Raw genomic sequence first — 113,668 nt, 5'->3', positions numbered from 1 at the left:
GCACCTTGGGCTGGTAGTGCAATTCCAACTCTCCGCGCTCGATCGCGCGGCGCAATTCCGATTCCAGCCGCATGCGCTCTTCGGCGCTCGCCGTCAGGTCCTTCGAGTAGAAGCGAAAACTGTTTCGCCCCGAGCGTTTGGCGAGATACATCGCCGAGTCGGCGTATTTCACGAGGTCGTTGGCGTCAGCGCTGTCATCGGGATAGAGCGCGATGCCGACGCTGCAAGAAATAAACAGCTCCTGGCCGTCCAGCAGGAAACGTTCCTTGAACTTTTCAAGGATCGTGTTGGCCATCCGGCCGAGATCGTCACCTTGCCGGATATCCGGCAACAGGATCGCGAATTCATCGCCGCCGAGGCGCGCAACGGTGTCATAGTCGCGAACGCTTTCGTTCAGCCGCGCGGCGGCCTGGCAGAGCAACTGATCACCGACGGGATGTCCCATCGTATCATTGACCGCCTTGAAATGATCGATGTCGATCAGCATCACGCCGGCGCGTTGGCCACGCGATACGGCAGCGGTGATCATCTGCCGCAGTCGATCGCTGAACAGCGATCGGTTCGGCAGCGAGGTCAGAGGATCGTAGAAGGCCATCTGGTGGATTTTTTGGCGCGAGACATTCAACTCAGTCACATCCCGCGACACACCGAGAACCCCGACGACGTCTCCTCCCGCGCCCAGCACCGGAACCTTGCGTGTCTCAAGAAGAACGGATTGACCGTTTTCCTGGGAGATGACCCATTCCTCGGAGGCCAGAGTACCTCCGGCCTGGATCGCGGCTTTGTCCGACTCCAGAAAGACCTGAGCCCTTTCAGCACCAAACAGTTCGAGATCCGATTTGCCGACAACCTCGGACTCCGCCTTACCTGTCAGTCGTTCGAACGCGTGGTTGCACAACAGATAGACGCCGCCCATATCCTTCACCCAGACCATATCAGGAATGGTCTGAAGCACGCTGAGCAGCTGCGTCCGCATGGAATTGACGGCTTCCTCCGCCTGTTTTCGCTCGGTAATGTCACGCGAAAGTGCGAGGAGCGTGGTGATCGTCGGATCGGCGCTCGGCCGTTTGGCGACGGAGAGTTCGAACCATCGGGTCTCGCCGTTTGGCAAGGAGATCCGAATGCATCGGCCATAGGCAACACCCTCTTTGCCGGCAGCCGCGAGAGCCTCCATCGCGATGGCCGCCTGGTCAGGCGCGAGAACCTCGTTGACCGTCTTGCCGAGCAGCATCTCCTTCTGCTGAGCCAGAAGTTCTGGGTTTCTTGTCCAGACCTGAAGGTAGCGGCCGTCCTCGTCCACCTCGAAGAGGACATCGGGAATGGCGGTGATGATCCCCTCTGCGAATTCAAGCGCTTTCTTGAGCTCCCGCTCGGCCTGCTTGTGCTCTGTAATGTCCACGATGGCGCCGATCACCCCGGCCGGATCGCCGTTGTGCCCGGTGAACACCGCCTTGTTGACGACGACATCCCGCACCGTCTGGCTCGCGGCAGTCATCTTCTTCTCGAAGCCTCGGCCTCCGCGCCCTTCGAGAAATCTCTCATCCCACGTGAACTGGAGTTCAGCCGGGTGCTCCGGATTGAGATCGAACTCGGTTTTCCCGATGATCTCCTCGCGCCTGTGGCCAAGCAAGTCTTCGAAAGCCTTGTTGCAGCCGGCGTAGCGCCCCTCGGAGTTCTTATAGAAAACCGGCAGGGGAAATGCGCCGAGCAACGCTTCGAGAAGGGCTTCCCGGTCGACGGCGGCGTCCTGATGCTGCGATCCGTCTCGCCTCTGCTCGTCCCCTTCCGTGAAAAGGGCCGGCTGCCGAAGCGATTGAGACAACGTCATCATGGATCTTCCTCACCATGGGCAACCGAATGCATCATCCATCCAGTCGAGAATTCTTCCAAGAAGGCCGCCCAAGTCATTTGAGGCGAAAACGAAGGCCCGAAGTTTCCGATCGCAAAGGCATCGGCCGCTGCGACCGAGCATGTCGGCTTGGCCTGAATATTGCGGTCAGAAAATTAAGAGATCGCTGCCCTCTCTTGCGCCGCGGCAACTTTCAACGCGCGAAACGGATCGGGCCGCGCAATATGGACATCCTCGCCTCTCGCGCAGATCCCAACCTGCGCGTCCTTTGGCTTTCATCGCCCAGCCGACGCTGCCGATGTCCAAACCAGGCACACTGACAAGCCAAAGCCAATCGATCGGAAAAGCAAGGGTGGGCGCCTTATCCGAAATCCGAATCCCATGGCCAAATCACGACGATTTTGTACCGAATTCTTCGCAAGGAACTGGTTTTATTGCCTTTTCACAAAAGTGTTTACGCTTCTTCAACCAGGTGGTCCACAATTTCGAGTCATTCGAATGAGGTGCTGCTTGTACTTCTCCGCCATGATGACGGGTTCAGGGACGAGCCAAAAATCCGCGCTGTCGTCAATCGATCGCGTCTATCAGAGGTGGGAATGTTCAATAATCGGCATGCATATGACGGCCTCTATTCCAAGTGCAGCGCAGATGGCGCGATCGCGCCGGCTCTGAAACTCCGGAGCATTCCGGGTAGCAGTTGTTGATGAGCAAAGCCGCACCGGCGTTGGTTCGCTGAAAGCCTCCCCTTGGCAGTGTTGACAGCAAATCCGATCGCGACAGCGGTCCGGGGAGCGCACGACGTGACCCTTCTATTTCCGGCGCCAGTGCTCGAGGCGCGGACAGGGCCATGATGGCCGATCTCTAAATAAATGATCGTGATGCAACCGTCCGCATGCCGGCGGCTGCTCAGCCGGCTTGTATCTTTCTGATGGAGCGCGAATGGTGGTGGGATCGGATTTGAAAAACACGGTGATGCCGCCCGGCGAGTCCCATTCCTCCGTGGCGAAATATATCCGCTCCATCGGGCGACACTACATCGTCGCCGTCGTCGTGATGACGGTGCTGATCGGGGCAACCTTCCTGACGGTCAAGGTGGCGCTTGATCGCCATTCCCTGCAGCAGAACATCAGCTATCTGATCGGGCGCCAGTTCATTCGCTTCCAGCAGCTTGCCAATCAGACGCGAGCGATCATGCGCGCTTCGGCCGATCCGAATATGCCGGAATATATCGTCAGGCCAATGGTCGAAGACGTTCAAAAAGCGATTAACGACATCCGCGCCATGAGCGCAGAGTTGAACGCGTTGAATATCGAGGTCGAAGCAAATCTTCTCGAAAAGCTGAACGGGCGGGATGCCGCATCTGAAAAATTACGGCTGGAACTCGACGGGCGGCTGGAGGATTTTCTTGAAAGAGCTGAACGCGTCGTGTCCGCGAAATTGCTGGATCGGCGGGAGCGTTACAGCTTCTGGGGACCAATCGACTTCGCCGTTTCCTCCGACAGCATGCTCATGCGTCAGTTCAGCGCCCTGATCGAGAGCGCGCATGACCGAAGCGATGTGAGCATCGATCATACCCGCCTGATCAGCGCCGTGCTCCTCAGCCTCACCGCAGCCACGCTGATACTGGCGACCCTCATCCTTTTCATACCGCTGCTGATAAAACTGCGCACCGAGCACCGCCGGACTCTCGATTTCGAGATCAAACTGACGCATCTGGCGCATACCGACACGCTGACAGGCCTTGGCAACCGATCTTCGTTCAATGAGGCCCTAAACGGGCTGTTCGGTTCGCTCGATCGGACAGGCTCAGGTTTTTCCATGCTGCTGGTCGATCTCGACCACTTCAAGGCCACCAACGACAGCTTTGGCCATCCTGCCGGCGATGCGGTTTTGAGCCATGTCGCGAGTGCGCTGCAGAAGACCTTCCGCACCGGCGACGTCGTCGCAAGGCTTGGTGGCGACGAGTTTGCCGCTCTCCTTCCTGGAATTTCAGATGCGGCAACGCTGGAAGGAATTGCCGGGCGCGCGGTGGCAGCCATTGCAGCGGAATGTCATTTCGAGGGCCGGTTGCTACCGGTTTCGGCGAGCATCGGCGGCGCGGTCGTGCCCGGCCACGCGTCAGATGAGGCGACGCTCATGCGCATCGCCGATCTGGCACTCTATGCCGCCAAGGCCAAGCGCAACACAGCCGTCATCTTCGATGAAGCATCCTTTGCCCAACGTCTGGAACAGAACCGGCTTGCTGCGGCCCTCGCCGTCGCGGCCGATCGCGACGAGTTTGTCGTCTACTACCAGCAGAAGGTCAATCTGCAGACCGGCAAGCATCTCGGTTTCGAGGCACTGGTGCGCTGGCGCCATCCTCAGCTCGGCATCCTTCCGCCCGGCCGCTTCCTGCCGCTCATGGAAGGCCATATCATACAAGGCATGACGCGCTGTATCGTCAATATCGTCGCGCGTGATCTGAGGACCTGGAAAGCAGCAGGGCTCAGGGTGGGGTCGATTGCCATCAATCTGCCGGAGGCCCTGTTGGTCGGCGACGACGGTTACGCCCTCATCGCTGCGGCGGTCGAAGCAAACCATCTCGACTGGCTCGATTTTTCCATCGAGGTCACGGAAGACGTCTTCCTCAATCGCGGCGCCAATCAGATTATCGAAACCATTTCCCGTTTTCGCAAACATGGCGTGTCGGTCTCGCTCGATGATTTCGGCACCGGTTTTGCGTCGCTTGTGCATCTGCGCGACTTCCCCTTCGATGAGCTGAAGATCGACCGCAGCTTCGTTGCCGAGATCGGCAAGGATATCCGCTCGGAACAGATCATCAGGGCAATCATCGATCTGGCCCGCAACCTCGGCAAACGGTGCGTCGCGGAAGGCATCGAGGACGAGAGCCAGCGTGATTTCCTTTTGAACGCCGGCTGCGAGATCGGCCAAGGTTATTTCTATGCCAAGCCGGAACCGGCGGCCGTAGCGGTCGACCGATTGGCTCGCCGGGCGGTTCTGCGCGGGATATCAGGCCGGTCGCGCAAATTGCGGGTTGAAACTGTCTCCTGAGAGAGGCGCCGCACAAGGGACGGTGCGGCAGAGTTTATCAAAGAAAGAGGGGAACGAATGAAACGGGGAATCATATGCACATGGCTTGCCGCGGCTCTGGCGGCCGCAGGTCCTGCGACACAGGTTTTGGCGGGGCAGGACATGGCCGTCGACGTCGTGCATTTCTGGGTGTCGAAAAGCGAGTCTGCCGCACTCGATGTTTTCCGCCGGGCCTGGGCAGCCGCCGGCAACCAGTGGGTGGACATGCCGGCAGAGAACAAGGTCGCCGTCCAGCGCGTGGTGAGTGATCGTATTGCCAATGGATACGCGCCGGCGGTGATGCAATGGAATGCAAACGAGGGATCGCGCGAACTGCCGGAAATGGGCATCGTGCAAGATATAGATGATGTCGCGCAGGCGGATCATTGGCAGGACGTCATCCCGGCAACGGTTCTCAACCGGATCTCCTACAAGGGGAAAGTCTACTTTGCGCCGACCAATATCCATGCCGAAAACTGGCTGTGGACAAGCGCAGCGGCCTTGGCCGAAGCGGGTGTGAAGACGCCACAGACCTGGGACGAACTTTTCGACGCGGCCGAAAAAATCAAGGCGACGGGGCGTCTGCCGATTGCGCTTGGCGGGGCGCGATGGGAAGTGTCGCTCATTTTCAACGACATCATCTATCACAAGTTCGGCCCGGAAGGTTATGCCCGTCTCATGAGCGGCGATGCCGACTTGGTGCAGGACCCGCGGATGATCGAAGCCCTGGATATGCTGTCGCGCCTGGCCAATTATGTGGAACCGATCGAACAGCGAAAGGACAAGACATGGGCTGATGCCACGGTGGCCGTGGGCCAGGGCAAGGCCGGCATGCAGTTCATGGGCGACTGGGCCAAGGGCGAGCTTGCGGCGCGCGGCTACAGCGTCGACAAGGATTTCAATTGCAGCCTCGTTCCGGGCACATCCATCGCATACTTCATGGTGATCGATGCCTTTGCCTTTCCGCTGACCAATCGGGAAGGCACGGCAGAGGCGCAGCAGGCCTTCGCGCGCATGGTGCTCGATCGCGACAATCAGGTTGCCTTCAGCCGGATCAAGGGGTCGTTGCCCGTCCGCACCGATGTCGATCCGTCCGGGCTTGATCGTTGCGGCAAGCTTGGATTGGAGATGATCAAGGCGAGGAAGGGCGAAGTCAGCGCCCAATCCCAGGCCATGCCGACCCAGATGTCTGAGGGCTGGATTGCCGTGGTTGGCGACTTCTTCAACAATCGAAACATGACTGCACAATACGTTCAAAAACGCCTGCATGATCTCCTGATGCAGCGCTGAAGGCGGGATTAAGTCAGATTCCCTGTGGCGGGAGGGCTCCTGCCGGCAGGCGATTGCGGGACGGCGCAACTGGCCCCTCCACAATCGCCTGCTCCGCTCGTTCAATGTTTCAAGACGACCTTGCCCTGGATACCGGCAGCGACGGCGCTGTGGGCCGCACCGATCTCACTCAGCGGGAAAGTCTTGGCGATCGGAACGATCAAAACGCCACGCGAGGCAGCGTCGGCCACGGCTTCGAGCGTGGCCGCATCGGCGCGGTGATAGAGTTCGTGGATGATCACCCGATTGCCGATATTGGCACCCTCCGGTACGGGAACGATGCTGGCGACTTGGCCGCCGTCCCTGACATGCCCGATGAGATTGGCCGCGACAGGGGCAGCAGCACTGATCGCGTAATCGAAGGTCGTGGCAGCCGGAGGCTCGGCAATGTCGAGTGCTTCTCCCGCAAGCCGGGCCGCCTCGTCGAGCCGATCCGCCCGGACGCCGGCCACCGGATTGGCGCCGATCTCCTGAAGATATTGGATGGCGGCACGGCCGACAGCCCCGAGACCGCCTGACACCAGCACGCGGTCACCCGCCTTGACGCCAAGAGCGTCGACCGATTGCCGGCCGGTAAGACCCGCCTTGGGCAGAGCAGCGCCCTGCTCGAAGCTGAGATTGGCGGGGAGTTTGGCAATCGCCGAGACCGGAACGACGCCGTACTCCGCATGCGCGCCTTTACCGTTCGGTGCGAAATCGGCGATAACGCGATCGCCGATCGCAAATCCGGTCACACTGGAGCCGATCTCGACGATGCTTCCGGCAGCGTCACCGCCCAGCACCGCGGGAAGTTCCAGGGGAATGTATTGAGCCACATAGCCCTGGCGGATCATGAGATCGAAGTGGTTGACGGCGGAAGCCTCGATCTTGATCAGGACTTCACCGGCCTGAGGCGTGGGCCTGCCGACGTCATCGATTGTGAACTGGTCAATGTCGCCATAGGATTTGAGACGGGCAGCTTTCATGTGTCGGCACCTTTGTATAACCTGATGTAGAGATACGATAACGTTCACTATCGTTGATACGATATGATTGACTATCGCATGGAGTCAAGCGCATGAAATCATGGTCATCAGACCATCCGAAAGCGAAGTTGATGGCGAGCAAGCGGGCCGACATCCTCGCGGCGGCCAAAGCATCATTCCTCGATACCGGTTACGAGGGAACGAGCATGGAAAGCATCGCCAAGTCGGCAAACGTCTCGATCATGACGCTCTACCGGCATGCTGAGAGCAAGGATGACCTGTTTTCAGCCGTGATCTCCAATGCCTGCGACCCGGACGACGAGGCCGAGCGGGCGCAGATGGAGGCGCTCCTTGAAAAACCTCTGAGAGACGTCCTGCTCTGGGCCGGGATGACGGCGCAAAGCCGCCTGATGGATCCCGACACGATCGCCCTCATGCGCACCGTGATCGCCGGGACCAGCCGGTTTCCCGGTCTGGCGGAGATGGCTCATACCAGCCTCGTCGGCAATCTCGAAGGCATGGTTGCCTTCATGCTCGGGCTCAAACAGGAGACTCTCGGCATCAGCGCCGAGCGCCGAAGCGAACTCGCCGTGCAATTCATCGACCGGCTGCTTGGCACCCATATGCTCGGCGTGCTGATGGGACTTCCCGGTCCTTCGACACAACAGCAGCAGGAAAGAGCAGAAATTGCTGCCGACGCGCTGATCGCCGCGCTTGGTCAGCCCCTGTCAGCCGAACGCTGACACCCCACGGATGTGGGTCCTCTCGACGTGAAAGACGACGATATGCCATCCCGCGGATATCCATAATTCGCAAACATGTACAATCTGCGCAGCAAATAGCGCGTCGGCAGCCTGCTTCATGTCGAAAAGTGCAGGAATTAACAAAGACTTAAGCACCTTGGATACATCTCGCACATGAGTAATTTTCATGACTTATGTGATGGTGGTTTTTGCGCTCGGGTCTTTCCTGTTCATTTGCTCGGCTCTTCAAAGCCCTCCGCGGTCTCGGCAGAGATAGGAGCGGCAATGTCGCGATTGTCGTTGCCCTCACCCTGGTGCCGATGATCGTCGCGGTCGGCGCGAGCTTTGACTATATTCGCGCTTACAATGTCAGGCAGCGGATGCAGAGCGACCTTGACGCGGCCCTGATCGCCGCCGTCAAGCAGATCGACACCTCGGACAAGGACGCCCTCGAGGAAAAGGTTTCCGACTGGTTCCACGCACAAGTGGAAAACAGCTATACGCTTGGCGACATCGACATCGATACGTCAAACCACAAGATCACCGCGACGGCCAGCGGCACGGTTCCGACGACCTTGATGAAGATCGCCAATATCGACACAGTCGACGTCAGCGTGGCAAGCGCCGTCAAGGGACCAACCACGTCCTATCTCAATGTCTATATCGTCATCGACACATCCCCATCGATGCTGCTGGCGGCAACGACGTCGGGGCAGTCGACCATGTATGCCGGCATCGGATGCCAATTCGCCTGCCACACGGGCGATTCACACAAAATCGGCAACAAGACATACAGCAACAACTATGAATACAGCACGGCCAAGAACATAAAGCTGCGCGCCGATGTCGCCGGCGACGCCGTCGAAGAAGTGCTCGACATGATCGACACGTCCGACAGCAGTCATGAACGGATCAAGGTCGGATTGTATAGCCTGGGCGACACCCTGACAGAAGTTCTAAGCCCGACGCTCAGCACGGACACGGCGCGCACCCGCCTCGCGGACGCAAGTTACGGCCTCACCAGCGCGACCTCGAAGGCAGCCACCTATTTCGACGTCTCCTTGGCGACGCTCAAGCAAAAGGTCGGCGCCGGAGGGGACGGAACCTCCTCGGGTTCACCGCTCAAGCTGGTTCTCCTGTTGACGGACGGCGTCCAGTCGAAGCGCGAATGGGTGACTGACAAGGTCACATGGAGCAACAAACAGGCGATCTCCGGGGCATATTGGAACAAAGTCGCGCCGCTCAATCCGGACTGGTGCGGCTATCTGAAAGATCAATCCGACACCATGGCCGTGCTTTACACGGAATATCTGCCGATCACCACGGACTGGGGTTACAACGCCACCGTCGGCGCGACAATGGCAAGCGCCAACTGGAAGAGCACCTGGGGCGGCACCATGGATAGCGGCGTGTCGACCAGCATCACGAGGCGCGACTACATCCCCTATGCGCTTTCGGACTGCGCATCGTCCACAAGCCTGTTTATATCAGCGTCATCATCGGCCGAGATCACGGCCGGCCTGTCGGCGCTCTTTACCCAGTATCTTGCATCCGTTCGGCTGACCCAATGAGCCGCAGGAAATTCTTTGCATCGCCGCGCCGCCTGCTCGCCGATCGAGACGGCGTGGCTGCGATCGAATTTGCGATCCTGGCTCTGCCGCTCTTCATCATGATATTCGGCATTATCGAAGTGTCGCTGATGTTTTTCGTCAACTCTTCCCTGGATGCTTCGGTGCACAAGATCTCCCGGATGATCCGCACCGGCGAGGTCGCGTCCTCCAATATGACTTTGGCCGATTTCAAGGCCAAAATTTGCAGCGACATGCTTCTCTCGTTCAATTGTTCCAGCGATCTCCTGGTCAAGGTGAACGTGCTCTCCGACATCTCGTCCGCCGCCAGCGCCGACCCCATCGACGACAGCGGCAATCTCACCGTCACCGAGAGCTTTGATGTCGGCAAGGGCAGCGACTACATCCTGGTTCAGACGTTCCTGCCCTGGACGGCCGTCGTCAATTTCTTCAGCCTGTCGAGCGCCAAGCTTTCCGATGGCCGCTACCTGCTCGGCTCTGCCGTTCTGTTCCGCAACGAGCCTTTCTGACCATGAAACGGAGCCTGTCCTTTTTCCGGTGTACCCTATCCGCGATCCGCCGCCTCACGCACGACCGGTCGGCTGCCTCGGGCGTGGAATTCGCGCTCGTTCTGCCGATCCTGGTGATGCTGCTGTTCGGCACCGTCGATCTCGGCCACGCGCTCACGGTCAGCCGAAAGATCGATGAGATCGCCTCCTCCACAGGCGATATGATTTCACAGCAAAGTTCCTGGACAAAGTCCGACGTTGCCAAGCTTCTCACCGGCGCGAGCTTCATCCTACAGCCCTATGACACGACGGGGCTGACGATCACGCTTACGGTCAACGATGTCAGCAGCAGCGGCAGCGCGACCGTCAACTGGTCCGCCGCACTCAACACCACCGCGCTCAACTCAGGCACCGCGAGCGCGATCGCGATACCTTCAGAGATACAGGAAACGGACGTGCAGGTCGTGCTGACCCGGGTGCAATACACATTGACGACACCGGTCTCGGCGTTCTTTTCGAACTTTACCGGAATGAATGGCTACAGCTTCGATCACCATTTCTTCAATCGCCCGCGGGTTACCGACAAGATCACCTATAATTGAGCCGTAAGGTCTGCCGCAATCGGCTGGGAGGTCCGCCGGATTGTCAACCAATAAGCCATGACAACGGCGATTGCGGACGATATGGAAGGTCCTTCAACAAGGGGCGACATCATGGCAAGACGAGTTTTCGGCGGCATAGGGCGGCTGCCGGTTATCGTCCCGATTGCCCTGGTGGTGATTTTGTATTCGAATGGCACTGGCGGGGCAGCACCGACCGATCTTCATTGGTCCCAGGATCCAGGCACTCATTGCAAATTCGTCGCGCCAGCGTCCTTGACCAGCGGCCCCACCTTCTGGATCGGCTCCTGTATCGACGGCAAGGCGTCCGGAGAAGGGATGCTGCGTCGCCGGGATGGCGGCCAGGCCGGGCCTGCCTTCTTCGGCCGGATGAAGGAGGGGATTCCTGAGATCGGTGTCATCGATCTGGCCGAGGGATACAGAGCCGGCAGTTTCCGCGACGGCGATATCGGCGGGCAAGCTGAGCCTGAGCCGCAGAATCGGATAGATGCCTTTCGTATTGCGGCCGAGGCCGCGCGGTCGGTCAGCGCCCATTATGCCGCCGAGAACAATGCGGGATCTGCCCACATTTATGAAGAGCTTGCCAAGACACTGGAACAGCAGACGGATTGAGCATGAGCGAGAGGCTGCAACGGCGATCCTTTCTGGCGGGCCTATGGGCAGGACTGTCGGCCATGTCTAGCGCCAGCACGCCCGCGGCGGCGGCGAACCAACCGCCGCAGAGCGCCGAAGGCCACCAGGGCAGGACTGGCATCCACCCCTGGCTCGGTGTCGGCGCACTCGGCCGTCCTTTCACGCCACGGCTTGCGCGCCGGTGATTTCAACCAGCGAGCCGCACATGAAGGCCGCTTCATCCGATGCCAGGAAGGCAACGAGCGCTGCCACCTCCTCAGGCTTGCCGATGCGGCCGTAGGGGACGAGCTTGTCGAGATCGGCGATCGTCCGGCCGGCGCGCGTAACGCCGGCTTCGAGCATCGGCGTATGGATCTCGCCGGGGCAGACGGCATTGACCCGGACCTTGTCGGGCGCATAGTCGCGAGCCAGATTCTGGGTGAAGGCGGCAACCGCCGCCTTTGTCGTGTTATAGGCGATATGGTTCGGCGCGGGGTAAAGGCCCCATTGCGAGGCGGTGTTGACGATCGCGCCGCCGCCCGCCGCAATCATGTGCGGCAGGACCGCGCGGCAGAGATGGAACATCGAATCCAGGTTGACTGCGAAACTCAGCTGCCAGTCTTCATCCGAAAGCGACAGCAGGTTTCCGCGCCGGTTGATGCCGGCATTGTTGACCAGCACATCCAGCTGCCCCTTGATCGCGAAGGCTTTCTCGATCAGGTCGACGCATTCCGATTTCCGGGAGATGTCGGCCCCGATGGCGATCGCCGATCCGCCCGCCGCCTCGATGAGCGAGGCGACGTCGCCTGCAGCCTGTGCATTGGCATCGGTCACCACCACCAGGGCGCCTTCGTCGGCCAACCTCTTCGAGATGGCCGACCCTATACCGCCGCCACCGCCCGTGACCACCGCGACCTTACCCACAAATCTTTTCATATCGAACCTCCCTATCTGATGTAGCTGCCGCCGTTGACGTCGAACGTCGCGCCATTGACCGAGACCTGCGAAGGGCGCAGCAGGAAGGCTACCAGCTCGGCGATCTCCGCCGTCTCGGCCATCTCGCCGATCGGGATATCGCCGACCGCCGCATCCTTGCCATGCTTCGCCACGAAATCCTCGGCCATGTCGGTGCGCACCCATCCCGGCGCGATGGAGACGGCGACGACGCCGTCGCGCCCGAAGCTACGCGCAATCGACTTTGTGAGATTGATCAGCGCCGCCTTCGTCGCCCCGTAGGGCATGGCATCGGCCGCGTAACCGCGCTGGCCCGCCCGGCTTGCCATGTTGACGATCCGCCCTCCGCCATGTTGCCTGAAATGCACCAGAGCCTCCTTGCAGAGGTCCGCTGCCGCGAAGAAGTTCACCTGAAACTCCTTCTGCCAGGCGGCCCGCCAATCGGACGGATCGGCGTCGATCGAAATCTCGTTGCGGATACCGGCATTGTTGACGACGGCATGGATCCGCCCCGCCGCCGCGAGCGCGTCGCGCCAGAGTGCAAAGGCGCCGTCCGGACCGGAGAGATCGGCCTGGACGATCAGGCCGTCGCCACCGAGCCTGCGATGCAGGGCTTCCGCCCCTTCCCTGTCGCGCCCGTATTGGATGACAGGCCGCGCACCTTCGGCAGACAGGCGCTCGGCGATGGCTGCGCCGATGCCGCCCGACGCCCCGGTGATGAGGACCGTCTGGCCGGCCAGTGGTGTAACGTGAGACATCTTTGGCTCCTAACCGAGCAGGCCGACCTGGGGACCCCAGGTGTCGGACAGGGCAAATCCTGCTGCGAAGGGATCGTCGTCGGAGATACGCAACTGCTCCCGGCCATAGACGTAGGCCCGGCCGGTTATTCTCGGTAGAACGGCGCGGCGGCCGCCCACCTCGGTCTCGCCGATCGCCTCCGCGAGAAACTCACCGCCGATGATCGACCGGGACGTCCTGCGGTCGCCGACGGCGACCTCGCCGCGCGCATGCAGCACGGCAAGATTCGCCGAGCTGCCGGTCCCGCACGGCGAACGATCGACGCGGCCGGGCCGCAGCGTCGTGCAGGTCCGCACCGCGCCGTCGGCTTCGCATCCGCGAAACATCACATAGGCGATCTCGTCGATACCGCTGAGGACAGGATGAGCGACCGAGACCTGGCCTGATAGAAGCAACTTCAGCTCGATGCCGGCTTCCGCCAGCAGCCGCGCATTGGCAGGCGCAATATCGAAGCCGAACTGCTCGACATCCACCAGCGCATAGTAGACGCCGCCGAAGGCGACGTCGATCTTGATGCGGCCCCATTTCGGCGTGTCCACCTCCCTGTCCAGCGCTTCGGCAAAGCTCGGCACGTTGTCGAGGCTGACGGACAGGCAGCGGCCGTCGCGGCAGGCGGCGCGCGCGACGATGAGGCCGGCCGGCGTATCCAGGCGGACGATCGTCTCCGGTTCCGACATCGCCACCTGCCCGCTTTCGAGAAGTGCGGTGACCACGCAGATACAGTTGCTGCCGGACATGGCGTGGGCGCGATCGGCCTGGAGGACGATGAAGCCGGCGTCCGCATCGCTGCGTGTCGGCTCGACCAGCAGGTTGACCGACATGGCGACATTGGCGCGTGGCTCGAAGGTGACGAAGCGGCGCAGGCTGTCGTCGACCGTGTTGATGTGGTCCATTTTGTCGAGCATCGTGGCGCCGGGTATTTCAGGCGCTCCCGACATAATGACCTTGCCGATCTCGCCCTGGCAGTGGACCTGCAGCAGATCGAGGGTCCGGTTCCAGTTCATTCGGCCGCCTCCGGCTTGATGTACCAGCCCCAGGAATCCTCGCTGGCGAAGCGGGTGATCTGCTTGGTCTCGAGATAGTTGTCGAGACCCCAGCGTCCGAGTTCGCGGCCGATGCCGGATTCCTTGTAGCCGCCCCAGGGCGCCTCGGTGAATGTCGGCTGCGAGCAGTTGATCCAGACGATCCCGGCGCGGAAGGCGGCCGCGACGCGCTCAGCCCGGATGTCGTCCTTCGACATGACGGCGGCCGCCAGACCGAAGCGGGAATCATTGGCGAGTTCGACCGCCTCCGCTTCTGACTTGAACGGCCGGATGCAGACGACGGGTCCGAAGATCTCTTCCACCCAAGCGGCGCTGTCGAGCGGAACGTCGGTCAGAACGGTCGGCTGGAGGTAGTAACCCTTGTCGAATCCTTCGGGGCGGACGCCGCCGCAGGCGACGGTCGCGCCGGCCCGCCGCGCCTCCTCGATCGCCGCGACGACCTGCTCGTGCTGACGCTTGGAAACCAGCGGCCCAAGCAGCACGCCCTCGTCCAGGCCATTGCCGATCTTGATCTTGTTGGTTTCCTCGACCAGACGCGCGAGCAAACCTTCGTAGATGGTGTCCTGCACGAGGACTCTTGACGTCGCCGAGCAGACCTGACCCTGGTTCCAGAAGATGCCGAACATGATCCATTCGACGGCCTTGTCGATATCGGCGTCCTCGAAGACGACGAAGGGCGACTTGCCGCCGAGCTCCAGGCTGACGCGCTTGATATCGCGGGCGGCGGCCGCCATGATTTTCGAGCCGACCGGGCCGGAGCCGGTAAAGGCGAGTTTATCCACTTGCTTGTGATCGATGATCGCCTGGCCGGCGACCGATCCGGCGCCGGTTACGATGTTGAGGACACCTGGAGGCAACCCGGCTTGATCGGCGACATCAGCCAGTTCGAGCGCCGTCAGCGATGTCAGTTCGGCGGGCTTCAGCACCACGGTGCAGCCGGCGGCGAGTGCGGGGGCAACCTTCCATGCCGCCATCAGCAGCGGGTAGTTCCAGGGAATGATGGCGCCGGCCACGCCGATCGGTTCGCGCACCGCCTTGGAGGTGAAGCGCTGGTCGGGAAGCGCGATCGCCTCCTCGGGATTGTTGTCGAGCTGTTCGGCCAGACCCGCATAGAAATCGAAGCAGCCGGCCGCGTCGGCGATGTCCCAGTCGGCCTCCGGAAACGGCTTGCCGTTGTCAAGAACTTCGAGGCGGGCGATCTCGGCCTGACGGGCGCGGATTCCGTTGGCAATCGCGCGAAGATATCCGGCGCGCTGGGCGCCCGTCAGCTTCGGCCAGCCGCCCTTGTCGAAGGCCCGGCGAGCCGCTTTGACGGCGAGATCGACATCTTCGGCTGTTGCGGCTCCGATCGTCTGGATCACCTCCTCCGTCGCGGGGTTGGTCACCTCGCAGGCGCCGCCCTTGACCGGCTTCACCCATTTTCCGTCGATATAGAGTTCGCTTCGCATGTTCACTCCCTTTCTCCTTGCGACGGCACCGCTCTCAGAAGCGATCGACGCGATAGGGTTGCATATCCACGGGCGGCTGAACGCCGGTGATGAGGTCGGCCATCAGACGGCCGGTCGTGGCCGCATAGGTAAGGCCGAGATGTCCGTGGCCGGTTGCGTACCAGACGTTGCGGCGCTTGGCTGATGGACCCATGACCGGAACGGTGTCAGGCAGCGCCGGGCGATGCCCCATCCACTCCGTCGCCTGCCGGACCTGCAGATCCGGCAATGCCTCCTGAGCCCGCTTCACCAGGATCTTCGCGCGCCGATAATCCGGGGACGCGTCGAGGCCGGCCATCTCGACCGTGCCGCCGACGCGGATGCCGCCCGCCGTCGGCGTGACCATGAAGGCGCGCGCCGGCCAGATGATGGAATGGCGCATCGAGATACCGGGCTCCATGATCTGCGTGTGGTAGCCGCGCTCGGTTTCGAGCGGGATATGTTCGCGCAGCAGAGCGGAAAGCCGGGCGGTGAAGGCGCCGGCAGCCAGCACGACCTTCTCGGTCGTAAGACTGCGCCCGTCCGCCAGCCGGAGAGCGGAAACACCGGCCTCGCCCTGCTCTAAGCCGGCGATCTCACCACGGACGGTCCTGCCGCCGAGCGCCTCGAACCTTTCGGCAAGGGCGGTGACAAGCCTGTAGGGGTCGATGATCGACCGGTTGTCGGGAAAGAGCACCGCGTTGCCGATCTTCGTCGTCAAAAAAGGCTCGAGCTCCCGGATGGCGTTGCCGCCGAGAATTTCATACCTGAAGCCGAACCGTTCCAGGATTTCGATATGCTCGCGATCGGCCTTGAATTCGGCCTCGTCAGTATAGAGGCTGAGGCAGCCCTCGGCAGTCAGCATGTGCGTCAGGCCGGTTTCCTTCAGCAGCGCGTCCAGATCGTCGTAGACGCGGCCGCAGAGCGCGGCGCCGGCCGCCTCCAGCGCCCTCAGCTTGGAAGGACGGCTGGCGGCCAGGAACCTGAGGAACCAGGGCACCAGCTTCGGCAGGTAGCCAGGCCGGATGCGTACCGGCCCCTCCGGATCGAGCAGCCATTTCGGCATCTGCGCCCAGATGCCGGGCCGCGAGGCCGGCATGAACTCGGTGACGGCGATACTTGCCATGTTGCCGTAGGAAGCGCCGCGGCCCGGCGCGTCGCGATCGACAAGCGTCACGGAAAGGCCGCGGCGCTGGAGTTCATAGGCGATGGTGACGCCGATAATGCCGGCGCCGACGACCACGATGGATGACACGGCGAACCTCACGATTTCAGTGGTCCCTGGCGCGGCTTGGCCGCTCCAGATCTGTTACCAATTCAGGATCGGCTGCATCGCGGCCTTGAATTCGGCCTTTTCCTCCGGTGTCAGTTCGCCGAGCGGCGCGCGGCATATACCCACGGGCAAGCCCTGAAGCTCGCAGCCATACTTGATCTTCTGCACGAACTTGCCGCTTTCGAGGATGTTCATCGCCCGGTAGAGCGTTTTCATCTGCTTGCGCGCCTTATCCAGATCGCCGGATCGGAACGTGCGGTCGAGGTCACAGCAGGCCTTGGCCATGCAGTTCGACGGTCCGCAGATCCAGCTTTCGGCGCCCCAGAACATGAAGTCGAGCGCGATATCGTCAGAGCCGCTGACAAGCTGGATCTTGCCGTCATAGCGGCTGGCGATGTCGACCGCGCGCTGCAGCACGCCCGAGCTTTCCTTGATCCCGATCACGCGCGGATTATCGGCAAATTGATCCATCAGCTCGAAACTGATGTCCGAACCATCCTTGGCCGGATAGGAATAGAGGACGAGGCTCACATCGACGGCGCCGAGGACGGCCTCATAGTGCTTGATGAGCTCCGCTTGTGTCGGACGGGTATAAAATGGCGGCGCCAGCAGGACCGTGTCATAACCGATATCTCTCGCCATCGCCGTCTGCTCGATCACCTCGCGGGTGGCGGGCGCGTTGGTGCCGGCGATCAGAATTTCGCCCGGCCTGGCGAAATCCTTGACGAACTGCAGCACGTCGCGGCGCTCTTCCCTGGATTGGCTGAAATACTCTCCGGTCGAGCCGTTTGGAACCCAGCCGGTGACGCCTGCCTCGCGCAGATGCGTCAGAAGCCTTTCGAACGCCTTGAAGTCGATCCTGTTGTTCGCGTCGAAGGGAGTGATGAGCGCGGGCATGACGCCGGAAAGTTTCATGGGATTTCTCCTGTCCTGGGAAAGACTGATTAGATTGCGAGCTTCTTGAGAATGCGCCCCTCGATGAGGGAGACGGCCCGCGTGAGTGGGAAGGCGATGACGAAGTAGATGAGGGCGACGACCGTCAGCACTTCGACGGGACGGGCGGTGTTGTTGGAGATGTTCTGGCCGACGAACATCAGGTCCGCCATGCCGACGGCCGAGACCAGGGCGCTCTCCTTGAAGAGGCTGACGCAGTTCGACAACAGCGTTGGGATTGCGCGCAGCACCGCCTGCGGCAGCACGACGTTGACGACCTGGGCCCTTTTCGGAAGACCGAGGGCGACGCAGGCGTCCAGCTGCTCCCGGCCGATCGACTTGAGGCTCGCCCGAAAGGTCTCGCTGGTGATCGCCCCCATATAGAGCGTCAGCGCGATGACGCCGGACGCCAGGTTCGAGAGCTCGACGCCGAGGAGCAGCGGCAGGCAGAAGAAGATCCAGAAGAGCTGGATAAGCACCGGCGTGCCGCGGAAGAATTCGACATAGGCGCCCGAGACCGCGCGAAGCGCGAGGTTGCGCGACGTCCTCATCAGGCCGACGAGAAAGCCGAGGGTGCATCCGAGCACGATGCAGATGACCGTCAGCTTGATCGTCATCCACAGGCCGAGCAGAAGGGCGTTTTCGAAACGCAGCAGGATCGAGAAGTCGAGAGTCATCCGGGCCTCCTAGCTGACGAGGATCTGGCGGCGGCGTTCAAGCAGGCCGACGATCTGGGTTATCGGGAAGGACACGGCGAAATAAATGAGAGCGACGACGGTGAAGGTCTCGATCGGGCGATAGGTCTCGGTGGCCAGCGTCTTGCCCTGGTACATCAGGTCCTGGATCGCCACGATCGCAACCAGCGCGCTCTGCTGGAAGATGACGATGCCGTTGGTCAGAAGCACCGGGATCGAGGCGCGGAAGGCCGTCGGGAAGACGATGTGGAGCACGCGCTGCAGCGGATTGAGGCCGAGCGCGATGCCGGCGTCGAGCTGTTCGCGCGGCACCGCCTGGATGGACGCCCGGTACGCCTCGGCGTTGAACGCCATCAGATTGAGGCCGAGCGCCATGATGCCCATCGTCACCGGGTCGAGGAAGACGTCGAACAGCATCGGTACGCAATAGAATATCCAGACGATCTGGACGATGGCCGGCGTGCAGCGGAAGAATTCGACGAACAGCATGAACGGCAGCCGGACGATCCGGTAAGGGCTCATGATCAGCAAAGCGAGCGCGAAGCCGAAGACGATACCGATGACATTTGCCGCAGCCGTCAGTTCCAGCGAAACCCACAACCCCTGCAGAAGCGGCGCCAGCGAAACCGCGTTGAAGTCGAACGTGTAGTTCATGGGTGCCCCTCCCTACTGCTTGATATGGAAGACGCGGTCGATGAATTCCTTGGTGCGCTCCTCGCGCGGGGCGCCGAGCACCTGCTCGGGAGGGCCGTCCTCGACGACCACGCCACCGGCGCAGAAGATCACGCGGGAGGCGATGTTTTTGGCGAACCACATGTCATGGGTGACGATCATCATCGGCATGTCCTGGGCGGCGAGTTGCAGGATCACCTGCTCCACCTCGCTGACGAGCTCGGGGTCGAGGGCCGACGTGACTTCGTCGAAAAGCATCAGCTTCGGGTCGAGCATGAGTGCGCGGGCGATGGCGACACGCTGCTTCTGGCCGCCAGAAAGCTGGGCCGGATAGGCCTTGGACTTGGCGCCGAGCCCGAACCGCTCGAGCAGCGCCTGAGCGCGGGCCGCGGCCTTCGCCTTGGCTTCTCCACGCACTTTGCAGGGAGCGAGGATCAGGTTCTGAAGGACGTTGAGATGCGGAAACAGCGTGTAATGCTGAAAGACCATGCCGATCGACCGGCGGACATTGGTGTCGATCTGGGTCTTCCTCCCCGCACCGTCGGAAGAAATATAAGGCTTTCCATCGAAATTGACCGAACCGCTGTCGATCTGCTCCAGCCCCATCATCACTCTCAGCAGCGTGCTCTTGCCGCCGCCGCTCGGACCGATGACGACGACACGTTCGCCGGGCTTCATTTCGATGTCGATGCCTTTCAGCACCTGAATGGCTCCGTTGCCATAGCTTTTGTGGAGCGCCTGCATTTTCACGAGGGGAAGGCTGAAGGACGTGGTCATGCCAATCTCCGATGATCGAAGCTGGAGAGGGCCGGCGCGATCTTCGCACCGGCCCGGCGAGATTACTTTGCGCCCTTGAGGACTTCGTCGACCGCCTTCTTGATCAGCTCGTCGACGTGACCGGTCGCGACCTTCTCTTCGAGGAAGATATCGACCACTTCGACGTCGGCAGCCGAAAGATTATGCGGCAGGCCGAAGGCGACGCCCTGCTTGGCGAGCGCCGGCGTCGGGTTGAGCGCCACCGCCCAATCCGGGTTCGACTGGGTGAAGAGCTGGTTGGTGTCGGAGGCGTCGACCAGGATGTCGGCGCGCTTCGAGGTCACCGCCAGGCGGGTCTCGTCATTGCCGGGAAGACGCATGATCGTGGCGTTCTTCACCGCCGCGGAAATGGCCTTGTCCTGCGCAGTGCCGGACATGACGGCGAGCGTCACGCCTGCTGTGTCGATATCGGCGACCGAGGCAGCACCAGCCGTAATTTTCGGATTGTTTTTGTTATAGGCGAGCGAGATCTGGTACTCCATCGCCGGGATCGAGAACTGCACCGCCATGGCGCGCGTCGGCGTCCGGTTCAGCGCCAGCGACAGATCCCATTTGCCCGCCTGCAGGCCGGCGACGATATTGTCCCAGGTCGTATCGACGAATTCGGGCTTCACCTTCAGGACATCGGCGAATTCCTTGCAGAGATCGGCGAAGAAGCCGGAATATTCGCCGGTCGCCGGATCGCGCATGACATAGGGCGGCGCGACAGCCGCACCGCAGCGCAGCACACCCGCCTTCTGCACGCCCTGCCAATATCCCTCGGCGGTCTCAGCCCGTGCGGCGGTTGCGGAAAGGCCTCCCATCAGGGCGAGCGCGGGCAGCGCCCGCAAGGCGGACGTCATCAACTTCGAAAGCATCGGCATTCCTCTTTTGCTGTGCGCGAAGCGCGCGGTTCCACTCGTCGGCTGTAGCCGTTTCTGTTATTTTCTTGTCGGCTCCGTGTCGACTGGCAATATTAAGTCAACAGCGTGTCGACAAAGTCAAGTGGAAAAATTACATTGCCGACACGCTGTTTTTCTGGCCCAATGGCATCCGCGTCGAGAGAAAGGGACCTAAGTGTCTGATGAATCGGAAGTGAAACGAATCCGCGGGACCGGCTGGAAGAACGTCTACGAAACGCTTCGCAACGAGATCCTGGCACTCACTTTGCCGCCCGGTCAGCTTCTCGATGAGATGACGCTTGCCGAGCGTTTCGACATGTCGCGCTCGCCGGTCCGCGAGGCCCTGATCCGGCTCGGCGCCGACGAACTGGTGGTGACGCTTTCGAACCGAAGCACGATCGTGGCGCCGATCGAAGTGGCGACGTTTCCGAAATATGTGGAAGCGCTCGACATCGCGCAGCGCATGAATACGCGGCTTGCCGCAGCATTGAGGACCGATGCCGACCTGAAGATCATCACCAAGCGGCTGAAGTCGTTCGAAGCGGCTGTTAAAACCGGCAATCATCTGGCCATGTCGGAAGCTAACAAGGAATTCCACATGGCGATCGCCCATGCCGGAAAAAACCAGTATCTGGCCTCGTTCTACGAGAAACTGCTGTCGCAGGGGCAGCGCATGCTCCACCTGCATTTCGAATATCTGGAGCGGACCCACGAGGGCTACCTCCTGACCGACGAGCACTCACTCATGCTGAATGCCATCAGGGACAAGGACGTGGAGCTCGCCGACGAACTCGCCCATGCCCATACCCGCCAGTTCCAGGACAATTTCATCAATTTCATGCGCGAGAACTACACGACGGATGTCGCGTTGGGCCCGCTGCGGGCCGCGGAGTAATCACGTGACAGTCAAGGCTATTGGATTCGTCGGCACCGGCGCGATTACCGAAGCGATGGTTCGCGGGCTTCTCGCAGAACCGGCCTATGCCTCCGAGATTCACGTCTCTCCACGAAGCGCTCACATCGCCGCGACGCTCGTCGACGAATTCGCCGCCGTCAGAATTGCCAAGGACAACCAGGACGTCGTCGATCACAGCGACATGGTGTTCCTGGCGATACGGCCGCAGGTCGCCGAGGAGGTCGTGCAGGCGCTGTCGTTCAGGGATGGCCAGATGGTCGTCAGCCTCGTTGCGGCGACGGAGCGCCAAGCCCTCTCCGAATGGATCGGCGCCGACGTGCATCTCGTGCAGGCGATCCCCCTGCCCTTCGTCGCCGACCGGCAAGGCGTCACCGCCATCTATCCGCCTGATACCGCCGTCGCCGCGCTTTTCGATATGCTCGGAACGGCTGTGCAATGCCAGTCGAGGAAGGAATACGATCTTCTCGCGGCAGCGAGCGCAATGATGTCGACCTATTTCGGCATCATGGAGCAGGTTGCCGTCTGGCTGGAAAGATGCGGCCTCGAAAAGGCGAAGGGACAGGCCTATATCGCCCCGCTCTTTGCAAGCCTCGCGCAGAAAGCGAACAGCCCCGGCAACGAACCGTTCAGCGCGCTGAGCCGCGAATTCGCGACCAAGGGCGGACTGAACGAGCAGGTTTTTTCCGACTTCGAGAAGAAGGGCGGCCTTGCCGCTCTGACCGCCGCACTCGACGGCGTGCTTGCCCGCATCGAGGGCAGGAACTAAAAGGTCGGCGGCGTGCAGGCGCTGATAACCTCGCAGGGCACGGGCCCGACGCAGCGGAAACGGTGCGGGCGCCTGCTTTCGAAATAGTAGGCGTCACCCGGTCCAAGGATGCGCCGCTCGTCGTCGACCGTGACCTCGAGCCTTCCCGAGAGCACGATCCCGCCCTCCTCCCCCTCGTGAACAAGGGGAACCTTTCCGGTGTCGGCGCCCGGCTGGTAGCATTCCTTGAGGATTTGCAGGCTGCGTCCGAACAGGTTTTCCCCAACCTGCCTGTAGGAGATGGGACCCTTGCCGATCTCCACCAGTTCCTCGGCCGCATAAAAAGCCTTCTTTGGACGTTCGGGCTCGAAGGCGAAGAATTCCGCCAGACCGATGGGAATGCCGTCGAGAATCCGCTTCAAGGCCCCGACCGACGGATTGGAGGCGTTCGATTCGATCAGCGAGATCGTCGAATTGGGAACGCCGGTGCGTTTGGCGAGCTCGCGCTGGGAAAGCTTATGGGCGATGCGGAGATGGCGAAGGCGGCTGCCGATATCGACGGACATGATGAGTTCGTTTGTCTTGTTCAGAATATCGAAAACATATCCTTTCATTCCTTATATTTCAATTGGTTACAACGATAAAGAAAAGGACTTGTTTGAAAAGGAGAAATCGCCATTCTCGGCGCATTCCAAGGAGACCAGGATGGACCAGCTCAACAAGACGAACGCGCCCGTACTCGAAAATTTCTGGATGCCGTTCACCGCCAACCGGCAGTTCAAGGCGACGCCGCGGCTTCTCGCGGCCGCAGAGGGCATGTACTACACCGACGTTGATGGACATCAGGTGCTTGATGGCACGGCCGGCCTCTGGTGCTGCAATGCCGGCCACGGCCGCAAGAAGATCGCGCAAGCGGTCGAGCGGCAGCTTGCAACGCTCGACTATGCGCCGACCTTTCAGATGGGGCATCCGATCGCCTTCGACTTCGCCGCGAAATTGGCCGCGAATGCGCCGGGCGGTCCGCAAGCCAAACTCGACAGGGTGTTCTTCACCGGCTCGGGTTCGGAATCGGTCGATACGGCGCTGAAGATCGCCATCGCCTACCAGCGCGCCATCGGCCAGGGCACCCGCACGCGGATCATCGGGCGCGAAAAGGGCTATCACGGCGTCGGCTTCGGCGGCATTTCCGTCGGCGGCCTGGTCAACAATCGCCGGGTTTTCCCGCAAATACCGGCCGACCATATGCGCCATACGCTCGACATCGAGCGCAACGCATTTTCGAAGGGCCTTCCCGCTCATGGCGTCGAACTGGCGGATGATCTCGAGCGGCTGGTGCAACTGCACGGCGCCGAAACCATCGCCGCCGTCATCGTCGAGCCGATGTCGGGATCGGCGGGCGTGGTCCTGCCTGCGAAGGGTTATCTGGAAAAGCTGCGCGCGACTGCCGACAAGCACGGAATCCTACTAATCTTCGACGAGGTCATCACCGGCTTCGGGCGTCTCGGCGCTCCTTTCGCGACCGACTATTTCGGCGTCGCGCCCGACCTGATCACCACGGCAAAGGGCATCACCAACGGCACGATCCCGATGGGCGCGGTCTTTGCCAGCCGCGAGGTCTATGACGGCCTGATGGTAGGACCTGATAATGCGATCGAACTCTTCCACGGCTACACCTATTCCGGCCATCCGGTCGCCTGCGCAGCCGGGCTCGCGACGCTCGAGATCTACGAGGAAGAGGGCCTGCTGACCCGCGCGTCCGAGCTCGCCGAATACTGGCAGGAAGCTCTCCATTCGCTGAGAGGCTCGCCCAACGTGGTGGACATCCGCAATCTCGGCCTGGTCGGCGCGGTGGAATTGGCGCCGAGAGCCGCGGCGCCAGGAACCCGCGCCTACGACGTCTTCGTCGACTGCTTCAACAAGGGCCTGCTGATCCGCGTGACCGGCGACATCATCGCCCTCTCGCCGCCGCTGATCATCGAGAAGGCTCAGATCGACACGATCGTCTCGACGCTCAGCGATGCGTTGAAGCGCGCCGCATGACCTTCTCCCGATGCGGCGGCAAACGGGCCGCCGCATCCTGCTATCCCACCGGCACCCCAAGCCCGACCTTGACCCGATCCATTGCGACGAAGGTCCGGAAGCGTTTGACGTTGTTGTTGCCGAAGAAGAGCCTGCGCGTCAGAGCCTCGTAGTCGGCCATCGACGGCACGATGATGACCAGGATGAAATCCGCTTCGCCGGTGACGTAGTAGCATTGCTGGATCTCGGCCGCGGCCGTGAATTCACGCTTTGCCTGCTCGATCTGCTCGGCGGTTTCGCTGATGACCTCCACTTCGACGAAGATCGTGATGGATTGTCCGACCGCGTCCGGCTCGACGACCGAGACATCCGCCCGGATGACGCCCTCCTCCCGCATTCGCTTGATCCGACGCTGAACGGCCGGTGCGGAAAGGTTCACCGCATCGCCGATCGTTCGCTGCGGGGTCATATTGTCCCGCTGAAGAATGGCGAGGATTTTCCGGTCGAAATCGTCGAGATGCGGCGGATGAACGGGGTTGCGCAAACCGATGCTCCAATGAAACAAAATTGCAAATGAACGGCCAAATATCAGCGCCTTTTTCGTGTTCGCTGCAATAGAGTTCAACGAAACCCACATAAAGGTGCGCGATGTTTCTTTTGAACAGCACGGCAGACTATCGTCTGGCACTTGACCCGAGAGATGAGAAAACGCTCGACGCCTCCGCCGCCGTGGAGGTGGAACGCCACCTGGCTTTCCGGAAGGACCATGCGGTAACGCCGCTCGTGGCTTTGCCCGGATTGGCGAGCGAAATCGGCGTCGCCGCAATCCACGTCAAGGACGAAGGCCACCGCCTCGGGCTTGGAAGTTTCAAGGCGCTCGGGGGAGCCTATGCGGTGATCCGCCTCGTCCTCAAACAGGCCGAGCAGCAGCTTGGCCGCGTCGTCGATATGGCGGAGCTGCATTCGTCCGAGGTTCGCGCCATTGCGCAGACGATGACGGTCGCCTGTGCGACCGATGGCAATCATGGCCGTTCGGTTGCCCAGGGTGCGCAGTTGGTCGGTGCGCGCGCCGCAATCTTCGTCCACGCAGGCGTCAGCGGCGAACGCATCGCCGCCATCGCCCGCTTCGGCGCGGAGATGATCCGCGTCGAGGGAACCTATGACGACGCCGTCCGCGAAGCGGCCCGCGTGGCCGAGGCGAACGGCTGGATCATCGTTTCGGATACGTCCTGGCCGGGCTATGAGCGGATCCCCGGTCTGGTGATGCAAGGCTATACCGCCCTCGTCAGGGAAGCGCTCCGACAGATGCAGGAACCGCCGACTCATGTGTTTATCCAGTCCGGCGTCGGGGGAATTGCCGCAGCGGTCGCCGGCCATCTGGCCATCGAGTTCGGCAAAAATCGTCCCGTCTTTACGGTCGTCGATCCCGCCCGCGCGGCATGCCTGTTCGAGACGGCGCGGGCCGGGCGTCCGGTGACGGTCGCCCATGGCGAACCGACCGTCATGGCGATGCTCGAATGCTACGAACCCTCCCTTGTCGCCTGGCGGATTCTTGCCCGCGCCGCCGACGCCTTCATGACGGTGGATGAGGCGGATGCGACCGACATCATGAAGCGTCTTGCCAACCCGGTCTCCGGCGACCCCGCCGTCGTTGCCGGCGAAAGCGGCGGTGTCGGCCTCGCAGGCGCCATCAAGGCCGTCGCCGACCCGGCGCTCAGGGCAGCGCTCTCGATCGACGGCCGCTCCCGTATCTTCGTGGTGAATACGGAAGGCGCAACCGATCCCGGCAAATATCAAGAGATCGTCGGACTGTCGCCCGCAGCAGTCGCCGCCAGGAACCGTGAAGGAGCCCTGACATGACCGGACAATCGATCGATGCCGCGCGTCTCCTCGGCCGGATCCGGACGCTCGGCGAGATCGGCCAGGATGCCGACGGCCGACTGATCCGGCTGGCGGCCTCCGATACGGAGAAACTCGGCCGCGACCGGTTCGTCGCCTGGATCGAGGGCGCGGGACTTCAAGTCGCCGTCGATCGCATCGGCAATATCTTCGGCATCTGGAAGCCCGATAGCGTGACCGACAACGCACCCCTCATGCTAGGCTCGCATATCGACACGGTCATCGGTGCCGGCATTTACGACGGCTGCTACGGCACGCTTTCCGGGCTTGAAGTGATCGAAACGCTGAGGGCAGAAGGCTTGACGCCGTCTCGTCCGATTGTCGTCGCGGCCTTCACCAACGAGGAAGGCGTGCGCTACGCGCCCGATATGATGGGGTCGCTGGTCTATGCCGGCGGCCTGGATGTCGATACGGCGCTTGCCACCATCGGCACCGATGGAACGATCCTCGGCGACGAACTCGAGCGGATCGGCTATGCCGGAGAGCATCAACCAGGATTCCCTAGGCCGCATGCCTATATCGAACTCCACATCGAGCAAGGGCCGGTGCTTGAGCGCGAGGGCATTCGCCTCGGTGCCGTGGAACATCTGCAAGGCATCTCCTGGCAGAAAGTTGTTATCACGGGAGACGCCAATCACGCGGGAACGACACCGATCTCCATGCGCCGCGACGCGGGTCATGCGGCCGCACGGGTCGTGACCTTCCTGCGCGACCGGGCGCAGGCATCGAACACGCCGACGGTCGCCACCGTCGGCTGCATGCGGTTCGAACCGGATGTCATCAACGTGATCCCGTCGCGGGCGACGTTCACGGTCGATCTCCGTGACCCGGACGAAGAACGGTTGAGAGAAGAGGAAGCCGCGCTCGCGACCCTCCTGGACAGGCTATCGGCCGAGGAGCAGGTCGGCGTATCGGTGGAGAGGCTTGCCCGGTTCGAACCAGTCAAGTTCGATCAGAACATCGTGAGGCTGATCGAAGAGGCGGCGCGGGAACGGGGCCTCGCCTGCCGGCGGATGACCTCCGGTGCCGGCCACGATGCGCAGATGATCGCCAGGATCGCCCCGTCGGCGATGATCTTCGTGCCAAGCATCGGCGGTATCAGCCATAATCCGAAGGAATATACCGACGACGAGGATCTCGTCGCAGGCGCAAACATCCTGCTCGATGTCGTTCGCCGGCTTGCCACGGAAGGATTGCCGGCATGACCACCGACAAGGACGCTTTACATGCAGAGATGACGGCGTGGAGACACAATCTTCACACGTACCCCGAATTCGGCTTCGAGGAGCAGCGGACCTCCGCCTTCGTCGCCGCAAAGCTGCGGGAATTCGGATTCGACGAGATCGTCGAGGGCGTCGGCGGCACAGGAGTCGTCGCAACGCTGAAGCGCGGCAGCGGCAACCGCGCCATCGCGCTGCGCGCCGACATGGATGCACTCAGGATCAGCGAACAGACGACCGTCCCGCACCGATCTCAAAACCCGGGCGTCATGCATGCCTGCGGTCACGACGGCCACACCACGATGCTGCTCGGCGCCGCAAAGATCCTGGCTGGTGAAGGCGGCTTCGACGGCACCGTGCGCTTCATCTTCCAACCGGCCGAAGAATGGGGCAAGGGGGCGCTGGCGATGATCGCCGACGGGCTCTTCGAAAGATTTCCCTTCGACGAGATCTACGGCATCCACAACATGCCGGGGATCGGCGTCGGCAGCTTCCAAACGCGCCCTGACGCGATCATGTCGGCCGAGGACAATTTCGAGATTACGCTGACGGGCATCGGCGGCCATGCCGCAAGGCCGCACTGGGGCAACGAGGTGCTCGTCGCGGCATGTGCGCTCGTGACCAATCTGCAGACCATCGTCTCCAGGCGGCTGGATCCGGCCGATATCGGCGTCGTGTCCGTCACGGAACTGATCACCGACGGCACGAGGAATGCGCTCCCCGGCCTCGCTCGCATTCTGGGCGATGCCCGCAGCTTCCGTTCGGAGATCAGCGAGACGATCGAGAAGCAGATGCGCCTGATCGCCGAGGGCACGGCCATGACCTACAACGTCAAGGCCGATGTGATCTACACCAGGGAATTCGTGCCTCTCATGAACGACCCTGTCTTGACGGAGGAAGCCCTGACCGTGGCACGTGATCTCTACGGTGTTTCGAACGTCGCCATCGCGAGTAAGCCGATGACTGGATCCGAAGACTTCGCGCAGTTCCTCGCGCGCGTGCCGGGCTGTTTCGTATTCCTGGGCAATGGCGTCCACTCGCCGCCGCTCCATAACCCGACCTATGACTTCAACGACGCCGGCCTCTCGCATGGAGCAAACTTTCACGCAGGGATTGTTCGTCGACGGCTCCACACAGGCTGATCTGTGAGACCGGGTGAGCGCTCAGCGCTTCAAGGTCTGAGACGGCAACTGGCCGAAGCGCTTCCTGTATTCGGCTGCAAATCGCCCCAGATGCGTGAAGCCCCATCTCAGCGCGATGTCCGCAATGCCCTGCCTGGCGTCGGATTCGAGCAAATCGCGATGGGCGGCAACCATCCGAAGTTCCTGCAGGTAGGCCATCGGGGTCGTATCCCTGAACTGCCGGAAACCCTGTTGCAAAGTCCGAACGCTGACCTTGGCTGCAATCGCGATGTCGTTGAGCGAAATCGGCTCGGCGATGTGTTCGTGCATGAAGTCGATCGCCCACTTCACATGGCGTGGGGCCGGTGTCGGTGCAGGGAGCGCAAGCTCGTTCGAATAGCGATTGGGACAGGCCTCCAGAAGCAGATAGATCGCGGCGTCGCAGAGCGAGCCGGCGGCCAGCGGCGACCGTTGCAGCGGTCCGTTGCCGCTGAGCCCGCGATGGAGGTTCGAGACAAGTTGCTGCAATACAAGCCCCGGACCGGTCGTCAGATCGATGTGAGGATGAAAATCGATGTCGCCGCTGATCGTTCGTTCGAACATCTGCGTGAGGTGGCTGATGATCTTCGCCTGATCGACGAACAGGCCGAAATGACGGCGAGGCCCAAACAGGCGGGCGCCTGCGGCACGACCTGCCTCAAGGATCGTACCACGCGCGGGGACCGAGTATATTTGCTCCCGCATGCCGTCGAAGAACGCGTTTCCCTCCATCGGCAGAAAAACGATCATCCTGTCGCTGGTCGCCTCCCGCCTGATCAGGATCGTGCCTTCGTAGGTGCAGTCGGCTACGGTCACCTCGTCTCCCACGGAGACGAAATTGCAGCGGTACGCTATGGGCATATTGCCTTCCGCCACAACTTTGATCGGGGAGTTTGGCGTCGACAATACTTCCGAAAGCGCGTCCGGGTCTGTTCCGCTATGCGCCGTCTCCCGAAACGACATGCTCTGCATTGCCAGCTGCCGGGTGAGGCCGGCATTGTTATATGCTTGAGAACTAATGGACATTCTGGACCTCGAAAGACGAGGCGCACAAGCGACACTGGATTTGTGCAATCATGTTCATCCCTCTTTTGTGTTGCCCCCTGGGCGCTTTCAGCCGTAGCGGCTGATTGCGAGATCCCTCGCATCGATTTCCGGCTGGCGGCCGCCGACGAGATCGCCGATGAGCCGCGCCGAACCGGCGCTCATCGTCCAGCCGAGCGTGCCGTGGCCGGTATTGAGGAAGAGGCCGGCGACCTTTGTCGCGCCGATGACCGGCGTGCCATCAGGCGTCATCGGGCGCAGGCCGGACCAGAAGGAAGCCTTGGAAATATCGCCGCCGGGGAAGAGATCGGTGACCGAGTGTTCCAGCGTGCTGCGACGGGCCAGGCCGAGGTCGTTGGTATAGCCTGAGATTTCAGCCATGCCGCCGACGCGAATGCGATCGCCGAGCCGGGTGATCGCGATCTTGTAGGTCTCGTCCATGATGGTCGATTCCGGCGCGCGCGACGCATCGGTGATGGGGATGGTGAGCGAATAGCCCTTGACGGGATAGACCGGCAGCCGGATGCCGAGCGGCTTGAGCAACAGCGGCGAATAGCTGCCGAGCGCGACCACCACCGCCTCCGCGCTCATCCGCTCACGATCGGTGATGACCCCGCGCACCCGGCCGGCCTCGACATCCAGCGCCTTGATCGTCGTGCCGTAAGCAAAACGGACACCGAGCGCCGCGGCTTTGGCCGCCAGCGCATTGGTGAACTTGAAGCAGTCGCCGGTCTCGTCCTTCGGCGTCAGCAGACCCCCGACGATCTTGTCGCGCACGTGCCTGAGCGCCGGTTCGAAGCGGACACAGCCGTCCCGGTCCAGCACCTCATAGGGAATGCCGTCGGCAGCCAGTGCCTTCACATCCTTTGCCGAAGCCTCGAGCTGTTGCTGCGTGCGGAACAGCTGCAGGGTTCCCTGCATGCGTTCGTCATAGGCGATGCCGGTCTCGGCGCGAAGGTCGGCCAGCGCGATGCGGCTGTAATCGGCAAGGCGCAGCATGCGGCTCTTATTGATCGCATAGCGCTCGGAGGTACAGTTCGACAGCATCCTCGCCATCCAGGCAAGCATGGCCATGTCCAATTTCGGGCGCAGGATGAGCGGCGCGTGCTTCATGAACAGCCACTTCATGGCCTTCATGGGAATGCCGGGCGCCGCCCATGGCGAGCAATAGCCGAAGGAGACTTCGCCGGCATTGGCAAAGCTCGTCTCCAGCGCCGGACCCGACTGCCGGTCGACGACCGTGACGTTATGGCCTGATTTGGCCAGTTGATAAGCGGATGTGACGCCGACGATGCCGGCTCCTAGAACGATGACCTTCATGATGTTCCCAATGATGGAGCCGCCGGCTCTCAGCGATATTGCCTGTGATAACGATCGCCCAGGCCGGTTAGGATTTCGTAAGAAATGGTGCCGGCGTCGCCGGCGATGTCCTCGAGCGTCTGATGGCGGCCAAGCACTTCGACAAGGCTGCCGAAGGTCAGCGCGCCTTCGGGCAGTGCTGTGATGTCGACGGTCGCGCTGTCCATCGACACACGGCCGACGATCGGCAGGCGTGCGCCGTTGAAATAGACCGCGCCGCGGTCGCCCAGGCACCGCGGCAGACCATCGGCATAGCCGGCGGCAATGGTGGCGAGACGCGTTTCCCGCTGCGTGACATGCGCGCCGCCATAGCCGACTTTGGCACCCGCCGGCACGATGCGCGTCTGCACGACGGCGACATCGAGGCTGACGACCGGTTCCATCGGGTTCTTCTCGCCGGCGTTCGGAGCGCCGCCATAAAGCGCGATGCCGGGCCGGGCAAGCACGCCGTGATAGGCGTCCCCCAGGAAAACCCCGCCGGAATTGGCGAAGGAGATGTCGAAGCCGGGAAATTCGTCGGCGATGCGGGACATCTCGGCAAATTGATCGCCGTTCTGCTCGCTGTCCATGTCATCGGCCGAAGCCAGATGGCTCATGATGAACAGGATTTCGACATTGGCGCCGTCCCGAAGGGCTGCCGCCAGCTCCGCTCGCTCTTCCTGGGGAAAGCCGAGCCGCGACATGCCGGTGTCGAACTGCAGGACGGCGGGCAGGCAGCGATTCAGGATATGTGCAGCCGCCGACCATTGCCGCCACTGCGCCAGCGAATTGAGAACCGGAACGATGCCCATCTCGGCGCAGGCGATCTCGTTGCCGGGCTGCAAGCCGTTCAGCACGAAAATCTGGGCATCGTGCGCAAGGGCCGGCCGGAGCCTCAGGGCCTCGACGAACTGGGCGACGAAGAAATGCCTGCAACCTTCCCTGTAGAGCGTTCTTGAGACCCGCTCGGCGCCGAGGCCATAGGCGTCTGCCTTGACGACGGCGCCCGCGCGGACCGGTGACAGCATCGATACCAGCTTGCGATAGTTGCGGCCGAGGGCGGCAAGATCGATCGTCAGATAGCCCGCGGCTCCCTGCGCTGGAGTAACGGTGCGTGTGCGGGAAACCAAAATATCGCTATCCATGTCCACCCCTTGTCGATTTCAAGGAGTTTATGAAATAATGAGCGAAATTGCCTATCATTTAGTAGTTGATTATTGTGTGATTTGCTTATTAGCCGCATAATCAACGAATATTTGGAACGATATCTCATGCCCGCTCTTGACGCGATCGATCGCAATATCCTGAGATTGCTGCGCCTCGATGCCCGCATGAGCAATGCCAAGCTCGCCGCGGAGATCGGTCTCTCTCCATCGGCCTGTCTCAGGCGCATCAAAATCATGGAAAAATCAGGCGTGATCCGCGGCTATACGGCGCTGATCGACACTGGCAATGCGGATGAGATGATCGCCGTGATCATCAACATCACCCTGGAACGACAAACAGAGGATTATCTCGACCGCCTCGAAGCGGCGGTTCGCCGGCATCCAGAGATCCGGGAATGTTTTCTGATGACGGGCGGTTCGGACTATCTGTTGCGCGTGGAGGTCGCGAATGCCGGCGAGTTCGAGCGGATTCACAAGGAGATACTGTCGACCTTGCCGGGTGTCCTCAGGATTCATTCCAGCTTCTCGATTCGCAATGTTCTTGCGACACGCACGAGGGGCAGGCGCTGAACCGCGATCCCCACGCTTAGAGCCTTTCCGGGTTAGATTGAAGCATTCTGCCGGAGCAGGTTTTCGTCAGGCTCTAGATCAATTCGAGCGCCGTAGCCTTGGCGACCGCTTCACTCGTCGTGGCGACGGTCAGCTTCCGGCGTGCCGAGGCGAGATAGAGTTGCACCGCGCTCACCGAAATGGACAGACGGGCGCAGATCTGCTTTGCCATCAGGCCGCTGGCCGTCATTTCAAGACATTGCAGTTCGCGGCGCGACAATTGCGGAAAATCCGCCGTTTTTCTCAGGCCCGACAGAACCATGGCCCTGTCGTGGAGATGGTGGGCGAGAAACTGGAGGTCGCGCATGCTGTCCATGCGGAAATGCCGCCAGTAGGCGTCGGGGTGATTGGACGTGACCGTAAACAGCGACCGCTCCCCTTGAGGTCCCCGCACCGGCAGAGTCACGCCCTGCCGGCCGATACCGAAGGCCATGGCCTCCTTGAAGAAGCCATAAGCCCGGCCCGAATCCCATTTTGACGCCGACCATTCCACGGGCAGGAAGCCGCGCCGGCCGAGACGGACGACGGGATCGATGCTGAAGTAGTCCCGGTCAAGATATTGTTTCACCCACTCGGGCGGGTAGGTCAGCATCAGCAACGGATTGCTGGCCGCCGCCCCCGAGGAGCGGATCACATGCAAAACCATGTGCGATATCGCATAGATGTGGCGGACTTCGTCCAGCGTCGTTTCCAGATCCCGCAATGTCGGCGCTGCGGAGATCCGATCCAGACAATAGAAAAAACGAGAACTGCTCAGCATGAGATGGACTCGTGGTTGTGCGTTTCATTGACTACCCGTACCGGTAACATTTCACGGGATCGGAGAACAGCTTATTCTAATACAACCATGGGTGCGGTGAAAAATAGGTTAAGGCTTAGCGGGAGCATATGCCACTGCTGGGCGGGCCCTACCGCATGCCGTCATCGGCAAAGGTTCTGAAACGATTGGGCGAAGCTCGCTCCAGTCGGGACAGGTTGGCCCGAAGTGCCCGGCAATTGTCCGCCGTCACATCCCATAGGCCGACATACAGCTTGCCGATCTCGGGCAGGGATCGGGCAAGCGGCGTCGGCCTCCAGCCGATCCTGCGATACACTCCGACCATGGCGCCATCATAGACGCCGACGATGCTTTCGATACCGGTGTCGAGCGCAAGGTCGCAAAGCCCTGAGAGCAGCTCCGTGGCGACCGTGCGCGATTGCTCCATGTGCCCGGCAAGCGGGTGAACGCAAAAGCGGGTACATTCCCAAGTCGTTGGGCTATCGACGTCGATAGGCTGATCGAAGAAATGCCGGAACTCGCTTTTGAGCATCGTCGCTCCCGTCGTCGGTAGCAGGCGCAACGAACCCGTCAGTGTGCCGGAAGGTCGTTGCGTGACAAGATATACGGGATCTTCGGCCTCGTCGTATCGGTCCCTCTCCCATTGGTCCCGGACATCGACCTGCCATCCCAGCCGATCGCGAAAAACGGCGGCGCGAGCCCGAAACATTTCATCGAAAGCACGTCGATCGGTATCGAGCATGTCTTTGGTGAGTATCCGCAACATATCCGTCCCTCCTGATGTTCTGACGTTTCACAACAGGAGGCCGACCGGGAGCAATCTGGATATTTCACCAGGTTGACCGGTGCTTCGCTTTGCCTTCCCCTTTCATAAGAAGTTTCTGATGTTCGTCGATCGAAAGCTCTTGGTAATTGCCAATTTTAACGCAACCAACGGGAGGATTCTGATGACCCACGACATGGCACGCGGCAAACGTATTCGAGAGGCGATATCCCGGGGCAAGTTCCGGAAAGTTCACGCCCTGGCGGCCGAACTGGACGTGTCTGTCGCCGCCGTCTCACGCTGGCAGAATGGCGGCCATACCTCGCTGGAAAGCGCCTGCGCGCTCGCCGACCTGCTGGATGTCTCCCTCGACTGGCTGCTGCTCGGGCGAGGCACCATGGACTGGCATAGGAACAGCGCAATCTCCGCCACGGAATTGCAAATGGTTCTGGCGTTGCGCAACCGGTCTGCGGCAACACGGTCCAATCTCGCTGGGCTGGTCGAATCCATCCCTCCGGAGCACCCGTAACGCCAAGCGCAATTCTGCGCGAATTTTTGACCTGAGGTCAACACGTTTAGGTTGATAAAAAGCAGATCGTCGACGATCTTTCTAGTTAAAGCTTCAACGGCGACACAACAGGGCGGCCAGCTCGCCCTGCCCTCGCCGCCGCAGAGACCTTGTTTTCACTCTCAATGCAGAAGGGTCGTTGGCGTCGGCTTTTGACGTGAAACCGTAAATACGCAGCCCGAAAATTATCGAAAAACCGCATCGCCACCGGTCCGGAACATTTTTGGATCTGGTCCCGGCAGTCTCAACCGATTTTGGAGTCAGTCAATGACAGTTGCGCTTTGGAGTCAGTCAATGACAGGTGCCAACCCGGCCCATATCGGCGCCAATGCGCCTACGGTCAAACCGCGGCCTGCCTTCGCGCAGACCGATCTGGTCGCATTGTCGCGCTATTTTTCTCTGCTGATGATGCGCAACATCACAAGCGATGGCTATGTCATCGAGGATCCGGCATCGCCGGGCGTCTTTTCGGCCCCGGGCTGCGTCATCGCCGCACCCTCCTATCCCGCGAACACGCCGGGTGTCGACCAGGACTATGTTTTCAATTGGGTCCGCGACGGGGCCATTACGGCCATCGAAATCGCGCTTGCTGGCTTGCTGCCCGTTCCGGGCGGGGTTTTGCCGAGCCTGGTCGACTACGTGAATTTCGCCGCGCTCTGCCAGGCGAATGCGCAGAATTCCGCGACCGTCACACTTGGTCACGCCTGCTTCACCATTACCGGCGAGGTTCGTCCGTGGTCGGAGCAGAATGACGGACCGGCCATTCAGTCGATTGCGATCCTGACCTTGTTCGATCAGCTGGATGGCGCCACGCAGACGATCGCCAAACAATTGGTCGAGACCAACCTCTCTTATCTTCTCGAAGTTTACCAGAACAAGACCACCAATCTCTGGGAGGAATATGAAGGCTATTCCTTTTTTGCAAGATCCGTACAGCTGCGCTTTTTCCGGGAAATTTCCGCAAACACGATCGGTGTTGCGGTGCCTGCCGGGGTGACTGACGCCATCTCCTGGCTGGAAAGCCAGTTGGCCACCCACTGGAACGGGCAGCTCTATGTGAGCATTCTGGATGCCGCGGAGCAAGCCGGTTACGACGCGAACATCGATATCGTCTCGGCGGTCTGCTATGGCGGGAGCGAGCCGACCGACACCAAGCTTCTGGCAACGGCGGCCATCCTGCGGCGCCAGTGGGCCGATCCTTCGTCTTCGAACTATTACCCGATCAATGGCGCCGACGCGGCCAAAGGGCTTGGACCACTCTTCGGGCGCTATCCAGGCGATCATTACGATGGCGATGTGGCGGCCCCGGTGGTCGGCGGGCATCCCTGGGCTCTGTGCACCGCCAACTTCGCCGAGTTTCAATATCGGCTTGCCAATGCCATCGAGGCCAGCGGCGCCATCCCCCTCGATCAGTTCTCCGAACCCTTCTTCGCGGAACTGGGACTTGGCGCATCCAGCAGCGCCGCCGACGCCTCAGCTGCCTTGCGGGCTTCGTCTGACGTCATGCTGCGCGCCATCGTCTACCACAGCGATCACTATGAACTGAGCGAACAGTTCGATGGAACCGTTGGCTACGAGAAAAGCGTCCGGAACCTGACCTGGAGCTACGCCTCCTTTCTCTCGGCGGTCAGAGCCCGCTCCGCCGCCGCCCCCGCCGCCAAGTCCAAACCCCGAAACTCCCGCGGCCCGAGATCATGACGACGTCAGGCTGTCCGGTCTGAAATCTCGATTGAGTGCAGAACCGCATGATCCGCAAAGCCTGATGCGGCTTTCCGGGAATAATGGAGGACCAAAGTGCTTTTTCCCCTTGAATCCGCGATAAAAGCCGATGCCAAGACCGTCGCAGCGTCTGGCGACTACGATATCGTGATTGTCGGCAGTGGCATTTCCGGAGCAATCATTGCCAAGCAGGCTGCCGAAGCGGGCAAGCGTGTCCTTATCCTTGAAGCCGGAACCGGTGCCAACAGCACACTGTCAGGCTATGACAATCTGCTGACGACTTTCTATTCGGCAGCCTCCAAGGACAACCAGTCGCCCTTTCCGCTGAATGCGAACGCGGCCATGCCCCGCAGCCCGCAGCTTCGCAAGCTGCGGGCGGGGGAAACCGATAGCTCGACCTATATCGTTCAATCCGGCCCTTATGTCAGCGATACGACATATACCCGTATTTTCGGCGGAACGACCATGCACTGGGAGGCGAAAACGCCTCGCCTGCTTCGCTCGGACTTCAAGACGCGCACCATTTTCGGCCAAGGGTTGGACTGGCCGCTGAGCTTTGAGGAAGTCGAAGATGATTACCGCCTGGCCGAGCGGGAAATCGGTGTATCGGCAGATGTCGAAGATCAGCAATATCTGGGGCAGACCTTCCCGGACGACTATGTCTTTCCCATGCGCGGCCTGCCGCTTTCCTATCTGGATCAGCAGGTCAACAAGGGCATCGAAGGCACCAGTGTCGAACTTTACGACAAGACCTATCCCCTGAAGGTCAGGCCCTATCCGCAGGGGCGTAACAGCATACCAAACCCGGCCCATGACGGCGGGAAAGGCTACCGTCCCATCGGAGCCGTCGATACGCATCAGGTCGAAGAGGGCGGTCGCTGCCAGGGCAACACCAACTGCGTACCGCTCTGTCCCGTGCAAGCGCGTTACCACTCCGGCAAAACGCTTGCCAAGGCGTTCGCAGTAAACGGGAAAAGCGGCGAGCGGCTTGTCGAACTATTGCCGCAGGCGGTCGCATCGAAGGTCAACATCGATCCGGATAGCGGGAAAGTCCACTCTCTCGAGGTCAAGATTTACAAGGATCCGGCCTCACCTGCTCACGAGACCATCACCGTGAAGGGCAAGGTTTTCGTGCTTGCGGCAGGCGCCATCGAAACGGCGCGTCTCATGCTTGCCTCCGGCCTGCGCAGCACCAGCGGTCTTGTCGGACGCAATCTGATGGACCACGCCTATCTGCTGAACTGGGCGCTGATGCCGGAAATCTGCGGCACGATGCGCGGAACCAGTTCGACGGGCGGTATCGTGGACCTGCGCGACGGCCCTTTCCGGGAAAGGCAAGCCGCCTTCGCCATCGATATCCATAACGACGGCTGGGGCTGGGCCACGGGTGCGCCGACTTCCGACCTTCTCAAACTGGTGGATGATCGCAACCTCTACGGGGCGGATCTTCGGCGCGGCATGATCGACCAGGTTTCGCGGCAGTTGCTGCTGGCATTCATGATCGAGGTCATGCCCGTCGAAAGCAACCGCATCGCGGTGGATCCGCAATATACCGATGCTCTGGGCAATATGCGGCCCATCCTGTCCTTCACGGTTCCGGAATATACCATGAAGGGTGCCGCCTATGGCCGCCAGTTTGCGCGCACCGTCTTCACGCGTCTGGGCGCGCAGGATCATACCCAATACGACCCCAGCGATTTCGGCTATGTGGCCTATGAGGGGCAAGGCTATGCGATCCGCGGCGGCAATCATCTGGCCGGGACCCATATCATGGGAACGACGAAGACCAATTCCGTCGTGGACAAGAACCAGCGCAGCTGGGACCACGAAAACCTCTATCTCGTGGGCGGCGGCAGCATGCCGACGATCGGCACGGCCAATGTCACCTTGACGCTGGCCGCCATGTGCTTCCGAAGCGGCCGCGACATTCTGAAGTCTCTGCATTGAACGAAGACCGGCATCCGCTGTGCGGAACGAACAGATGGCCTCGCAAGCGACACGAAGCCGGCCTGTGAACCCAACTTATCTTTCATGGAGCTTGAGATGTATTCCGCCAGTATTAAGACGCTCGATGAGCTGAAAGAATTTCTCTACCGGGCGATGCAGCTCGAACATGCGACGATTCCGCCTTATCTGACGGCGCTTTACTCGATCAAGCCCGGCGTCAATCAGGATGCGACCCAGGTTCTGCGCGTGATCGTCGTGGAAGAAATGCTGCATCTGACCATCGCGGCCAATATTCTCAACGCCATCGGCGGCACGCCGGATCTTGTCAGGCCGGACTTCGTAGCCCGCTATCCCGCCGCCCTGCCGGACGGCGAGACGGATTTCAAGGTCGGCATCCAGGCTTTCGGCCGTGAGGCGCTGGCGACTTTCCTGAAAATCGAGCGGCCGGCCCAGCGTCCTGAACATCTCGTCGGCAAGGGCCTGATATATCGCAAAACTCCTCCTGATATCACCGCGCTTGCCAGCCATCCGAGCCATGAGGACCTACATTTCTTCAGTATTGGCGAGTTCTACTCAGCCATCGCGGACGGCATCAAATACCTGGAAGCCGAAGCGCATGGGGCGGGCACAACCATATTTACCGGCGACAGATCGCGCCAGATCACCTCGGAATATTATTACTCCGGCGGCGGCGAGCTGTTTCCGGTGACCGATCTGAAAAGCGCGTTGGAAGCCATCGATCTCATCATCGAACAGGGCGAGGGCGACGGTGGCGGTATCTACGACGATGACGACCACGAACTGGCCCATTACTATCGTTTCGAGGAACTGGTCAAAGGCCGCTACTACCAGAAGGGCGACCAGCCCGGCCACCCCACAGGTCCTGAGTTGCAGGTCGATTGGGAAGGCGCGTATCCCATAAAAAAGAACCTAAAAGTGGGGGACATACTCGAAGGCTCGGAACTGCGTGGGGCGGCGATCGCCTTCAACACGCGCTACGGCGAATTTCTCCAGCTTTTGACGCGTGCCTATAACGGCCAGCCGACCCTGCTGCTGGAAGCCGTTCCGATGATGTTCGAATTCCGCAACATGATCCTCGAACTCATCCGCAATCCCCTGCCGCAACATCCCGGTAAGAACGGCAGCCCCACCTATGAGATCCCCGGCGCCATCAAACAGCCAGCCACCACCCGGCAGGCGGAGGTAAACGCATGAGCAACCGTTTCGAGGCATTTCTGGGTCTTTCCGGCGAATTGACGGCCTTCTCCCACTTTGATCTCCTGGGAACAGGCCTGGCGGACCGCTATCTCGTCACGCTCGACAAGGTGGTCGGCGGCGAGATCGTCGACGCGCTGCTGGCCGCCTTCGCCGCCCTGCCACCCCCGGAAGGTGAGGTCCGCATCCAGGCGGTGCGCACGACCATTCTGGGCAATGAATTGCTCGGAGACGTGGCCCGTGCGCTGATCAAGCTCTGGTATTCCGGCACCTGGTTCGAGCTGTCCTCCGCCTGGACGGAGCGCTTTGGCCCCAGGCCTGCGAATATCACCTTCGTCGTTTCTCCCGATGCCTATGTCGAGGGTCTGCTCTGGAAGGCGATCGGAGCCCACCCTGCAGGCGCCAAGGGGCCGGGTTTCGGCTCCTGGGCCTTTCCGCCGAAAATTCCGGCTTTTTCCGGCTCTCGATTCCAAAACCTGACCTGACGCCACTTCCGTTTGTCTTCAAGAACTGGATCATTGCCATGACGACACATCTGCATCGACTGACACCTGCTAAAGTCTGGCTCGGTGTCATCCCCACGCTCTGGTGGAATGACGATTTCATCAATATCGACATCGGCATCCCCTACGAGCAGGCTCTGAGTGAAATGGCGCTCGCCGGCTATGTCGGATGCGGCGTCGGCCACAAATATCCGACGGACCCGAAAATATTGCGGCCTGTCCTCGAACTCAGGGGATTGCGGATTTCCGAGCCCTGGGTGAGCACCTACTTCACCATCAATGCGATGAAGCGTCATACGCTTGATAATGTCGATGCTCAGCTCGACTTCCTCGAAGCCATGGAAGGAGGCAGCGACGATCCGCGCAGGGCCGACCTGGTCGTTTCCGAGTTTGGCGGAGCGGTCAATCCGCTTCCTGTCGCCCTGTTTCCGAATTGCCCCGATTTCTCCGATGACCAGTGGAAACGGCTGATCGAAGGCCTGCATGAGGCCGGAGAGAAAGCCAGAGCGCGTAACCGCCGGCTCTGCTATCACCCGCATCTAGGGACCGGGGTGATGAATACGGAAGCAATCCACCGGCTCATGGACGAGACGGATCCTCGCCTGGTCAACATGCTTCTCGATACTGCGCACCAGGCGGCTGCCGGTGTCGATCCGCTGGCGCTGGCCAGAAAATATGCCCACCGCATCAAGCATGTTCATCTGAAGGACATTCGCGCCGAGGTGGTTACGACGATTCACAAAGAAGGATTGTCCTTCCAGCAAGGGATCGAGGCGGGGATCTTCACCGTCCCGGGTGACGGCTCCATAGGGACCTTTCCAGAAATCCTCGATGCGTTGGCCGAGGCGGATTTCGCCGGTTGGATCTGCGTCGAGGCAGAGCAGGACCCAGCCAAGGCCAATCCGCTGCAATACGCGAAAATGGGCCGCGAATATCTGCGCAAGCTGCTCGGATGGTAGCCCGGCGCGGACCGTTTGTTTCAGCCCGATGGCGATGTGAAGGAGGCGGGCAGGGATCTCGCTTCATGACGGTGTCGGGCGGGACATCATCCTGAACCACGCATGACTGGATAGCGACAGCTGGAGCGATGAAGATGGAAGAGGCACGCAGACGAGAGATATATTTCAGCTTCTTTATGTTTACAGCCGATTTGAGGCCGAACGACGCCGGCTATACCCAGGTTCTTGTCCGACATCTGAAAGCGCTGACCGAGATCGGCTACACCGGCTTCGATGTGCATATCGCCCCAGGACCTGCCAACGTCGGTCATCACGCTGAGGTCGAAAGCTATATCAGCCTCAAGAGGGCGTTCGATCGGGCCGGTTTCCGGGATGTGAAGTTCACAACCAATGTGGGGACCACGCGAACCTTCGATCCGACCTCGCCCTATGAGGACCAGCGCAGGCAGGCGCTGTCCTATCTCAAATCCCGCGTCGACATCACCTCGGTGCTGGGCGGGGAGAATACGATCATGTCGGGGCCGTTCCTGTACCCCTATGGCATCTTTCCACTGACGGATGACGGCGAAGGGATCTGGAGCGACGTGCTTCAGGATTGGATGAAGCCACGATACGCGGCGGCCGCCTCCATCTTCCGGGAATTGGCGCAATATTCTGCGGAGAAGCGGGTGAAGCTCGCCATCGAACCGGTCAAGAATTGGGAAACGCCCGGGCCGACCATGGTCTCGGAAGCGCTGGACTTTCTCGAAAGCGCCGACATTCCGGTCGGGGGCGTCACGATCGATACAGCCCAGGTCGTCATGGAAAGCCAGGGACCGGCCATCTTCAGGAAAAATGTCGCCCGTGCCGTACAGCAGAGTCGGCTGAATTACGTTCACATCTCGGCGCCGGACCGGGGCGCTGTCAGAGATAGCTGGATTCCCTGGGAGATCATGCTGGACGAAATCGAGCCGGTCTATTCCGGCCCCTATCTCGTTGAAGTCTTCAACGCGATTCCACCCTTCGAGAGTTCGATGCGAATGACGCGCAGACGCTTCTGGCGGCCCGGTGAGGACGCGCCGGAGGCAGACGTCGACAGCGCCTACGACGTTGCGCGCGCGGCCCTGAAGACATTGGAGGAGAAACTCGCGTCCCGCGGCCGTTGATCTCATCCGTGATGGCGCTCGGGCGCAGATGTTGTGCCCGAGTGAACTTCAAATCTCAGCAAACGACCTTTCAATCAGGGAGATACCGATGGTCACGCAATTGCCGGATCCCATTAAAATCGTCAGGCGAGCAGGCGATGTCCGTATTCATACTTTCATTTCAGCTTTCACGGCTGACAATATCGCCAATGCAACGCACATCATCGAAAGCAGGAACAAGCTTGTTCTCGTCGATGGGCAATTCCTCGTTCCCTATGCCCTGCAATTCAGGGAATATGCCAACAGTATCGGCAAGAAGATCGACCGGATCTATCTGTCGCACAGACACCCCGACCATTGGTTCGGCCTGGGAGCCGCATTCAGCGATATTCCGATTTATGCATTGCCGAAAACCATAGAGTTCCTGCAGCAGCATGGGGAAGATTCCCTGAATGACCACTGGAAATTGGGCAATCTCGCTCCGAAGAGCTTGATCATTCCCGAAAGAGCTGTCCGCGCCGGCGAGGAAATCATCGACGGAGTCAAATACCTATTTGATGAAGTCGTCGATACGGAGATCGATTTTCTTCTCACCATAGGTCTTCCGGACGTGGGCGTTTTTATTGCGCAAGACCTGATCTACAGCGGAACGCACCTTTATCTGACGAAATACATGGAGCATTGGATTGGGATTTTGCAGGGTATGCTGCTGTCCGACTATGACCTGTTCCTTCCCGGTCACGGCTTTCCGGCTGACAAAAACGAGGTTGCCAAAAATATAGAGTATTTGTCCGTCGCCCTGGAGGCCGCCGGCAACGGACTCACCAATGACGCTTTCAAGCGCTTCCTGCTGGAAAGATTTCCCGAGCGGAAATGCCCCGGCATATTCGACATATACGTACCGCGCTTATTCGATAACGCGAGCGAGTTCTAGCGCATCGGCCCGAAAATCGGAATCGATTTTCGGAAAGAACGATGCGTAGATTCAAAGTGTTAGAGCTGTCCTTTGTGCGTCCGAAAGGACGCACGGCACTCTAATATCCGTCAATTGTCGTCAACAGGGGAGCCGTTGGAACATGGGCGACACATACACGGTTGGACAATATCTGGTCGACAGACTTCGCGAACTGGGCCTGGGGCACCTGTTTTCCGTAGCAGGCGATTATTCGATCGAATGGGTGAACAGTTATGTCGAGAAAAGCGATATAAAGGTCATCGAAGAGGCGAATGAACTGAATGCCGGTTATGCGGCTGACGGCTATGCCAGACTGAAAGGAATTGGCGCTCTGTGCGTCACCTATTCCGCAGGCTCGCTTTGCGCAACAAATGCGATCGCCGGATCCTACGTCGAGAAAGTGCCGGTCGTTCTGATCAACGGTGCGCCCAGCATCAAGAAAACGCTGACGTTCGAACAAACCGGCTACAGTTCGCATCACTTCATCAGCGGCCGGGAAACGGATCTTCAGGTATTCGAATACATCACCGCCGCTGCCGTCCGCATCGACAGCCCTCATCTTGCGCCAATGCTCATAGATTATGCGCTGACGCAGTGCATCACGGAAAGACGTCCGGTCTATATCGAGTTGCTGGAGGATATGGTGGACCTGGGATGTACGCGCCCGTCGAATGCCTTAAAAGCGGCGCCTGTTATATCCGACGAGAACAGTCTCAATCAGTCGATCGCGCAAATCAGCGAAAGATTGCAAAACGCCACCCGACCGCTGATCTGGGTCGGTGTCGAGATCGACCGGTTTGGCCTTCACGACCAGGCGGAGCGGCTCATCCGGGACCTCAAAATTCCCTACGTGACCGAGCTTTTGAGCAAGGCCATTCTATCGGAAGACGATGTACAATTTGCCGGGGTGTTCGATGGCAAATCGTCATCACCCTATGTCCAGTCTTTGGTCAAAGACTCCGACTTCGTATTGGCACTGGGCGTCTGGTTGACTGATATCAATGATTTGGGCTGGCCTATCGATCTCGATAAAACCGCATTCGCCTCCTGGGAGACCGTGAAATATGGCACGATCTTCAACGCACAGGTTTCGCTGGCGGATCTCGTCAACGGCTTGATTGACAAAAGGCTGACGTGCAAAGGCCAAAGTCTTCCGGTGAAACCGGCCCGGCAACTGCCGGTCGTCAATCCGGCAGGCGAAATTACCTATCAGGGCTTCTACGATTTCATTCAGCCGCAGATCGACGGAAATACCATCGTTGGTGCCGACGCGAGTTTGAATTATTTCGGGAGCCTGCTTCTTGAAGTGGGTGCTCGCCGCGGTTTCATCGTGCAATCATCCTATTCGGCGATCGGTTATATCGGTCCGGCCGCAACCGGGGTTTCGCTGGCGAAGCAAAATCAACAAAGGCTACTGGTCTTTGCGGGGGATGGCGGGTTTCAGATGACCGCTCAATGCCTCTCGACACAAACCCGTTTCAATCTCAACCCGATCATCTTTGTGATGGACAACGGCATTTATGGCGTGGAGCAATGGCTTGCCGACGCATCGGTTTTCCATGGCGACAAACCGTTCTACAATTCCTGCATCCTGCACCAGTGGAATTACAGCAAGCTGGCAGAGGTCTTTGGCTGCCAAGGCTGGAAAGTGGGCACCTATGGCGAACTGAGGGAGGCCATAAACGGCGCCAAAGAAAACCTGAACAGTCCGTCCATCATCCAGGTCGTCGTGCCGCAGCGATCGATCCCCGACAATGCGAACTGGAAAGCAAATTAGAATGGGCATAGGAGAGTTCAGCGCTTTAGTGGGCGGAACGGCAGATGGCATGCCTAACCACCTTCGGTGACCTCAACATCGAGCGCTGGGCCTTCTGGCCACAAGTGGTATAGTTCAATTTCGGTCGTCCGACCTAGACGATACGACAAAGGAACTGTTCCATGGGAGACCAGAAACGCCCGCTGCAACCTGGAGAAACCGCTCCCGCATTCGCGCTCGCCACGGCCAACTTCGACGGAACGGTCTCTTTCGCCGACTTGAGCGGTCGCCCGTTCGTGATCGGGTTCTTTCGCGGGCTGCACTGCCCGTTCTGCCGGCGTCAGTTGGAACAGCTTGCCGGCGTACAGCCGACGCTACGCGCCGCCGGGGTGGAGACCGTCGCCGTTATCAACACGCCGGTGGAACGTGCCCGCCTGTATTTCCGCCACCGGCCAACGCCAATAACACTTCTATGCGACCCGGATTGCCGCACGCATCGGGCCTACGGTGTGCCGCATGCCGAGTTCCTGCCCGATGGGAGTTGCGAGCAGCCCGAATGGCCCTATCGTACAACGATGGAACAGTTCCTGGCGGCACGCATCAACCCCACGGACGAATTGCCGGAACCGCTGCACCCGATGGAGGCCAACACGATACTCAACGCCAAGGATCGGTTTGAGCTTGACGAAGCCGACAATGAGATCTTCGCGAACCACGCGACCCAACTCGTCGGGCACTTCCTGGTCAATGCGAACGGCACCATCGGCTGGGCACAAATCGAGGCGCTCGACGGACCGAACAGCCTCTCCATCTTCCCGACCGCGGCAGAGATCATCGCGGCCGCTGGCAGCCTTGGACGCTGACCTGCGGTGAACCGTCCGATAGCATCTCAGTAGCAAAAGATCGAATGGTGGAAGCCCAATTCCGCCCGCTATCGCGTGAGTGTCTGCCTGATGCCGGCAATCCCGCGGCGCAGGAAGGGATCGGTGTGGACGTAGAACAACTGGACCCCCTTCTGCAGCCAATGAGGCAATTCGTCGGAGGTGGCGAGCGTGCCTGCAATCTTGCCTGCTGCACGAATCTTGTCGACGGCGACCGCGACCTTATCCATCACTGCTTCGGGACGCGGCTCGCCGAAGGGCGGAGCCGGCGGATAACCCATATTCTGCGAGAGATCGCCGGGGCCGATGAAGAAGACGTCAATGCCATCGACCTTCAGCATTTCGTCGAGATTGTCGATGGCATCCACCGTCTCGATCATCGCCACCACCAGGCGCTTGTCGAAGTCGGACGGAAGAGCGTAACGAACGGTATCGACGATGGCGCGCGCCTGTTCGGCCGTGTCCACCATCGGGACCATGATCCCATCGGCGCCCGCATTCAGGTAGCGGATAATGATCGGGCGCTCGTGCGAATGCGGCCGAATGATCGCCGCCCCGCCGACGGAGCGGACGATCTGCGCGGTCATGCGCACATCCTCGAAACTCCAGCTTCCGTGCTCGCAGTCGACGAAGACGGAATCGGCGCCGAGCTCCACCAGCCGGGCTGCCAGGCCCGACGATACGTGATGCGGCGTATACATGGTGACTGCCTCGCCTGCCAACAGTCGCGCGCGCAACTTCGCTCCGTTCATCGATGTCTCCCAATTCTACTTTTTCGGCATATCCGGCGTGTCGGCCGGCGCTCCGACCCACCGCGCAATTTCGATATCCGCTGACGTGTCCCGCATGAATGTCGGGCAGATGTGAAGCTCGGGGATCACAGCGCTCTTGTTCAGGCTGGCGCAGAGGACGGTCGCACGGGCGACGTCATGAGGATCCATCATGACGGCACGTTCCTCCTGCAGAGGTGGGCGCGCGCGATTGTCCATGATCGGCGTATTCGTCTCGCCGGGCAGGATCGTCGTCGCCCGGATCCCCTGATTGCGATAGGTGTTGTGCAGGAAGGTCATGAAGTTCTTCACGCCGGCCTTGGCCGCACCATAGGCCGCGCCGCCGAGCAGGTTGGGGTTGATCACGGCAAGCGACGAGACCGTGATGATCGTCCCCTCGCCCTTAGCGATCATGTCCGGAAGGACCGCCTGGGTCAGGTTGAAGACGGCCGTCAGATTGACGTTGATGGTGGAGGTCCACTCGGCCTCGCTCAAGAACCGCGCGTTCAGCACCTTGCTTGCGCTGCCGGCATTGTTCACCAGGATGTCGACGGGTCCGACGCTATCCTTGATCCACTTCACGGCCGCAAAGATCTCTTCACGCGTCTCGATATCGAGTGCTCGCATGACGGCCTTGCCACCCGCCTCTTCGATCAAGGCCGCCACCTCGCGCAGCGGTTCGATCCGCCGCCCGGTCAGCACGACGGTGGCCCCGTCCTTGGCCAGCAGCAGGGCGGTCTCGCGACCGATCCCGGAGCCGGCTCCCGTCACCAGAGCGATTTTTCCTTGAAGACGTCCCATATCTTTCCCCTATTCGGCCGCAGCAGCGATCGGGCCAGAATAGCCGTAAATTTCCCGCGCGGCCTTCGCTGTGATCAGGTTCTCGGCAAGATCCTGCTCGATGAGCGCCCGCGAACGATCACTCGCCAATCCCCAACCGCCGCCGCCAGGCGTCTCTACCTCGAGGCGCTGGCCGGTCTTCAGGACCACCTTGCCCTTTGGGAACTGAGGCTTGCCGTCCTTCGAGACCTTTCCGGCCGATCCGCTCTGCCCTTCGACGACGCCGAAGCAGGGATGTCGGACACGCTCGGAGGCGAGATAGATGTTCATCGGGCTCCTGCCGAGGTTGCGGAGCACGACACGCTGGCCGAGGCCGCCGCGATGTTTACCTGCGCCGCCGGAGTCGGCGATCAGTTCCTTCCGCTCGGTCAGCACGGGCACGGCAACCTCGAACATCTCGATGGCCGTTACCTTGCAGTTCGAGGGGAAGCTCAGCGTGTCCAGGCCGTCGAGCTCAGCGCGCGCGCCCTGCCCGCCGTGGAAATTCTGAACGGACCCATATTGTGTACCGTCATTGCGCTGACCGACGCAATTGGCGGCCCAGATCGGAGCGCCGCCGCTGTCGCCCATCACCTTATCGGGCACGACGCCTTCGAGCGCCTTGAAGATCAGCGAAGGAATGACGTGCCCGATCAGGTTTCGCGAATTGCCCGCCGTCCATTGCTGCGGATTGAGAATGCAGCCGAGCGGCGCCTCGTCAGTGATCGGGACGATGCAGCCCTCGTTGTTCGGCGTCTCGGGATCGAGCAGGCACTTCAGAGCATAGACCGAATGGGCGTAGCGATAGTTCGTCCGGCAGTTGATCGAGTGCAGAACCTGGTCGGAGGTGCCGGTGTAATCGACATGAACAGAGTCGTCCTTGATGATGACCGAAGCCTTCAGCGTCACGTCGACATCGTAACCGTCGAGCAGAACCTCGGCCGCGTAGCTGCCATTCGGCCATTCCCGGATCGCCTTGCGGGTCTGCGCTTCGGAGCGGGAATGAATGGCAGCGGCCAGGCCTTCGACATCGTCGAGACCATACTCGTCCAGGAATTTGACGAGTTCGCGGCCCATGACGTTGTTGGCGGCGATCATCGATTCGAGATCGCCCCGCACCTCTGTCGGAAGGCGGACCGAGGCTTCGATGATATCGAAGACGTCCTGGTTCGGAACGCCTGATTTCAGCAGCTTGACGATCGGGAAGCGGATGCCTTCCTCGTAGATGTCGCTTGCTTCGGAATGCAGAGGCGCCCCGCCGATATCGGGAAGATGGGCGATGGAGCCGGCATAGGCGACGACCTTGCCGTTCTTGAAGATCGGCGTGATCATCGTGACATCGGGAAGATGGCCGGTGCCGATCTCCGGATCGTTGGTCGCCAGCACGTCGCCCTCTTCGAGCCTGTCGGCCGGAAACTTCGGCAGGAAATAGTTCTGGGCGGCAGCCGGGAGCGAGGTGATGAAGACCGGGATCGACCAGGTGCATTGCGCCAGCGCCCGTCCCTTGCTGTCGAGGAGTACAGTCACGTAATCGTGGTTCTCGCGGACGATCGGCGAGAATGCCGTCTTGCCGAGAACGTTGTCGGCCTGGTCCGCGATGAAGATCAGGCGGTTCCACATGACCTGAAGATTGATCGGGTCGTTGAAATCGGTGGCGGGTTTCGACATCAGAGTACCCCTTAGTGAATGTTGATCACGAGGTTGCCATGGGCATCCACATGGAAGACGCCGCTCGGGCCGACGACCGCGGTCGATTCACGCTGCTCGACGATTGCCGGACCCTTGACCTCTTCGCCGACGGGAAGCTTGTAATGGTCGTAGACCGCAGTCTCGGCAAAGCCGCCGATCTCCTGAAAATAGACCTTTCGGCTGCCCTTCTTCGCGTCGGCAACGACGGTCTCGTGCGGGCGCGTGACCTGATCCTTTTCGCCGCCGGCGCGCAGCCGCCAGGTGATGACCTCCAGCGGAGCGGCAACGGTACGGCCGAACAGTTCGCGGTAGAGCTTGAAGAAGTTGCCGCGAAGCTCGCTAAGGAATTCCTCCTTCGGCAGGGTCCGGTCGGGCAGAGCCACGGTGATTTCATGGCCCTGGCCGACATGGCGCATGTCGACGGTGTAGCGGTTGCTGATCGTATCCTTCGGGACGCCCGCTGCCGACACGACTTCGGCGCCCTGGGCCGATAGCTCGTCCAGCAGGCGGTTCATGGCGCCGACATCCCAGGCGTCGAGCACCATCGGATGGCTTGCGGAAAGATCGACGGCCACGGGCGCGATCAACAGGCCGATCGCCGAACTGACGCCAGCACCGGTCGGGCAGATGATGCGGGAAATGCCAAGCTTGCGGGCGATGCCATAGGCGTGCACCGGGCCGGCGCCACCGAAGGCGACCATCGGCAGCGAACGGGGATCGACGCCGAGATCGGTCGCATGCATGGCGGCCGCCTTGCTCATGGATTCGTTGACGAGGTCATGGATGCCCCATGCGCAGCGCTCGACCGAGACCTCGAGCGAGGCGGCAAGTTTGGCCATCGCCTCGTGAGCTGCTTCTCTGGAAACCTTGAACGACCCGCCGACGAAGGATTCGGTGCCCATATATCCAAGCAGGATGTCGGCATCCGTGACGGTCGGCTGGGTGCCGCCGCGCTGGTAGGCGGCCGGTCCAGGCATGGCGCCTGCGGAGTGAGGGCCGACATCGAGCAGGCCGAGAGGGTTCTTGGCCGCGATCGAGCCGCCACCCGCGCCGATCTCGATCATCTGGATTGACTGGATCTTCAGCGGGAAACCGGATCCCTTGCGGAAACGCTGATAATGGGCGACCTCGAGATCGGTCCCGACATTTGGCTCACCGTCCGGGATCAGGCAGAGCTTTGCGGTCGTGCCGCCCATGTCGAAGGACAGGACGCTCGCCTCGCCTGCCGTGCGGCCGAACTCTGCGGCAGCCACCGCACCCGCCGCCGGGCCTGACTCGATCAGGCGCACCGGCAGTTCCGCGGCACGCCGGCTCGGCACCAGTCCGCCCGAGGATGTCATCCACAGGACCTGGCGGTCGATGCCCTTCGCTGCGAATTCACGCTGCAGATGGGCGACGTGGCCGGCCATTTGCGGCCTCGTATAGGCATTGACGACAGTCGTCGACGCGCGGTCGAACTCGCGCATTTCAGGGCAGACTTCGGAGGAGAGCGAGACGAAGATATCGGGGTCTTCTTCGCGCAGCAGCGCTGCGACGCGCTGCTCGTGCTGCGGATATTTATAGGCATGGAGAAGGCAGACGGCGACGGAGCGAATGCCCTTCTCCTTCAGGCGACCGGCAATCTCGCGCACCGTCTCTTCCTTGAGTTCGGTCATGACGGAACCGTCGGCGGCGATCCGCTCCTTGGCGCCGAAGCTGTTTGCGCGGGTGACCAGCGGGTCGGGATATTTGATGTTCAGGTCGTAGAGGTCGTAGCGCCCTTCGTTACGGATTCGCAGCATGTCCTGGAAACCGTCGGTGGTGACGAAGCCGGTCTCGACGCCCTTGCGCTCGAGCACGGCGTTGGTGACGACGGTGGTGGCGCCCAGCACCTGCAGTTGGTCGATGGCGATGGTGCCGGCGAATTTTTCCAGCAATTCGGACACACCCTGCACGACGGCTTCAGCCGGGTTCTTCGGCGTGCTCAGGACCTTGTGAAGGTGGAGGTCGCCCCTGTCATCCAGGAGCGCGAAGTCGGTAAAGGTACCACCCGTGTCGAAAGCCAGTTTTGCCATGTTGTCCTCGAAGCGACTGTTCGGCGCGGCAGGCGCCGCTATGCGGATCCGATGCCCGGACCCGATGTCTGCTTGAAGGTTAGGGGAATGCCCGGCGCGTTGGCTAACACAACTACAGTCTGCCGCTATAGGGTTTGCTTATGGCGGGCGGCGGTCAGCCGTCGGACTGCCGCTGCGAGGAGCAGCTCGGGCTAGGCGGGCTTGATTCCCTGGTGATGACTGCTCATCAGTTTGCCGACGACATCAAGCAGAACCGACCGTGCGGCGATGGCGGGCTCCGACAAGGGAAGATGATCTGCGACGCAGAGCGACACGGTCGCGTCGATCACCGGCTTGGTCAGTGCCCGCACCTGCGCGCCTGAGAAGATCGCCGTCTCCGTCACCACCGAAGCCGGGAGAATGGTCGATCCAAGCCCTTCGAGCACAGCCGCGCTGAGGGCCGGAACGGACTCGATTTCCGAGACGACCTCAGGTGTCGCTCTGGCTCTCGCCAGCGCGTCGTCGATCAGCCGGCGCAGCAGATGGGCCTTGCTGGGAAGAAGCAGCGGGATCTCCTGGAGGGCGGCAAGCGGAAGCGGCGCGCTGCTATCCCCGGGGAGTTCGATGCCCGGCGGCGAGACGAGGAACATTTCCTCGCGGAACAATGGCTGCAGGGTAACGCCTTTGATCGGCGCAGCAGCATAGATCAGCGCCATATCCATCTTGCCCGTCATGATCAGTTCGCTGAGGATCTGGCCGAAACTGTCATTGATGTGGACGACGATATGGGGATGCCTCGCCTTCATCTCCTTGAGGATCGGCAGCGACAAGGCGCTTGACGAGGAATAGGTCGCAAGGCCGATCGAGACGCGGCCCGCCACCGATTTGGCGGACTGATCGATGTCGACCTGAGCCTGCTCGATCTGCTTCAACATCAGTTGCGCATGCCGATAGAGGATGAGCCCTGCCTCCGTCGGCGCAATGCCGACATTGCTGCGGATGAGAAGCTTGTGCTTGAAGTGCGCCTCCAGAGCGGCGATCTGCTGCGACAACGCCGGCTGGGCCGTCCTCAGAAGGCTTGCCGCGCGCGATACGCTGCCCGTATCGACGATCTTTACGAAGCTCTTCAGTTTGCGGAAATCGACGCTCATGGTCACCGGCTTGTTGTTTCATGCAAAACGTAAAGCCTGCAGCCGGAGGGACGCAAGTCCCAGTCGCAAGTCCCACTGGCCTTTCGCGGTTAACGCAGCTCGGCAACAGCCCGTTCGATGCGGTCGCATGCTTGGGTGATCGCCTCCATCGACGTCGCAATCGACAGGCGGAAATGCGGCGATACGCCGTAGGCAGCCCCCTGCAGCGCCGCGACCCCGACGCCGTCGAGCAGATAGAGCACAAAATCGAGATCCGTCTCGATCGTCTTGCCTTCAGGAGTCTTCTTGCCGATGACGCCGGCGCAGTTCGGAAACAGATAGAAGGCCCCGTCCGGCACGAGGCAGGAGAGGCCGGGCACGGCATTCAGCCGTGCGCACGCATAATCCCGGCGTTCCTTATAGACCTTGACGCTTTCGGCGACGAATGCCTGGTCCGAAGACAGCGCATAGGCGGCCGCCGCCTGACTGACCGACGACGGGCAGGACGACATCTGCGACTGCAGCTTGTTGATGGCGGCGATGAATGCGGCCGGACCCGCCCCGTAGCCGATACGCCATCCGGTCATGGCGTAGGACTTGGAGACGCCGTTGGTGAGCAGAACACGCTCCTTCAGTTCCGGGACGGCGGCAACCAGCGTCGTCATCGGCTCGTCCTTGAACCAGACCTGGTCGTAGATATCGTCTGACAGCACGAAGACATGGGGATGGCGCAGCAGCACCTCGCCGAGGGCTTCGAGTTCGCGCCGGTCATAGGCGGCACCCGTCGGATTGGACGGCGCGTTGAGGACCAGCCATAGGGTCTTCGGCGTGATCGCCTTTTCCAAAGCTTCGGGCGTCAGCTTGAAGCCGGTTTCCTGCGGGCATTCGACGATGACCGGTTTGCCTTCGTTGGCGATGACCATATCGGGATAGGAAACCCAGTAGGGTGCGGGAATGATCACCTCGGCGTCGTTTTCGACGCTCGCCATCAGCGCGAGAAACAGAATCTGCTTGGCGCCGCCGCCGACGCAAATTTCGTCGTCGGCATAGCTGAGGCCGAGCCGGCGCTTGAAATCGCCAATGATTGCCTTGCGCAGCGCCGGCGTGCCGTTGACGGCGGTGTATTTCGTTTCGCCCCTGTCGATGGCGGCGTGCGCTGCGGCCTTGATGTTGTCAGGCGTGTCGAAGTCCGGCTCGCCGACCGTCAGGTCGACGATGTCGCGACCCGCCGCCTTCAGCTCGCGCGCCCGGGCGGCCGCAGCCGTGCTTGGCGAAACCTTGATTCTGGACACACGTGATGCAGGCACAAAGGTGCTCATGGGAATTTCCTCGCTTATTTTATAAGAGGCAAGAGATCGCCTTCAGTGAACGGCCTCGGTTTCGCCGCGCATTTTCCCGGTCAGGAAAAGTTCGCCGAGTTCGTCATGGGTGATGTCTTTCGGCAGGCCGTCCCAGATGACTTTGCCAAGTCTCAGGATGACTGCGCGCTGGGCGACTTCCATGGCCTTCTTGGTGTTCTGCTCGACAAGCAGGATCGTCATGCCGTCGGCGTGAAGGCGAAGAAGCTCGTCGAAGACGATGCCGATCGCCGCCGGCGACAGCCCGACGGACGGCTCGTCGACCAGCAGCACCTTCGGCCGCTGCAGCACCGCCATCGCCACTTCGAGCAGTTGTTGCTCGCCGCCGGACATGTTGCCGGCCAGTGTCGCGCGGCGTTTCTTGAGGATCGGAAAGAGGTCGTAGACGTAGTCGCGGTCAGCCTTCACCTTGACGTCGCGGATTGTATAGGCCGCCATCTGAAGATTTTCGTCGACGGTCATGACGGGGAAGTTGCAGCGTCCCTGCGGCACGAAGGAAATCCCCTCGCCCAGAATGGCCCGCGATGTGTTACCGGCAATATTCTTGCCGCGCCAGTCGATGTTTCCCTGCTTGATGGTCGTCATGCCGTAGAGCGTCTTGAGAAGCGTTGATTTGCCCGCCCCGTTCGGCCCCATGAGCGCCACGAACTGTCCCGCCGGCACGTCGAGATCGACGCCGTTGAGGATGTCCAGATTGCCGTAACCTGCGCGCAGGTCACGGATCGAAAGGTTCGAATTACCCGCCAAGATAGGCCTCCCTGACGCGCTGATCCTGAATGATGTCGCCCGGCAAGCCTTCGACGAGCTTGGCTCCCTGGTCGAGCACGATGACGCGCTGGCAGATGCTGGTGACGACATCGATATTGTGTTCGATCACCAGGAAGCTCACGCCGAGCGACTTGTTGGCATACAGGATGGTATCGACGACGCGTTCGATGATCTTCGGATTGATCCCGGCCATCGGCTCGTCCAGCAGGATGAGCTTCGGTTCGGGCATCAGCATGGATGCGAACTGGATGAGCTTCTGCTGTCCGCCCGACAGATTGCCCGCCGGCTGGTGGCGCACATCCCAAAGACCCGCCATCTTGATCAGCTCGCGGGCTCTCTCCCTGAGACCATCGATGCGCCGACGGGACATCTTTCCCAAGCCGAAGGTCGATGCAATGGACGGGAAGGTGAACATCTGACCGGCGATGACCAGGTTCTCCTCGACATCGAGCGACTTGAAAGTGACGGTCTTCTGGAAAGAGCGCAGCATGCGGCCTTCCCTGGCGATGCGGTTCAGGGACCAGCCGGTGATGTCCTGTCCGTCGAGGACAACCGTGCCGGTGTCCGGCTTCGCAAGGCCTGTGCTGCAATCGAAGAAGGTCGATTTGCCCGAGCCGTTCGGTCCGATCAGGCCCGCGATCTCACCCCGATCGATGTGAATGCTGACATCGTTGACGGCCTTCACCGCGCCGTAGGACTTGCTGAGGTTCTTGATCGCGAGAAGCGGAAGATGACCGGTCATTTCGCACCTCCGATCGCATTCCAGAAGCGATTGATCAGCGGCGCAAACCCGTTCTTGAACCAGAAGACCAGGACGAGAAGGCAGAAGCCGTAGGCGATCATGCGCAATTCGGGGGTGATGCGCAGCGCCTCGGTCAGCCCGACGAAAAGCAGGCTTCCGAAGACGGTGCCGGAAATCATGCCCGCCCCGCCGCCCAGCACGATGATCAGCATCGTCGTCGAATAATACATCTGGAAGGTCAGCGGGCTGACGACCGTCAGGTAATAGGCGTAAAGGCAACCGCCGATACCGGCAAACACCGCGCTGATCATGAAGACGATCAGCTTGTAGCGCCAGGTCGGGACGCCGAGAGATTCGGCGAGCGTCTCGTTCTCACGGATCGCCACCATGTTGCGCCCGGCGGGCGAGCGGACGATCGCCCAGACGGCGAAGGTGGCGAGGACCCCGATGATCAGGGCGAGATAGTAGAAGTTCGTCGTGCCGGACACCGTGAACGACAGCGGGCCCAGCTCGAAGTATGGTTTGGGAATGCCCGAAAGCCCCATGTCACCGCGGGTCAGCGAGATCCAGTTCTTGGCAATGGCCTGGCCGATGATCACGAAACCGAGCGTACACATCACGAAGGACGTCGAGCGCAGACGCAGGGCGGGAATGCCGAGCGGAAGAGCAAGGGCTCCGGAGACGGCGCCTGCCGCGATGAGATTGACGTAAAACGGCGTGCCGTAGGTGACGGCGAGAAGACCTGCCGTATAGGCGCCGATGCCGAAAAACGCGGCCTGGGCCAATGACAGCAGACCGGTGTAGCCGACAAGCAGATTGAGCCCATGTGCCGGCAGCATGAAAATCAGGGCGATGATCAGGGAATGGGTGATGTAACGGCTGCCGATGAACGGCGCGGCGAGCGCTAGGACGATCAGGACCGCGGCGAGCGGTATGCGAAGATCGCGCCTGCGTACCTGTTGAGCGGTTTCCGTCAGAGACATGTCGAGTCCTCGGTCGTTCGAGAAAGGTCGGCGGGCGCGGCTGCTAGAAGCGCGCCTGCGTCGAAAAGAGACCATGCGGCCGCCACATCAGCATCAGGATCAGCGTGGCGAAGCCGACGGTGTCGCGGAATTGCAGGCCGACATAGGTGGCGACCAGGCTCTCGGCCACGCCAAGGATCATCGCCGCGACGAAAGTACCGCGCACATTGCCCAAACCGCCCATGATGATGATCGGCAGCGTCTTGAAGGTGATCAGCTCGCCCATGCCGCCATAGACGCTGACATTGACCGGCGCCGTCAGAACCCCGGAGAGTGCGGCCAGCGCCGCCCCCAGCATGAAGGTTCGAAGCACCACCTGCGGCACATCGATGCCGACGACGCTGCAGCACTCGACGTTCTGGGAAACGGCGCGCATTGCCATTCCCAAGCGGGTGTAGCTGACCATCAGTTCGAGGCCGATGAACACCAGCAAGCAGACGACGAGAATGAGAATGCGCTGTTGGGCCAGGCTGAAGCCGAAGATGGAAACCGGCTCGATATAACCTCCGGCGAAGAACTTGTAGCCTCCGCCAAAGACGAGAATGATGGTGTTCTGCAGGATCAGCGCGATGCCGAGGGTGGCAAGCACGCCCGATTCCGCGGGCGCGCCGACCATCCGGCGCATGACGAGTTGCCCGACCACATAGGCAACGGCAATCGTTGCAAGAACCCCCACGACAATCGACGCTTCGTAGGACAGTCCGAGATAGTCGATCGCAAACCAGGCCCCGAACGTGCCGAGCATGTAGTATTCGCCGTGAGCAAAGTTGATGGCTCTCAGCACGCCGAAAATCATGGTCATGCCGACGGCGACGATTGCGTAAACAGAACCCGTGACGATTCCATTCACAGTTTGCTCAACTATGGTCGAGAGCATGGGCGCATTCCTCCCGGCAGATTACTTGGCAGGATATTGAATGTCCGCCGTATAGGCACCCTTGATGCTCGGCTTGCCGTTCTCGATCTGCAGCAGGATCATCGGCAAGCGGGCCTGGTTGTGGTCGTCGAACGTGACCTCGCCAACCGGGCTCTTGTACTTGATTTTGGAGAGTGCGTCGCGAACCTTCACCTTGTCGGCGCTGCCGGCCTGCTTGATCGCCGCTGCGAGGAGATTGACGGTGTCCCAGTGAACATAGGCGTGGTTGTTCGGGGCTTCGTCATAGGTGGCCGTGAACTTGTCGACGAAAGCCTTGCTTTCGGGCGAGTCGAACTGCGGCAGCCATGCGGCGGCTTCAACGGCGCCTTCGAGCGCCGACGGGGCTGATTTGACGGTCTTTTCCGTGTTGAACTCGCCATTGCCGATCAGCGTCACCTTGCCGGCTATTCCGAGTTCGACCATCTGGCGGGCGATGATGGGTGTCGTATCGGCGAGGCCGTACATGATGATGGCCTGGGCGCCATTGTCGCGTATCTTGGCGAGAACGCTGCGGAAGTCGACTTCGCCTTCCTTGTAATAGTCCTCGCTGAGAATCTCGCCCTTGAAGTCAGGCAGGTATTTCTTCGTGAATGTAATCGCCGAGCGGCCATAATCGCTGTCGACGGAGAGCACGGCAAACTTGGTAAAGCCGCGCTGCTCTGCTGCATATTTGGCGACGATCAGCGCCCGGTTCTCATCTGTCGGATAGTTGCGATAGGTCCATTTGAACCCGCCGACACCGGCCTGGTAGGTGATTTTCGGATTGGACGACGCCGCATTCAGCAGAAGCACTTCAGCGTCTTCAGCGACGGGCTGGATGGCGAGCGTCACCGAACTGGAAACGTCGCCGATGATGAAGTCGACGCCATCCTGGTCGATCAGGCGGCGGGCGGCCGAAACACCTTCGACGGGCGTACCCTGGCTGTCGGCATTGAGGAGTTCGATTTTCATCCCATTGACGCCGCCGGCATCATTGATGTCTTTGACGGCGAGTTCGGCGCCGTGCATCGAAAATGCGCCGTAGCGCGCATTCGGGCCGCTCATCGGCGCAACGAGTCCGAGTTTGATCGTCCCGTCCGCGGCCAGCGCCCCGGCCGGCCGGCCGGAAACGGCAACCGCCAGCGAAAGGACTGCGGTAGAAAGGAAAAATGCTCTGCGGCTTACGGTAAGTTTCATGTTCCCACTCCATGTTCTCGGGTGCAAACGCTTGGGCTTATGGCCCAGCGTACTCCTGACCGCTTTCCGCGGTTCTTATGGCGTCAGCCCAGCGCCGACACCGTCACAGTAGGTTCAGGAAAGCGTCGCTGGCCAACACAACTCCATTCTGCCGCTATAGCGTTTATTTATAGCGAACCGATCTATTCGGCATTGCGGGTGTTGTTCGCCTTCCTCGCCGGACAGGCCATCGGCCATATCGATGCCGTCGCCCCTCGCCGCGGCGCGGGCTCTCTTTGTCGAGGCGAAATTTCGAGATCGATGGCGGCATTCGCTGACGGATGTAGCGGCGCGTCATAAAACGGAGCGAGGCCGCCAGATGGTCGGCCTCGCCGTGTCGTCAACTGTGCCGCTGGCGCAGATTGGAGATCGCTTGCATCACTCGGGTCCGGCACTCCACTCGCGATAGGCGAGATGCATTTTGGCTCCGATCGTCGTGAAGGGCTGCGGCGGCAATGCCGTCGGAGCAGCCAGGCGCGCATAGATACGGCCGAGTTCGGAACTGTGACCGAGCGCCAGTTCGGCAGCTGCGATCCCTGAGGCCGTCGAGTTCGACGCTCCAAGGCCGTTGCAGCCGCATGCAGCGAACACGCCGGGCTCGATCTCACCGAATGCCGGAACATGATTGCGGGTGAGCGCCATCGCGCCGGCCCAGCGATACTGCATCCCGACGCCGCTGAGCATGGGAAAACGTTTGGAGAATTTGCCGTCGTGCAGGCGGCCGGCCCGCCGGATCGCGGCGTCGCTGATTTCGATGCCCGGATTGTAGCTGTAACGGGAGCGCACCAGGATTCGATCGCCGCCGGCCGTGCCGATGCGACGGACGGTTGTTCCCATCGGCAGGGCCGGAGTGGCGGCCCACTTCCGTTCTCCATCGAGGCGCGAGGGGTCGAACTCCTCGGTGAGGGAGGCGTAGGTGAAGACGTGGAGCAGGCGCCCGCGGAAGAAGCCGAAGCTTTCGGCATGTCCATTGTTCGCCATGATGATCTTTGCCGCCTGCACCGACCCCTGCGGCGTCTTGACGAGCCATCCCGTGCCGAGGCGCTCGAACGAGAGTGCCGGCGTCCGCTCGTAAAGGGCGACCGGCTCCTTCAGGCAGTCGGCGACAGCGCGTATGTAGGCGGCGGGCTGCACGATGATCGTACCCGGCATGAACAGACCTGAGGTATAGACCGGCGACCCCGTCACCGCCGCGATCTCCCTGCCGTTCAGGAGCCGGTGGGCTTCGCCCATTTTCGTGAGCTGTTGCGCATAGTCCTCGAGATGTCTGTCGCCTTCCGCGCTGATGGCGACGCTGTATCGGCCACAGGGATCGAACACTTCTTTGCCCCAGCCGTTTTCCGCGGCCATCTCGCTCGCCAGAGCGATGGCCGAGCGCTGTATGAGGACAGACTGCCTGAACCTCGCCTCCGACTCTCCGCTGAAATCGTCTGACGCGACTTCGTGCGGCAGGTCGATGATGAAACCAGAATTCGCGCCCGCCGGCCCCTCGCCGACGACACCCGCTTCCAGGATGGCGACCCGCACGCTCGGATCCAGCCGGGAGATGCGCCGGGCCGCGGAAAGACCGGCGAAACCACCGCCGATAATCGCAACGTCGGCAACGACCGGTCCGTTCAACACAGGCCGCGGCGTGCGCGGCGCAAGCGTGGCCACCCAGCCCGAAACGCCTGCGCGTTTCGGAAGCCTGGATGCGACGAAGACGTTCTTTCCGGCCTGGGTCACGTCAGATCGCTTCCCGCTCCATGAGCGTCTCGAGGGAGCGGCGGATGGCCGGAAGCTTTTCCGGGGCAAGCGCGCGCAGCGGCTTGCGCGGCGCGCCGGCGCCATAGCCCACCAGATCCGCCGCCGCATAGACGGATTGCACGTAATCGCCTTCCCAGATCAGCTCCATCGACGGCTCCAGGATTTTCCAGAGCGCGCGAACCTCCTCCCACTTGTGCCCGGCGGCAGCCTCGACGAGGGCGACGCAGGTTTTCGGAGCGAAGTTCGCCCCACCCCAGATCAGGCCATCGCATCCGGCATAGAGTGCATAGGGAACGAGCGGGTCGGCGCCGTTCATGACGAAGCGGCCGGTGCGGATAAGCGCGGCCTGCTTGGCAAGATCTCCGCCGCTGTCCTTGACGGCACAGAAGCCGGGGATTTCGCTCAGCTTGTCCAGAAGTTCGGGCGTGACGGCGACGCCGACCGCCTGGGGAACGTTATAGCCGATCACCGGAAGACCGGCCTTCGCGACCTCGCTGTAAAAATCGAGGATGCCCTGGTCGTCGGTCGGCCCTTCGAAGAAGGGCGGAAGCACCATGACGCCCTCGGCGCCGGCGTCTCGCGCCCGGACAGTGCGCTCGACGACGTCTTCCACCAGAAGTGCGGAGGTCTGTGCGATCACCTTCGCCCGTCCGTTGACGATCCGGGCTCCGCGCCGGATCAGTTCCTCGGATTCCTCCTTGGAAAGGTAGACATGCATGCCGGTGCCGGAACTGAACAGAAAACTTCTGACGCCTGCGGCTAGGTAACGCTCGACATTGTCTTCGAGCCTTGCGTAGTCGATGCGTCCGGCATCGTCGAACGGCGTGGCGATAGCAAGATTCAGGCCTGGAAACTGGAAGTCAGACATTCGTTTGGTGTCCCGCGTTAGGCTGCCGAAAGGTTGAGCCAGATGGTCTTGATCTGGGTGTATTCCTGCTTGCTCAGACGTTCGCCCGTTGTCCCGCCAGCAGTGGTTCGATGTGTTCTTCGAAACGCCAGGCCTTAAAGGGTCGGCGTTTCCAGACCCTCCGGGGCCGCGTACATGGCCATGTTTCGTCGTGAAAGTTCGAGGTGAAGCCGCGCCAGTTCTCCGCATGCATCGACATCCCGTTTCTCGATAGCTTCGATCATCTCGTCATGCTGTTGCGCGGCGAGCTCGAGCTCTTCCTGCATGCGCGGCGTGTTCGGGTGCTTGTAGAAGACCTTGCCGATGCGCGCATGATCGATCTGCAGACGCCGAAGGCTTGGAACCAGATAGACGTTGTGCGCCATCTCGCCGATCTGGCGGTGGAACTGGTCGTTGTGGAAGACGCGTCCCTCGACATCGCAGTGGTCGACGGCCTTGCGAAATGACCGCTGAACCTGCTTCAGCACGTCGAGCTGCCCGCGAGTTCCGTTCTCGGCCGCCAGCCTGCTGGCGGTGATATAGATCATCGGCGCAAGAAGGAAGAAGTCGCGCAGCGACTGGTAGCTCATGGAGCTGACCCGCGCTGCGCGGTTGGCTTCCAGCTCGATGTAACCTTCGCCGGCCATCTGGCGCATCAGCTCGCGAACTGGCGGACGGGACAGCCCGAACTCTTCACTCAGCGCCACTTCGTCCAGCACCGCCCCCGGCTGCAGTTCCATCGTCAGGATGCGTCTGCGGAGCATAAGGCCAAGCTTGGCTTTGCGGTCGGGATTGACTTCAGTATCCAAAATCGGTACCTCATATTTTTAGAAGACATTATGTAGACATTTGATAGACGTCAAGGATGGAGCGTGAGACTTCCACATCGAATCCACCTGCCCGGGTGGGCGATAGAGCAGTTTCAGGTCAGGAAGGATTGCTGACGCCGTGGTGGAGGCTAAGCCGACGATTTTCTTCAGATTCGGCAGCTCACGGCGATGCGCAAGAGTGGGTCAGACAGCCGCGCCGATAGCTTGGCGTCCGCGGCACAAATTTTGCCTCTCGAACTCCCGGAAGACGGCCGGGACAAATCCATGCCGTTTCTTTCTGCATTTGCTCATTATTTGATCGGCCACTGATTTCGAATGCCAGAGAATACGCCAGTAGATTTTTCACCGAGCTTTGAGGGTTCGACGTTCGAATATATGGTCGAAGCCTTCACCGGGAGCTTCGGTCCCTTTGATGCATGGCGTACCGGTCGGGAGCAGGCTATCAGCTGGAAGACGGGCTTCTGGACCGATGGCACGCTATCCCTTGTCAGTGGCCAATATTCGTACGAATGGAGCGTAAAAGCGGCCCCCGAAACGGCGGAATGGCTGTCGGTCATCCTTGTGCGCTCCGGAGCTATCGATTTGGCGCTTGGCCGGACCGTCGTCGAAGGAACAGCTGGGCGCTTGCTGTTGGTGAATAATCGCGAGGCCGACCGCTTTTCCGTCCGGGGAACGCCGCACCAGTCCGACGTGCTTCGCCTGGATTGGAAAGTGATTGCGCAGACCGCCGCCGCAATATTGGAGACGCCGCTGATCGGGACATTGCGGTTGGCGCCGACCATCGATCTTTCGACGCCGGCCGGCCAACTCGTCAGAGGACTGGCTCAAACGATCATCAACGGGGTGCGGAACAACGGGCCGCTCATTCATTCTCCGATTGCCATGTCGCACCTGACCCAAGCCTTTGCCAATCTGGTCTTGCGCTCTATCCCGCATCGGTTCTCACATCTGCTCGAGAGGAAAGTGCATTTGCCCGCGCCGCGGCATATACGCTGCGCCGTTGAATTCATGCATGCGAACGTCGGCGAGCCCATTACCATGCAGAATGTAGCCGAGGCCTCAGGCGTCTCCATTCGTGCGCTTGAGGGAGGGTTTCGTACGTTCAAGGGAACGACCCCGTCAGCCTACTTGCGCGCGATGCGCTTGCGAGCGGCCCGAGAAGATCTTCTCGACCCTTCCAACCGACAATTGCTGCGGGACATATGCCTGAAATGGGGTTTCTTTCATTTCGGCCGATTTGCTGCCAGCTACAGGACCGCTTTCGGGGAAACACCATCGGAAACGAGAAGGCGATCCAATGGTGAGCGCATGTCAGGCCTCTGAGACCTTAGAGCCGCAAGACGGCACGAGACTTCAAGGACGAATGAGCAGGATCGAGAAGTGCGCTCTCGGGCTGAATTCAGATCCGATAAAAGCGCGCAGCATTGTCGTGAAAGACAGCGCGGCGCTCCCCTTCCGTATAAGTCCTTGTGATTTCCTTGAACGCATTCCAGATCCTGTCATAGCTTGAAAACAGCTTGTCGACCGGAAAGTTCGACGCGAACATGCATCGATCTGTTCCGAACAAAGTGATCGCCTCCTCCACATAGGGTCGGATCGAGCTGGTCGTCCAGGTCCAGTCCCCCATCCCAAGTCCAGAGATCTTGCATGCGATGTTCGGCGCCTGAGACAAGGCCTTCATCCCCTTCCGCCAGCCCTCGAAGTGATCAGGTCCGTCTACCTGCATGCCTGTGTGATTGAGGATGATCTGAACATCAGGAAAGTCGCGGGCAAGTTCGAGGAACTCCTCCATCTGCCAATAGTAAAGCTGCAGATCGAAGCTGAGTTCCCGTCGTGCCAGTTCCTTGAATCCTCGCCGCCATTCCGGGGTGCGGCTTACTTCCGGCACGGTCAAATAGGTCTTGGCGGGATCGTCGTGGAAGTTCATCGACTGTCGAATGCCTCGGAAATTTGCAAACTGCATGTGCTCGTCGAGCAGCCTGCCAACGTCGGGTTTGCGCAGGTCCGCATATCCGACAATGCCATGGGGAAAGCCGTGTTGGTCCGCAACGCCCTGAAGCCAGCGCGTTTCACCAGCCGGATCCCTGGGGTCGTAGCCGACGTCGAGATGCACCGCTTTCACGAGGTTCTGGTTCTTGGCGTCGGCGAGATAGTCGCCGATCAGATAAGTCTGGTTGATTGCCGTATAGTCGCCGAAGGCCGAGGGCTTCACACCGTCGGACAGCCATGGATAGTAGTTGTTTTTCAGGTCCCACAGATGGAAGTGGGGATCGATGATGGGAAGGTCGTCCATTCGTTCGTTTCCATGGTCGCTGGAGATTGGCGCAGGAGTGCCGCCGGGGCGGCACTCCGTCTGGTCAGTTGCTCGGCGGGAAGACGCGCGCGATGACGGCCTTGGCTTCCGGAGAGTCCACCTTGTCGGCCGTCACAAGCGGCATGACCAGCGCAAGGTCCTTGGATACCGGTGCACCGGTCAGCGCGTTGTAGACCTGCTGGGTCCCGTCGATGCCCTGCCCCACCGCTTCCTGGAAGAAGATGCCCTGGATGGCGTTGGACTTCAGCAGCGCGATCGTGGTCGGACTCCCGTCGGCGACGGCGATGCCGACCTTGCCGGTCTGTCCGCGGGTTTGAAGAACCTTCGCAGCACCCGTCCCGGCCTCGTCATACATGCCGTAGATCGCCTTGATGTCGGGATGGGCCGTCAGCATATCGTTCGCCTGCGTGACGGCCTCATTGACCGTCAGGCCGCGGGTTTCCAGCATCTGCGCAAGTTCGCAACCGTCGGCCTTGAAGGACTCCTCGGCACCTTTCAGGTACTTCTGAGCATTCTCTCGGTCCTGCGGCAGCGACAGCACTCCCACCTGGTTTCCCCCTCGCTCCTTTGCAAGCTTGCACACGAAGCTGCCCTGCGCCTTGCCGGTCTCATAGTTGTTCGCCGTGACTGCAGAGGTGTAGTCGGTCTGGCCGGGCTGAGGCCCGATACCGGCAAACGAAACGGGAATGTTCTGGGACTTCAGATAGGCGAGCAGCGGCGGCGTGCTGGTCGAGCTCACCGGGCCGATGACGACCGCGCTGACGCCCTTGGTGACGGCTGTGCGCGCATTGTCCATCTGCTTGGCCGGGGAGTTCTCGGACGTGTACTCGACGTAGTCCATCCCGAGCTCCTTGGCCTTCTCCTTCACGCCATAACCGACCCACTGCCAATAGGAGATATCAAGCGACGGCGCGAGATAGGCGACGGTCTTCTTATCCTGCGCGTGGACAGAACCCGCCAGTCCGATGCCGACGGCGACCAGACCGAACACCAGGGTGCGGCTCATTTCAGATATTGATTTCATGTCTTTCCCTCCTCCTCATTGAGCCGGTATACAACCGGCTGCTGGTTGTCAGCCCGCACTGCGCCGGGCCTTGCCGAAGCGGTCGATGAGGACCGCGATCAGGATGGCAAGGCCGGTGACGGAGCCCTGCCAGAAACTGTTGATGCCGATGAGATTGACGCCGTTCTGGATCACCGTGATCATCAGTGCGCCGAGGACGGCGCCGACCGCGGTTCCCGTGCCGCCGAGAAGGCTCGCCCCGCCGATCACCACGGCCGCGATCGCCTGAAGCATCAGACTGGCGCCGGCCGTCGATTCCGCGTTCAGGATATAGGAAATCGTCAGCAGTCCCGAAAAGGACGACAGAAGGGACGAAGCGACATAGGCGAAGAACTTTGTGCGTTTGACCGGGATGCCCAGCAGATAGGCGGCCGCAGCGCTGCTGCCCACGGCGTAGAACCAGCGCCCGGCGACGACCTTCTTCAGGAAGATCTCGATGGCGACCAGCAGGACGACACAGAACAGGATGTAGTTCGGCATGCCAGGCACGATGCTGCCGGCATTGAGCAGCCAGTAATCGGGATCCGGGATCGGCATGGAGCGGCCATTGGTGACGATGAAGGCGAGCGACCCCGCGACGGCGAAGGTGATCAGGGTGACCACGAACGGCGCAAGGCCCGCGACCGTGACCAGTAAGCCGTTGATGGAGCCGAAGAGGAGTCCGACGGCGAGACCGGCGAGGCTGGAGGTGATCCCGCCGAAGCCGCTTGCCATGACCTGCGCCGTCACCATGCCGGTCAGCGAAAAGACCGAGCCGACGGACAGATCGATGCCACCGGTTATGACCACCAGGAGGACACCGAGCGACATGATGATCAGCGGCGCACCCGCCTGGGTGATGTTCGAAAAATTCCCCCAGCTCAGCGCCTGGGGAACCTGCGACCCGACGGCAAGACCTAGGATGACCATTGCCACTGCGATCGCGATTTCCGTCCGGTATGCACTGAGGAGACTGTCGCGATTTCTGGTGGCCTGTGGAGACGGCTCCACTGCGCGTGCCTCTTCTGTCGATGTTGGAATCATGTCGCCATTCCTGTCAGTTCTGCGAGCCTGTCCTCGCTCATGTCCTGCCGTTCGATGATGCCGGAGGCGCAACCCTCGGTGTCGAATGCAACGATCCGGTCGCATACTTCGAGGAGCTCGGCATTCTCGGTCGACCACCACACGATGATCGTTCCCGTCGACGCCATCTGCCGGATAAGCTGGTAGATTTCCTTCTTGGTGCGGATATCGACACCCCGCGTCGGCTCTTCGAGCACAAGCAGGCTCGACGGCAAGCCGAGCCACCGTGCCAGAAGCAACTTCTGCTGAGTACCGCCGCTCAGCGTTGCGGGTAGATCCCAGATCGAGGCGGCTTTCACACTGAGAGCCTGCAGCAAGTCCACGCATTCCAGGCGTTCGCGACCTGAGATGAACGTGGCACCCCGGACAACCCGGCGCGACGCCAGCACGTTGTCAACGATCGGAAGGCTGTGAAGAATACCCTTGTGGGTCCGGTCGCCAGTGACAAAACCGGCGCCGGCCGCAGCCGCCCTCCTAGGAGAGGCGAAGCGCTCTGGCCAACCCGCGCGCGACACCGTCCAACGCTTCGCCTGAGCGGCTCCGACCAGGGCCGAGATCAGCGTCGCGGGACCGGCGGGCGCGCCCGCCACTCCAAGGATCGTCCCGGGAGAAAGCGTGATCTCGAGATCCGCCTCCCGGATCGACAGCGGCTCTCCCTTCATTCCGTTCCGGTCCACGGCCGCGCTCGACGCAGAATGCGACGCAGCGACCTGCCCCATCTTCTCGATGATCGCGACATCGGAAAGTTCGGAAAGCGCCAAGCGGTCGACGATGGTGCGGCCATCGCGGATGATCGTGCAGACGTCCGCGATCTGACGGATTTCCTTCATCCGGTGCGACACGAAGACGACGGACAGCCCTGTCTCGCGGGTCAAACGGCGGAGCACGGAAAACAAGCGGCTCGTCTCGGCGGCCGTCAAGTTCGCCGTCGGCTCGTCGAGAAGAATGAGTTCGGCGCCTGACGAAAGCGCTCGGGCAATCTCGACCATCTGGCCCTCGTGAAGGCTGAGGTCTTCCACGAGCCGGTGCAGGGATCTGGCTGCGAACTCCGGATCGATCATCGCCAAAGCTTCGAACGCCTTCTCGATCGACAGCCTTTTTTTCACCGCCGCGAAACCCCTGCGGTAGTGCGGTAAGGTGATGTTCTCGGCGACGCTAAGGTGGGGAAGAAGGGCAAGCTCCTGATGGACGACCGCTACCCTGGCGCGGCCCTCGGCATCGGTGCGCGGCGCCCCACTCGGATCGAAGAAGCTAATGTCGCCGTCCCCTTTCGAGGCCGACCCCGTGATGATGTGGATCATCGTCGACTTGCCGGCACCGTTACCCCCGAGCAGAGCGTGGATCTCGCCACGCGCCACGGAGAAGTCGACGCCCTTGAGAACCGACGTCGCCCCATACGACTTCGTCAGTCCCTTGACGCTGACAACCGGATTTCGCGTCTCGACCATGATCCCGCCCTCAGTAGATCGTCAGAGCCGGGATGAAGCTGACGGCGAGCAGCAGCAGCATCGCCATCCCGAAATACGGCCACAGCTCGCTGGTCGTCGCCCCAAGCGGCGCCTTGGCGATCGACGACGAGATAAAGAGCGTCGTGCCGATGGGCGGGGTGTAGAGCCCGATGCCGAGATTGATCACCATCATCAGGCCGAGTTGCACCCGGTCGAGACCGATCGCATCGGCAAGGGGCACGAAGATCGGCCCCAGCAGCAGTATGGCAGGCGGCATGTCCAAAGGCATCCCGACGATCAGCATCAGAATGTTCATCATCAGGATGATGACGACGGGACTGGAAATGTGGGTCGCCACCCACTCGGCCATCTGCTGCGGCGCCTGGTCGAAGGTCAGCACCCAGCCGACGGCCGCACTTCCCATGATGACGAGCATGACCACGCCGGTCGCGACCCCGGCTTCCACCATGTTGTCGCAGAAGCGCTTCCAGGTGAGGTCCCGGTAGAACAGCAGGCTGAGCAGCAGCGAGTAGACCACTGAAAGGACCGAGACCTCCGTCGGCGTTGCAAAACCGAAACGCAGGAGGACAACAATCAGAATGGGTAGGACCACCGCCGGGAAGCTCTGAACGGCAAGCTTGGCCAGGTCCCGCTTCCGAACCTTGACGGCCTGCGCTTCGTAGCCCCGCCGCACGGAGATGAACCAGCAGACGAAAATGAAGCTGAGCGCCATGATCAACCCGGGCAGGATTCCGGAGATGAACAGGTCGCCGATGCTGACGCCGCTGATCAGGGCATAAAGGATCATCGGGATCGACGGTGGGATGAGGACGTCGATGACCGCGGAGGTTGCGTTGTTGGCCGCGCAAAGGGCCGGCGGAAAGCCTTGGCGCTTCTGCCAGGGAATGAGGACGGATCCGAGAGCGCTCGCATTGGCCACCGCCGAACCGGACACCCCACCGAAGACGACGGAGGAGACGACGGTGGTCGAAAGTGGCCCGCCGCGCCAGCGCTGCATGGCGCGGGACGCCAGTTCGAGAAGCTGGCGGCCGAGCTCGCCGCCGAGCATCAGGGTTCCAGCGAGCATGAAGAACGGCAGCGCAAGCATCGGAAAGGATTGCGTCTGGTCGTAGACCTGTTGCGCCACCACCGACAAAGGGACGTAGCCGTTGAACAGCACTCCAAGGCCGGCCGCGATGATCAGGGCATAGCCGACCGGAACGGCCAGCACCATGAGAACGCAGAAGGAGATGATCATGACAAGGGTCATAGCGGCATCTCCCCGGATCCGATCACCGTCCGGTGCCCCCAGCCGAGGCGCAAGACACGTAGCGTTGCCGAAACGGTCACGATCGACACCAGAAGCGCACCGATAGCGAGCGCGTAATATCCGATACTGTTGGGCAGCTGCAGGACCGGGCTGTGCTCGACGCCTGCGATCTCGGCGACCACGACGGCCTGATAGCCGAGCACGAGGAAGGCTGCCACGCTGATGGCGTTCGCGATCACGAAGGCGGCGATCCGCGAGCGCCCCTCAAGCTGGTCGTACAGCCACTCGACCGCCATGTGTCCACCCGCCTGCGCGGCGATGACGATTCCCGCCAGGATGAAGAGCGGGAAGATCAGCAGCGGCAGTTCCTGGGCGAAAGAGAAGCCGCCGCTCTGCAGCGTGTAGCGGGCAAGCACATTGGCAGTCGTCACCACGGTCAGCGCAATGCCGCTGGCAATGATGATGAAACGGGACAGCGCAACGATGGCGCCGGCCGTCGTGTCGACGGCCTTCAGCACGTTTTCCATAGATGACTCCGCGTCATGGCAAAGGCCGGTCAGGCCTTTGCCTCCGCTTCAACCTTGCTGACGAAATCGCCGAAGGGCTTTTTCTTCCAGCTCTCGGCGACAGCGGCGGTCGCCTTCACGAAGGCTTCCCGATCCACGTCCACGACTTCGATCGCCGTGTTCTTCCTGAAGGCGCCGAGAACTTCGGACGCCTTCTCATTCGACAGCGTCCGCTGCAGCGCTCCCGCCTCCTTCGCCGCCGCCTTGACGGCGTCGAGGTCGGCGCCGAGCCGGGCCTCGGCGATCTTCGACATCAGGAAGGGCGTCGACTCCCACTTATGTGCCGTCAGGCTGATGAACCTGTTGACCTCGTGGAGCTTCGAGCTCTCGATGTTGGCGAGCGGGTTTTCCTGTCCGTCGACCACGCCTTGCTGCAGGGCGATATACAACTCGCCGAACGCGATCTGTTCCGTGCCGGCTCCAAGAGCTTGGAAGATGTCGATCGTCATCGGATCCGCGGGCGTGCGTATCTTCAGGCCGGCGAGATCGTTCGGGGCGGCGACCTTGCGTTTGGAATTCGTCAGGTGGCGAATTCCGTTGTCCCACCAGTCCAACGGTACGACGCCGACGGCTTCGAAACGCTTGTTCAGATCCTCACCGACCGGACCGCCGAGAACTTGGATCGCTTTCTCGGTATCGCCGAAAAGAAACGGCAGACCAAGCGCGGCAAGCTCCGGCACGATTGCCGAGGTGGCGCCCTGGCTGTTTGCAGTAAAATCCAGTGCACCGGTGCGCAGGCTGGTAAGCATCGCCGAGTCGCTGCCGAGCGTCTCAGCACCCGCGACGTTGATCTTCACACGGCCGTCGGTCTTCTGAGCCACGAGCTCGGCGAATTTGGCGGCGGCGACTGTCCGGGGATTGCCTGGAGCAGCGCCGTGACCCAATGTCAGTGCCGTGCCTGCCTGCGCCGGACGCACGGTCGTAAGAAGTGCGGGGGCAGCCAGGGCTGCCGCCGTCGCTACCAGAAATCTGCGTCTGTTGGTCTGCAAGCTCATCTTCTCCTCCATTATGTGCTCCCATCAGAACTCGGCTCTCCTCCTGAAAGAACCGAGTCCCGTCCCTATGTTCCCAGCCAGGACTTGATCGACGACGTCACGCGACTGGTCGCCAGACCGTATTGGTCGTGGAGCGTCGGCAGCGCGCCGGCCTCCAGGAATTGGTCCGGCAATGCGATCTGCCGGAATGCGGCAGGCGCGACGCCGGCACGCAGCAGCGTGCCCGCCACGGCCTCTCCTAGGCCCCCGATGACAGTGTGGTTCTCCGCCACGACGACCAGGCGGCCGCTCTTGCGGCACTCCGTCAGAATGGCTTCCTCGTCCAAAGGCTTGATGGTCGGCACGTGAAGCACCGCCGCGTCGACGCCGTCCTTGCGAAGCTCCTTTGCCGCCTCGAGGGCGCGCATCGTCATCAGCCCCGACGATATGATCAGGGTGTCGCGGCCATCCCGCAGGAGTTTCGCCTTTCCGAGTTCGAACTTGTAATCATATTCGTCCAGCACGAGGGGAACGTTGCCGCGCAGGAGCCGCATATAGACAGGCCCCTTGTAGGCGGAGATCGCCGGCACCGCCTGCTCGATCTCGAGCGCGTCGCAGGGGTCGATGATCGTCAGGTTCGGCATGCCGCGGAACATGGCGATGTCTTCGGTGGCTTGATGGCTTGGCCCGTAGCCCGTGGTCAAGCCAGGCAATGCGCAGACGATCTTGACGTCGAGCATCTCCTCGGCGATCGCCAGGCAGATGAAGTCATATGCGCGCCGGGAAGCGAAGACCGCATAGGTAGTGACCCATGGCTGAAAGCCTTCACGCGCCATGCCCGCGGCCGACATCATCAGCAGCTGTTCGGCCATTCCCATCTGGTAGAAGCGGTCGGGATGCGCCGCTCGGAAGACATGAAGATCGGTGTATTTTGCGAGGTCCGCCGACATGCCGACGATCCGCTCATCCTTTTCCGCGAGCGCCGCCAGCGTCTTTCCAAATGGAGCCGGCTTCGTCGGCTGGTCGGCGCTCGCGATCGAGGCGATCATCGCCGAGGTCGTCAGCCGCGGCCGGTCGCTTCCCTGCGAAAGATGAGTTGGGCGTATGTATTTCGAGCGCCTCATGCTTCAACTCCCGCATCGATGATCCTGATTGCCTCGGCCCACTCGTCTGCCTCTACCCGGAGGAAGTGATTGCGCTCGCGAGCCTCGAGGAACGGGACACCTTTCGCCATTTTCGTGTCGCATATGATGATGCGCGGCTCCGGCCCGGCGTGAGTGCGCGCGGCGTCGAATGCCTTGACCAGCGCGCTGATATCGTTGCCGTCGATCCGTTGGACGAACCAACCGAAGGCTTCGAACTTCGGAGCGAGCGGCTCGAAATTCAGGACGCCGAGCGAAGGGCCGTCCGCCTGCATCTGGTTGACGTCGACGATCCCGATAAGGTTGTCGAGCTTGTAAGAGCCGGCCGACATCGCCGCCTCCCAGGTCGAGCCTTCGTCGAGCTCGCCGTCGGAAAAGAGGTTGTATACGAAGGATTGCGACTTCTTGCGTTTGAGGGCGAGGCACATGCCGACGGCGATGCCGAGCCCGTGCCCAAGAGAGCCGCCGGTGATTTCCATGCCCGGCGTGTAGGCGGCCATTCCAGACATCGGCAGCCTGCTTTCGTCGGTGCCGTATGTCTCCAATTCGTCCTCGGGGATGATCTTCGCCTCAATAAGGGCGGCATAGAGCGCGATCGCGTAATGTCCGATCGAAAGCAGGAACCTGTCGCGGCCCTCCCATTCCGGGTCCTCCGACCGGTAGTTTGTGGCGTGGAAGTAGGCAACGGCGAGCACATCAGCCACGCCGAGGGCTTGGGCGATGTAACCCTGGCCTTGGACTTCGCCCATCCGCAGGGCGTTGCGGCGAATTCGTCGCGCGCGCTCGGTAAGGCTGATGTTATGACCAATCTGGCTCATTCTTGAAAAACGCCTTTCAAAGACACCGGAATTCCATTCGCCGATCAGTGGATCAGCATGCCGCCATTGACGTCGATCACGGCGCCGGTGACATAGGCGGACAGGTCGGATGCCAGGAACAGATAGATGTTGGCGACGTCGCTCGCTTCACCGAGCCGGCTCAAAGGAATGCCCTTGATGATATCAACCCGCATCTGGTCAGTAAGCTTTCCGCCGGTGATATCGGTCTGGATCAGTCCCGGTGTGACAGAGTTCACGCGGATGCCCGCAGGGCCGAATTCGCGAGCCATTGCCTTCGCGAGCCCGAGAACACCGGCCTTGGCCGCCGAATAATGTGGCCCGCCAAAAATCCCGCCGCCGCGTTGGGCCGAAACGGAAGACATGCATGCAATCGAGCCGCCGCCTTGGTCGCGCATCTGCGGAATGAAGGCCTGGCTGAGAAAGAGTACGCCGGTCATGTTCACCGCGACGATGCGATGCCAATCCGCTTCGGAAATTTCCAGCGTCGCGACAGGCTGCGTTATACCGGCATTGTTGATCAGAGCGTCGACGCGTCCGAACGTTGCAACCACCGCGTCGGCGGAAGCCTGGCAGGACGCCTTGTCGGCCACATCGCAACGCAGACCGATGTGGTCACCGCCGGCAACGGTCGGCAGGGTGGCGGCAGCTTCCTTGGCTGCGCCAGCGTCGATGTCGAGGATTGCCACTCTGGCCCCGTGTTCGGCGAAAAGCTGCGCGGTTGCACGGCCGATACCGCGCCTGCTTGCCGCGCCCGAAATGACCGCGGTCCTTCCTTCCAAAAGCATATGATCTCCTCCTGACGCTCTCCCGGCGTCCGGTTCTCTTCCCCGCAGCGATCGTCACTGCGACGGCCATAGTTCTGGCCGAACGGAGAGGAGTCATCAAACGCCAAGTTTACATCAGTAGGTGAATCTGTTTCACTAATCGCATGCTCAATACGATCTCGCTTTCCGCCATGCGAATATTCGAAGCAGCCGCCAGGCTCGGTTCGTTTCGCCGTGCGGCAGAGGAGCTGAACCTGTCTCCGAGCGCTGTCAGCCATGCTATCGTGCGGTTGGAAAGCGATCTGGGGGCGAGTCTTTTCGAACGCAACACAAGAAGCATTGCACTGACGCTTGCAGGTCAGACGCTGCTGCTGCACGCGTCGAACGCCTTCGAAGAGCTGCGGCGCGGTGTTGAACTCATTTCATCCAAAAAGGCTCAACTCCTGCGACTGCACTGTGCGCCGAGCTTCGCCGCACAAGTCCTTTCGCCGCGTCTGCCGGGTTTTCTCAAGGAGAATCCCGGCATCGAAGTAAGGGTGGCCGCCAGTACTAACTATGCCCGTTTCGTCGACAATCTGTTCGACGCGGACATCGTCTATGGCGAGCCGCAAAACCGCGACGATCTCATCGTGATCCCGTTGGGTGAGGAGCTTGTCTTTCCAATGTGCTCGCCGGAGGTAGCGCAGCGCCTCAAGTCTCCGCGCGACCTGCTGCGCCATCCCCTGATCAGAAGCGACCTGAAAAGGATACAGTGGATCGACTGGTTCGAAGCCAATCAGATCGGCTCTCCGCCACCGCCCGCGATGAGTTTCGACAGAAGCTTTCTTGCCCTGGACGCTGCCGTGAACAGCCTGGGCGTGGCGCTCGAATCCAACATCCTCGCCGCTCGCGAGCTCGAAAGTGGAAAGCTCGTGCGGCCCTTTTCGGCAGGGTCCCGCGACAACAGGTACATAGGACATTACCTTGCCTATCCGAAGACCGGCACGCAGCGGCGACTGGCCCGAATTTTCGCAGATTGGCTCATACAGAACATGCACCGTTCGACCGCAGCCGCAACAACCTTGTGAGGTTCGGCGGCTCGGCTTCGATCGAGATCGTCGTCCGCGACGGACGCCGTGCCGCGCTTAAAAGGTGAGCTGCACCTTGCAGGCGGACGCGCGGTCGCCGGCGAGGATGAAGGCTGCGGTGGCTTGTTCGAGCGGCAGGCTGTGGCTGATGATCGGCCGGACATCGATCTTGCGGCTGGAGATCAGATCGACGGCGGTTGCAAATTCCTCGTGGAAACGCTGGGTTCCGTGGAGTTGAAGCTCCTTGCCGACGATGGCATTGAGAGGGATCGGGACGTCTCCCGAGACGCCGACCTGCACGATCGTTCCGCGCGGCCTGATGGTGGCAATCGCGCTGCGGATTGCCGGGGCGGCGGCCGAGCATTCGAAGACGAGATCGAAATAGCCCTTTCCCGCCTCGAATCCGGCAAGCGCCTGGGCATCCTTGGCAACATTGTACGTGCGGCTGGCGCCCATCGCCTTGGCCCTGGTGAGCGCCGCATCCGCGAGATCGGTGACCACAACCTCGCTCGCACCATGATAACAGGCGACGGCAACCATCAGGGCGCCGATCGGGCCGGCTCCGGTGATCAGGACGCGTTTGCCGGCGATATCTCCTGCACGCGATGCGGCGTGCAGGCAGACGGAGAGCGGCTCGCTACAGGCCGCCTCTGCGGCAGTTGTCGCAACTCCGACCGCAAAGCACTGCCTGGCCGGCACCACCAGCCATTCCCGGAACATGCCCTGCTCATGCGGTAGGCGCATTGCGCTGCCCATGAAGCGCATTTCCAGGCAGTGGATCGGCATTGCCTTGTGGCAATATTCGCAATGTCCGCAAGGTTGGCTGGGATTGACCGCCACCAGCGTACCGGCTTTCAGATCGACGCCTTCGCCTGCTTGGCTCACCGTTCCCGCTGCCTCGTGGCCCGGGATGATCGGCTCGCGAACCCTGACCGGCCCGAAGCCGCCGTCCTGATAGTAGTGCAGGTCGGAACCGCAGATGCCTGCGGCCGCCATTTTGAGGAGCACCTCGCCGGGACCGAGAGCTGCAACCGCGGCGGTCTCGATTCTGAGATCGCCCTTTTGGTAGAGCCGAGCCACACGTGTCCGCATCTTCCACTCCTATCTCAGCAGTCCAAGCTGCTGCGGCAGCCACAGCGATATGGCCGGGACGAAGGTGATCAGGATCAGCGCCAGGAAGAGCGGCACCAGCCAGGGCAAGATCGCCATGGTCGTGCGTTCGACGGATAGTTTCGCGACCCTCGACAGCACGAAAAGCACCATGCCGAGCGGCGGATGCAGCAGACCGATCATCAGGTTCAACGTCATGATGAGACCGAACTGGACGGGATCGATCCCGAATTTCAGGACGATCGGCAGAAGGATCGGCACGAGGATGGTGATGGCCGCGATCGTGTCCAGGAAGCAGCCGACGAAGAGCATCAAGAGGTTCACCAAGATCAGGAAAACCCATTTGTTGTCGGTGATCGACAGGATCGCATCGGACAGCAGCTGGGCCGCCTGGCTCACCGTCAGCAGCCACGCAAAGACCGATGCCGCAGTGACGATGAAGAGAACGGAAGCCGTCGTCTCGATCGTATCGAAGCTTGCCTTGGCGAGCGTCGAGGGTGTCATCGTACGGTAGCGCACCAGACCGAGGAACAAAGACCAAAGGACGGCTGCGACGGCGGCCTCCGTCGGCGTGAACCAGCCCATCGTCATGCCGCCGATCAGGATGACGGGCGTCATCAGCGCCATGACGGCGGAAAAGCGGAAATACCAGTCGAGGGCGAGAAGCAGAGCAAGGGCAATGCCCGCCGCAACATTCATCGATACGCCCGCCCGCATCAGCAGATAGATGGCCAACGGCACCGCCAGGACGACGACGATTTCCATCCCCGCCGACAGGAGCTGCTTCACATCGAACGGCGCGTCGGAGCCCCACCGCTTCCAATAGGCAAAAGCGGCGACAGTGATCATCATCAGCAGCGTCATGACGATGCCGGGCAGGATGCCCGCCATGAAAAGAGCGCCGATCGAGACGTTCGCCATCATGCCGTAGATCACGAAAGGCAGCGACGGCGGGAAGATCGGGCCGAGCGTTGCCGAAGCCGCCGTCACGCCAACTGCGGCCTCGACCGGATAGCCATGATCCTTCATCGCCTTGATCTCGATCGTGCCGATCCCCGCCGCATCGGCGAGCGCAGTGCCGGACATGCCGGAGAAGATCACGGAACCGATGATGTTGACCTGCGCGAGACCACCTTTCATCCAGCCGACGAGAGCGACGGCGAAGGAATAGATGCGGCCGGTGACGCCCGCCGAGTTCATCAGGTTGCCCGCAAGGATGAAGAACGGGACAGCGAGCAGCGGGAAGCTTTCAACGCCAGCGATCATGCGCTGGGCGACGATGATGTCGGGTGCGATGCCGTAGAGGACGATGTAAAGCACCGATGCGACGGCCATCGAGATGGCAACGGGCACCCCGACCAGCATCAGCACCAGAAACGAGCCAAGAAGCAGTAGCATCGGATCAATCCTCGATGGTCTGGAATTCTTCGGGGCGCTCCAGAACGGAGTAGCCGCGGCGGATGTTGGCGATGAAGACGATGACCGCGCGGATCAACATCAGCACGAAAGCGATGAGAACGCTGTAGAAGACGATGTTGCGCGGCAGGTCGATGGTGACCATCTGCTCGTCGGCGACGATATCGACGTAGCGCCACATCAGGTGGCAGCCATAGGCGAAAAAGCCGATGCGGACGATATCGACGAAGGTGGCAAGCACGCGCGCCAGACCCGCAGGCATATAGTGATAGAACACATCGACCTGGATATGCCGCGAGGTGCGCACGCACATGACGGAACCCAGAAAGACGACGCCGATCAGGCAGTTGATGGCGATTTCCTCGGTCCATGCGTAGCTGTCGTTCAGCACATAACGCGTGAAGAACTGAAGGAAGACGCAACCCGCCATCAGCCAGAAGACGATCAGCGTGATCCAGTCTTCAATGGCATAGTCCGAGATGTTTGCAGTCGGCGCGTGCCCTTCGAACTCGTGACCGATTTCTTCGGCCGTGATTTGCGTATGGATTTCTTGCGACATGATCGGCCTTGTTCCAGTCGGAATGAAGGAACGCGGCGCCTTACGGCGCCGCGCCGCGAGTTTTACTGGATCGCGCGGATTGCTTCCCAATCGGCCTTCTCGTAGCCGAAATCCTCGAACTTGACCTTTTCCATCACGGTCTTTTCGAAATCGGTCTTGTCGACTTCAGCGACATTCAGGCCCTTTTCCTTGAAGGTCGCGATGAGGCTGTTTTCCTTGCCGGCGATCGTCTTGCTCGTGCGCTCGGCGGCCTCCTGCATGACCTCGCCGAAGATCTTCTTGTCCTCGTCGGAAAGGCTCGCCCACCGCGTCTTCGAGACCACGGTGTTGAGGTGATCGACGATGTGGCCGGTGAGGATGATGTTCTTCTGGACTTCGTAGAACTTCTTCGCCTCGATCGTCGTCAGCGGGTTTTCCTGCGCCTCGACCGTGCCGTTCTGTAGAGCGAGATAGACTTCGGCAAAGGCGATCGGCGTGGTGTTGGCGCCGCAGGCGCGCGGCATGGCGAGATAGGCCGGAACATCAGGCACGCGGATCTTCAAGCCCGCCATATCGGCGCATTTGGCAATCGGCTTGTTTGAAGTCGTATGGCGCGTGCCGTAATAGCTGACGGCGGCGATGTGGTTGCCGGTCTTGTCTTCATAGCCTTTGGCAAGACGCTTGAAGACATCGCTCTTGGTATAGGCGATCAGGTGATCGGGACCGCGGAAGATATAGGGGAAGTAGGTTACGCCGATCGGCTTGTAGTCGCGTGCCGCAAAGCTCGATCCCGAGATGATGATGTCGACCGTCCCGAGCTTGAGGCCCTGGTTGATGTCGGCTTCCTTGCCGAGCTGCGAGGCCGGGTAGACCTCGATCTTATAACGCCCGTCGGTTCGCTTGTTGATCTCTTCCGCAGCCCACACGGAATCGGTGTGGAAGGGCTCGGACGTTTCATAGACATGCGCCCATTTCAGCACTGTCTGGGCATGCGCAATCGCGCTGCTCGCCATGATCGCCGCTGCGGTGCAAAGTATCGTTGCCAGTCTCTTCTTCATCGCTCTCTCCTCCGAGCTCGGTTAAATCTTGGTCGTTCCTTTCGCGGGGCCTTTGCTGCGGCCGCGCTCCTCCTCTCCCGAAAGCTCCTCCCCGAAACTCTCGGAAAACCTCTTCTGCGACATGGTGAGATGGGCGCGCATGGCCGCCTTGGCGCCCGCCGCATCGCCGGCGGCGATGGCGTCGCGAATGGCCCGATGCTCGTCCACGGCGCTGCGCCACGTTCCCGGCCCCTCGAAATGGCTCGCGAGCCTCGCGAAGTAAGGGGTCATGCGCATGTCGAACATTTCGCCCGTCACGCGGATCAATGTCGCATTGCCGACGATGGCGGCAATGCCGGTGTGGAAGGCGCGATCGGCAGAAAGCACCGCGCTCGCATCATTGACCACGCCGCTCATCCGCAGCAGCGTTTCATCGAGCAGAGCGATATCCGCCGGCTTGGCGCGGCCTGCGGCTTCTTCGGCAATGGCGCATTCGATGAGGGCGCGCGCCTGCAGCAGCTCGAAAGGCCCTTCCACCGGTTCCCGCTCGGCGCCAGTGACGGTCGCGGCATGCTGGCGCACGACATAGATGCCGGATCCCATGCGAATATTGACGAAGCCTTCGACCTCCAGGACGATCAGCGCTTCGCGGACGGTCGGACGTGAGACCGACAATTGCTCCGCCAGGTCGCGCTCCGCCGGCAGCCGCTGACCGACGGCGAGCTCGCCGCTCGCGATCATCAAGCGAATCTGATCCGCGACCTGCCGATAAAGACGGCGGGATTCAACAGGCGAAAACATCGTGGCCTCCTCCGGCGGCTTCTCCTCAAGCGCGCAGCTGGTCAATTGGCCTGACCAATTCGGCATAGATATCACCGCTGGAGTTGTGCGTCAATCCGCCGCATAAACTCAAAAGGAGAGTTCAGGGCATAGGCCGAGCAGGCATACAAAAAACCCCGCCGAAGCGGGGTTCTTTGCGAAAGGAATAATCAGTTGTTATGCGCGGCGCAGGCCTCATCCATCGGCGTGGCGTTGCTCGTACCGCCCTGCGTCTGAAGATTGTCGGAGTTGTTGACCGGATTGGGGCACTTGGGCCTGTTGGTTTTCATAGTGCCGGTGGTCGTGGAGCCGGTCGTGGTGGTATCGGTCACCATCGGCTTTTTGGCCTTCATTTCGCCGCTTGCACCGCCACCTTGATCGGCCTGGTTTTTATCGATCGTGGCGCCGGCTGGTGCCGGATTGGACTGTGCGAAAGCAGACGTGGCCATGCCGATGGCGACAAGCGAAGCTGCTATGAGTTTCATACGCATCCTGATGTCCTCCTTGGGATCTTTGCGTGATCAGGCAGAACCTCGCCCACAGCTCATTGTTCCGCATTTCCTGCTTACAAACATCCCATAAGCTCTGGAGCCCGGTCGCGACCAAGGATCAAGGGCGAGGGTGAGACAGAGTCAGGAAGTGAGTGATGGCCAGGCGTGCCGGCCAGCGGCGACCGCGTTCGTGAAGGTTACTTCGCGTAAAGCGCACGCGAGCGCTCGAGATGCTTGAGGAGGGTCGTTTCCGAGCCATCCACGTCGTTTGCTTCAAGGCGGTCGACAATCTCGTCGTGTTCGACCAGCGTGAATTTTTCCTTGCCGGTCCAGATCAGCATCTCGGTATGATATTCCTTCAGCCAGGCAAGCATCGCTTCGCTGACGGCGACGTAGATCGGATTGCCTGAGATCTGGGCGATGCGGGTGTGGAATTCCATGTCCGCGTCAATGAACTCTTCCGCCCGCCCAAGCGACATGCGCTGACGTTCGATGATGTTCCTGAGATCAGCGATATCGCTGGCAGAGGCGCGCTGCGCGGCCTCGCGCGCCATGCCTCGTTCGAAGAAGATGCGGGCACTCTTGAGATGCTCCAGCGAATCCGCCGATTGCGACAGCATGATCTTGGCGGTGAGATCAACCTGGCGGAATATCGATTTCGCCGTCAGCCTGAGAACCTTCGCCCGCTCGCCGTGCGAAATGCTGACAAGACCCTTGCTGGCAAGCGACTGCATGGCCTCCCTGATCGCCGGCCGGCCGACGCCGAAGCGTTCCATCAACACGCGTTCAGATGGCATTTCGTCGCCAGGCTGAAGCTCGCCCGAGGTGATCATTCGCTCAAGTCGATCAAACACTTCGTCAGAGAGTTTGCGGCGGACGATTTGTTCGAGGGGCTGGGTCATCACATCTCGCTGGCTCAAAATGTTTCCTCCTAGCAGTTTCCATGTCGAGAACAAAGCTGTCGACGAAAATTTGCGCATCCGAAAATTCTGCTTTTCATTAGTTGGAATACTCATTATACCAGATCACAAGTTGACGCCATGGCAATCTGCGTGGCGAGAGGAGCAACCGTCCGTTTCATGATGATTACCCTGACCTACCGCATCGAGACGCCCGGAAGCGTCGAGGCGATGGCGGACAAGATCGCGAGCGACCAGTCGACCGGAACCTTCGTGCCCGTTCCCGGTGAAACCGAAGAGCTGAAGTCGCGGGTCGCCGCCCGCGTCCTGGCGATCCGCCCGCTCGAAGATGCACGTCATCCGACCTGGCCCGAGGTCGCCCCCGGCACGCTGCTCCATCGCGCCGATATCGACATCGCCTTTCCCCTCGAGGCGATCGGGACCGACCTCTCGGCTTTGATGACCATTGCAATCGGCGGCGTCTACTCCATCAAGGGCATGACCGGCATCCGCATCGTCGACATGAAGCTGCCAGGCGCCTTCAGAAGCGCGCATCCAGGACCACAGTTCGGCATCCCGGGAAGCCGCCGCCTCACCGGCGTCGAAGGTCGCCCCATCATCGGAACGATCGTCAAGCCGGCGCTCGGGCTGAGACCCCAGGAGACGGCCGCGCTCGTCGGCGAACTGATCGCATCGGGTGTCGACTTCATCAAAGACGACGAGAAGCTGATGAGCCCGGCCTATTCGCCGCTCAAGGATCGCGTCGCGGCGATCATGCCGCGCATTCTCGATCACGAACAAAAGAGCGGCAAGAAGGTGATGTATGCCTTCGGCATCTCGCATGCCGACCCCGACGAGATGATGCGCAATCACGATATCGTCGCCGCGGCCGGGGGCAACTGCGCCGTCGTCAACATCAACTCGATCGGCTTCGGCGGCATGAGCTTTCTGCGCAAGCGCTCCAATCTGGTGCTGCATGCGCATCGAAACGGCTGGGACGTGCTGACCCGCGATCCGGGCGCCGGCATGGATTTCAAGGTCTATCAGCAATTCTGGCGGCTGTTGGGGGTCGATCAGTTCCAGATCAACGGCATCAGGGTCAAATATTGGGAGCCGGACGACAGCTTCGTCTCGTCCTTCAAGGCCGTCAGCGCGCCGCTGTTTGATGCCGCCGATTGCCCGCTTCCGGTTGCCGGCTCCGGCCAGTGGGGCGGACAGGCACCGGAGACCTACCAGCGGACCGGCCGCACCGTCGATCTTCTCTATCTCTGCGGCGGCGGCATCGTCAGTCACCCCCATGGTCCGGCGGCCGGCGTTCGGGCCGTGCAGCAGGCGTGGCAGGCAGCCGTCGCCGGCATACCACTGGAGATCTATGCGAGAGAACATCCGGAGCTCGCCGCCTCGATTGCAAAATTCAGCGACGGCAAGGGCGCGTGATTGCGATGGATGGACTTCTCGTCAGCTATTACGGCGATGACTTTACCGGTTCCACCGATGTCATGGAGGCCCTGGCATCGAACGGTGTCTCGACCGCGCTCTTCCTCGACGTTCCCACGCCGCAACTGCTCGCGCGTTTTAGCGATTGCCGCGCCATCGGCCTTGCCGGGACGAGCCGCAGCGAGACGCCGGCATGGATGCAGGTGCACCTTGCCCGCGCTTTCGAATGGCTGAATTCGCTTGGTGCCGCGATCTGCCACTACAAGGTCTGCTCGACCTTCGATTCCAGCCCAGGGATCGGCAGCATCGGCAAGGCGATCGAAATCGGCCGCGCGGTGTTCGGCCACTCCGTCGTTCCCGTCATCGTCGGCGCGCCGCAACTGAAACGCTACACAGCCTTCGGCAATCTCTTTGCCGCCTATCAGGGCCGGATCTTCCGCATCGACCGCCACCCCGTCATGAGCCGCCACCCGGTGACGCCGATGGACGAGGCGGATCTTGCGGTGCATCTCTCAAAGCAGACCCGTCTACCCGTCCTGGTCGCCGATCTCGTGGCGATCACCGCGGCGGACGCCGATCAACGGATCGACGAGCTGGCGTCGGGTTCCGAAGGCATCCTGCTCATCGATGTCGACTCCGAAGCGACACAGCAGGCCGCAGGTCGGCAGCTGCTCCGTGTCACCGGCCGTTCGGCAAGCTTTGTCGCCGGCTCGTCGGGGATCGAATATGCCCTGCTCAGCGCATGGCGGCGGAGCGGTTTCATCGACGACAGCAGGACCGAATTTCCCGATATCGGCCCCGTCGACCGCCTCGCCGTCGTGTCGGGCAGCGTCTCGCCGACCACCGAGCGCCAGATCCGCACCGCTGTCGAGAACGGCTTCGAGAGCATGGCGCTCGACCCACTCGCCCTGGTCGGAGAGCATGGCCAAGCCACGGTGGATGCAGCGGTCAAGGCCGGTGTCCAGAAGCTTCGGCAAGGCAGGAGCGTCATCCTCCACACCGCACTTGGGCCGTCCGCGGACCGTGGCGCCGACATCGACAGGTTTCCGGGCGCGCGTCACCGGCTTGGGAGTGCGCTCGGCACGATCTTGCTTCGCTTGATCGAAAGCGAAGGGCTGTCACGTGCCGTCGTTGCCGGCGGCGACACGTCCAGTCACGCCCTCAAGCAGTTGAAGGTCGACGCGCTGACGACGCTTCTGCCGTTGCCGCAAACTCCGGGTTCGCCGCTTTGCCTCGCCCATGGCGACTATCCGCCGACCAACGGCCTGCAGATCGCCCTCAAAGGCGGCCAGGTCGGCACCGACGGCTATTTCGCCCAGATCCGTGACGGGAGGAAGAGCTGAATGGTCCTTTGGGTCGGCACCAGCTTCAAGATGAACAAGACCGTGGAAGAAGCGCTCGCCTTCGCGCGCCGCCTCGCCCATGCAGACCGTGAACGCGACGTCCACGTGCAGCGCTTCGTCATTCCCTCCTTTACCTCAGTGCGCGAGGTCAAGCGCGCGCTTGCCGATACGTCGGTGAAGGTCGGCGCCCAGAACATGCACTGGGAGGACGCTGGCGCCTGGACTGGCGAGATTTCACCTCTCATGCTGAAGGACTGTGAGCTCGACATGGTCGAGCTCGGCCATTCCGAACGGCGCGAGCATTTCGGGGAGACCGATGAAACCGTCGGCCTCAAGGTTTCGGCCGCCATCCGCCATGGCCTCACCCCGCTGATCTGCATCGGCGAGACATTGCAGGAGCGCCGGGAAGGTCAGGCCGACGCCGTGCTGCGGCGCCAGGTCGAGGCAGCCTTGAGGGGCATCGATACCGGCGCCGAACAGGCTACGGTCCTGCTCGCCTACGAACCCGTCTGGGCGATCGGCGTCAACGGTATTCCGGCAACCGCCGACTATGCCTCGGAGCGGCATGGAAGGATCGCCGAAGTGGCCAAAGCCATTCTTGGCCGTTCCGTGCCGGTGCTCTACGGCGGCAGCGTCAATCCGCAAAATTGCGAGGAACTGATCACCGAGCCGCATATCGACGGCCTGTTCATCGGCCGCTCCGCCTGGTTCGTCGACGGTTACCTCGACATTCTTCGCCGCGTCAGCGCGGCGATCAAAGCGTGATTTCCATGCCTGAAGGCGAGCGAAAGGAAACTGCTATGAAGATCGCAATCGGCGCGGACAGCGCAGGCAAACCGCTGCTGGATGTCATTGCCGCCCATCTCGCGCACAAGACCGACCTGGAAGTTCATGATCTCAGCCAGTCCGGCTTCTACGCCGACCTGTCGCAGCGCCTCGCGCAGACGATCGTCAACGGCGAACATCAACGCGGCATCCTGATCTGCGGAACCGGCATCGGCGTCTGCATTTCCGCCAACAAGGTTCCGGGCATCCGTGCCGCGCTGACGCACGACACCTATTCGGCGGAGCGCGCGGTAAAATCGAACAACGCCCAGATCATCACGATGGGGGCGCGCGTCATCGGACCGGAGCTGGCGAAATCGATCGTCGATGTCTGGCTTGCATCGGAATTCGACCCTGACGGCCCCTCGGCCGGAAATGTGCAGGCGATCGACCGGCTCGACGCCGAAAAACATTGATGGCGACAGATTAAGCAGTGATATAGTGATTGACTCATCATACCAGTATATGATCCTATCCAAACGGAAAAGGTGAGGAAACATGACTCAGATTGCCCTCTTCGGCGCAGGCGGAAAAATGGGATATCGGCTTGCCAAAAATCTCAAAGGCTCACGATTCCAAGTGCGCCATGTCGAGGTGAGCGACGCGGGCAAGGCCCGCTTGAAGAACGATCTCGGTCTTGATTGCGTGCCAGTCGATGCCGCACTCGATGGCGCCGATGTGGTGATCCTTGCCGTGCCGGACACGGCGATCGGCAAAGTCGCGGCAGGCATCGTCGACAAGCTCAGGTCAGGCACCATGGTGATCGCGCTGGATGCTGCGGCTCCCTTTGCCGGCCACCTGCCGAAGCGTGACGACCTCACCTATTTCGTCACTCATCCCTGCCATCCGCCGATCTTCAACGACGAGACCGACATGCAGGCCAAGAAGGACCATTTCGGCGGCCTGTTCGCCAAGCAGCACATCGTTTCGGCGCTGATGCAGGGTCCCGAAAGCGCCTATGCGCTTGGCGAGGAAATCGCCAAGCTCATCTGGGCTCCGGTCATGCGCTCGCACCGCGTCACGGTCGACCAACTCGCCATGCTCGAACCCGGCCTGTCGGAAACTGTCTGCGCATCGCTGCTCGTCATCATGCGCCAGGCCATGGACGAATGCGTGGCCCGCGGCGTGCCGGAACAGGCCGCCCGCGACTTCCTGCTCGGCCATATGAACGTGCTCGGCGCCGTCATCTTCAAGGAAGTCGACGGGGTGTTCTCGGATGCCTGCAACAAGGCGATCGAGTTCGGCATCCCGGCGTTGATGCGCGACGACTGGAAGAAAGTATTCGAACCGCAGGAGATCGCCGAAAGCATCCGGCGCATCACCTGAATTCGGCTTGGAGGAGGCAAGCCCTCCTCCTCAACTGCTCCGGGAGACCGGGCAACCGCTCCGAGGAGACGGAGCTTCATTCACAACAGGGAGGAAAAAATGAAACTGACGCGCAGACTGACACTTGCGGCTTTCGCCGGCGCCCTGGCGCTGGGAACGGCCATGCCGGCCTTTGCGGCCGATCTCATCGCCATCATCACACCGGCGCATGACAATCCCTTCTTCAAGGCCGAAGCCGTCGGCGCCGAAGCCAAGGCGAAGGAACTCGGCTACGAGACGCTGCTCATGACCCATGATGACGACGCCAACAAGCAGTCGGAAATGATCGACACGGCAATCGGGCGCGGCGCCAAGGCGATCATCCTCGACAATGCCGGAGCCGACGCCTCCGTCGCGGCCGTCAAGAAGGCCAAGGATGCCGGCATCCCCTCCTTCCTGATCGACCGCGAAATCAATGCGACGGGCGTGGCCGTCGCCCAGATCGTCTCGAACAACTATCAAGGCGCGCAGCTCGGGGCGCAGGAATTCGTCAAGCTGATGGGCGAGAAGGGCAATTACGTCGAGCTGGTCGGCAAGGAGTCCGACACCAATGCCGGCATCCGCTCGCAAGGCTACCACGACGTCATCGACGACTACCCGGACCTGAAGTCCGTCGCCAAGCAGTCGGCCAACTGGAGCCAGACGGAAGCCTATTCGAAGATGGAAACCATCCTCCAGGCCAATCCCGACATCAAGGGCGTCATTTCGGGCAACGACACCATGGCCATGGGTGCGATCGCAGCACTGCAGGCGGCCGGCCGCAAGGACGTGATCGTCGTCGGCTTCGACGGCTCCAACGACGTGCGGGACTCCATCAAGTCGGGCGGCATCAAGGCGACGGTGCTGCAGCCCGCCTATGCCCAGGCCCAGCTCGCGGTCGAACAAGCAGACGCCTACATCAAGACCAAGACGGCGCCAAAGGAAGAGAAGCAGTTGATGGATTGCGTTCTCATCAACGCCGACAACTCCGGCAAGCTCGAGACCTTCGCGCTGACGAACTGATCAGCCGCGAGATGCAGAGGGTGCGCGGCCGCGCCCTCTGCAATGCATTTCGCAAGACGTCGAGGTTCACAGCATGTTGAGAATGAAGGGCGCCCTCATCGCTGCCGTCGTGGCGGCGGCCTTGCCCGGTTGCAAGATCATCAAAACGCCGACGCCGGAGGAAAAGGCGGCGGCAGCGGCCAAGACCGCCTTCGACCCGAATGCAAAGGTCGAGGCGATCTGGCAGCCCGAGGTCGTGCCTTATTTCGAAAAGCGCGCCGGCGACCTGAAAGACGTCATGCAACTGGCTGCCTCCAGCCCTGATGCCGCGGGCGAGAAATACGGCAATCCCCGCAAGCAGAGCAGTTCGCCATGGACCTATGCGGTGAAGATCACCGGCAAGGTCGTGGCGGCCGATACGGCTTCGCGCGCGGCAACGCTCGATGTCGACGCCGATGGCGACGGCAAGGCCGATGCAAAGGTCCAGATCGGGCCGGCGCTCCGCGGCACGGCGCTCCGCGACACGCTGGACTTCGTCAATTTCAACGAATTCAAGAACCAGATCGAATGGGCGCAGTTCGGCAAGGCGTTCAACGAGAAGGCCAACTCGGCCTTCCTGTCGGCCGTCCCGCGCGAGGACCTCGCCGGTAAGACGGTGACCGTGATCGGCGCCTTTCCGCTGCCGAAAAGCGGCGAGTTGCCGCTCGTGACACCTTCGGAATTGAGGGTGGGCTCATGACGGCTCCAGAGGCACAAAAGGATGATGTCATCCTGCGCCTTGACGACGTGTCGAAGGTCTATTCGGGCATCGTCGCCGTCAAGCGCGCCAATCTGGAACTGCGCCGCGGTGCGGTGAACGTGCTCGTCGGCGAAAACGGCGCGGGCAAGTCGACGCTGATGAAGATCATCGCCGGCGTCGAGCGTCCGACGCATGGCCGCATCATCCTCGACGGTGAACCCGTCTCCTTCGACAGCCCAGCGGAAGCGCAGGCGCATGGCATCGGCATGATCTTCCAGGAGCTCAATCTCTTCGCCAACATGTCGGTCGCCGAGAACATCTTCGCCAGGCGCGAGATCACCCGCGGCCTGCTCGGCATCGACCACAAGGCGCAGGTGCAAAAGGCCGATGGCTTTCTCAAGCGCCTGGATGCCGGGATCGAGGCGGACACGATGGTCGAGGATCTGCCGATCGGCCAGCAGCAACTCGTCGAAATCGCCAAGGCGATGTCGCTGAATGCCCGGATCCTGATCATGGACGAGCCGACGTCGGCGCTTTCGGCGGCCGAAGTCGACATCCTGTTCAAGGTGATCGCGGAACTGAAGGCTCAAGGAGTTGCGATCGTCTATATCTCACATCGGCTCGAAGAGCTGATGCGGATCGGTGACTATATCACCGTGCTGCGTGACGGCCAGGTCACCGGCGAGGCGATGATGCGCGACATCGATACGCGCTGGATCGTTCGCTCGATGATCGGCTCGGATGCCAAGGACTTTGCAAAATCCGTCACCCATGCCGTTGGCGCCGAGGTCTTTCGCGCCGAAAACATCAGCCTTCCCAGACCGACGGGCGGGCTGTCGGTCAACGATGTCTCGCTGTCGGTCAAGGCGGGAGAAATCCTCGGCATATACGGCCTGATGGGTGCGGGACGTAGCGAATTCTTCGAGTGTGTGATCGGCCGCCACGCACACTCGACCGGCAAGATCTTCATCGAGGGCAAGCAGGTTCGCGCCCGCGACACCACCCGGCGCATCCGCCGCGGCCTTGCGCTCATTCCGGAAGACCGGCAGCGCGAGGGTCTGGTCCAGGTGCTCTCGATCGCTTCCAACCTGACGCTGGCGAGCCTTGGCCGCTTTACCCGGCTCTTCCATATCGACAGCGGTGCCGAGAAGATCGCCGTCCAAGAGGCCATCCGCGATCTTTCGATCAAGGCGCCGAACCCGGATTTCGAGGTGACCTCGATGTCGGGCGGCAACCAGCAGAAGGTCGTTATCGGTAAGGCATTAATGACCAATCCGAAAGTGCTGCTGATGGACGAGCCGAGCCGCGGCATCGATGTCGGCGCCAAGGCCGACGTCTTCCGCACCATGCGGCGGCTGGCGGCAAACGGGCTCGCCATTCTGTTTTCGACCTCCGACCTCGAGGAGGTCATGGCGCTTTCCGATCGCATCGCGGTCTTGAGCAACGGCCAGCTGGTCGCCGTCTTCGACCGGAACGAGGCGACGGAAGAAGCCATCATCGCGGCTTCGGCCAAGGGACACGGACATCAAGGGAAACTCGCGTCATGATGGCGGCTACGTCAACCACTCTTGCGCCGAAAGGCGCCAACGGCTCGGCGCTTCTGACGCTGATGAAGCTCAGGACCTTCATCGCGCTTTTCGCCGTGATCATCTTCTTTGCGATCTTCGCGCCGAACTTCACCTCGACGGCGAACATGATCCTGATGTCGAAGCATGTGGCGCTGAACGCCTTCCTGGCGATGGGCATGACCTTCGTCATCATCACCGGCGGCATCGACCTTTCCGTCGGATCGATCGTCGGGTTGTGCGGCATGGTCGCCGGCGGCCTGATCCTTTACGGTATCGAATTGCCGATCGGCTACACGATCTATTTCAACCTCTTCGAGATCGTGCTGATCACGCTGTCGATCGGTCTCGTCATCGGCCTTATCAACGGCCTGCTGATCACCAAACTCAACGTCGCGCCCTTCATCGCCACGCTCGGCACGCTCTATGTCGCCCGCGGTCTCGCCTTGCTGTCATCGGACGGCCAGACCTTTCCGAACCTCGTCGGCCGGCCCGAATATGCCACGACCGGTTTCGACTTCTTCGGCGCGGGGCGCATTCTCGGCTTGCCGGTGTCGATCTGGATCCTGATCGTGCTGGCACTCGCGGCCGCCTATGTCGCCCGCTCGACGCCGATCGGCCGTCATATCTTCGCCGTCGGCGGCAATGAGCGGGCCGCGCGCATGTCCGGTATCCGGGTCGATGTGGTGAAGATCTTCGTCTACATGTTTTCCGGACTTTGCGCCGCCATCGTCGGCGTCGTCATTTCCTCCGAACTGATGGCCGCCCATCCGGCGACCGGCGAAAGCTTCGAGCTCAATGCGATTGCCGCAGCCGTGCTCGGCGGCACCTCGATGTCGGGTGGCCGCGGCACGATCGGCGGCACGATCATCGGCGCTTTCGTCATCGGCATCCTCTCCGACGGGCTTGTCATGATGGGCGTCTCCTCCTTCTGGCAGATGGTCATCAAGGGCCTCGTCATCATCATTGCCGTCGTGGTCGATCAGGCCCAGCGGCGCCTGCAGCAGCGCGTCACCCTCATGCAGATGGCAAAGGCAGGCTGAGATGACCGAGTTCAAGGGGGCTTTGATCGGCTGCGGTTTCTTCGCGATCAACCAGATGCACGCCTGGAAAGACGTCGAAGGTGCTGACATCGTCGCGATCTGCGATCGCGATCCGGAGCGGCTGAAGGTCGTCGGCGACCAGTTCGGTATCGATCGCCGCTACCGCGATGCCGAGGCCATGTTGGCCGATGGCGGCTTCGATTTCGTCGACATCGCCACGACGGTCCAGAGTCACCGCGCTCTGGTGGAAATGGCCGCAGTGAATAAGGTGCCGGCCATCTGCCAGAAACCCTTCGCCAAGACGCTGTCGGATGCAAAGGCGATGGTCGAGGCTTGCCGCAATGCCGGCGTGGCCCTGATGGTGCACGAGAATTTTCGCTGGCAGACGCCGATCCAGGCGGTCCGCAAGGCGCTCGATGCTGGCGCCATCGGCACGCCCTTCTGGGGCCGCTTCTCCTTCCGCTCGGGTTACGACGTCTTCTCCGGCCAGCCGTATCTTGCTGAAGGCGAGCGCTTCATCATCGAAGATCTCGGCATTCATACGCTCGATATCGCCCGCTATATCCTCGGCGATATCAGATCACTCACGGCCCGCACCAAACGGGTCAATCCCAAGATCAAGGGCGAGGATGTCGCAACCATTCTGCTCGATCATGAAAACGGCGCCACCTCGGTGGTCGACGTCAGCTACGCCACCAAGCTCTCGAAAGAGCCGTTTCCCGAAACGCTGATCGAGCTCGACGGCTCCGAGGGCACGATCCGCCTGACCCAGGGCTACCGCCTTGAAATCGCCCACGGCAGGGGCACCACCACAGTGGATGTCTCTCCGAAGTTGTTGTCCTGGGCCTCGCGGCCTTGGCACAACATCCAGGAGAGCGTCTATGCGATCCAGCAGCATTGGGTCGATCAAATCAAGCGCGGCGCGGAGCACTCGACCTCGGGGGCCGATAATCTGAAGACCTTCGCCCTCGTCGAGGCCGCCTATGACAGCGCTGCCAGGGGACAGACGATCGATGTCGGAGCGATGCTGCGATGACGATCAATGCGTTCCAGCTCTACGGCACCCACCTGGTCGAGAGGCCGCCGGTTCGGCTGAGGGCCGGAAAGCTGACCGCCGACCTCGCCGATGGCAACCTCCGCGCGATCCGCTACGACGGCATCGAGGTGCTACGGGCGATTTCTTATCTCGTTCGCGACCGGGACTGGGGCACCTACAGCCCTGAAATCGTCGATCTCAGCATCGAGCAGAAGGAAGACCGTTTCGAAGTCGCTTATCAGGCCCGCTGCGAGGGACCCGGCGAAACGAGGCTCGTCATCGATGTTCGCATCGCGGCATATCAGGACCGGCTCGATTTCGAGGCCGAAGCCATGACCGAGACCGGCTTCGAGACCAACCGCTGCGGCTTCTGCATCCTGCATCCAATCGTCGGCGTGGCGGGTTCGCCGGCGAAGGTCGAGCATGTCGACGGGGAGATCGTGACGACACGGTTCCCCGATGTCATCGAACCCTGGCAACCATTCAAGGACATGCGCGCCATCACCCACCAGGTCATGCCTGACGTTCAGGCTGAATGCCGGATGGAGGGCGACACCTTTGAAATGGAAGATCAAAGAAACTGGTCGGACGCATCCTATAAGACATATGTCAGGCCGCTCGCTCTGCCCTGGCCCTACCAGATCTCTGCCAACCAACCTGTCCGGCAAAAGACGTCGCTTGTTATCAGAGACACCAGGTATTCCGCACCGCGCTTCGCGCCTGCGACCTTGGGCGGCGCGATAAAACTCAAGCTTGGAGAGCGGAATGGCATCATGCCCGATATCGGCGTGATCGTGACGCCTGAGGAGGCCGATGCGACGCTCACGGCAAAGGCCGTCCTGTCGGAGATCGCGCCTCGTGAACTCCTCTTTCATTTCGATCCGAATGCCGGGCACGCCGCCGAAGCACTGAAGACTTTTACCGCGATCGCCGCCGTCCATCGCGGTCGCTCGACGCTGGAGATCGCGCTCCCCTGCAAATCGTCGCCGGCAAGCGAGGCGGCCGAGATCGCCCACCAAATGCAGCTGGCGGCATTCAAGCCGGATGCGATCATGATCTCGCCATCCGTCGACCGGCAATCGACGCCGCCCGGCAGCCAATGGCCGGACTGCCCGCCGCTCGAAGAGATCTATGGCGTGGCCCGCGCCACGTTTCCCGGTATGCGCATCGGCGGCGGCATGCTGAGCTATTTCACCGAACTCAACCGCAAGCGCGTCCCGGATGGGCAGCTCGACTTCGTCAGCCACTGCACCAACCCCATCGTGCATGCGGCCGACGATCTCAGCGTCATGCAGACATTGGAAGCGCTGCCCTTCATCACCCGCTCCGTTCGTGCCATCTACGGCGACAAGCCCTACCGGATCGGCCCCTCGACGATCCCGATGCGGCAGAACCCCTATGGCAGCCGCACAATGGATAATCCCATGGGCGCACGCATACCCATGGCCAACCGCGACCCCCGCCACAACGGCCGTTTCGCGGAAGCTTTCGCACTCGGTTACGCAATCAGAGTGCTGGATGCCGGTCTCGAATGCCTGACGCTCTCGGCCTTGACCGGTCCGTTCGGTCTGATTGCCGGTCCGGCCGAGCCGATCGAGCAGGGTGGGCGGCGTCCGCTGTTCAATGCGGTGCGGACTTTGTCCGCCTTGGCTGGTGCATTCTGGCAGGAATGCATCTCGTCCTCGCCCTCCGAAGTGCTGTCTTTCGTTGCGCGGGACGCCGCAGGAAACAGGCTCCACGTCGTCAATCTGACGAGCGGAGAGCGAAGGGTCGATTACCGCGCATCGGGGAAGGATCTGCTGCTCGCACCCTTCGCCACCGTGGCCTTGCCGCTGGCGGATTGACCTCCGGCGCATCGGCCGCATCTATGCAATCGGAGTTCACTGGGGAGGATCGGCGTGAAGACGAAGAAGCTTATCAATTCCGGCGCAGATGCCGTCGATGAGATGCTGCAAGGGATCCTCGCGGCGCATCCACGCCATCTTTACGCAGTCGAAGACATGCCCCGCGCGATCATTGCCAGAAACGGACCGCGCAAAGGCAAGGTCGGCCTGGTCATCGGCGGCGGATCCGGGCATGAGCCGACCTTTCTGGGGTTTGTCGGCAAGGGGCTGGCGGATGCCGCCGCGATCGGCAATGTCTTCGCCTCGCCGCCGCCCGATCCGATCATCGCCTGCGCCAAGGCGGTCGACGGCGGCGCCGGCGTCCTGTTCATGTACGGCAATTATGCCGGCGACGTGATGAATTTCGACATGGCCGCCGAGATGCTGGCGCTCGACGAGATCGAGGTCCGCACCGTCCTGACCACAGATGACGTGGCGTCCGCTCCTGCCGATCAGAGGGACAGGCGACGTGGCGTGGCGGGCAACGTCTTCATCTTCAAGGCGGCCGGCGCGGCCTGCGATCTTCTCTACTCTTTCGACGATGTCGAGCGCGCCGCCCGCCATGCCAATGCACGAACCTATACGATGGGTGTGGCGCTCTCTCCCTGTTCGCTGCCCCAGACCCTCCGGCCGAACTTCCTGATCGGCGAGGACGAGATGGAGATCGGCATGGGAATCCATGGAGAGCCCGGCATGGCGCGCGAGCCGCTGAGGTCGGCCGATGCCGTGACCGACGAGCTGATGGACAGCATGCTTCGGGAGATGAAGGCGGACCCAGGCGATCGTGTCGCCCTGCTTGTCAACTCGCTGGGTTCGACTCCGCTGATGGAACTCTATATCATGATGCGGCGCGTGAAGTCCCGACTCGACGATGCCGGGCTCGTCATCCACACGTCGCTCGTCGGCAACTATTGCACCTCGCTCGAAATGGCCGGCGCCTCGATCACCGTCATGCATCTCGACGACGAGCTTCAGCGGTTGATCGACCACCCGTGCGATTGCGCGATGTTTGCGAGGTGATCATGACGATTACCACAAAAGACCTGCAACAGCTGTTTGCCGGGATTGCCGAGGATATCGCGGCAGAGCGCGACCATCTTTGCGAGCTCGACGGCGCCATCGGCGATGGCGATCACGGCCTTGCCATGGACGGAGGCTGTCAGGCTGCCGCCAAGGCGGTCGGCGCGCTCGATGTGGAAACAGCACCGACGCTGCTATTCAACGTTGCGGCAAAGGCATTCCTGAATGCGGTCGGCGCTTCGTCCGGCCCCTTATATGCCACGGCCTTCATGCGCGCCGCGGCCGCAGCCAAGGACAGGCAGACCTTGACCGATGACGATTTCGTCCGCGTTTTCGCAGCCATGGCGACGGGAATCCAGGAACGCGGAAAGGCCGAAGCCGGTGAAAAGACGATGGTCGACGCCTGGAAGCCCGCGGCCGACGCGGCACTTGATGCGTGGGGGACAGGAAAGCCGCTTCCCGAATGCCTCGTCATGGCAGTGCATGCAGCCCGCGTCGGCTGTGACGCAACCAAAGACATGACGGCAGCGAAAGGACGGGCTTCGCGATTGGGAGACCGGGCTATCGGGCACATCGATCCCGGTGCGGCATCGGCGGTCATCATCATCGCCGCGATAGCCAAATTTGCTCGACGGCACGATGGTTAGCTCATCATACCAGTTGACATGTCAATGACTATCTGCAAAAAGGGTCCCGGCTTACAAGAGGAGGACGGTAATGCTGACCCTTTCTGCGAAATTGAAGACTGCGAGCATCGTTGCGATCGCCATGGCGTCACTTTCGGCAACACCGGTTCTTGCTGAAGACATCACGCTCTGGACCCTCAACTTCGACAATAATGCTGCCAATACGGCCCTGAAGAAGGTGGCGACGGACTTCGAAGCTGCAAATCCCGGAACGCATGTCGAGATCGTTCAGCGCGCCGTCGATGAACACAAGACCGCGCTCCGCGTCGCCGCGGGCTCGGACAAAGGACCCGACATTTATTTCAGCTGGGCGGGTCTCGGCCTCGGCGGCGAGTATGTGAAGGCCGGCCTGTCGCTGCCACTCGACGAGTATTACACCGAGTATAAGTGGAACGACGAATTGCTGCCGTCGGCTGCCGCTTTCGCCGACCTCTATACCGGCGGCAAGCACGGTGTTCCCTTCACCTTCAAGGGCGAAGCCGTCTACTACAATAAGAAGCTTTTCGAACAGGTCGGCATCAAGGAAGAGCCGAAGACCTACGAGGAACTCCTTGCCGCGGCCGATAAGCTGAAGGCCGCGGGCATCCCCGCCTTCACCTTTGGCGGCACGGTCAACTGGCACGTCATGCGCCTCATGGACGTTATCCTCGAAACCAAGTGCGGCGCCGAAAAGCACGACGCGCTGAAGGCGATGACGTTGGACTGGACCAAAGAACCCTGCGCGACGGATTCCTTCGCGGAGTTTGCGAAGTGGACGAAGGACTATACGCTGCAGCCGTTCATGGGCATCGACAACAAACAGTCCTACAGCCTCTTCACGGCCGGTCGTGCGGCGATGATGCTCGAAGGCGACTGGCTGGTCAGCCAACTCAACGGCTCCGGCGCCAATCTCGACGATTACGGCATCTTCCCCTTCCCCACAAATACCGACCGTCTCTACGGCTTTGCCGAGTACAATTATATCAGCACCAAGAGCAAGAACCCCGACATAGCGGCGAAATTCCTCGACTATTTCCTGTCGACGAAGGTGCAGCAGGATCTGCTCGGCCAGTTGAGCTCGACCTCCGTCAACAAGAACGTCCAGTATGCCAATCAGAAGCCGCTCGAAGCCGAATGGCTGGGCATCTTCCAGAAATACGGCAAGGTCTACATGAACGGCGACCAGGCCTTCCCGCTCGATGTCACGACGGAATATTTCCGCGTCATCAATGATGTCGCTTCCGGCAGCACCGAACCGGCCGAGGCGGCCAAGCAGTTGCAGAGCTTCATCGCCAGCAGAAGCTGATCCCTCCCAAGCGCCAGTCGATCGACCTCTGAGTTGATCGGCTGGCACATTCTTTCATCAGCTGGCAGCGGCTTTTCACCGCCAGGAGGAAAGCATGTCACTTCGACAATCGACACATGATCCGCGCGTGCAAGCGCTCATCCTGCTCGTGCCGGCGCTGGCGATCTATGCGGTCTTCGCGCTCTACCCGATGCTCAACGTCGTGATCCTGAGCTTCCAGAAGTGGAACGGGCTCGATCCCAATCGGCAATTCGTCGGCCTTGCGAACTATTCGGCGATTTTCACCAAAGATCCGGTCTTCTGGGTGGCGTTCCGCAACACGGTGATCTGGACCGTGATGAGCCTGATCTTTCCGCCGCTGGTCGGACTGCTGCTGGCGCTCAGCCTCAACCAGAAAATATTCGGCCGCAATGGCCTCAGGGCCATCTTCTATCTGCCTGTGATCATCGCGCCGATCGCCGTCGCCACCATGTGGAAGTGGATGTACGATCCCTTCTTCGGCCTGTTCGCCCAACTGCTGACCTCCTGGGGCATGCAGGTCTGGATCAAGGATTGGCTGGGCAATAAGGATATCGCGCTTTATTCCGTCTTCGTCGCCTATCTCTGGCAGACGGTCGGCTTCTCGATGGTTCTATTCCTGGCCGGCCTGCAGAACGTCTCTCAGACGCTCGTCGAAGCGGCGCGCATCGATGGCGCCGGCCGCTGGGCGGTGTTCAAACATGTGACATTGCCGGCGTTGCGCCCGACGATCACCATCGTCCTCGTTCTCTCCGTCATCTCGTCGCTGAAGGCTTTCGACATCGTCTACGGTTTGACGGGCGGCGGTCCGGCGCAGTCCACCCAGATGCTGGCGCTCTGGGCGTTCACGCAGGCCATGCAGATCTTCGATTTCGGACGAGGTGCGGCAATATCCGTCGTGCTGCTGCTGATCACCATGGCCGTCGTCATTCCCTATCTCAGATGGACCCAGAAGCACGAGGAGGTCGAATCGTGACAGCAGTGCCGACCGACCATGCCGCCGTGCATCTCGAAGCCCAACCATCGTCGATGAAGCGCGATCCCGTTCTGATCGGCCTCTGGATAACGCTTGTCATCGTGGCGCTCGTCTGGGTCGCGCCATTCGTCTTCATCGTCTTCACCTCGCTGAAGACGCCGGCGGCGGTGACGAGCACCGGCGCCTTCATGCCGCCGGCCGAGCTTGCCTTCGAAAACTATGGCGCCGCATGGAGCCGCGGCAATTTCGCAAACTCCTTCTTCAACAGCGTCATCATCACCGTCATCAAGGTGCCGCTCGGCCTGTTCCTGTCGGCGATGGCCGCTTATGCCCTTGCCAAGATCAAGTTGAAGATCACCAAGGCGCTGCTGCTGCTCGTCGTGTTCGGCACGATGATCCCCTTCCAGGTGATGCTTGCGCCGCTCTTCACCCTGGTCAATTCCTTCGGCCTCATCGACACCTATCCGGGCGTCATCCTTCCCTACATCGCCTTCGGCGTTCCCTATCAGGTTTTCATCCTGCACGGCTTCTTCAAGGGCATTCCGAAGGAGCTATCGGAGGCAGCGCTGATCGACGGCGCCAGCCACTTCGTCATCTTCCGGCGGATCTTTCTGCCGGTATGCCTGCCCGTCCTCGCCGCACTGCTCATCCTCGACTTCGTTTCCACCTGGAACGAATTCGCCATGGCGCTGGTGCTGCTTCAGGACCAGCACATGTGGACGCTGCCGCTCGGCCTGATGTCGTTTCAGGGGCAGTTCTCCAGCAATTACGGCCAGCTCAACGCGGCGATCGTCATGACCGTGCTGCCGGCGACGATCGTCTATCTCATGTTCCAGCGCTACTTCGTCTCCGGCCTCACCTCCGGCGCCGTCAAAGGCTGATCACAAAATCATTCTACGAGGAGAGACAGAATGTCCGATGCAACAGTCGAAAAATGGGGTGTGTTCGAGGCCTCCTTCGAAGGGCCTGCCGGCGGCAATCCCTATCTCGACGTAGCATTCGATGCCGTCTTCACCCAGAAGAGCCGCGAAGTCCGCGTGCCGGGCTTCTATGATGGTAACGGCACCTACCGCATTCGCTTCATGCCCGATAGCGAAGGCGAGTGGTCGTTCCAGACGCGCTCCAAGACCGCGGCCCTCGACGGCAAGACGGGTGTTTTGGCCGCGACCGCACCTTCGGCCGGCAATCACGGCCCGGTGCGCGTGCGCAACAAATTCCATTTCGCCTATGCCGACGGCACGCCGTTCCTCTCCTTCGGAACGACCTGCTACGCCTGGACGCATCAACCGTTAGACATGCAGAAGCAGACGCTGGAGACGCTGAAGACGGCGCGCTTCAACAAGATGCGCATGGGCGTGTTTCCGAAGGATTATCCCTATAACGTCAACGAGCCGTTGCATGCCTGCTTCGAACGCGGCTCCGACGGCAAGGAAGACTTCGACCGGCCCAACCCCGCCGCCTTCCAGCACTTCGAAAAGCAGGTCGCCGCACTCTGCGACCTCGGCATCGAGGCCGATATCATCATCTTCCACCCCTATGACCGCTGGGGTTATGCGGACATGTCGGCCGCGCAGGATTTCCGCTATGTCGAATATCTGGCCGCCCGTCTTGCCGCCTACCGGAACGTCTGGTGGTCGCTCGCCAATGAATATGATTTCCTGATCGACACGAAACCGATGGAGCAGTGGGACCGCTACTTCCACATTCTGGAGGAAAACGACCCCTACCAGCATCTGCGGTCCATCCATAATGGCGACGTGACCGCCAATTTCGATCACCGCAAACCGTGGGTGACACACACCTGCATCCAGAACCCCGACGTCAAGCGGACCCAGGAATGGCGCGATGCCTATGGCAAGCCCGTCGTCAACGACGAGCCCGAGTATGAGGGCGACATCTTGCAGTCATGGGGCAATCTCCATCCGAGGGAGCTGGTGCACCGTTTCTGGATCACCATGGCGCGCGGCGGCTATGCCGGTCACGGCGAAACCTATTCTCACCCCGAGGATCTGATCTGGTGGGCCAAGGGTGGCGAATTGCGCGGCGAAGCATGGAAGCGCATCGGCTTCCTCCGGGACCTCCTGGAGGCCGACGTCAAGCACGGTCTCGAACCGCTCGGCATCATCGGCGAATGGCCGTGGTCGCGCGTCTCCGGCGCGCGTGACGGCGACGGCGATTTCCGCCTGATCTATTTCGGCGAGCATCAGCCGGTGATCTGGTCCACCGGCCTGCCGGTTGATGGCGACGACTACGATGTCGATATCATCGACACCTGGGAGATGACGATCACGCCGGCCGAGAAAGTCGAGGCTCCCGTTCCGCATCCGACGCGCCATGGCTCGGTCGTGCGCGGCGGCAAGCCGGACGCGGCCTTCGGCGTGAAAATCCCGCGCAAGCCGTACCAGGCTTTGCGTGTGCGCAGGAAGCGCTAATCGAGAGGGTCCGGGATGTCAGGTTTAAGCATCAGAAACGTCAAGAAGTCCTTCGGCACGGTCGATATCATTCACGGCGTCGACGTCGAGATCGCGGATGGCGAATTCACCATTCTCGTCGGCCCTTCCGGCTGCGGCAAGTCGACATTGCTGCGCATGATCGCCGGGCTCGAGGACATCACCGCCGGCCAGATCAGCATTGACGGCCGGGTGGTGAACAATCTGCAGCCGAAGGATCGCGATATCGCGATGGTCTTCCAGAACTACGCATTGTACCCGCAGATGACGGTCTCCCAGAACATGGGGTTTGCCCTTGAGCTCGCCGGAGCCAAGCGGCCTGAGATCGACAAGAAGGTCGGCGAGGCTGCGGCCATTCTCGGCTTGCAGCCGCTACTCGACCGCAAGCCCGCCCAGCTTTCCGGCGGGCAGCGCCAGCGCGTCGCCATGGGTCGCGCCATCGTCCGCGATCCGAAAGTCTTTCTCTTCGACGAGCCGCTCTCCAATCTGGACGCAAAACTGCGGGTGAAGATGCGGGCGGAGATCAAGGCCCTGCACCAGCGCCTGAAGACCACCATCGTCTACGTCACCCACGACCAGATCGAGGCCATGACCATGGCCGACAAGATCGTCGTGCTGCACGGCGGCCGCGTCGAACAGATCGGCAGTCCGCTCGAACTCTACGACAGACCGCGCAACATCTTCGTCGCCGGTTTCCTCGGTTCCCCGGCGATGAATTTTCTCGAGGGGACCATCGAAGATGCCGGCAACCCGGTATTGTCGCTGCCGGGCGGCTCCCGCGTGCCGCTCTCGCGGGCTCCCGTTAATTCGGCAAACAGACCGATGACGCTGGGTATTCGTCCTGAAGATATCAGCTTCGGTGGCGAGAACGGCGTGGACGCGGTGGTCAAGGTGGTCGAACCCACCGGGTCGGAAACTCATGTCGCCGTGGACCTCGACGGCAGGGAGCTGACATGGGTCGTTCGCGAACGTGTCGAACTGGCGCCCGAACAGCAGGTGAAGCTTTCCTTCGAAACATCAAAGGTTCACTTCTTCGACCGACAGACGCAACAGCGTTTGAACGCCTGAACATAAGAGGCCGGAGGAACCGTCGAACCACAATTGCCTTTGCGGACGAAATGGCGATTTGTAATCTCCAACTTCGCCAATACGCCGTCAGTCTGGAGGTCGCCAAGAACATGCATATTCGAAAGGCAGTTTCTGCCGACGCAGCGGAACTGAGCGAGCTCCTCAACGAGATCATCCGGGCTGGGGGAACAACAGCACTCGAGACACCGCTTTCGGCTGCCGAGTTCGTGGACTGGTTCATCGACGGCGAGTTTCCTCTTCTCTGCCATGTCGCGGAGCATGATCGGTCGCTTGTCGGCTTTCAGTCGCTCAGCCTATACGGCGATCCGCCGAAAGGCTTTGCCGACATCGGGACCTTCGCCCGTATGAACCCAAAGGCTCCAGGCGTCGGCAGCGCGCTCTTTCCCGCAACCCGGGCCGCAGCGGAGGAACTCGGGCTCGACTTCATCAATGCCACCATTCGGGCCGACAATGTCAGCGGTCTTGCCTATTATGCCAAGATGGGCTTCGAGACCTATGACCGGCTGGTCCAGGTTCCGCTTCAAGACGGGACGCCCGTCGACAGGATCAAGAAGCGTTTCAGGATAGATGCCAGGCATCGCGCGACACCTCACGCCTGAATGTGTCGACGGATCTGTGGGCGTGCCCTGCATCCAAGTGTCGGACCAGTTCAGGGTCAGCACGACTGGGGCGTGCCGCGACCGGTGCTGTGAAGAAGCGCAACTGGCTGAACACGTGGCCTGCCGGCGGAAGGAACTGAAACGAAGTCCTCAGCCGTGAACCCCTCGTCATATCCGTTCGATGCGGACCGGGAATTCGCCGCGTACCAGCAGCGGGTCGAAGCCGTTATCAAATCGACCGAGCCGGATCAACCCGTCCCAGCTGTAATCGGCATAAAACAGGGCAAGGTTGCCCCATGGCTTGAAGTAGCAGAGATCACCCGGCTGCTCGTTGTCGAAGGGACCGGTAGCTTCCTCGGTGAGTTTGCGCGGGAGATAGACGATCTTTTCGTTTTTGCCGTAGTCTTCGATCTTGAGATCCAGGGGAAGCATCGAAGCGAGGTCGAGCGCCGACGGATTGTCGTAGAGCGTCGCCGTCATGGTCATGCCGTTGAAGATTATCCGGATTCTGACATCGGTCGGTACTTGGCTCGCTGGATCCCGGCCTTCCTGTCCCTTGGCCGCATACGGCAGGGTTGCGGTTGCGAAGGTTGCGCCGAGGAGCGCACGGCGCGTCAGATATGAGGATGTCGACATGACTGCACTCCGTCAGACCGGCTGAGCAGTCGGCCGAAACAGGATCTCATTGATATCGACGTCGTCGGGTTCGTTCACCGCGAACCCGACGGTGCGGGCGAAGGTATCTGCACCGACCGCGATCTTGCTGACGAATTCCCTCGTGCCGGCCTGGATATCCTTCTCGCTGATATGCTCGAGCAGTTCGGTACTGACTGCGCCGGGAGAAATGATCGTCGTGCGGATATTGTAGGGCTTTACTTCCTTCCGCAGGCCTTCGGACAGGGCGCGCACGGCAAATTTGGTGGCGCAATAGACGGTGGCACCGGGGTCGACCACATGACCGTAGACGGACGAGACATTGATGATGTGCCCGGATTTCCGGGCCTTCATGTGCGGAAGCGCTGCGGCGATGCCATAAAGTACACCCTTGATGTTGACGTCGATCATACGGTCCCACTCATCGATCTTGAGCCGTTCGAGTGGTGCAAGCGGCATCAGACCGGCATTGTTCAGCATCACGTCGATGCGGCCGAACTCCTCCACCGCAGTGTCCACCAGTTTCTTGACCTGGTTCCGGTCGGTGACGTCGGTGGAAACGGCCTTGGCCTTATAGCCTCTAGCGGTCAACTCGCTCGCCAGCGCATCGATGCGCCCGCTTCGGCGCGCACCGAGGACGACGAGAGCGCCGCGCTCGGCCAGATGGCGTGCCGTGGCCTCGCCAAGCCCGCTGCTTGCGCCTGTGATGACGACGACTTTGTTTTCAATGCCCTGAGACATGCCGATCTCCTTTGTCGAATTCGGAAGGTTAAGTGCGAGGGCTCGCCAGAGCGGCGAGCAGGGCTGATCCCGCGAGCAGGACGGCGGCGAGCAGGAAGGCGCTCCACCAGCCGGCAGTGTCGAACAGCACCCCGCCCGCAAAGGCGCCACCGGCGATGGCGAATTGGATCAATGCCACCTGCAGCCCACCGCCGGCTTCAAGTTCGCCGGGAATGATGCGTGTCATCCAGGTATTCCAGGCCACCGGAATAGGGGTGGTGAAGAACCCCCACAGCACCAGCAAGGCTGCTGTGACGGCCGTGAAGGGACCGAGGGCAATCAGCAGAAGGGCAAGCATCGCGAGCCCGCTCGGCAATCCGATCAGCAGGGCGGCAAGATGCCGCCGGAGGACGAAGCCGACAATGGATGTTCCCGCGAGGCCGCCAATGCCGAGCCCGAGAAGCATCATCGACAGTCCGTTCAATTCAACGCCCGTGACGCTTTCGAGGAATGGGCGCAGATAGATCGACAGTGCGTTCTGGCCGATGAAAGCGAGGCTGGTCGCCGCCATCCCGATCGCGAATCTGCGATTGCGCAGCAGTCCGAAGATTCTGGCAACCGAGACCGCTGCCGTTGCCGGCATCTTCGGCAGGACGGCCAATTGCCATACGAGCGCAGCCAGACCTATCGGAACCGTGATGAAGAAGGTGCCACGCCATCCGATCAGCCCGCCGAGGAAACTACCGAGGGGCGCAGCGATGACGACCGCAAATGCGGTGCCGCCCTGGAGCAAGGCGATAGCCTTGGGCAGGTCGGCTCCAGAAGCCAGGCGTGCCAGGATGGCTGTCGACAGCGACCAGAAGCCGCCGATCGAAATGCCGACCAGCGCCCGCCCGACCAGAAAGACGAGGAAGTTCGGAGCAAGAGCCACGGCCAGACTGGAAGCGACCAGCACCGCCGTATAGAGCAGGACGACCGTTTTCCGGTCGAGCCTTGCCAAAAACGCGTTGCCGAAAAGACTGGTGATCACCGCAAAAAGGCCAGAGACGGCGATCGCTTGTCCGGCCTGACCTTCGGAGATGGCCAGATCCTGGGCGATCGGCGTCAGAAGGCTCACCGGCATGAACTCCAGCCCCACCAGGAGAAAGGTCAGAAGCGAGAGGCAGGTGACCGCAGCCCATGGAGTAACGGTGCTGTCGGCCGGAACAGCCTCATCCAATGTCAGTTCGATGGTCATTCCGCGTTCTCCTGTCCATTGCGGAATGAGATAGCCGGATTGGTTTTGACAGACTAGCGGCTATAATCTGCATGTTGTGATGAAGGAGATTCACCAATCCGGCGCGACGAATTCACCGAGATGCGGGCGTTTCTCGAAGTGGCCAGAGAGCGGAGCTTCACGCGCGCGGCCGCCAAGCTGGGTGTCACCCGCTCGGCCCTCAGCCATACGATCCGGGCACTGGAAGAACGGCTCGGCGTCCGCCTCCTCTCCCGTACGACACGGGATGTCGCGCCGACGGCGGCCGGGGAGCGCCTGGTGGAGAGCATCGAACCCCATTTCGAAATCATTGCCGCCGAGATCAGCGCAATCAGCGCCTTGCGCGACAAGCCCTCGGGCCATGTCCGCATCGTATGTCCCGACGACGCCATCGAGTTGGTTTTTCGTCCAAGACTCTCAGCCTTCTTGCGAGATTATCCTGATATCATCGTGGAGCTCATTATCGACAACGGATTCACGAATATCGTCGAGCGTCAGTTCGACGCCGGCGTTCGGCTGGGCGAGGCGGTTGCACGCGACATGGTGGCCGTTCGCATCGGCCCCGATGTCTCCTATGCCGTGGTCGGATCACCCGATTATTTCGCCCGCCGTTCCGTGCCGGCAAGCCCGCAAGACCTGACCCTCCACAATTGCGTCAACCTGCGGCTGCCAACCTCGGGCGCGCTCTATGCCTGGGAATTCGAGAAGGACGCACGCGAGTTCAGCGTCCGCGTCGACGGCCAGCTGATCCTAAGCCATATCGGATCGGCGATCGATGCCGCCCTCGACGGCGTCGGCCTCGCCTATTTGCCGAAGGACCTCATCCGACGATACGTTGAAACCGGTTTGCTCCGGCAGGTCCTTGCCGATTGGTGCCCGACCTTCCAAGGCTATCATCTCTACTATCCCAGCCGCCGCCATTTCTCGCCGGCCTTCAGCGCCTTCGTCGAGGCCTTCCGGTTCAGATCCCGGTAGCATCACACCGGAGGCAACTGCAGTTGGGGTATTGGCGCACTCGAAAAGGCAGCGCCATGCACACAAAATGATGCTTTTCGCGCTCATCGTTATTCCCTACTTCCTGTCAAGACAGGTGACGAAAAGGGGACGACCGCATGGCGACGCCGTTTTACTGGAACGAGCTCAACACATATGATTTTGCCGGCCTTTGCCCCGAGACCACGATTGCCGTTCTGCCTATCGCCTCGACGGAACAGCACGGCCCGCATCTGCCGATCGCAACCGATGTCGCCATCGCGACCGGCATGCTGGCGGAGCTGAAGAGGCAGCGGCCGGAGAATCTGGACATCCTGGTCCTTCCGACACAGGAGATCGGCAAGGCCAACGAACATATTTACGGCCCCGGCACGTTGTCGCTCAGTGCAGAGCTGCTCATCCCCGTCTGGACGGCGATTGGCGCAAAGGTTGCGGAAGCCGGGCTGAGGAAGATGGTGATCGTCAATTCCCACGGCGGCAATGTCGACGTCATGAGCATCGTCGCGCGTGAACTGCGCGTGCGCCATCAAATGGCGGTGGTCTCCACGCAATGGGGCCGGTTCGGCCACCCGGAAGGCATGGTCAGCGATCACGAGAGCAGATACGGCATTCACGGCGGCGATGTCGAGACATCGTTGATGCTGCACTTCCGCCCCGACTTGGTGCGTATGGACAAGGCAGAGAATTTCGCCTCGAAGGCCGAACGGATGCGGCAGCAATCCAAATATCTTCAGCCCCTGCCGCCGCATTCGCTGGCCTGGATCGCGCATGACCTCAACCCCCTCGGCGTGGTCGGCGATGCCTCGATCGCCACCGCCGAAAAGGGCGAAGCGATCTGCCGCCATCAGGTCACGGGGTTTGTTGAATTGCTTGAAGACCTCAAGGCCTATCCACTTTCGAATCTCTATGTGAAATAGGCTCGGCCGCGGATCTCGTATCAGGTGGGATATGGCCCTTGGCCTGCAATTCCTGCACCAGGCCGAGCAGTTCGGCGAGCAGATATTCGACGAAAAGGCTGGTGGCCGCGTCGAGCGGCGCCCTGGCGCGCGCAAACAGCTTCATCTGCTGGTAACGCGCATGCGGCTCGGCGATCGGACGGAAGACGAGTTCGCCGCGCCGGCATTCGGTGATGACGTCGAGCGGATTGAGCAGCGTCAGCCCGGTGCCGCATTTGACGAGTTGCTTCAGCATCTCCGATGCATTGGTTTCCAGCACCGGCTCGACAGGGATGGGCAAGCGCGCAAAGGCAAGGTTGATCACCTCGCGCAGGCTGGTGCCCGGTTGCGCCAGAACCAGTTTTTCCTGCGTGACATCGGCAAGGTTGATCGGCCCGGGACCGATCAGGTGATGGCCCGGCGGCAGCACGACACCGATCGGGATATCGAAATTTCCGAGCGTGCGGATCCCCGGCATGGCCGGGATATTGAAGCCGAGACCGATATCCACCTCGCCTGATACAACGGGGCTGGCCGTCGTGCCGCCGGTATCGTTGCGCAGCTGGACGAAGACGCGTGGATGCTCTGAAAGAAAGCGCGCGATGATTTCGGGCAGCGGCCCGGCGGCAAGGCCGACGGTCGTCACCATGCGCACCTTCCCAGCCTGCTGCATCTTGAGGCTGCGGATGCGCCCCTCCAGGCGCTCGTAATTCTTCAGCACGTCCCGGATATGTTCGATGCAGAGTTCACCGGCAGCCGTCAGCCGCAAACCGCGCGGCAGCCGCTCGAAAAGCGGCGCCCCGATCTCTTCCTCCAGCGCCAGAATCTGCCTGTTGACCGCCGATGACGCAACATTGAGGCGCGCGGCCGCCTTGCGGATCGAACCGGAACGGGCGATCTCGTTGATGTAAAGAAGGCGTCTGGAGTGCAGCATGATCTCTCCGGTGCATAAATTTTACGCAGGGCGCACAAATTATCTTCAGCTTTCCGACAGATGCCGAAAAGGCATCAATGCGCACGAATTTTGATGCTTTTCAAAGCGCAACGCAATGGCTCAAATTCCCTTAAAAGGGAGCCGACCAAGGCTTCCTTCGGTTAAAAAGGGGAACTGCCGACCATGTTGAAAGCACTGACGAAGACGCAATTCCTGAGCTGCCTCGGCCTTGCCGCGATGCTTGCCGCCGCCTCGCCGGCGCTTGCCCTCGACAAGGTGAGCTACGGGACGAACTGGCTTGCCCAAGCTGAACATGGCGGCTTCTACCAGGCCGTCGCCGACGGCACCTATGCGAAATACGGCCTCGACGTCACCATCGTCCAGGGCGGCCCGAATGCGGCAAACAGCGCGCTCCTGATCTCCGGCAAGCTCGATTTCTACATGGGCGGTCCGCAGGGAGAAATTTCCGCCGTCGAGCAGGGCATTCCGCTGGTCGATGTCGCCGCGATCTTCCAAAAGGATCCGCAGGTGCTGATCGCCCATCCGGATAACGGCGTCGACAAGTTCGAGGACCTCGCCAAGCTGAAGACGCTGTTCCTCAGCAAGGACGGCTACCTCACCTATTTCGAATGGATGAAGGCCAACTTCAAAGGCTTCAAGGACGAGCAGTACAAACCCTATAACTTCAGCCCCGCCCCCTTCCTCGCAGACAAAGACTCCGCCCAGCAGGGCTACCTGACATCGGAACCCTACGAGATCCAGAAACAGGCAGGCTTCGAGCCGAAGGTCTTCCTGCTCGCCGACAACGGCTACTCGCCCTATTCGACGATGATCACGACGACGCAGGCGATGCTCGACGGCAAGCCCGATGTGGTGCAGCGATTCGTCGATGCCTCGATCGAAGGCTGGTACAACTACCTCTACGGCGACAACACCAAGGCGAACGAACTGATCAAGAAGGACAATCCTGAAATAACCGACGGCCAGATCGCCTATTCGATCGCCAAGATGAAGGAATACGGCATCATCGAATCCGGCGACAGCCTCGACAAGGGCATCGGCTGCATTACCGACGCCCATTACAAGAAGTTCTTCGACGAGATGACCGCCATCAAGGTGTTCAAGACCGAGACCGACTATACCAAGGCCTTTACGACGAAGTTCGTGTGCAAGGGCACCGGAATGGCGCTGAAGAAATAAGCCTCCCAGGCCAGGTCCGCCGCCTGCCTGGCGGCGGACCGCATCCCTTCGACAAACGAGCGAGAATATGTCCCTAGCCGAACCCAAGGCGGTGCCTTCGAAGGAAACGAAAAAGCGGCCGCTGGTTGTCATGCAATCGGTGTCGAAGGTCTTTTCCAGCGGCACGACAGCGCTTTCAGGCATGTCGCTGACGGTCGAAAGCGGCGAGTTCATCAGCCTCCTCGGCCCTTCCGGCTGCGGTAAGTCCACGGCGTTGCGCATCATCGCCGGCCTTGGCGACATCACCGCGGGCAAGATCGATTGGCCGAGTTCACGCATCAATTCGAAAGGCCTGCCCGAGGGCGATATCGGCTTCGTCTTCCAGGAGCCGACGCTAATGCCGTGGAAGACCGTCTTCGGCAACGTTTACCTGCCGTTGAAATTGCGGGGGATTTCAAAGGCGGAAGCCCGTGACCGGATTGTGGAAGCGCTGGCGACCGTCGGTCTTCAAGATTTTGCCGATGCCTATCCACGAGAACTTTCCGGCGGCATGAAGATGCGCGTATCGATCGCCCGTGCGCTGGTGACGAAGCCGAAGCTGCTGCTGATGGACGAGCCTTTTGCGGCGCTCGACGAAATCACCCGCCAGAAGCTCAACGACGACGTGCTGCGGCTGTGGCAGACGACGGGTATCACTGTGATCTTCGTGACGCATTCGGTCTTCGAATCCGCTTACCTCTCCAACCGGATCGTGGTGATGAAGGCGAGACCCGGCCGCGTGCATGCCGATTTTCCGCTGATGACCAGCCTCGAGCGGGATTCGCATTATCGAACCTCGGAACAATATCGGCAGGCCTGCGAGACGGCATCGCGTTCGTTGATCGAGGCGATCGGCGGATCGGAGGAGCACTGATGAGCGTCGAAAGCATCCAAACTGCCGAAGTCGCATCCCTGCCCGTCGCCAAACCGGCGAACGTCGGGCGGCGCGACCTGGCACTGCGCATCGCCGTGCCTTTCCTGGTCATCACCGTGCTCATCATCATCTGGGAGCTTTACGTGGTGCTCTCGGGCGTACCGCCTTACATCCTGCCCGGACCCGGCGCCGTGGCGGCAGCCTTCGTCAATGATTGGGGTACGCTTGCGCCTGCCCTCTGGGTCACGACCCAGATTACCTTCATCTCGCTGATACTGGCGCTGATCGGCGGCGTGGGGTTTGCGATCTTTCTCGTGCAATCACGCTGGATCGAGATCGCCTTCTATCCGCTCGCCGTGATCCTGCAGGTGACGCCGATCGTGGCGATCTCGCCACTGATCCTGATCTACGCTCCCTCCACGCAGGTGGCGCTGCTCATCTGCGCCTTCCTCGTCGCATTCTTCCCCATCCTGTCAAACATGGTGCAGGGCCTGAAGAGCGTCGACCATAACCTCATCAACCTCTTCGAACTCTACGGCGCCTCGCGCTGGCAGACGTTGATCCATCTGAAGATCCCAGCCGCCCAGCCCTATTTCATGACCGGTCTTCGCATCGGCGGCGGCCTTGCGCTGATCGCCGCCGTCGTCGCCGAATTTGCCGCGGGCTCCGCCGGCGCCGGCTCCGGCCTCGCTTTCCGCCTGCTGGAAGCGCAGTACCGGATGAACATACCGCGGCTCTTCGCTGCGCTCTTGATGCTCTCCATGCTTGGGGTCGCCATTTTCGGCCTTACCACCCTCATCGCCTGGCTGAGCCTCCACCGCTGGCATGAAAGCAGCATCAAACGGGAAAACTGATGACCTATTCCTTCATATCCCCGCCAAATGCGGCCCGCTTCGTGCTGAGCAATGCGACGGTGCCCGCCGTCACCGTCGAGCCTGTCGACGTGCCGGTTACGGAAGGACTCGCCACGGTCGATATCGTCATCAGCGACGGTACGATTGCCGCCATCCGGCCGGCTGGCGCCGCACCCGCCGATTATGCCAGGATCGATCTCAAGGACGGCATGGTCTGGCCCTGTTTTGCCGATATCCACACCCATCTCGACAAGGGCCATATCTGGCCGCGTCAGGCTAATCCCGACGGCAGTTTCATGGGCGCGCTCGATGCCGTCAGGGCCGACCGGGAAGCCAACTGGTCGGCCGCGGACGTGAAACGGCGCATGGAATTCTCGCTGCGCTCCGCCTATGCCCACGGCACCAGCCTGATCCGCACCCATCTGGATTCGCTGGCGCCCCAGCACCGCATCTCCTTCGAGGTCTTTGCCGAAATCCGCGATGCCTGGAAGGAGAGGATCGCGCTGCAGGCCGTCGCCCTCTTCCCGCTGGACGCCATGGCGGACAGCTCCTTTTTTACCGATCTCGTCACCGTCGTCCGGCAAACAGGCGGCCTGCTTGGCGGCGTCACGCGCATGGGGCCGGAGCTCATCTGGCAGCTCGACACGCTCTTCAGGACTGCCGCAGAGCATGGGTTGGATGTCGATCTGCATGTCGACGAGACGGATGATCGCGGCGCCGAGACGCTGAAGGCGATCGCCGAGGCCGTGCTGCGCAACGGGTTCGAGGGCAAGGTGACCGCCGGCCATTGCTGCTCGCTCGCCCGCCAGGAAGAAGACACCGCAGCGCGCACCGTCGAGCTGGTCGCCAAGGCAGGCATAGCGGTCATCGCGCTGCCGATGTGCAACATGTATCTGCAGGACCGCTATGCCGGCCGCACCCCGCGCTGGCGCGGTGTCACCCTGTTCCACGAGCTGGCTGCCGCCGGTGTCGCGACCGCGGTCGCTTCCGACAATACCCGCGACCCCTTCTATGCCTATGGCGATCTCGATCCGGTGGAGGTCTTCCGCGAAGCGGTGCGGATTCTGCATCTCGACCACCCGCTCGATACCGCAGCGCGTGTCGTCACCACCTCGCCCGCCGCCATCGTCGGACGGCCGGACAAGGGCCGCATCGCCGCCGGCGATCCGGCCGATCTCGTGCTCTTCAGCGCGCGGCGCTGGAGTGAATTCCTTTCCCGTCCGCAGTCTGACCGTGTCGTGCTTCGCCGCGGCAAGGTGATCGACCGCAGCCTGCCGGATTACCGTGAACTCGATAGCGTCGTTGGAGCCTGACATGGCCGATTATCAGAAGATCAAAAAGGAACTCGAAGGCATCGCCGTCGAGGACAATCCGGCGCTGGTGCGCCAGAAGAGCCGGGATTTCTATTGGTACTCGCCAATCCTGAAGGCGCAGCTCGACAATGTTTCCGCCGATCTCGTCGTCACGCCGAAGACCGAGGAAGAGGTCATCCGGACGCTGAAGATCGCCTATGCCCACGACGTGCCGGTCACGCCGCGCGGCGCCGGCACCGGCAATTACGGCCAGGCCATGCCGCTTTCCGGCGGCATCGTGCTGAATCTTGCCGCCATGGACAAAATCAAGGAGATCCATCCCGGCCGCGTCGTCTGCGAACCCGGCATCGTACTTGCCCAGCTCGACAAGCAGACCAAGGCCCATTCCGGCCAGGAGTTGCGCTTCCACCCCTCCACTGCCCAGACGGCGACGGTCGGCGGCTTCATCGCCGGCGGTTCGGGCGGCGTCGGCTCGATCACCTGGGGCGGCTTGCGCGACCTTGGCAACATCCTGCGCCTGCGCGTCGTCACCATGGAGGCCGAGCCACGTGTGCTCGATCTCACCGGCTGGGATCTCCAGAAAGTCAGCCACGCCTACGGCACGAACGGCATCATCACCGAGATCGAGATGCCGCTTGCGCCTGCCTATGACTGGGTCGATGTGCTCGTCGGCTATGACGACTTCATGGACGCGGTGCGCTTTTCCGACGCGCTCGCCAAATGCAACGGCATCCTCGTGAAGGAAATCGCGCCGATCGCGGCTCCCATTCCTTGCGACTATTTCACCCGCCACAAGCCCTACATCCGTCAGGGCCAGTCGATCGTCGTGCTGATGATCGCGCCGCACTCCCTGGATGCTTTTCTTGCCTTCACCGCGGCGCAGAAGGGCGAGATCATGTTCCGTTCCGACACGGTGGAAAGCATGCGCGGCATTCCGCATGCCTATGAGCTGGCCTGGAACCACACGACATTGCGCGCCCTTAAGGTCGACCCGAACTTTACCTATCTGCAGGTGCAATATCCGGGACCGGACCATGTCGCCAAGGTGCGGAAGATGGTGGAGATCTTCGGCGACGAAGTGCCGGGTCATCTCGAATTCATCAAATTCGACGGTCAGATCCAGTGCTCCGGCCTGCCGCTAGTGCGCTATACCACCGAGGAGCGGCTGGAAGAGATCATCAAGATCCACCAGGACAATGGATGCCCGATCTTCAACCCGCACCGCTATACGCTTGAGGAAGGCGGCATGAAGCGCACCGACACGGTGCAGCTTGCCTTCAAGCAGGAAACCGATCCGAAAGGCCTGCTCAATCCCGGCAAGATGATTGCCTGGGAAAATCCCGATTTCGATTTCAACGCCGGCAAGAACTATCTCTTCCCCGGTCTCGCGGCCCTGATGGAGGCTTCATGAGGGTTCTCGTCCTCCACTCTCACCCGGTCGAGGAAAGTTACGGCAAGGCGCTCTACCGGCAGACCGTCGAGAGCCTTGAGAAGGCCGGGCATACGGTGGATGGCTGCGACCTTTACGAAGAGCAGTTCGATCCGGTGCTCTCACGCCGCGACCGGCTCGTCTATCACGACTATCCGGAAAATCTGAAACTGGTGGAATCGCATGTCGAGCGGCTGAAGGCGGCCGAGGGGCTGGTGATCTGCACCCCGATCTGGAATTTCGGCTTTCCGGCAATCCTGAAGGGATATTTCGACCGCGTATGGCTGCCGGGCGTTTCCTTCGAACTGGTCAATGGCAAGGTGGAATCGCGGCTGCGCCACATCCGCAAACTCGCCGCCGTCCTGACCTACGGCGCAACGCCCTTCCGCGCTTTCGCCGCCGGCAACCCGCCGAAGAAGGTCGTCAAGAGAGTGCTGAGGGCGCAGATCAATCCGGCGAGGCCGGTGACCTTCCTCGCCCATTACGACATGAACAATTGCACGCCGGAGACGCGGGCAAAATTCCTCACCCGCGTCGGAGACGCGATGGAGCGCTTTTAAAAAATCTTCGCCGCCGTCACCTCGACCTCCACGAAGAATTCCGGCCGCGTAAAGCCGCCGACGACGATCAGAGTGGAAACCGGCTTCGGATCGAGGGTATAGCGATCCCGCACGGCCATATAGGCCGGAAAGTCTTCGCGCCGGGTGACGAACCCCGAAATGCGGATCACATCGGCAAAACTCATCTCCGCCTCTTCGAGGATCGCCTTGATCGCCTCGAAGCAGAGTTCCGCCTGCGCGGCCACGTCGCTCGGAACAGTATCGTCGAGACCGATACCTAACTGGCCCGAAGTGACCAACAGCGATGCGCCGGGCGGCACGAGCAGGCCGTGATTGTAATTTCCGAAAGGCCGGCGCACCGAGGCCGGATTGAAGGTCTTCTTCATCGATCGCTCTGAAATTTTCTCATAGGCCTGCAGATACCGCGACTCTACAGGACGCGGCGGAATATGAGAATATCGGCCAGCGCCCATTATGTCTTGCGACAAGGCAGGATGAACGCCTTCAACTGATACTAGCCCTTGACAGCACCCGAGATCATCGAGCCGGAAATCTGCCGATACATGAGGAGGCCTAGAAAGGCTGGAGGCAGCGCGCCGAGGATCATCACGGCCGATGCCGTCCCCCATTGCACGCCGCCGCCGCTTGCCGCAAAAAAGAAGGAAGCGCCAACGGTCATCGGCACCGCCTTGTTTGTCGTCAGCATCAGACCGAAGAGGAACTCGTTCCAGGCGGTGATAAAGCCGAAGATAAAGGTCGTCACCAGT

110 protein-coding genes (2 of these 110 running past the window's edge) are annotated in these 113,668 nt (G+C 61.1%); 54 read left to right on the top strand and 56 right to left on the bottom strand.

Annotated features, from left to right (window positions below):
• Positions 1-1,831: the 5' portion of a sensor domain-containing protein gene (locus NE851_RS33645; protein ID WP_097543384.1), read on the bottom strand. It extends 725 nt beyond the left edge of the window; the window shows 1,831 of its 2,556 coding nt (coding positions 1-1,831); it begins with the start codon at positions 1,829-1,831; its stop codon lies beyond the left edge, outside the window.
• Positions 1,832-2,788: 957 nt separating this feature from the next.
• Between NE851_RS33645 and NE851_RS33640 the strand changes: the two genes are divergently transcribed.
• Together NE851_RS33640 and NE851_RS33635 are read left to right on the top strand one after the other, a co-directional pair.
• Complete coding sequence (locus NE851_RS33640; RefSeq protein ID WP_063474116.1) at positions 2,789-4,900, top strand: putative bifunctional diguanylate cyclase/phosphodiesterase; 2,112 nt, start codon at positions 2,789-2,791, stop codon at positions 4,898-4,900.
• A 57-nt stretch (positions 4,901-4,957) separates the two neighbouring features.
• Complete coding sequence (locus NE851_RS33635) at positions 4,958-6,208, top strand: ABC transporter substrate-binding protein (protein ID WP_097543383.1); 1,251 nt, start codon at positions 4,958-4,960, stop codon at positions 6,206-6,208.
• A 101-nt stretch (positions 6,209-6,309) separates the two neighbouring features.
• On the opposite strand, the gene NE851_RS33630 is transcribed toward NE851_RS33635, so the two are convergent.
• Positions 6,310-7,212: an NADP-dependent oxidoreductase gene (locus NE851_RS33630; protein WP_097543382.1), complete on the bottom strand. Its 903-nt coding sequence runs from the start codon at positions 7,210-7,212 to the stop codon at positions 6,310-6,312.
• A gap of 92 nt (positions 7,213-7,304) precedes the next feature.
• Here NE851_RS33630 and NE851_RS33625 point away from each other — a divergent pair, with 92 nt between their 5' ends.
• The 6 genes from NE851_RS33625 (at position 7,305) to NE851_RS33600 (ending at position 11,470) form a co-directional block, all read left to right on the top strand.
• Positions 7,305-7,955: a TetR/AcrR family transcriptional regulator gene (locus NE851_RS33625; protein ID WP_097543381.1), complete on the top strand. Its 651-nt coding sequence runs from the start codon at positions 7,305-7,307 to the stop codon at positions 7,953-7,955.
• Between the two features lie 209 nt (positions 7,956-8,164).
• A complete protein-coding gene (locus NE851_RS33620; RefSeq protein WP_047616909.1) occupies positions 8,165-9,526 on the top strand; it encodes a TadE/TadG family type IV pilus assembly protein in 1,362 nt (453 codons plus the stop codon).
• Positions 9,523-10,053 (top strand): TadE/TadG family type IV pilus assembly protein, encoded by a 531-nt coding sequence (locus NE851_RS33615; RefSeq protein ID WP_047616910.1) that lies wholly within the window; start codon positions 9,523-9,525, stop codon positions 10,051-10,053. The genes NE851_RS33620 and NE851_RS33615 overlap by 4 nt, the downstream gene beginning before the upstream one ends.
• The gene (locus NE851_RS33610) at positions 10,050-10,634 is read left to right on the top strand and encodes a TadE/TadG family type IV pilus assembly protein (RefSeq protein ID WP_063474111.1); all 585 of its coding nucleotides are present in this window, start codon (positions 10,050-10,052) and stop codon (positions 10,632-10,634) included. Before NE851_RS33615 ends, NE851_RS33610 begins: the two co-directional genes overlap by 4 nt.
• A 57-nt stretch (positions 10,635-10,691) precedes the next feature.
• On the top strand, positions 10,692-11,264 hold the full coding sequence (locus NE851_RS33605) for a hypothetical protein (RefSeq protein WP_245433347.1): 573 nt from the start codon (positions 10,692-10,694) through the stop codon (positions 11,262-11,264).
• A gap of 62 nt (positions 11,265-11,326) precedes the next feature.
• On the top strand, positions 11,327-11,470 hold the full coding sequence (locus tag NE851_RS33600; RefSeq protein WP_164735942.1) for a hypothetical protein: 144 nt from the start codon (positions 11,327-11,329) through the stop codon (positions 11,468-11,470).
• On the opposite strand, the gene NE851_RS33595 is transcribed toward NE851_RS33600, so the two are convergent.
• The 10 genes from NE851_RS33595 to NE851_RS33550 form a co-directional block, all read right to left on the bottom strand.
• The gene (locus tag NE851_RS33595) at positions 11,445-12,200 is read right to left on the bottom strand and encodes an SDR family NAD(P)-dependent oxidoreductase (RefSeq protein WP_097543379.1); all 756 of its coding nucleotides are present in this window, start codon (positions 12,198-12,200) and stop codon (positions 11,445-11,447) included. The two genes, NE851_RS33600 and NE851_RS33595, sit on opposite strands and share 26 nt — an antisense overlap.
• 11 nt (positions 12,201-12,211) lie before the next feature.
• Complete coding sequence (locus tag NE851_RS33590) at positions 12,212-12,976, bottom strand: SDR family NAD(P)-dependent oxidoreductase (RefSeq protein WP_097543378.1); 765 nt, start codon at positions 12,974-12,976, stop codon at positions 12,212-12,214.
• Positions 12,977-12,985: 9 nt separating this feature from the next.
• On the bottom strand, positions 12,986-14,020 hold the full coding sequence (locus tag NE851_RS33585; RefSeq protein ID WP_097543377.1) for a proline racemase family protein: 1,035 nt from the start codon (positions 14,018-14,020) through the stop codon (positions 12,986-12,988).
• Positions 14,017-15,507 (bottom strand): aldehyde dehydrogenase family protein, encoded by a 1,491-nt coding sequence (locus NE851_RS33580; RefSeq protein WP_097543425.1) that lies wholly within the window; start codon positions 15,505-15,507, stop codon positions 14,017-14,019. The genes NE851_RS33585 and NE851_RS33580 overlap by 4 nt, the downstream gene beginning before the upstream one ends.
• A gap of 34 nt (positions 15,508-15,541) precedes the next feature.
• Complete coding sequence (locus NE851_RS33575) at positions 15,542-16,780, bottom strand: NAD(P)/FAD-dependent oxidoreductase (protein ID WP_097543376.1); 1,239 nt, start codon at positions 16,778-16,780, stop codon at positions 15,542-15,544.
• A 54-nt stretch (positions 16,781-16,834) separates the two neighbouring features.
• On the bottom strand, positions 16,835-17,713 hold the full coding sequence (locus NE851_RS33570; protein WP_047616849.1) for a dihydrodipicolinate synthase family protein: 879 nt from the start codon (positions 17,711-17,713) through the stop codon (positions 16,835-16,837).
• A gap of 29 nt (positions 17,714-17,742) precedes the next feature.
• A complete protein-coding gene (locus NE851_RS33565) occupies positions 17,743-18,408 on the bottom strand; it encodes an amino acid ABC transporter permease (protein ID WP_047616847.1) in 666 nt (221 codons plus the stop codon).
• A 9-nt stretch (positions 18,409-18,417) separates the two neighbouring features.
• Positions 18,418-19,080: an amino acid ABC transporter permease gene (locus tag NE851_RS33560; RefSeq protein ID WP_047616844.1), complete on the bottom strand. Its 663-nt coding sequence runs from the start codon at positions 19,078-19,080 to the stop codon at positions 18,418-18,420.
• A gap of 12 nt (positions 19,081-19,092) precedes the next feature.
• On the bottom strand, positions 19,093-19,875 hold the full coding sequence (locus NE851_RS33555; protein WP_047616842.1) for an amino acid ABC transporter ATP-binding protein: 783 nt from the start codon (positions 19,873-19,875) through the stop codon (positions 19,093-19,095).
• A 62-nt stretch (positions 19,876-19,937) separates the two neighbouring features.
• Positions 19,938-20,771 (bottom strand): substrate-binding periplasmic protein, encoded by an 834-nt coding sequence (locus tag NE851_RS33550; RefSeq protein WP_127430792.1) that lies wholly within the window; start codon positions 20,769-20,771, stop codon positions 19,938-19,940.
• 199 nt (positions 20,772-20,970) lie between these two features.
• Between NE851_RS33550 and NE851_RS33545 the strand changes: the two genes are divergently transcribed.
• Positions 20,971-21,690, top strand: coding sequence for a GntR family transcriptional regulator (locus NE851_RS33545; protein WP_097543375.1), 720 nt, complete (start codon positions 20,971-20,973; stop codon positions 21,688-21,690).
• Complete coding sequence (locus NE851_RS33540; RefSeq protein WP_373289092.1) at positions 21,656-22,477, top strand: pyrroline-5-carboxylate reductase; 822 nt, start codon at positions 21,656-21,658, stop codon at positions 22,475-22,477. Before NE851_RS33545 ends, NE851_RS33540 begins: the two co-directional genes overlap by 35 nt.
• Here NE851_RS33540 and NE851_RS33535 read toward each other — a convergent pair.
• On the bottom strand, positions 22,474-23,022 hold the full coding sequence (locus NE851_RS33535) for a cupin domain-containing protein (RefSeq protein ID WP_063474180.1): 549 nt from the start codon (positions 23,020-23,022) through the stop codon (positions 22,474-22,476). The genes NE851_RS33540 and NE851_RS33535 overlap by 4 nt on opposite strands.
• A gap of 139 nt (positions 23,023-23,161) precedes the next feature.
• On the opposite strand from NE851_RS33535, the gene aptA reads away from it, so the two are divergent.
• Positions 23,162-24,496, top strand: coding sequence for an omega-aminotransferase AptA (gene aptA / locus NE851_RS33530; protein ID WP_097543373.1), 1,335 nt, complete (start codon positions 23,162-23,164; stop codon positions 24,494-24,496).
• A 40-nt stretch (positions 24,497-24,536) separates the two neighbouring features.
• Here the strand turns inward: aptA and NE851_RS33525 are convergent, their stop codons facing one another.
• A complete protein-coding gene (locus tag NE851_RS33525) occupies positions 24,537-24,944 on the bottom strand; it encodes an Lrp/AsnC family transcriptional regulator (protein WP_244604823.1) in 408 nt (135 codons plus the stop codon).
• A gap of 179 nt (positions 24,945-25,123) precedes the next feature.
• Here NE851_RS33525 and NE851_RS33520 point away from each other — a divergent pair, with 179 nt between their 5' ends.
• Genes NE851_RS33520 through NE851_RS33510 form a run of 3 tightly spaced genes read left to right on the top strand, consistent with a single transcriptional unit; the run spans position 25,124 to position 28,736 of the window.
• The gene (locus NE851_RS33520) at positions 25,124-26,335 is read left to right on the top strand and encodes a diaminopropionate ammonia-lyase (protein ID WP_047616837.1); all 1,212 of its coding nucleotides are present in this window, start codon (positions 25,124-25,126) and stop codon (positions 26,333-26,335) included.
• On the top strand, positions 26,332-27,579 hold the full coding sequence (locus NE851_RS33515) for a Zn-dependent hydrolase (protein ID WP_097543371.1): 1,248 nt from the start codon (positions 26,332-26,334) through the stop codon (positions 27,577-27,579). Before NE851_RS33520 ends, NE851_RS33515 begins: the two co-directional genes overlap by 4 nt.
• Complete coding sequence (locus NE851_RS33510) at positions 27,576-28,736, top strand: M20 aminoacylase family protein (RefSeq protein ID WP_097543370.1); 1,161 nt, start codon at positions 27,576-27,578, stop codon at positions 28,734-28,736. The genes NE851_RS33515 and NE851_RS33510 overlap by 4 nt, the downstream gene beginning before the upstream one ends.
• A 21-nt stretch (positions 28,737-28,757) precedes the next feature.
• Here the strand turns inward: NE851_RS33510 and NE851_RS33505 are convergent, their stop codons facing one another.
• The 3 genes from NE851_RS33505 to alr all read right to left on the bottom strand — a co-directional run bounded on the left by NE851_RS33505 (position 28,758) and on the right by alr (position 32,281).
• Positions 28,758-29,780, bottom strand: a complete 1,023-nt coding sequence (locus NE851_RS33505) for a helix-turn-helix transcriptional regulator (protein ID WP_097543369.1) — start codon at positions 29,778-29,780, stop codon at positions 28,758-28,760.
• An 87-nt stretch (positions 29,781-29,867) separates the two neighbouring features.
• The gene (locus NE851_RS33500) at positions 29,868-31,118 is read right to left on the bottom strand and encodes a D-amino acid dehydrogenase (protein ID WP_254962653.1); all 1,251 of its coding nucleotides are present in this window, start codon (positions 31,116-31,118) and stop codon (positions 29,868-29,870) included.
• Between the two features lie 29 nt (positions 31,119-31,147).
• Positions 31,148-32,281: an alanine racemase gene (gene alr, locus NE851_RS33495; protein ID WP_254962651.1), complete on the bottom strand. Its 1,134-nt coding sequence runs from the start codon at positions 32,279-32,281 to the stop codon at positions 31,148-31,150.
• A gap of 126 nt (positions 32,282-32,407) precedes the next feature.
• Between alr and NE851_RS33490 the strand changes: the two genes are divergently transcribed.
• A complete protein-coding gene (locus NE851_RS33490) occupies positions 32,408-32,872 on the top strand; it encodes an Lrp/AsnC family transcriptional regulator (RefSeq protein ID WP_047616828.1) in 465 nt (154 codons plus the stop codon).
• Between the two features lie 73 nt (positions 32,873-32,945).
• Here the strand turns inward: NE851_RS33490 and NE851_RS33485 are convergent, their stop codons facing one another.
• Positions 32,946-33,671, bottom strand: a complete 726-nt coding sequence (locus NE851_RS33485; RefSeq protein WP_047616826.1) for a helix-turn-helix transcriptional regulator — start codon at positions 33,669-33,671, stop codon at positions 32,946-32,948.
• 148 nt (positions 33,672-33,819) lie between these two features.
• Complete coding sequence (locus tag NE851_RS33480) at positions 33,820-34,455, bottom strand: acyl-homoserine-lactone synthase (protein WP_254962645.1); 636 nt, start codon at positions 34,453-34,455, stop codon at positions 33,820-33,822.
• Between the two features lie 181 nt (positions 34,456-34,636).
• Between NE851_RS33480 and NE851_RS33475 the strand changes: the two genes are divergently transcribed.
• From NE851_RS33475 to NE851_RS33430, 10 genes are all read left to right on the top strand, one after another.
• On the top strand, positions 34,637-34,981 hold the full coding sequence (locus tag NE851_RS33475) for a helix-turn-helix domain-containing protein (RefSeq protein WP_018245423.1): 345 nt from the start codon (positions 34,637-34,639) through the stop codon (positions 34,979-34,981).
• Positions 34,982-35,287: 306 nt separating this feature from the next.
• Positions 35,288-36,718, top strand: a complete 1,431-nt coding sequence (locus tag NE851_RS33470) for a glycoside hydrolase family 15 protein (RefSeq protein ID WP_254962643.1) — start codon at positions 35,288-35,290, stop codon at positions 36,716-36,718.
• A gap of 96 nt (positions 36,719-36,814) precedes the next feature.
• On the top strand, positions 36,815-38,686 hold the full coding sequence (locus tag NE851_RS33465) for a GMC oxidoreductase (RefSeq protein ID WP_254962641.1): 1,872 nt from the start codon (positions 36,815-36,817) through the stop codon (positions 38,684-38,686).
• Positions 38,687-38,782: 96 nt separating this feature from the next.
• Positions 38,783-39,901: a ferritin-like domain-containing protein gene (locus tag NE851_RS33460; protein WP_028757367.1), complete on the top strand. Its 1,119-nt coding sequence runs from the start codon at positions 38,783-38,785 to the stop codon at positions 39,899-39,901.
• Entirely contained in the window at positions 39,898-40,386 is a 489-nt protein-coding gene (locus NE851_RS33455) for a hypothetical protein (RefSeq protein ID WP_028757366.1), read from the top strand. Before NE851_RS33460 ends, NE851_RS33455 begins: the two co-directional genes overlap by 4 nt.
• A gap of 38 nt (positions 40,387-40,424) precedes the next feature.
• Positions 40,425-41,363 carry a myo-inosose-2 dehydratase gene (gene iolE, locus NE851_RS33450; protein ID WP_028757365.1) on the top strand — a complete coding sequence of 313 codons (939 nt, stop codon included), beginning with the start codon at positions 40,425-40,427 and terminating at the stop codon, positions 41,361-41,363.
• Between the two features lie 128 nt (positions 41,364-41,491).
• Complete coding sequence (locus tag NE851_RS33445) at positions 41,492-42,508, top strand: sugar phosphate isomerase/epimerase family protein (protein ID WP_183906276.1); 1,017 nt, start codon at positions 41,492-41,494, stop codon at positions 42,506-42,508.
• 88 nt (positions 42,509-42,596) lie between these two features.
• Positions 42,597-43,421 (top strand): MBL fold metallo-hydrolase, encoded by an 825-nt coding sequence (locus NE851_RS33440; protein WP_028757363.1) that lies wholly within the window; start codon positions 42,597-42,599, stop codon positions 43,419-43,421.
• A gap of 142 nt (positions 43,422-43,563) precedes the next feature.
• Positions 43,564-45,219, top strand: coding sequence for an alpha-keto acid decarboxylase family protein (locus tag NE851_RS33435; protein ID WP_063474095.1), 1,656 nt, complete (start codon positions 43,564-43,566; stop codon positions 45,217-45,219).
• A gap of 161 nt (positions 45,220-45,380) precedes the next feature.
• Positions 45,381-46,061 carry a redoxin domain-containing protein gene (locus NE851_RS33430; protein ID WP_063474094.1) on the top strand — a complete coding sequence of 227 codons (681 nt, stop codon included), beginning with the start codon at positions 45,381-45,383 and terminating at the stop codon, positions 46,059-46,061.
• A 68-nt stretch (positions 46,062-46,129) separates the two neighbouring features.
• Here the strand turns inward: NE851_RS33430 and NE851_RS33425 are convergent, their stop codons facing one another.
• The 14 genes from NE851_RS33425 to NE851_RS33360 form a co-directional block, all read right to left on the bottom strand.
• Complete coding sequence (locus tag NE851_RS33425; protein ID WP_254962635.1) at positions 46,130-46,831, bottom strand: HpcH/HpaI aldolase family protein; 702 nt, start codon at positions 46,829-46,831, stop codon at positions 46,130-46,132.
• Positions 46,832-46,846: 15 nt separating this feature from the next.
• A complete protein-coding gene (locus tag NE851_RS33420) occupies positions 46,847-47,650 on the bottom strand; it encodes an SDR family NAD(P)-dependent oxidoreductase (RefSeq protein WP_254962632.1) in 804 nt (267 codons plus the stop codon).
• Between the two features lie 9 nt (positions 47,651-47,659).
• Positions 47,660-49,336: a hydantoinase B/oxoprolinase family protein gene (locus tag NE851_RS33415; protein WP_254962630.1), complete on the bottom strand. Its 1,677-nt coding sequence runs from the start codon at positions 49,334-49,336 to the stop codon at positions 47,660-47,662.
• Positions 49,337-49,347: 11 nt separating this feature from the next.
• The gene (locus NE851_RS33410; protein ID WP_183904378.1) at positions 49,348-51,411 is read right to left on the bottom strand and encodes a hydantoinase/oxoprolinase family protein; all 2,064 of its coding nucleotides are present in this window, start codon (positions 51,409-51,411) and stop codon (positions 49,348-49,350) included.
• 191 nt (positions 51,412-51,602) lie between these two features.
• Entirely contained in the window at positions 51,603-52,541 is a 939-nt protein-coding gene (gene nac / locus NE851_RS33405; RefSeq protein WP_047616805.1) for a nitrogen assimilation transcriptional regulator NAC, read from the bottom strand.
• 89 nt (positions 52,542-52,630) lie between these two features.
• A complete protein-coding gene (locus NE851_RS33400) occupies positions 52,631-53,839 on the bottom strand; it encodes an aspartate transaminase (RefSeq protein WP_254962626.1) in 1,209 nt (402 codons plus the stop codon).
• Positions 53,840-53,881: 42 nt separating this feature from the next.
• Positions 53,882-54,625, bottom strand: a complete 744-nt coding sequence (locus NE851_RS33395; RefSeq protein ID WP_047616801.1) for a branched-chain amino acid ABC transporter ATP-binding protein — start codon at positions 54,623-54,625, stop codon at positions 53,882-53,884.
• The gene (locus NE851_RS33390) at positions 54,615-55,388 is read right to left on the bottom strand and encodes an ABC transporter ATP-binding protein (RefSeq protein ID WP_047616799.1); all 774 of its coding nucleotides are present in this window, start codon (positions 55,386-55,388) and stop codon (positions 54,615-54,617) included. Before NE851_RS33390 ends, NE851_RS33395 begins: the two co-directional genes overlap by 11 nt.
• Positions 55,385-56,371 carry a branched-chain amino acid ABC transporter permease gene (locus tag NE851_RS33385; protein ID WP_063474086.1) on the bottom strand — a complete coding sequence of 329 codons (987 nt, stop codon included), beginning with the start codon at positions 56,369-56,371 and terminating at the stop codon, positions 55,385-55,387. The genes NE851_RS33390 and NE851_RS33385 overlap by 4 nt, the downstream gene beginning before the upstream one ends.
• Positions 56,372-56,414: 43 nt before the next feature.
• Complete coding sequence (locus tag NE851_RS33380; protein ID WP_028756903.1) at positions 56,415-57,287, bottom strand: branched-chain amino acid ABC transporter permease; 873 nt, start codon at positions 57,285-57,287, stop codon at positions 56,415-56,417.
• 21 nt (positions 57,288-57,308) lie between these two features.
• Complete coding sequence (locus NE851_RS33375; protein ID WP_028756904.1) at positions 57,309-58,502, bottom strand: ABC transporter substrate-binding protein; 1,194 nt, start codon at positions 58,500-58,502, stop codon at positions 57,309-57,311.
• Between the two features lie 417 nt (positions 58,503-58,919).
• Positions 58,920-60,266: an NAD(P)/FAD-dependent oxidoreductase gene (locus NE851_RS33370; RefSeq protein WP_097543350.1), complete on the bottom strand. Its 1,347-nt coding sequence runs from the start codon at positions 60,264-60,266 to the stop codon at positions 58,920-58,922.
• 1 nt (position 60,267) lies between these two features.
• The gene (locus NE851_RS33365; protein ID WP_254962623.1) at positions 60,268-61,155 is read right to left on the bottom strand and encodes a dihydrodipicolinate synthase family protein; all 888 of its coding nucleotides are present in this window, start codon (positions 61,153-61,155) and stop codon (positions 60,268-60,270) included.
• A 134-nt stretch (positions 61,156-61,289) separates the two neighbouring features.
• Positions 61,290-61,937, bottom strand: coding sequence for a GntR family transcriptional regulator (locus NE851_RS33360; RefSeq protein WP_254962673.1), 648 nt, complete (start codon positions 61,935-61,937; stop codon positions 61,290-61,292).
• Positions 61,938-62,318: 381 nt separating this feature from the next.
• Here NE851_RS33360 and NE851_RS33355 point away from each other — a divergent pair, with 381 nt between their 5' ends.
• Positions 62,319-63,326, top strand: coding sequence for an AraC family transcriptional regulator (locus NE851_RS33355; protein ID WP_254962622.1), 1,008 nt, complete (start codon positions 62,319-62,321; stop codon positions 63,324-63,326).
• A 76-nt stretch (positions 63,327-63,402) separates the two neighbouring features.
• Here the strand turns inward: NE851_RS33355 and NE851_RS33350 are convergent, their stop codons facing one another.
• The 10 genes from NE851_RS33350 to NE851_RS33305 form a co-directional block, all read right to left on the bottom strand.
• Positions 63,403-64,296: an amidohydrolase family protein gene (locus NE851_RS33350; RefSeq protein WP_047616785.1), complete on the bottom strand. Its 894-nt coding sequence runs from the start codon at positions 64,294-64,296 to the stop codon at positions 63,403-63,405.
• A 64-nt stretch (positions 64,297-64,360) separates the two neighbouring features.
• Complete coding sequence (locus NE851_RS33345; RefSeq protein WP_409527194.1) at positions 64,361-65,323, bottom strand: substrate-binding domain-containing protein; 963 nt, start codon at positions 65,321-65,323, stop codon at positions 64,361-64,363.
• A 66-nt stretch (positions 65,324-65,389) separates the two neighbouring features.
• Positions 65,390-66,403 carry an ABC transporter permease gene (locus NE851_RS33340; protein ID WP_097543347.1) on the bottom strand — a complete coding sequence of 338 codons (1,014 nt, stop codon included), beginning with the start codon at positions 66,401-66,403 and terminating at the stop codon, positions 65,390-65,392.
• On the bottom strand, positions 66,400-67,890 hold the full coding sequence (locus NE851_RS33335) for an ATP-binding cassette domain-containing protein (protein ID WP_127430807.1): 1,491 nt from the start codon (positions 67,888-67,890) through the stop codon (positions 66,400-66,402). Before NE851_RS33335 ends, NE851_RS33340 begins: the two co-directional genes overlap by 4 nt.
• Positions 67,891-67,900: 10 nt before the next feature.
• Complete coding sequence (locus NE851_RS33330; protein ID WP_028756905.1) at positions 67,901-69,160, bottom strand: TRAP transporter large permease subunit; 1,260 nt, start codon at positions 69,158-69,160, stop codon at positions 67,901-67,903.
• A complete protein-coding gene (locus NE851_RS33325; RefSeq protein ID WP_028756906.1) occupies positions 69,157-69,687 on the bottom strand; it encodes a TRAP transporter small permease in 531 nt (176 codons plus the stop codon). Before NE851_RS33325 ends, NE851_RS33330 begins: the two co-directional genes overlap by 4 nt.
• Before the next feature lie 29 nt (positions 69,688-69,716).
• Positions 69,717-70,721, bottom strand: coding sequence for a TRAP transporter substrate-binding protein (locus tag NE851_RS33320; RefSeq protein WP_028756907.1), 1,005 nt, complete (start codon positions 70,719-70,721; stop codon positions 69,717-69,719).
• Between the two features lie 65 nt (positions 70,722-70,786).
• Positions 70,787-71,824, bottom strand: coding sequence for a transketolase family protein (locus NE851_RS33315; protein ID WP_028756908.1), 1,038 nt, complete (start codon positions 71,822-71,824; stop codon positions 70,787-70,789).
• Positions 71,821-72,660, bottom strand: a complete 840-nt coding sequence (locus NE851_RS33310) for a transketolase (RefSeq protein WP_028756909.1) — start codon at positions 72,658-72,660, stop codon at positions 71,821-71,823. The genes NE851_RS33315 and NE851_RS33310 overlap by 4 nt, the downstream gene beginning before the upstream one ends.
• Before the next feature lie 44 nt (positions 72,661-72,704).
• The gene (locus NE851_RS33305; protein WP_254962621.1) at positions 72,705-73,466 is read right to left on the bottom strand and encodes an SDR family NAD(P)-dependent oxidoreductase; all 762 of its coding nucleotides are present in this window, start codon (positions 73,464-73,466) and stop codon (positions 72,705-72,707) included.
• A 143-nt stretch (positions 73,467-73,609) separates the two neighbouring features.
• On the opposite strand from NE851_RS33305, the gene NE851_RS33300 reads away from it, so the two are divergent.
• Complete coding sequence (locus tag NE851_RS33300) at positions 73,610-74,512, top strand: LysR substrate-binding domain-containing protein (RefSeq protein WP_028756911.1); 903 nt, start codon at positions 73,610-73,612, stop codon at positions 74,510-74,512.
• Positions 74,513-74,569: 57 nt separating this feature from the next.
• Here the strand turns inward: NE851_RS33300 and NE851_RS33295 are convergent, their stop codons facing one another.
• The 7 genes from NE851_RS33295 to NE851_RS33265 form a co-directional block, all read right to left on the bottom strand.
• The gene (locus NE851_RS33295) at positions 74,570-75,604 is read right to left on the bottom strand and encodes an L-idonate 5-dehydrogenase (RefSeq protein ID WP_127430808.1); all 1,035 of its coding nucleotides are present in this window, start codon (positions 75,602-75,604) and stop codon (positions 74,570-74,572) included.
• Between the two features lie 9 nt (positions 75,605-75,613).
• Positions 75,614-77,020 (bottom strand): TRAP transporter large permease, encoded by a 1,407-nt coding sequence (locus tag NE851_RS33290; RefSeq protein WP_028756913.1) that lies wholly within the window; start codon positions 77,018-77,020, stop codon positions 75,614-75,616.
• A 4-nt stretch (positions 77,021-77,024) separates the two neighbouring features.
• Entirely contained in the window at positions 77,025-77,597 is a 573-nt protein-coding gene (locus NE851_RS33285) for a TRAP transporter small permease (protein ID WP_028756914.1), read from the bottom strand.
• 62 nt (positions 77,598-77,659) lie between these two features.
• On the bottom strand, positions 77,660-78,634 hold the full coding sequence (locus tag NE851_RS33280) for a sialic acid TRAP transporter substrate-binding protein SiaP (protein WP_028756915.1): 975 nt from the start codon (positions 78,632-78,634) through the stop codon (positions 77,660-77,662).
• 21 nt (positions 78,635-78,655) lie between these two features.
• Complete coding sequence (locus NE851_RS33275; protein ID WP_063474078.1) at positions 78,656-79,414, bottom strand: FadR/GntR family transcriptional regulator; 759 nt, start codon at positions 79,412-79,414, stop codon at positions 78,656-78,658.
• Positions 79,415-79,602: 188 nt separating this feature from the next.
• Positions 79,603-79,923, bottom strand: a complete 321-nt coding sequence (locus NE851_RS33270; protein ID WP_097543341.1) for a hypothetical protein — start codon at positions 79,921-79,923, stop codon at positions 79,603-79,605.
• A 197-nt stretch (positions 79,924-80,120) separates the two neighbouring features.
• On the bottom strand, positions 80,121-80,825 hold the full coding sequence (locus NE851_RS33265; RefSeq protein ID WP_028756917.1) for a transcriptional regulator NanR: 705 nt from the start codon (positions 80,823-80,825) through the stop codon (positions 80,121-80,123).
• A gap of 177 nt (positions 80,826-81,002) precedes the next feature.
• On the opposite strand from NE851_RS33265, the gene oiaX reads away from it, so the two are divergent.
• The 19 genes from oiaX to NE851_RS33170 all read left to right on the top strand — a co-directional run bounded on the left by oiaX (position 81,003) and on the right by NE851_RS33170 (position 101,162).
• Complete coding sequence (gene oiaX / locus NE851_RS33260) at positions 81,003-82,259, top strand: 3-oxo-isoapionate-4-phosphate decarboxylase OiaX (RefSeq protein WP_127430809.1); 1,257 nt, start codon at positions 81,003-81,005, stop codon at positions 82,257-82,259.
• A 5-nt stretch (positions 82,260-82,264) separates the two neighbouring features.
• A complete protein-coding gene (locus tag NE851_RS33255; protein ID WP_127430810.1) occupies positions 82,265-83,602 on the top strand; it encodes a four-carbon acid sugar kinase family protein in 1,338 nt (445 codons plus the stop codon).
• Entirely contained in the window at positions 83,603-84,367 is a 765-nt protein-coding gene (locus NE851_RS33250) for a triose-phosphate isomerase (protein ID WP_127430811.1), read from the top strand.
• A gap of 35 nt (positions 84,368-84,402) precedes the next feature.
• Positions 84,403-84,843, top strand: a complete 441-nt coding sequence (gene derI / locus NE851_RS33245; RefSeq protein WP_127430812.1) for a D-erythrulose-4-phosphate isomerase — start codon at positions 84,403-84,405, stop codon at positions 84,841-84,843.
• A gap of 82 nt (positions 84,844-84,925) precedes the next feature.
• Positions 84,926-85,753, top strand: a complete 828-nt coding sequence (locus tag NE851_RS33240; RefSeq protein WP_127430813.1) for a phosphogluconate dehydrogenase C-terminal domain-containing protein — start codon at positions 84,926-84,928, stop codon at positions 85,751-85,753.
• 99 nt (positions 85,754-85,852) lie between these two features.
• The gene (locus NE851_RS33235; protein WP_028757644.1) at positions 85,853-86,794 is read left to right on the top strand and encodes a D-ribose ABC transporter substrate-binding protein; all 942 of its coding nucleotides are present in this window, start codon (positions 85,853-85,855) and stop codon (positions 86,792-86,794) included.
• 73 nt (positions 86,795-86,867) lie between these two features.
• Complete coding sequence (locus NE851_RS33230) at positions 86,868-87,512, top strand: DUF2291 family protein (protein WP_028757643.1); 645 nt, start codon at positions 86,868-86,870, stop codon at positions 87,510-87,512.
• Positions 87,509-89,059, top strand: a complete 1,551-nt coding sequence (locus tag NE851_RS33225) for a sugar ABC transporter ATP-binding protein (RefSeq protein WP_063474075.1) — start codon at positions 87,509-87,511, stop codon at positions 89,057-89,059. Before NE851_RS33230 ends, NE851_RS33225 begins: the two co-directional genes overlap by 4 nt.
• Complete coding sequence (locus tag NE851_RS33220; RefSeq protein WP_028757638.1) at positions 89,056-90,120, top strand: ABC transporter permease; 1,065 nt, start codon at positions 89,056-89,058, stop codon at positions 90,118-90,120. The genes NE851_RS33225 and NE851_RS33220 overlap by 4 nt, the downstream gene beginning before the upstream one ends.
• A gap of 1 nt (position 90,121) precedes the next feature.
• Positions 90,122-91,156, top strand: coding sequence for a Gfo/Idh/MocA family protein (locus NE851_RS33215; protein WP_127430814.1), 1,035 nt, complete (start codon positions 90,122-90,124; stop codon positions 91,154-91,156).
• Entirely contained in the window at positions 91,153-93,000 is a 1,848-nt protein-coding gene (gene apnL, locus NE851_RS33210) for a D-apionate lactonase (RefSeq protein WP_063474073.1), read from the top strand. The genes NE851_RS33215 and apnL overlap by 4 nt, the downstream gene beginning before the upstream one ends.
• A 54-nt stretch (positions 93,001-93,054) precedes the next feature.
• Positions 93,055-94,059 (top strand): dihydroxyacetone kinase subunit DhaK, encoded by a 1,005-nt coding sequence (locus NE851_RS33205; protein ID WP_063474072.1) that lies wholly within the window; start codon positions 93,055-93,057, stop codon positions 94,057-94,059.
• A gap of 2 nt (positions 94,060-94,061) precedes the next feature.
• The gene (dhaL, locus tag NE851_RS33200; RefSeq protein ID WP_127430815.1) at positions 94,062-94,706 is read left to right on the top strand and encodes a dihydroxyacetone kinase subunit DhaL; all 645 of its coding nucleotides are present in this window, start codon (positions 94,062-94,064) and stop codon (positions 94,704-94,706) included.
• A gap of 70 nt (positions 94,707-94,776) precedes the next feature.
• Positions 94,777-96,030 carry an ABC transporter substrate-binding protein gene (locus tag NE851_RS33195; RefSeq protein WP_127430816.1) on the top strand — a complete coding sequence of 418 codons (1,254 nt, stop codon included), beginning with the start codon at positions 94,777-94,779 and terminating at the stop codon, positions 96,028-96,030.
• A 94-nt stretch (positions 96,031-96,124) separates the two neighbouring features.
• Entirely contained in the window at positions 96,125-97,024 is a 900-nt protein-coding gene (locus tag NE851_RS33190) for a carbohydrate ABC transporter permease (protein WP_127430817.1), read from the top strand.
• Complete coding sequence (locus tag NE851_RS33185) at positions 97,021-97,905, top strand: carbohydrate ABC transporter permease (protein WP_028756742.1); 885 nt, start codon at positions 97,021-97,023, stop codon at positions 97,903-97,905. The genes NE851_RS33190 and NE851_RS33185 overlap by 4 nt, the downstream gene beginning before the upstream one ends.
• Before the next feature lie 30 nt (positions 97,906-97,935).
• Positions 97,936-99,456, top strand: coding sequence for a DUF5060 domain-containing protein (locus tag NE851_RS33180; RefSeq protein WP_254962620.1), 1,521 nt, complete (start codon positions 97,936-97,938; stop codon positions 99,454-99,456).
• A 15-nt stretch (positions 99,457-99,471) separates the two neighbouring features.
• Positions 99,472-100,542 carry an ABC transporter ATP-binding protein gene (locus tag NE851_RS33175; protein ID WP_028756740.1) on the top strand — a complete coding sequence of 357 codons (1,071 nt, stop codon included), beginning with the start codon at positions 99,472-99,474 and terminating at the stop codon, positions 100,540-100,542.
• Between the two features lie 110 nt (positions 100,543-100,652).
• Positions 100,653-101,162 carry a GNAT family N-acetyltransferase gene (locus tag NE851_RS33170; protein ID WP_127430818.1) on the top strand — a complete coding sequence of 170 codons (510 nt, stop codon included), beginning with the start codon at positions 100,653-100,655 and terminating at the stop codon, positions 101,160-101,162.
• Between the two features lie 168 nt (positions 101,163-101,330).
• On the opposite strand, the gene NE851_RS33165 is transcribed toward NE851_RS33170, so the two are convergent.
• From NE851_RS33165 to NE851_RS33155, 3 genes are read right to left on the bottom strand one after another with little or no spacing between them, the layout of a single operon-like run.
• On the bottom strand, positions 101,331-101,798 hold the full coding sequence (locus tag NE851_RS33165) for a cyclophilin-like fold protein (protein WP_132574855.1): 468 nt from the start codon (positions 101,796-101,798) through the stop codon (positions 101,331-101,333).
• Positions 101,799-101,810: 12 nt separating this feature from the next.
• Positions 101,811-102,557 carry an SDR family oxidoreductase gene (locus NE851_RS33160; RefSeq protein ID WP_132574853.1) on the bottom strand — a complete coding sequence of 249 codons (747 nt, stop codon included), beginning with the start codon at positions 102,555-102,557 and terminating at the stop codon, positions 101,811-101,813.
• Positions 102,558-102,585: 28 nt separating this feature from the next.
• Positions 102,586-103,773, bottom strand: coding sequence for an MFS transporter (locus NE851_RS33155; protein ID WP_168333275.1), 1,188 nt, complete (start codon positions 103,771-103,773; stop codon positions 102,586-102,588).
• A 96-nt stretch (positions 103,774-103,869) separates the two neighbouring features.
• Here NE851_RS33155 and NE851_RS33150 point away from each other — a divergent pair, with 96 nt between their 5' ends.
• The gene (locus NE851_RS33150; RefSeq protein ID WP_254962670.1) at positions 103,870-104,766 is read left to right on the top strand and encodes a LysR family transcriptional regulator; all 897 of its coding nucleotides are present in this window, start codon (positions 103,870-103,872) and stop codon (positions 104,764-104,766) included.
• Positions 104,767-104,903: 137 nt separating this feature from the next.
• The gene (locus NE851_RS33145) at positions 104,904-105,701 is read left to right on the top strand and encodes a creatininase family protein (RefSeq protein WP_047616739.1); all 798 of its coding nucleotides are present in this window, start codon (positions 104,904-104,906) and stop codon (positions 105,699-105,701) included.
• Here the strand turns inward: NE851_RS33145 and NE851_RS33140 are convergent.
• Positions 105,664-106,653: a LysR family transcriptional regulator gene (locus tag NE851_RS33140; RefSeq protein ID WP_028756733.1), complete on the bottom strand. Its 990-nt coding sequence runs from the start codon at positions 106,651-106,653 to the stop codon at positions 105,664-105,666. The two genes, NE851_RS33145 and NE851_RS33140, sit on opposite strands and share 38 nt — an antisense overlap.
• A 183-nt stretch (positions 106,654-106,836) precedes the next feature.
• Here NE851_RS33140 and NE851_RS33135 point away from each other — a divergent pair, with 183 nt between their 5' ends.
• From NE851_RS33135 to NE851_RS33110, 6 genes are all read left to right on the top strand, one after another.
• A complete protein-coding gene (locus NE851_RS33135) occupies positions 106,837-107,853 on the top strand; it encodes an ABC transporter substrate-binding protein (protein ID WP_047616737.1) in 1,017 nt (338 codons plus the stop codon).
• Between the two features lie 67 nt (positions 107,854-107,920).
• Positions 107,921-108,745 (top strand): ABC transporter ATP-binding protein, encoded by an 825-nt coding sequence (locus tag NE851_RS33130; protein ID WP_047616735.1) that lies wholly within the window; start codon positions 107,921-107,923, stop codon positions 108,743-108,745.
• Positions 108,745-109,599, top strand: coding sequence for an ABC transporter permease (locus tag NE851_RS33125; protein ID WP_047616733.1), 855 nt, complete (start codon positions 108,745-108,747; stop codon positions 109,597-109,599). Before NE851_RS33130 ends, NE851_RS33125 begins: the two co-directional genes overlap by 1 nt.
• The gene (locus NE851_RS33120; protein WP_132574847.1) at positions 109,599-110,912 is read left to right on the top strand and encodes a cytosine deaminase; all 1,314 of its coding nucleotides are present in this window, start codon (positions 109,599-109,601) and stop codon (positions 110,910-110,912) included. Before NE851_RS33125 ends, NE851_RS33120 begins: the two co-directional genes overlap by 1 nt.
• Before the next feature lies 1 nt (position 110,913).
• Positions 110,914-112,323: an FAD-binding oxidoreductase gene (locus NE851_RS33115; protein ID WP_132574845.1), complete on the top strand. Its 1,410-nt coding sequence runs from the start codon at positions 110,914-110,916 to the stop codon at positions 112,321-112,323.
• Positions 112,320-112,901 (top strand): NAD(P)H-dependent oxidoreductase, encoded by a 582-nt coding sequence (locus NE851_RS33110; RefSeq protein WP_132574843.1) that lies wholly within the window; start codon positions 112,320-112,322, stop codon positions 112,899-112,901. The genes NE851_RS33115 and NE851_RS33110 overlap by 4 nt, the downstream gene beginning before the upstream one ends.
• Here NE851_RS33110 and NE851_RS33105 read toward each other — a convergent pair.
• Both NE851_RS33105 and NE851_RS33100 read right to left on the bottom strand, forming a co-directional pair.
• Positions 112,898-113,287 carry a RidA family protein gene (locus NE851_RS33105; protein ID WP_028756727.1) on the bottom strand — a complete coding sequence of 130 codons (390 nt, stop codon included), beginning with the start codon at positions 113,285-113,287 and terminating at the stop codon, positions 112,898-112,900. The two genes, NE851_RS33110 and NE851_RS33105, sit on opposite strands and share 4 nt — an antisense overlap.
• Positions 113,288-113,415: 128 nt before the next feature.
• A protein-coding gene (locus NE851_RS33100) for a carbohydrate ABC transporter permease (RefSeq protein ID WP_028756726.1) crosses the window boundary here: on the bottom strand, positions 113,416-113,668 show its final stretch. 569 nt of this gene lie beyond the right edge of the window; 253 of the gene's 822 nt are visible here — the last part of the coding sequence; its start codon lies off the right edge, out of view — the gene reads right to left on this strand; its stop codon occupies positions 113,416-113,418.

The sequence above is a fragment of the Rhizobium anhuiense bv. trifolii genome, assembly GCF_024346605.1.
Classification (GTDB): Bacteria; Pseudomonadota; Alphaproteobacteria; order Rhizobiales; family Rhizobiaceae; genus Rhizobium; species Rhizobium anhuiense.
The sequence above is the reverse complement of the archived record's forward strand: the minus strand, read 5'-3'. Positions and strand labels throughout refer to the sequence as shown.

Excerpts from the sequence above, each read along its gene's own strand:
- NE851_RS33615 (WP_047616910.1), top strand. The coding sequence starts at position 9,523 with ATGAGCCGCAGGAAATTCTTTGCATCGCCGCGCCGCCTGCTCGCCGAT.
- NE851_RS33440 (WP_028757363.1), top strand. The coding sequence starts at position 42,597 with ATGGTCACGCAATTGCCGGATCCCATTAAAATCGTCAGGCGAGCAGGC.
- NE851_RS33590 (WP_097543378.1), bottom strand. The coding sequence starts at position 12,976 with ATGTCTCACGTTACACCACTGGCCGGCCAGACGGTCCTCATCACCGGG.
- NE851_RS33390 (WP_047616799.1), bottom strand. The coding sequence starts at position 55,388 with ATGACCGGTCATCTTCCGCTTCTCGCGATCAAGAACCTCAGCAAGTCC.
- NE851_RS33630 (WP_097543382.1), bottom strand. The coding sequence starts at position 7,212 with ATGAAAGCTGCCCGTCTCAAATCCTATGGCGACATTGACCAGTTCACA.
- NE851_RS33155 (WP_168333275.1), bottom strand. The coding sequence starts at position 103,773 with ATGACCATCGAACTGACATTGGATGAGGCTGTTCCGGCCGACAGCACC.
- NE851_RS33470 (WP_254962643.1), top strand. The coding sequence starts at position 35,288 with ATGACAGTTGCGCTTTGGAGTCAGTCAATGACAGGTGCCAACCCGGCC.
- NE851_RS33600 (WP_164735942.1), top strand. The coding sequence starts at position 11,327 with ATGTCTAGCGCCAGCACGCCCGCGGCGGCGGCGAACCAACCGCCGCAG.
- NE851_RS33425 (WP_254962635.1), bottom strand. The coding sequence starts at position 46,831 with ATGAACGGAGCGAAGTTGCGCGCGCGACTGTTGGCAGGCGAGGCAGTC.
- NE851_RS33400 (WP_254962626.1), bottom strand. The coding sequence starts at position 53,839 with ATGAGCACCTTTGTGCCTGCATCACGTGTGTCCAGAATCAAGGTTTCG.
- NE851_RS33215 (WP_127430814.1), top strand. The coding sequence starts at position 90,122 with ATGACCGAGTTCAAGGGGGCTTTGATCGGCTGCGGTTTCTTCGCGATC.
- NE851_RS33295 (WP_127430808.1), bottom strand. The coding sequence starts at position 75,604 with ATGCGGACACGTGTGGCTCGGCTCTACCAAAAGGGCGATCTCAGAATC.
- NE851_RS33120 (WP_132574847.1), top strand. The coding sequence starts at position 109,599 with ATGACCTATTCCTTCATATCCCCGCCAAATGCGGCCCGCTTCGTGCTG.
- NE851_RS33220 (WP_028757638.1), top strand. The coding sequence starts at position 89,056 with ATGATGGCGGCTACGTCAACCACTCTTGCGCCGAAAGGCGCCAACGGC.
- NE851_RS33560 (WP_047616844.1), bottom strand. The coding sequence starts at position 19,080 with ATGAACTACACGTTCGACTTCAACGCGGTTTCGCTGGCGCCGCTTCTG.
- NE851_RS33550 (WP_127430792.1), bottom strand. The coding sequence starts at position 20,771 with ATGCTTTCGAAGTTGATGACGTCCGCCTTGCGGGCGCTGCCCGCGCTC.
- derI (WP_127430812.1), top strand. The coding sequence starts at position 84,403 with ATGAAGATCGCAATCGGCGCGGACAGCGCAGGCAAACCGCTGCTGGAT.
- NE851_RS33315 (WP_028756908.1), bottom strand. The coding sequence starts at position 71,824 with ATGAGGCGCTCGAAATACATACGCCCAACTCATCTTTCGCAGGGAAGC.
- NE851_RS33240 (WP_127430813.1), top strand. The coding sequence starts at position 84,926 with ATGACTCAGATTGCCCTCTTCGGCGCAGGCGGAAAAATGGGATATCGG.
- NE851_RS33350 (WP_047616785.1), bottom strand. The coding sequence starts at position 64,296 with ATGGACGACCTTCCCATCATCGATCCCCACTTCCATCTGTGGGACCTG.
- NE851_RS33345 (WP_409527194.1), bottom strand. The coding sequence starts at position 65,323 with ATGAGCCGCACCCTGGTGTTCGGTCTGGTCGCCGTCGGCATCGGACTG.
- NE851_RS33360 (WP_254962673.1), bottom strand. The coding sequence starts at position 61,937 with ATGCTCCGCAGACGCATCCTGACGATGGAACTGCAGCCGGGGGCGGTG.
- NE851_RS33430 (WP_063474094.1), top strand. The coding sequence starts at position 45,381 with ATGGGAGACCAGAAACGCCCGCTGCAACCTGGAGAAACCGCTCCCGCA.
- NE851_RS33285 (WP_028756914.1), bottom strand. The coding sequence starts at position 77,597 with ATGTCGCAAGAAATCCATACGCAAATCACGGCCGAAGAAATCGGTCAC.
- NE851_RS33325 (WP_028756906.1), bottom strand. The coding sequence starts at position 69,687 with ATGGAAAACGTGCTGAAGGCCGTCGACACGACGGCCGGCGCCATCGTT.
- NE851_RS33595 (WP_097543379.1), bottom strand. The coding sequence starts at position 12,200 with ATGAAAAGATTTGTGGGTAAGGTCGCGGTGGTCACGGGCGGTGGCGGC.
- NE851_RS33570 (WP_047616849.1), bottom strand. The coding sequence starts at position 17,713 with ATGAAACTTTCCGGCGTCATGCCCGCGCTCATCACTCCCTTCGACGCG.
- NE851_RS33525 (WP_244604823.1), bottom strand. The coding sequence starts at position 24,944 with ATGACCCCGCAGCGAACGATCGGCGATGCGGTGAACCTTTCCGCACCG.
- NE851_RS33635 (WP_097543383.1), top strand. The coding sequence starts at position 4,958 with ATGAAACGGGGAATCATATGCACATGGCTTGCCGCGGCTCTGGCGGCC.
- iolE (WP_028757365.1), top strand. The coding sequence starts at position 40,425 with ATGACGACACATCTGCATCGACTGACACCTGCTAAAGTCTGGCTCGGT.
- NE851_RS33485 (WP_047616826.1), bottom strand. The coding sequence starts at position 33,671 with ATGCTGAGCAGTTCTCGTTTTTTCTATTGTCTGGATCGGATCTCCGCA.
- NE851_RS33125 (WP_047616733.1), top strand. The coding sequence starts at position 108,745 with ATGAGCGTCGAAAGCATCCAAACTGCCGAAGTCGCATCCCTGCCCGTC.
- NE851_RS33335 (WP_127430807.1), bottom strand. The coding sequence starts at position 67,890 with ATGGTCGAGACGCGAAATCCGGTTGTCAGCGTCAAGGGACTGACGAAG.
- NE851_RS33160 (WP_132574853.1), bottom strand. The coding sequence starts at position 102,557 with ATGTCTCAGGGCATTGAAAACAAAGTCGTCGTCATCACAGGCGCAAGC.
- NE851_RS33585 (WP_097543377.1), bottom strand. The coding sequence starts at position 14,020 with ATGAACTGGAACCGGACCCTCGATCTGCTGCAGGTCCACTGCCAGGGC.
- NE851_RS33355 (WP_254962622.1), top strand. The coding sequence starts at position 62,319 with ATGCCAGAGAATACGCCAGTAGATTTTTCACCGAGCTTTGAGGGTTCG.
- NE851_RS33565 (WP_047616847.1), bottom strand. The coding sequence starts at position 18,408 with ATGACTCTCGACTTCTCGATCCTGCTGCGTTTCGAAAACGCCCTTCTG.
- NE851_RS33480 (WP_254962645.1), bottom strand. The coding sequence starts at position 34,455 with ATGTTGCGGATACTCACCAAAGACATGCTCGATACCGATCGACGTGCT.
- nac (WP_047616805.1), bottom strand. The coding sequence starts at position 52,541 with ATGAGCGTCGATTTCCGCAAACTGAAGAGCTTCGTAAAGATCGTCGAT.
- NE851_RS33640 (WP_063474116.1), top strand. The coding sequence starts at position 2,789 with ATGGTGGTGGGATCGGATTTGAAAAACACGGTGATGCCGCCCGGCGAG.
- NE851_RS33555 (WP_047616842.1), bottom strand. The coding sequence starts at position 19,875 with ATGACCACGTCCTTCAGCCTTCCCCTCGTGAAAATGCAGGCGCTCCAC.
- NE851_RS33415 (WP_254962630.1), bottom strand. The coding sequence starts at position 49,336 with ATGTCGAAACCCGCCACCGATTTCAACGACCCGATCAATCTTCAGGTC.
- NE851_RS33225 (WP_063474075.1), top strand. The coding sequence starts at position 87,509 with ATGACGGCTCCAGAGGCACAAAAGGATGATGTCATCCTGCGCCTTGAC.
- NE851_RS33460 (WP_028757367.1), top strand. The coding sequence starts at position 38,783 with ATGTATTCCGCCAGTATTAAGACGCTCGATGAGCTGAAAGAATTTCTC.
- NE851_RS33115 (WP_132574845.1), top strand. The coding sequence starts at position 110,914 with ATGGCCGATTATCAGAAGATCAAAAAGGAACTCGAAGGCATCGCCGTC.
- NE851_RS33190 (WP_127430817.1), top strand. The coding sequence starts at position 96,125 with ATGTCACTTCGACAATCGACACATGATCCGCGCGTGCAAGCGCTCATC.
- NE851_RS33105 (WP_028756727.1), bottom strand. The coding sequence starts at position 113,287 with ATGAAGAAGACCTTCAATCCGGCCTCGGTGCGCCGGCCTTTCGGAAAT.
- NE851_RS33580 (WP_097543425.1), bottom strand. The coding sequence starts at position 15,507 with ATGCGAAGCGAACTCTATATCGACGGAAAATGGGTGAAGCCGGTCAAG.
- NE851_RS33385 (WP_063474086.1), bottom strand. The coding sequence starts at position 56,371 with ATGTCTCTGACGGAAACCGCTCAACAGGTACGCAGGCGCGATCTTCGC.
- NE851_RS33515 (WP_097543371.1), top strand. The coding sequence starts at position 26,332 with ATGACCGGACAATCGATCGATGCCGCGCGTCTCCTCGGCCGGATCCGG.
- NE851_RS33135 (WP_047616737.1), top strand. The coding sequence starts at position 106,837 with ATGTTGAAAGCACTGACGAAGACGCAATTCCTGAGCTGCCTCGGCCTT.
- NE851_RS33505 (WP_097543369.1), bottom strand. The coding sequence starts at position 29,780 with ATGTCCATTAGTTCTCAAGCATATAACAATGCCGGCCTCACCCGGCAG.
- NE851_RS33230 (WP_028757643.1), top strand. The coding sequence starts at position 86,868 with ATGTTGAGAATGAAGGGCGCCCTCATCGCTGCCGTCGTGGCGGCGGCC.
- NE851_RS33625 (WP_097543381.1), top strand. The coding sequence starts at position 7,305 with ATGAAATCATGGTCATCAGACCATCCGAAAGCGAAGTTGATGGCGAGC.
- NE851_RS33145 (WP_047616739.1), top strand. The coding sequence starts at position 104,904 with ATGGCGACGCCGTTTTACTGGAACGAGCTCAACACATATGATTTTGCC.
- NE851_RS33290 (WP_028756913.1), bottom strand. The coding sequence starts at position 77,020 with ATGCTACTGCTTCTTGGCTCGTTTCTGGTGCTGATGCTGGTCGGGGTG.
- NE851_RS33110 (WP_132574843.1), top strand. The coding sequence starts at position 112,320 with ATGAGGGTTCTCGTCCTCCACTCTCACCCGGTCGAGGAAAGTTACGGC.
- apnL (WP_063474073.1), top strand. The coding sequence starts at position 91,153 with ATGACGATCAATGCGTTCCAGCTCTACGGCACCCACCTGGTCGAGAGG.
- NE851_RS33180 (WP_254962620.1), top strand. The coding sequence starts at position 97,936 with ATGTCCGATGCAACAGTCGAAAAATGGGGTGTGTTCGAGGCCTCCTTC.
- NE851_RS33365 (WP_254962623.1), bottom strand. The coding sequence starts at position 61,155 with ATGTCTGACTTCCAGTTTCCAGGCCTGAATCTTGCTATCGCCACGCCG.
- NE851_RS33435 (WP_063474095.1), top strand. The coding sequence starts at position 43,564 with ATGGGCGACACATACACGGTTGGACAATATCTGGTCGACAGACTTCGC.
- NE851_RS33265 (WP_028756917.1), bottom strand. The coding sequence starts at position 80,825 with ATGACCCAGCCCCTCGAACAAATCGTCCGCCGCAAACTCTCTGACGAA.
- NE851_RS33280 (WP_028756915.1), bottom strand. The coding sequence starts at position 78,634 with ATGAAGAAGAGACTGGCAACGATACTTTGCACCGCAGCGGCGATCATG.
- NE851_RS33475 (WP_018245423.1), top strand. The coding sequence starts at position 34,637 with ATGACCCACGACATGGCACGCGGCAAACGTATTCGAGAGGCGATATCC.
- NE851_RS33250 (WP_127430811.1), top strand. The coding sequence starts at position 83,603 with ATGGTCCTTTGGGTCGGCACCAGCTTCAAGATGAACAAGACCGTGGAA.
- NE851_RS33605 (WP_245433347.1), top strand. The coding sequence starts at position 10,692 with ATGACAACGGCGATTGCGGACGATATGGAAGGTCCTTCAACAAGGGGC.
- NE851_RS33535 (WP_063474180.1), bottom strand. The coding sequence starts at position 23,022 with ATGTCCGTCGATATCGGCAGCCGCCTTCGCCATCTCCGCATCGCCCAT.
- NE851_RS33235 (WP_028757644.1), top strand. The coding sequence starts at position 85,853 with ATGAAACTGACGCGCAGACTGACACTTGCGGCTTTCGCCGGCGCCCTG.
- NE851_RS33490 (WP_047616828.1), top strand. The coding sequence starts at position 32,408 with ATGCCCGCTCTTGACGCGATCGATCGCAATATCCTGAGATTGCTGCGC.
- NE851_RS33445 (WP_183906276.1), top strand. The coding sequence starts at position 41,492 with ATGAAGATGGAAGAGGCACGCAGACGAGAGATATATTTCAGCTTCTTT.
- NE851_RS33375 (WP_028756904.1), bottom strand. The coding sequence starts at position 58,502 with ATGAAACTTACCGTAAGCCGCAGAGCATTTTTCCTTTCTACCGCAGTC.
- aptA (WP_097543373.1), top strand. The coding sequence starts at position 23,162 with ATGGACCAGCTCAACAAGACGAACGCGCCCGTACTCGAAAATTTCTGG.
- NE851_RS33320 (WP_028756907.1), bottom strand. The coding sequence starts at position 70,721 with ATGAGCTTGCAGACCAACAGACGCAGATTTCTGGTAGCGACGGCGGCA.
- NE851_RS33510 (WP_097543370.1), top strand. The coding sequence starts at position 27,576 with ATGACCACCGACAAGGACGCTTTACATGCAGAGATGACGGCGTGGAGA.
- NE851_RS33195 (WP_127430816.1), top strand. The coding sequence starts at position 94,777 with ATGCTGACCCTTTCTGCGAAATTGAAGACTGCGAGCATCGTTGCGATC.
- dhaL (WP_127430815.1), top strand. The coding sequence starts at position 94,062 with ATGACGATTACCACAAAAGACCTGCAACAGCTGTTTGCCGGGATTGCC.
- NE851_RS33270 (WP_097543341.1), bottom strand. The coding sequence starts at position 79,923 with ATGCGTATGAAACTCATAGCAGCTTCGCTTGTCGCCATCGGCATGGCC.
- NE851_RS33300 (WP_028756911.1), top strand. The coding sequence starts at position 73,610 with ATGCTCAATACGATCTCGCTTTCCGCCATGCGAATATTCGAAGCAGCC.
- NE851_RS33310 (WP_028756909.1), bottom strand. The coding sequence starts at position 72,660 with ATGAGCCAGATTGGTCATAACATCAGCCTTACCGAGCGCGCGCGACGA.
- NE851_RS33340 (WP_097543347.1), bottom strand. The coding sequence starts at position 66,403 with ATGATTCCAACATCGACAGAAGAGGCACGCGCAGTGGAGCCGTCTCCA.
- NE851_RS33540 (WP_373289092.1), top strand. The coding sequence starts at position 21,656 with ATGTCGCGTTGGGCCCGCTGCGGGCCGCGGAGTAATCACGTGACAGTC.
- NE851_RS33455 (WP_028757366.1), top strand. The coding sequence starts at position 39,898 with ATGAGCAACCGTTTCGAGGCATTTCTGGGTCTTTCCGGCGAATTGACG.
- NE851_RS33255 (WP_127430810.1), top strand. The coding sequence starts at position 82,265 with ATGGATGGACTTCTCGTCAGCTATTACGGCGATGACTTTACCGGTTCC.
- NE851_RS33140 (WP_028756733.1), bottom strand. The coding sequence starts at position 106,653 with ATGCTGCACTCCAGACGCCTTCTTTACATCAACGAGATCGCCCGTTCC.
- NE851_RS33305 (WP_254962621.1), bottom strand. The coding sequence starts at position 73,466 with ATGCTTTTGGAAGGAAGGACCGCGGTCATTTCGGGCGCGGCAAGCAGG.
- NE851_RS33275 (WP_063474078.1), bottom strand. The coding sequence starts at position 79,414 with ATGTTTTCGCCTGTTGAATCCCGCCGTCTTTATCGGCAGGTCGCGGAT.
- NE851_RS33500 (WP_254962653.1), bottom strand. The coding sequence starts at position 31,118 with ATGAAGGTCATCGTTCTAGGAGCCGGCATCGTCGGCGTCACATCCGCT.
- alr (WP_254962651.1), bottom strand. The coding sequence starts at position 32,281 with ATGGATAGCGATATTTTGGTTTCCCGCACACGCACCGTTACTCCAGCG.
- NE851_RS33330 (WP_028756905.1), bottom strand. The coding sequence starts at position 69,160 with ATGACCCTTGTCATGATCATCTCCTTCTGCGTTCTCATGGTGCTGGCC.
- NE851_RS33420 (WP_254962632.1), bottom strand. The coding sequence starts at position 47,650 with ATGGGACGTCTTCAAGGAAAAATCGCTCTGGTGACGGGAGCCGGCTCC.
- NE851_RS33130 (WP_047616735.1), top strand. The coding sequence starts at position 107,921 with ATGTCCCTAGCCGAACCCAAGGCGGTGCCTTCGAAGGAAACGAAAAAG.
- NE851_RS33165 (WP_132574855.1), bottom strand. The coding sequence starts at position 101,798 with ATGTCGACATCCTCATATCTGACGCGCCGTGCGCTCCTCGGCGCAACC.
- oiaX (WP_127430809.1), top strand. The coding sequence starts at position 81,003 with ATGATGATTACCCTGACCTACCGCATCGAGACGCCCGGAAGCGTCGAG.
- NE851_RS33380 (WP_028756903.1), bottom strand. The coding sequence starts at position 57,287 with ATGCTCTCGACCATAGTTGAGCAAACTGTGAATGGAATCGTCACGGGT.
- NE851_RS33410 (WP_183904378.1), bottom strand. The coding sequence starts at position 51,411 with ATGGCAAAACTGGCTTTCGACACGGGTGGTACCTTTACCGACTTCGCG.
- NE851_RS33170 (WP_127430818.1), top strand. The coding sequence starts at position 100,653 with ATGCATATTCGAAAGGCAGTTTCTGCCGACGCAGCGGAACTGAGCGAG.
- NE851_RS33520 (WP_047616837.1), top strand. The coding sequence starts at position 25,124 with ATGTTTCTTTTGAACAGCACGGCAGACTATCGTCTGGCACTTGACCCG.
- NE851_RS33175 (WP_028756740.1), top strand. The coding sequence starts at position 99,472 with ATGTCAGGTTTAAGCATCAGAAACGTCAAGAAGTCCTTCGGCACGGTC.